This is a genomic window from Streptomyces odontotermitis (assembly GCF_050510915.1).
GTDB lineage: Bacteria > Actinomycetota > Actinomycetes > Streptomycetales > Streptomycetaceae > Streptomyces.
Genome location: NZ_JBNJLS010000015.1, coordinates 112,000 through 207,631, shown reverse-complemented (window position 1 = coordinate 207,631; position 95,632 = coordinate 112,000). Strand labels below are relative to the sequence as shown.

Annotated in this window: 87 protein-coding genes and 7 pseudogenes (1 of these 94 cut by a window edge); 49 read left to right on the top strand and 45 right to left on the bottom strand. The window is 70.3% G+C overall.

All coding sequences use genetic code 11. The features are described from left to right. Positions 1–97: 97 nt before the first annotated feature. Positions 98–352 (top strand): annotated as a pseudogene (locus ACQB60_RS32460) (major capsid protein); the annotation flags it as partial. Between the two features lie 566 nt (positions 353–918). Next, on the top strand, positions 919–1,278 hold the full coding sequence (locus ACQB60_RS32455; RefSeq protein WP_496929675.1) for a peptidase inhibitor family I36 protein: 360 nt from the start codon (positions 919–921) through the stop codon (positions 1,276–1,278). 24 nt (positions 1,279–1,302) lie between these two features. Here ACQB60_RS32455 and ACQB60_RS32450 read toward each other — a convergent pair whose 3' ends face one another. Continuing rightward, a complete protein-coding gene (locus ACQB60_RS32450; RefSeq protein WP_496929674.1) occupies positions 1,303–1,563 on the bottom strand; it encodes a hypothetical protein in 261 nt (86 codons plus the stop codon). A 401-nt stretch (positions 1,564–1,964) separates the two neighbouring features. On the opposite strand from ACQB60_RS32450, the gene ACQB60_RS32445 reads away from it, so the two are divergent. After that, on the top strand, positions 1,965–3,932 hold the full coding sequence (locus ACQB60_RS32445) for a flavin monoamine oxidase family protein (protein ID WP_496929673.1): 1,968 nt from the start codon (positions 1,965–1,967) through the stop codon (positions 3,930–3,932). Positions 3,933–4,028: 96 nt separating this feature from the next. Further along, a complete protein-coding gene (locus tag ACQB60_RS32440) occupies positions 4,029–4,400 on the top strand; it encodes a DUF6087 family protein (protein WP_496929672.1) in 372 nt (123 codons plus the stop codon). Between the two features lie 169 nt (positions 4,401–4,569). Here ACQB60_RS32440 and ACQB60_RS32435 read toward each other — a convergent pair whose 3' ends face one another. Further along, positions 4,570–4,725, bottom strand: a complete 156-nt coding sequence (locus ACQB60_RS32435) for a hypothetical protein (RefSeq protein WP_496929671.1) — start codon at positions 4,723–4,725, stop codon at positions 4,570–4,572. Between the two features lie 94 nt (positions 4,726–4,819). On the opposite strand from ACQB60_RS32435, the gene ACQB60_RS32430 reads away from it, so the two are divergent. The 7 genes and pseudogenes from ACQB60_RS32430 (at position 4,820) to ACQB60_RS32400 (ending at position 11,510) form a co-directional block, all read left to right on the top strand. After that, positions 4,820–5,272 (top strand): hypothetical protein, encoded by a 453-nt coding sequence (locus ACQB60_RS32430; RefSeq protein ID WP_496929670.1) that lies wholly within the window; start codon positions 4,820–4,822, stop codon positions 5,270–5,272. Positions 5,273–5,799: 527 nt separating this feature from the next. Beyond that, positions 5,800–5,985 (top strand): annotated as a pseudogene (locus tag ACQB60_RS32425) (transposase); the annotation flags it as partial. A gap of 431 nt (positions 5,986–6,416) precedes the next feature. After that, positions 6,417–7,883 carry an aminotransferase class I/II-fold pyridoxal phosphate-dependent enzyme gene (locus ACQB60_RS32420; protein WP_496929669.1) on the top strand — a complete coding sequence of 489 codons (1,467 nt, stop codon included), beginning with the start codon at positions 6,417–6,419 and terminating at the stop codon, positions 7,881–7,883. A gap of 630 nt (positions 7,884–8,513) precedes the next feature. Continuing rightward, positions 8,514–8,651 (top strand): hypothetical protein, encoded by a 138-nt coding sequence (locus ACQB60_RS32415; protein WP_496929668.1) that lies wholly within the window; start codon positions 8,514–8,516, stop codon positions 8,649–8,651. A 183-nt stretch (positions 8,652–8,834) separates the two neighbouring features. Further along, positions 8,835–9,128 (top strand): DUF1330 domain-containing protein, encoded by a 294-nt coding sequence (locus tag ACQB60_RS32410; RefSeq protein ID WP_496929667.1) that lies wholly within the window; start codon positions 8,835–8,837, stop codon positions 9,126–9,128. 495 nt (positions 9,129–9,623) lie between these two features. Then, positions 9,624–9,938, top strand: a complete 315-nt coding sequence (locus ACQB60_RS32405) for an STAS domain-containing protein (RefSeq protein WP_496929666.1) — start codon at positions 9,624–9,626, stop codon at positions 9,936–9,938. Between the two features lie 993 nt (positions 9,939–10,931). Beyond that, positions 10,932–11,510 (top strand): response regulator, encoded by a 579-nt coding sequence (locus ACQB60_RS32400; RefSeq protein WP_496929665.1) that lies wholly within the window; start codon positions 10,932–10,934, stop codon positions 11,508–11,510. Between the two features lie 719 nt (positions 11,511–12,229). Here the strand turns inward: ACQB60_RS32400 and ACQB60_RS32395 are convergent. Next, positions 12,230–12,523 carry a hypothetical protein gene (locus ACQB60_RS32395; protein WP_496929664.1) on the bottom strand — a complete coding sequence of 98 codons (294 nt, stop codon included), beginning with the start codon at positions 12,521–12,523 and terminating at the stop codon, positions 12,230–12,232. 268 nt (positions 12,524–12,791) lie between these two features. Further along, positions 12,792–13,388: a TetR/AcrR family transcriptional regulator gene (locus tag ACQB60_RS32390; RefSeq protein ID WP_496929663.1), complete on the bottom strand. Its 597-nt coding sequence runs from the start codon at positions 13,386–13,388 to the stop codon at positions 12,792–12,794. A 73-nt stretch (positions 13,389–13,461) separates the two neighbouring features. Between ACQB60_RS32390 and ACQB60_RS32385 the strand changes: the two genes are divergently transcribed. Further along, positions 13,462–14,634: an FAD-dependent monooxygenase gene (locus tag ACQB60_RS32385; protein WP_496929662.1), complete on the top strand. Its 1,173-nt coding sequence runs from the start codon at positions 13,462–13,464 to the stop codon at positions 14,632–14,634. Between the two features lie 110 nt (positions 14,635–14,744). Here ACQB60_RS32385 and ACQB60_RS32380 read toward each other — a convergent pair whose 3' ends face one another. Next, positions 14,745–15,404 (bottom strand): TolB family protein, encoded by a 660-nt coding sequence (locus ACQB60_RS32380; protein ID WP_496929661.1) that lies wholly within the window; start codon positions 15,402–15,404, stop codon positions 14,745–14,747. Positions 15,405–16,286: 882 nt separating this feature from the next. Here ACQB60_RS32380 and ACQB60_RS32375 point away from each other — a divergent pair. Both ACQB60_RS32375 and ACQB60_RS32370 read left to right on the top strand, forming a co-directional pair. Next, entirely contained in the window at positions 16,287–16,499 is a 213-nt protein-coding gene (locus tag ACQB60_RS32375; RefSeq protein ID WP_496929660.1) for an SRPBCC domain-containing protein, read from the top strand. Between the two features lie 304 nt (positions 16,500–16,803). Continuing rightward, positions 16,804–17,193 (top strand): hypothetical protein, encoded by a 390-nt coding sequence (locus ACQB60_RS32370; protein ID WP_496929659.1) that lies wholly within the window; start codon positions 16,804–16,806, stop codon positions 17,191–17,193. A gap of 136 nt (positions 17,194–17,329) precedes the next feature. Here the strand turns inward: ACQB60_RS32370 and ACQB60_RS32365 are convergent. From ACQB60_RS32365 to ACQB60_RS32330, 8 genes and pseudogenes are all read right to left on the bottom strand, one after another. Then, positions 17,330–17,438, bottom strand: a pseudogene (locus ACQB60_RS32365) (IS982 family transposase); the annotation flags it as partial. A gap of 57 nt (positions 17,439–17,495) precedes the next feature. After that, complete coding sequence (locus tag ACQB60_RS32360) at positions 17,496–18,146, bottom strand: TMEM175 family protein (RefSeq protein ID WP_496929658.1); 651 nt, start codon at positions 18,144–18,146, stop codon at positions 17,496–17,498. Positions 18,147–18,290: 144 nt separating this feature from the next. Beyond that, a complete protein-coding gene (locus ACQB60_RS32355) occupies positions 18,291–18,533 on the bottom strand; it encodes a LapA family protein (RefSeq protein WP_496929657.1) in 243 nt (80 codons plus the stop codon). Positions 18,534–19,332: 799 nt separating this feature from the next. Next, positions 19,333–20,400: an acyl-CoA dehydrogenase family protein gene (locus tag ACQB60_RS32350; RefSeq protein ID WP_496929656.1), complete on the bottom strand. Its 1,068-nt coding sequence runs from the start codon at positions 20,398–20,400 to the stop codon at positions 19,333–19,335. Beyond that, on the bottom strand, positions 20,400–21,569 hold the full coding sequence (locus ACQB60_RS32345; RefSeq protein ID WP_496929655.1) for an acyl-CoA dehydrogenase family protein: 1,170 nt from the start codon (positions 21,567–21,569) through the stop codon (positions 20,400–20,402). The genes ACQB60_RS32350 and ACQB60_RS32345 overlap by 1 nt, the downstream gene beginning before the upstream one ends. Positions 21,570–21,690: 121 nt before the next feature. Beyond that, on the bottom strand, positions 21,691–22,905 hold the full coding sequence (locus tag ACQB60_RS32340; RefSeq protein WP_496929654.1) for a CaiB/BaiF CoA transferase family protein: 1,215 nt from the start codon (positions 22,903–22,905) through the stop codon (positions 21,691–21,693). Positions 22,906–22,954: 49 nt separating this feature from the next. After that, positions 22,955–24,400, bottom strand: a complete 1,446-nt coding sequence (locus ACQB60_RS32335) for a CoA transferase (protein ID WP_496929653.1) — start codon at positions 24,398–24,400, stop codon at positions 22,955–22,957. A 69-nt stretch (positions 24,401–24,469) separates the two neighbouring features. Beyond that, positions 24,470–25,207: a helix-turn-helix domain-containing protein gene (locus ACQB60_RS32330; RefSeq protein ID WP_496929652.1), complete on the bottom strand. Its 738-nt coding sequence runs from the start codon at positions 25,205–25,207 to the stop codon at positions 24,470–24,472. A gap of 770 nt (positions 25,208–25,977) precedes the next feature. Between ACQB60_RS32330 and ACQB60_RS32325 the strand changes: the two genes are divergently transcribed. Beyond that, the gene (locus tag ACQB60_RS32325) at positions 25,978–26,118 is read left to right on the top strand and encodes a hypothetical protein (RefSeq protein ID WP_496929651.1); all 141 of its coding nucleotides are present in this window, start codon (positions 25,978–25,980) and stop codon (positions 26,116–26,118) included. Between the two features lie 248 nt (positions 26,119–26,366). On the opposite strand, the gene ACQB60_RS32320 is transcribed toward ACQB60_RS32325, so the two are convergent. Both ACQB60_RS32320 and ACQB60_RS32315 read right to left on the bottom strand, forming a co-directional pair. Continuing rightward, positions 26,367–27,038 carry a formylglycine-generating enzyme family protein gene (locus ACQB60_RS32320; RefSeq protein WP_496929650.1) on the bottom strand — a complete coding sequence of 224 codons (672 nt, stop codon included), beginning with the start codon at positions 27,036–27,038 and terminating at the stop codon, positions 26,367–26,369. 397 nt (positions 27,039–27,435) lie between these two features. Continuing rightward, positions 27,436–27,981 carry a hypothetical protein gene (locus tag ACQB60_RS32315; protein WP_496929649.1) on the bottom strand — a complete coding sequence of 182 codons (546 nt, stop codon included), beginning with the start codon at positions 27,979–27,981 and terminating at the stop codon, positions 27,436–27,438. Positions 27,982–28,064: 83 nt separating this feature from the next. Here ACQB60_RS32315 and ACQB60_RS32310 point away from each other — a divergent pair, with 83 nt between their 5' ends. From ACQB60_RS32310 to ACQB60_RS32295, 4 genes are all read left to right on the top strand, one after another. Beyond that, the gene (locus ACQB60_RS32310; RefSeq protein ID WP_496929648.1) at positions 28,065–28,247 is read left to right on the top strand and encodes a hypothetical protein; all 183 of its coding nucleotides are present in this window, start codon (positions 28,065–28,067) and stop codon (positions 28,245–28,247) included. A 22-nt stretch (positions 28,248–28,269) separates the two neighbouring features. Further along, complete coding sequence (locus ACQB60_RS32305; protein ID WP_496929647.1) at positions 28,270–28,647, top strand: hypothetical protein; 378 nt, start codon at positions 28,270–28,272, stop codon at positions 28,645–28,647. A 192-nt stretch (positions 28,648–28,839) separates the two neighbouring features. After that, a complete protein-coding gene (locus ACQB60_RS32300; protein WP_496929646.1) occupies positions 28,840–31,530 on the top strand; it encodes an AfsR/SARP family transcriptional regulator in 2,691 nt (896 codons plus the stop codon). 116 nt (positions 31,531–31,646) lie between these two features. Continuing rightward, positions 31,647–32,285 (top strand): hypothetical protein, encoded by a 639-nt coding sequence (locus ACQB60_RS32295; protein ID WP_496929645.1) that lies wholly within the window; start codon positions 31,647–31,649, stop codon positions 32,283–32,285. 355 nt (positions 32,286–32,640) lie between these two features. Here ACQB60_RS32295 and ACQB60_RS32290 read toward each other — a convergent pair whose 3' ends face one another. Beyond that, on the bottom strand, positions 32,641–33,324 hold the full coding sequence (locus ACQB60_RS32290; protein WP_496929644.1) for an NADPH-dependent F420 reductase: 684 nt from the start codon (positions 33,322–33,324) through the stop codon (positions 32,641–32,643). A gap of 74 nt (positions 33,325–33,398) precedes the next feature. Between ACQB60_RS32290 and ACQB60_RS32285 the strand changes: the two genes are divergently transcribed. Next, entirely contained in the window at positions 33,399–33,779 is a 381-nt protein-coding gene (locus ACQB60_RS32285) for a winged helix-turn-helix transcriptional regulator (protein ID WP_496929643.1), read from the top strand. Between the two features lie 27 nt (positions 33,780–33,806). Here ACQB60_RS32285 and ACQB60_RS32280 read toward each other — a convergent pair whose 3' ends face one another. Further along, positions 33,807–34,736 (bottom strand): LysR family transcriptional regulator, encoded by a 930-nt coding sequence (locus ACQB60_RS32280; protein ID WP_496929642.1) that lies wholly within the window; start codon positions 34,734–34,736, stop codon positions 33,807–33,809. A 114-nt stretch (positions 34,737–34,850) separates the two neighbouring features. Between ACQB60_RS32280 and ACQB60_RS32275 the strand changes: the two genes are divergently transcribed. Continuing rightward, a complete protein-coding gene (locus ACQB60_RS32275) occupies positions 34,851–35,378 on the top strand; it encodes a DapH/DapD/GlmU-related protein (protein WP_496929687.1) in 528 nt (175 codons plus the stop codon). 54 nt (positions 35,379–35,432) lie between these two features. Here ACQB60_RS32275 and ACQB60_RS32270 read toward each other — a convergent pair whose 3' ends face one another. Further along, positions 35,433–36,284: a LysR family transcriptional regulator gene (locus ACQB60_RS32270; protein ID WP_496929641.1), complete on the bottom strand. Its 852-nt coding sequence runs from the start codon at positions 36,282–36,284 to the stop codon at positions 35,433–35,435. Positions 36,285–36,386: 102 nt separating this feature from the next. On the opposite strand from ACQB60_RS32270, the gene ACQB60_RS32265 reads away from it, so the two are divergent. The 3 genes from ACQB60_RS32265 to ACQB60_RS32255 all read left to right on the top strand — a co-directional run bounded on the left by ACQB60_RS32265 (position 36,387) and on the right by ACQB60_RS32255 (position 39,305). Next, positions 36,387–36,881, top strand: coding sequence for a dimethylsulfonioproprionate lyase family protein (locus ACQB60_RS32265; RefSeq protein WP_496929686.1), 495 nt, complete (start codon positions 36,387–36,389; stop codon positions 36,879–36,881). A gap of 176 nt (positions 36,882–37,057) precedes the next feature. Further along, complete coding sequence (locus tag ACQB60_RS32260; RefSeq protein WP_496929685.1) at positions 37,058–37,417, top strand: DoxX family protein; 360 nt, start codon at positions 37,058–37,060, stop codon at positions 37,415–37,417. Positions 37,418–37,760: 343 nt separating this feature from the next. Beyond that, complete coding sequence (locus ACQB60_RS32255; protein WP_496929640.1) at positions 37,761–39,305, top strand: FMN-binding glutamate synthase family protein; 1,545 nt, start codon at positions 37,761–37,763, stop codon at positions 39,303–39,305. Positions 39,306–39,489: 184 nt separating this feature from the next. On the opposite strand, the gene ACQB60_RS32250 is transcribed toward ACQB60_RS32255, so the two are convergent. From ACQB60_RS32250 to ACQB60_RS32235, 4 genes are all read right to left on the bottom strand, one after another. Then, a complete protein-coding gene (locus tag ACQB60_RS32250) occupies positions 39,490–39,930 on the bottom strand; it encodes a VOC family protein (RefSeq protein ID WP_496929639.1) in 441 nt (146 codons plus the stop codon). A 254-nt stretch (positions 39,931–40,184) separates the two neighbouring features. Beyond that, positions 40,185–40,676, bottom strand: a complete 492-nt coding sequence (locus ACQB60_RS32245) for a DUF6286 domain-containing protein (RefSeq protein WP_496929638.1) — start codon at positions 40,674–40,676, stop codon at positions 40,185–40,187. 358 nt (positions 40,677–41,034) lie between these two features. Beyond that, complete coding sequence (locus tag ACQB60_RS32240) at positions 41,035–41,217, bottom strand: hypothetical protein (protein ID WP_496929637.1); 183 nt, start codon at positions 41,215–41,217, stop codon at positions 41,035–41,037. A gap of 83 nt (positions 41,218–41,300) precedes the next feature. After that, positions 41,301–41,813, bottom strand: a complete 513-nt coding sequence (locus tag ACQB60_RS32235) for an Asp23/Gls24 family envelope stress response protein (RefSeq protein ID WP_496929636.1) — start codon at positions 41,811–41,813, stop codon at positions 41,301–41,303. A gap of 273 nt (positions 41,814–42,086) precedes the next feature. On the opposite strand from ACQB60_RS32235, the gene ACQB60_RS32230 reads away from it, so the two are divergent. The 3 genes from ACQB60_RS32230 to ACQB60_RS32220 are packed head-to-tail and all read left to right on the top strand — an operon-like array spanning position 42,087 to position 43,653. After that, positions 42,087–42,662: an RNA polymerase sigma factor gene (locus tag ACQB60_RS32230; protein WP_496929684.1), complete on the top strand. Its 576-nt coding sequence runs from the start codon at positions 42,087–42,089 to the stop codon at positions 42,660–42,662. Continuing rightward, positions 42,653–43,285: an Asp23/Gls24 family envelope stress response protein gene (locus ACQB60_RS32225; RefSeq protein WP_496929635.1), complete on the top strand. Its 633-nt coding sequence runs from the start codon at positions 42,653–42,655 to the stop codon at positions 43,283–43,285. The genes ACQB60_RS32230 and ACQB60_RS32225 overlap by 10 nt, the downstream gene beginning before the upstream one ends. Further along, on the top strand, positions 43,282–43,653 hold the full coding sequence (locus ACQB60_RS32220) for an Asp23/Gls24 family envelope stress response protein (protein ID WP_496929634.1): 372 nt from the start codon (positions 43,282–43,284) through the stop codon (positions 43,651–43,653). Before ACQB60_RS32225 ends, ACQB60_RS32220 begins: the two co-directional genes overlap by 4 nt. A 43-nt stretch (positions 43,654–43,696) precedes the next feature. Here ACQB60_RS32220 and ACQB60_RS32215 read toward each other — a convergent pair whose 3' ends face one another. Beyond that, positions 43,697–44,512 (bottom strand): phosphotransferase enzyme family protein, encoded by an 816-nt coding sequence (locus ACQB60_RS32215; protein WP_496929633.1) that lies wholly within the window; start codon positions 44,510–44,512, stop codon positions 43,697–43,699. Positions 44,513–44,586: 74 nt separating this feature from the next. Continuing rightward, entirely contained in the window at positions 44,587–44,940 is a 354-nt protein-coding gene (locus tag ACQB60_RS32210; RefSeq protein ID WP_496929683.1) for a Rid family hydrolase, read from the bottom strand. Between ACQB60_RS32210 and ACQB60_RS32205 the strand changes: the two are divergent. Both ACQB60_RS32205 and ACQB60_RS32200 read left to right on the top strand, forming a co-directional pair. Next, positions 44,890–45,178, top strand: a pseudogene (locus tag ACQB60_RS32205) (hypothetical protein). The gene ACQB60_RS32210 and the pseudogene ACQB60_RS32205 sit on opposite strands and share 51 nt — an antisense overlap. A gap of 316 nt (positions 45,179–45,494) precedes the next feature. After that, positions 45,495–46,253 carry a GNAT family N-acetyltransferase gene (locus ACQB60_RS32200; RefSeq protein WP_496929632.1) on the top strand — a complete coding sequence of 253 codons (759 nt, stop codon included), beginning with the start codon at positions 45,495–45,497 and terminating at the stop codon, positions 46,251–46,253. On the opposite strand, the gene ACQB60_RS32195 is transcribed toward ACQB60_RS32200, so the two are convergent. Further along, complete coding sequence (locus ACQB60_RS32195; protein ID WP_496929631.1) at positions 46,219–46,866, bottom strand: TetR/AcrR family transcriptional regulator; 648 nt, start codon at positions 46,864–46,866, stop codon at positions 46,219–46,221. The genes ACQB60_RS32200 and ACQB60_RS32195 overlap by 35 nt on opposite strands. Positions 46,867–47,036: 170 nt before the next feature. Here ACQB60_RS32195 and ACQB60_RS32190 point away from each other — a divergent pair, with 170 nt between their 5' ends. Then, entirely contained in the window at positions 47,037–49,331 is a 2,295-nt protein-coding gene (locus tag ACQB60_RS32190) for an MMPL family transporter (RefSeq protein WP_496929630.1), read from the top strand. A gap of 74 nt (positions 49,332–49,405) precedes the next feature. On the opposite strand, the gene ACQB60_RS32185 is transcribed toward ACQB60_RS32190, so the two are convergent. Continuing rightward, on the bottom strand, positions 49,406–50,479 hold the full coding sequence (locus ACQB60_RS32185; RefSeq protein ID WP_496929629.1) for a saccharopine dehydrogenase family protein: 1,074 nt from the start codon (positions 50,477–50,479) through the stop codon (positions 49,406–49,408). A gap of 590 nt (positions 50,480–51,069) precedes the next feature. On the opposite strand from ACQB60_RS32185, the gene ACQB60_RS32180 reads away from it, so the two are divergent. The 9 genes from ACQB60_RS32180 (at position 51,070) to ACQB60_RS32140 (ending at position 61,235) form a co-directional block, all read left to right on the top strand. Further along, entirely contained in the window at positions 51,070–53,367 is a 2,298-nt protein-coding gene (locus tag ACQB60_RS32180) for a hypothetical protein (protein WP_496929628.1), read from the top strand. A 36-nt stretch (positions 53,368–53,403) separates the two neighbouring features. Then, the gene (gene pigE / locus ACQB60_RS32175; protein ID WP_496929627.1) at positions 53,404–55,977 is read left to right on the top strand and encodes a prodigiosin MAP biosynthesis aminotransferase PigE; all 2,574 of its coding nucleotides are present in this window, start codon (positions 53,404–53,406) and stop codon (positions 55,975–55,977) included. Positions 55,978–56,027: 50 nt separating this feature from the next. Next, complete coding sequence (locus tag ACQB60_RS32170; RefSeq protein WP_496929626.1) at positions 56,028–56,291, top strand: acyl carrier protein; 264 nt, start codon at positions 56,028–56,030, stop codon at positions 56,289–56,291. Then, positions 56,288–57,544 carry a beta-ketoacyl-[acyl-carrier-protein] synthase family protein gene (locus tag ACQB60_RS32165; RefSeq protein WP_496929625.1) on the top strand — a complete coding sequence of 419 codons (1,257 nt, stop codon included), beginning with the start codon at positions 56,288–56,290 and terminating at the stop codon, positions 57,542–57,544. Before ACQB60_RS32170 ends, ACQB60_RS32165 begins: the two co-directional genes overlap by 4 nt. 197 nt (positions 57,545–57,741) lie before the next feature. After that, positions 57,742–58,311: a hypothetical protein gene (locus ACQB60_RS32160; RefSeq protein WP_496929624.1), complete on the top strand. Its 570-nt coding sequence runs from the start codon at positions 57,742–57,744 to the stop codon at positions 58,309–58,311. Positions 58,312–58,393: 82 nt separating this feature from the next. After that, positions 58,394–59,038: a hypothetical protein gene (locus tag ACQB60_RS32155; protein WP_496929623.1), complete on the top strand. Its 645-nt coding sequence runs from the start codon at positions 58,394–58,396 to the stop codon at positions 59,036–59,038. Between the two features lie 127 nt (positions 59,039–59,165). Continuing rightward, a complete protein-coding gene (locus ACQB60_RS32150; RefSeq protein ID WP_496929622.1) occupies positions 59,166–60,068 on the top strand; it encodes a class I SAM-dependent methyltransferase in 903 nt (300 codons plus the stop codon). 435 nt (positions 60,069–60,503) lie between these two features. Then, positions 60,504–60,803, top strand: a complete 300-nt coding sequence (locus ACQB60_RS32145) for a hypothetical protein (RefSeq protein ID WP_496929621.1) — start codon at positions 60,504–60,506, stop codon at positions 60,801–60,803. A 75-nt stretch (positions 60,804–60,878) separates the two neighbouring features. Then, positions 60,879–61,235 carry a cupin domain-containing protein gene (locus ACQB60_RS32140; protein ID WP_496929620.1) on the top strand — a complete coding sequence of 119 codons (357 nt, stop codon included), beginning with the start codon at positions 60,879–60,881 and terminating at the stop codon, positions 61,233–61,235. On the opposite strand, the gene ACQB60_RS32135 is transcribed toward ACQB60_RS32140, so the two are convergent. Beyond that, positions 61,232–61,738 (bottom strand): HXXEE domain-containing protein, encoded by a 507-nt coding sequence (locus ACQB60_RS32135; RefSeq protein WP_496929619.1) that lies wholly within the window; start codon positions 61,736–61,738, stop codon positions 61,232–61,234. The genes ACQB60_RS32140 and ACQB60_RS32135 overlap by 4 nt on opposite strands. A 125-nt stretch (positions 61,739–61,863) precedes the next feature. On the opposite strand from ACQB60_RS32135, the gene ACQB60_RS32130 reads away from it, so the two are divergent. Next, the gene (locus tag ACQB60_RS32130) at positions 61,864–62,511 is read left to right on the top strand and encodes a TetR/AcrR family transcriptional regulator (protein WP_496929618.1); all 648 of its coding nucleotides are present in this window, start codon (positions 61,864–61,866) and stop codon (positions 62,509–62,511) included. Positions 62,512–62,625: 114 nt separating this feature from the next. Here ACQB60_RS32130 and ACQB60_RS32125 read toward each other — a convergent pair whose 3' ends face one another. Beyond that, positions 62,626–63,147, bottom strand: a complete 522-nt coding sequence (locus ACQB60_RS32125; protein ID WP_496929617.1) for a cupin domain-containing protein — start codon at positions 63,145–63,147, stop codon at positions 62,626–62,628. A 144-nt stretch (positions 63,148–63,291) separates the two neighbouring features. On the opposite strand from ACQB60_RS32125, the gene ACQB60_RS32120 reads away from it, so the two are divergent. The 5 genes and pseudogenes from ACQB60_RS32120 to ACQB60_RS32100 all read left to right on the top strand — a co-directional run bounded on the left by ACQB60_RS32120 (position 63,292) and on the right by ACQB60_RS32100 (position 66,462). Next, positions 63,292–63,798 carry a MarR family winged helix-turn-helix transcriptional regulator gene (locus ACQB60_RS32120; protein ID WP_496929616.1) on the top strand — a complete coding sequence of 169 codons (507 nt, stop codon included), beginning with the start codon at positions 63,292–63,294 and terminating at the stop codon, positions 63,796–63,798. 202 nt (positions 63,799–64,000) lie between these two features. Further along, on the top strand, positions 64,001–64,288 hold the full coding sequence (locus tag ACQB60_RS32115; RefSeq protein WP_496929615.1) for an alpha/beta hydrolase family protein: 288 nt from the start codon (positions 64,001–64,003) through the stop codon (positions 64,286–64,288). A gap of 12 nt (positions 64,289–64,300) precedes the next feature. Next, positions 64,301–64,456 (top strand): annotated as a pseudogene (locus ACQB60_RS32110) (prolyl oligopeptidase family serine peptidase); the annotation flags it as partial. 49 nt (positions 64,457–64,505) lie between these two features. Next, positions 64,506–65,864: an alpha/beta hydrolase family protein gene (locus ACQB60_RS32105; RefSeq protein ID WP_496929614.1), complete on the top strand. Its 1,359-nt coding sequence runs from the start codon at positions 64,506–64,508 to the stop codon at positions 65,862–65,864. Positions 65,865–65,997: 133 nt separating this feature from the next. Next, positions 65,998–66,462 carry a GNAT family N-acetyltransferase gene (locus ACQB60_RS32100; protein WP_496929613.1) on the top strand — a complete coding sequence of 155 codons (465 nt, stop codon included), beginning with the start codon at positions 65,998–66,000 and terminating at the stop codon, positions 66,460–66,462. 106 nt (positions 66,463–66,568) lie between these two features. On the opposite strand, the gene ACQB60_RS32095 is transcribed toward ACQB60_RS32100, so the two are convergent. From ACQB60_RS32095 to ACQB60_RS32075, 5 genes are all read right to left on the bottom strand, one after another. After that, entirely contained in the window at positions 66,569–67,183 is a 615-nt protein-coding gene (locus tag ACQB60_RS32095) for an FMN-binding negative transcriptional regulator (protein ID WP_496929612.1), read from the bottom strand. A 29-nt stretch (positions 67,184–67,212) separates the two neighbouring features. Beyond that, on the bottom strand, positions 67,213–68,184 hold the full coding sequence (locus ACQB60_RS32090) for an aldo/keto reductase (protein ID WP_496929611.1): 972 nt from the start codon (positions 68,182–68,184) through the stop codon (positions 67,213–67,215). Between the two features lie 173 nt (positions 68,185–68,357). After that, positions 68,358–68,741 carry a hypothetical protein gene (locus tag ACQB60_RS32085; protein WP_496929610.1) on the bottom strand — a complete coding sequence of 128 codons (384 nt, stop codon included), beginning with the start codon at positions 68,739–68,741 and terminating at the stop codon, positions 68,358–68,360. A gap of 229 nt (positions 68,742–68,970) precedes the next feature. Beyond that, positions 68,971–70,176, bottom strand: coding sequence for a metallophosphoesterase (locus tag ACQB60_RS32080; RefSeq protein ID WP_496929609.1), 1,206 nt, complete (start codon positions 70,174–70,176; stop codon positions 68,971–68,973). Between the two features lie 158 nt (positions 70,177–70,334). Further along, complete coding sequence (locus ACQB60_RS32075; RefSeq protein WP_496929608.1) at positions 70,335–70,859, bottom strand: TetR/AcrR family transcriptional regulator; 525 nt, start codon at positions 70,857–70,859, stop codon at positions 70,335–70,337. 97 nt (positions 70,860–70,956) lie between these two features. Here ACQB60_RS32075 and ACQB60_RS32070 point away from each other — a divergent pair, with 97 nt between their 5' ends. Further along, a complete protein-coding gene (locus ACQB60_RS32070; RefSeq protein ID WP_496929607.1) occupies positions 70,957–71,664 on the top strand; it encodes an MBL fold metallo-hydrolase in 708 nt (235 codons plus the stop codon). A gap of 124 nt (positions 71,665–71,788) precedes the next feature. On the opposite strand, the gene ACQB60_RS32065 is transcribed toward ACQB60_RS32070, so the two are convergent. After that, the gene (locus ACQB60_RS32065) at positions 71,789–72,799 is read right to left on the bottom strand and encodes a LysR family transcriptional regulator (RefSeq protein WP_496929606.1); all 1,011 of its coding nucleotides are present in this window, start codon (positions 72,797–72,799) and stop codon (positions 71,789–71,791) included. A 241-nt stretch (positions 72,800–73,040) separates the two neighbouring features. Between ACQB60_RS32065 and snpA the strand changes: the two genes are divergently transcribed. Both snpA and ACQB60_RS32055 read left to right on the top strand, forming a co-directional pair. Next, entirely contained in the window at positions 73,041–73,706 is a 666-nt protein-coding gene (snpA, locus tag ACQB60_RS32060; RefSeq protein ID WP_496929605.1) for a snapalysin, read from the top strand. Between the two features lie 66 nt (positions 73,707–73,772). Continuing rightward, positions 73,773–74,471: a hypothetical protein gene (locus tag ACQB60_RS32055; protein ID WP_496929604.1), complete on the top strand. Its 699-nt coding sequence runs from the start codon at positions 73,773–73,775 to the stop codon at positions 74,469–74,471. 16 nt (positions 74,472–74,487) lie between these two features. Here the strand turns inward: ACQB60_RS32055 and ACQB60_RS32050 are convergent, their stop codons facing one another. From ACQB60_RS32050 to ACQB60_RS32025, 6 genes and pseudogenes are all read right to left on the bottom strand, one after another. After that, complete coding sequence (locus ACQB60_RS32050) at positions 74,488–74,757, bottom strand: hypothetical protein (protein ID WP_496929603.1); 270 nt, start codon at positions 74,755–74,757, stop codon at positions 74,488–74,490. A 195-nt stretch (positions 74,758–74,952) separates the two neighbouring features. Next, positions 74,953–75,705 carry a helix-turn-helix transcriptional regulator gene (locus ACQB60_RS32045; RefSeq protein WP_496929602.1) on the bottom strand — a complete coding sequence of 251 codons (753 nt, stop codon included), beginning with the start codon at positions 75,703–75,705 and terminating at the stop codon, positions 74,953–74,955. A gap of 76 nt (positions 75,706–75,781) precedes the next feature. Further along, positions 75,782–77,497: an amidohydrolase gene (locus ACQB60_RS32040; protein ID WP_496929601.1), complete on the bottom strand. Its 1,716-nt coding sequence runs from the start codon at positions 77,495–77,497 to the stop codon at positions 75,782–75,784. A gap of 214 nt (positions 77,498–77,711) precedes the next feature. Beyond that, positions 77,712–78,590: a trypsin-like serine peptidase gene (locus tag ACQB60_RS32035; protein WP_496929600.1), complete on the bottom strand. Its 879-nt coding sequence runs from the start codon at positions 78,588–78,590 to the stop codon at positions 77,712–77,714. A gap of 302 nt (positions 78,591–78,892) precedes the next feature. Next, a pseudogene (locus ACQB60_RS32030) lies at positions 78,893–79,435 on the bottom strand (helix-turn-helix domain-containing protein); the annotation flags it as partial. A gap of 229 nt (positions 79,436–79,664) precedes the next feature. After that, positions 79,665–80,915 carry a serine hydrolase domain-containing protein gene (locus ACQB60_RS32025; RefSeq protein WP_496929599.1) on the bottom strand — a complete coding sequence of 417 codons (1,251 nt, stop codon included), beginning with the start codon at positions 80,913–80,915 and terminating at the stop codon, positions 79,665–79,667. Between the two features lie 359 nt (positions 80,916–81,274). Here ACQB60_RS32025 and ACQB60_RS32020 point away from each other — a divergent pair. Continuing rightward, a pseudogene (locus ACQB60_RS32020) lies at positions 81,275–81,439 on the top strand (IS630 family transposase); the annotation flags it as partial. A gap of 7 nt (positions 81,440–81,446) precedes the next feature. Here ACQB60_RS32020 and ACQB60_RS32015 read toward each other — a convergent pair. The 5 genes from ACQB60_RS32015 to ACQB60_RS31995 all read right to left on the bottom strand — a co-directional run. Then, a complete protein-coding gene (locus tag ACQB60_RS32015; protein WP_496929598.1) occupies positions 81,447–81,821 on the bottom strand; it encodes a hypothetical protein in 375 nt (124 codons plus the stop codon). 174 nt (positions 81,822–81,995) lie between these two features. Further along, the gene (locus ACQB60_RS32010) at positions 81,996–82,775 is read right to left on the bottom strand and encodes a trypsin-like serine peptidase (protein ID WP_496929597.1); all 780 of its coding nucleotides are present in this window, start codon (positions 82,773–82,775) and stop codon (positions 81,996–81,998) included. A 128-nt stretch (positions 82,776–82,903) separates the two neighbouring features. Beyond that, a complete protein-coding gene (locus ACQB60_RS32005) occupies positions 82,904–83,914 on the bottom strand; it encodes a 3-deoxy-7-phosphoheptulonate synthase (RefSeq protein WP_496929682.1) in 1,011 nt (336 codons plus the stop codon). Positions 83,915–84,015: 101 nt separating this feature from the next. Beyond that, on the bottom strand, positions 84,016–85,443 hold the full coding sequence (locus tag ACQB60_RS32000) for an MDR family MFS transporter (protein ID WP_496929596.1): 1,428 nt from the start codon (positions 85,441–85,443) through the stop codon (positions 84,016–84,018). Continuing rightward, on the bottom strand, positions 85,440–95,632 hold the 3' portion of the coding sequence (locus ACQB60_RS31995; RefSeq protein WP_496929595.1) for an amino acid adenylation domain-containing protein. The gene runs 55 nt beyond the window's last position; the window shows 10,193 of its 10,248 coding nt (coding positions 56–10,248); its start codon lies beyond the right edge, outside the window — the gene reads right to left on this strand; its stop codon occupies positions 85,440–85,442. Before ACQB60_RS31995 ends, ACQB60_RS32000 begins: the two co-directional genes overlap by 4 nt.

The following is a 95,632-nucleotide window of genomic DNA, read 5'->3' as shown; positions in this document are numbered from 1 at the left end:
CCACCCATCCGCAGAGACGATTCTGCACCTTCCGTTCCGAGGAACGCCCCGCAAGGGCCGTCCCTTTTTCATACCCAAAATCAGGGGGATTTCTTAAATGGCTCTTTCTCTGGCCGAGGCTGCAAAGCTGTCCACCACCGAGCTACAGCGGGGCGTGGTGGAAACGTTCGTTCAGGAGTCCAGCATTCTGGACCGGATTCCGCTGCTGACCATTGAGGGCAACACCTACGCCTACAACGAGGAAGCCACGCTGCCGGGCGTGTCCTTCCGTTCCGTGAATGAGGCGTACCCGGAGTCCACGGGCACCGTGAACCAGAAGAGCGAGTCTCTTGTGATTCTCGGCGGTGACGCATGCCGCGCATGTCGGCGGCCAGGTGTCGCTTGCGCCCGTTGATCAGCTTCCCGCCGTCGAAGCCGGCGAAGCTGGTGCCCGCTCAGGAGTGGACGCTCACCACCTTCGGGGCGGAGCCCGCGGCCGCCGTCGAGGGGACGTCGGCGGCCGCGCGGCCGCGTCGCACGCAGGCGGACCGGCGCGCTCTCGGTCTCGCCGCTGCCCGCGCCTTCCGCGCCTTCCGCGCCCGTGAGGGACACCAGACCGTGCCCCGCAAGCATGTCGAGCTCCTGGACGACGGTCAGGAGATGACGCCTGGAAGCCGGCGCGACAACGCCGCCGCCGCGCGCACCAGTGCACCGATGAGGCGCGCGCCGAGCCCATCGCACCCGGCATGCGCTGGCCGCCGCATCGATGCCTTGGGGACTCATTCCCACCCTCAGTAGTGCGAGGTTCTGGGGTCGTTGTTCCGTCCCTAGGCTGCAGATAGATCAGGGGTGGCGAGGCCGTGAACGCCACGCCACACGGTCTTGCACCGTGCGGGCCACGCAATCGGGTCCGCACTCACCGACAACATGGGGGAAGAAATGTTGAACCGCAGGAAACTGCGCACGGCAGCCATCGCCGCGACCGCGGCCGGGATGCTGATGACCGGAGCAGTCGCGGCCGGCGCCACCGAAATGGGAGGCAACTCCGTCGGCAGCTGGCACGCCTACGCCGAGTCGGACTGGACCGGCGCCGACAAGGACTTCTCCGGAAACACCGGGGACTGCAACTACGTCGGCGCCGGCTGGAACGACCACATCCGCTCCGCCCGCGCCAACGGCGACAACGTCAAGGTAGAGCTGTGGGACAACGCCGACTGCACCGGGGGCTCGATCACCATCGACGGAGGCGGCTACCACAGCATCGGCGACTGGGTCAGCGCCTACCGAGTCACCAGCTAACACTCCAGCAGGCCACCGACTGACCTAACCGAGCACACCCACGAAGGCCCGCACCACGACGTTGGTGCGGGCCTCCGGCGTCCCGCAGCTTCCGTACGTCATCGTGATGCTGATGCCTGGGGACAGGTCGACGTTCCGGTAGGCGCAGGAGTAGGCGCAGGAGTCATCGGCCTGGCGGGCCCGGTCACGGGCCATGCCGATGCGCCACGACTCGTCCTCGCCGATGCGCCACAACTCGTCCTCGGTGCGCGGCTGCTGCCCCAGAAGCTCCAGCACGTCCTCCACGTCGCCACTGCACGTCTCCAGGCAGAAATACATCGCCCCTTCCCATCCCCTTCGACGGATCACTCCTCGGGGCCGCCAACTCCCGACACCGCCCCCCGCCCGGCTCACAGCAATGAACTCGGCTGGGAGCGGATCCTCTGAAGTGACGCCCGAGAGCAGGCGGTGAGGTCGTCGTTCCGCTGGTCAGGGCTGGGGGCAGCGGTGTCGATGTCCGCGTGCTGCCTTGACTCGGAGCCCTAACGCACAGTCGAGCCGCCCTCTCCCGTGTCCGTGACTGCTCCGGCAAGCCACGTCGTCGTCGGGTTGCTGCAGATGCGTTTCTCCACCACACGGGTGGTTGTGACGCGTGCTGTGGGTGTGCCGCCGTGATGCCCTCCATGCGGGTCCCTTACATCGGCTGGATGACCAACTCCCGTATGTCCCGGCGCCGATTCACGACATCGACGGCCCTCTCGGTCTCCGGCCTTGCGACCGCCGGTGCTCTTTCCGGCACCGAGGCGGACGCCCGCACCCGGTCCAGGCTGCCCGCCGAGGGGGAAGCGGCGGACAGCCGGTCAACACGCCCGGTCTGCAGGGATGTTGCGCGGGCCCTGCTGATGCTCGACGACCAGGACAAGCCCCTTCGTCCGCTCTACAAGAAGACCCTGCTGGAAGCCGGACTGCCCCGCAGCCGGGCAGGTGGGAGCAAGAGGATTCTGGTGATCGGCGCGGGGGTGGCCGGACTGACCGCCGCGTACCTCCTCAAGGAGGCCGGGCACGATGTCACGGTGATCGAGGCCAATGCCAACCGCGCGGGCGGCCGTATCAAGACGTTCCGCACCGGCGGCCACGAGCACGCCGAACAGCCCTTCGCCGATCCGAAACAGTACGCCGAGGCCGGGGCCATGCGCATCCCGGACACCCACGAGCTCGTGATCGGCCTCATCGATCAACTCGGCCTCACGCGACGCATGTTCTACCTCACTGACGTGGGGCGCGACGAGCAGCCGGCCGCCCGCACCTGGCTGTACGTCAACGGGGTGCGCATGCGCCGCGTCGACTACGCCAAGAACCCCCGCAAGGTGAATCAGTCCTTCGGCGTCCCCCAACACCTGTGGGACGTACCAGCTTCGAAGATCCTCAAGACGGTACTGGATCCCGTACGCGATGAGTTCTCCACCGAAGGTCCTGACGGCGTACGCGTCGACAAACCGCTCGACGAGTGCCTCGAAGGCTGGGCCCGGGTGATCGAACGGTTCGGTGAGTTCTCCATGTACCGCTTCCTCACCGAACACGCCCGACTCGACAGCGCCACCATCGATCTGCTCGGCACCCTGGAAAACCTCACCTCACGCCTGCCGCTTGCCTTCCTGCACAGCTTCATGAGCGCAGCCCTGATCGGCCCTCAGACGCGCTTCAACGAAATCAGCGGCGGCACCGCCGCCCTCGCCGACGCGCTACTGGCCCGGGTGCGCGACCTCGTGCACTTCAACCGCCGTGCCACACGCATCGCATACGATGCCGAGGCACCCGCTGGGTCGGGGGTATGGGTCGACACCGTTTCCGAGGACGGGGCAGGCCCGTCCGTGCGCGAGCAGTTCACCGCCGACCGCGTGATCATCGCAATCCCCTTCTCCGGACTGCGCCAACTCCCCATCAGGCCCCGCATCTCGTACGGCAAGCGCCGCGCCGTCATCGAGCTGCACTACGACGCCGCGACCAAGGTGCTCCTGGAATTCTCCCGCCGATGGTGGGAGATGACCGAGTCGGACTGGAAGCGAGAACTGGACTCCATCCGGCACGGACTGTACGAGGAGTACCGCAACGGCAAAGCCGCAACCGACGGCTCCCTCCTCGCCATTCACCCTTCGGTGCCCCGGGGCTGGCTCAAGGACGGGCAGCGACTTCAGTACGCAGCTCGCCGCTCCGCCGAGAAGGACCAACCCGAAGCGACCTCGGTCATCGGAGGCGGTTCGGTCTCCGACAACTCCAACCGGTTCATGTTCCACCCCTCCCACCCGGTACCGGGCAGTGCCGGAGGCGTCGTGCTCGCCGCCTACAACTGGGCCGACGACGCCCTGCGCTGGGACTGCCTGGACGACGACGCCCGCTACCCACACGCCCTGCGCGGACTGCAGGACGTCTACGGCCAGCGCATCGAGGTCTTCTACACCGGCGCGGGCCAGACCCAGAGCTGGGCTCGCGACCCGTACGCCTACGGAGAGGCATCCGTACTGCTGCCAGGCCAGCACACCGAACTACTGCCCCACATCGCCCGGCCGGAGGGCCCTCTGCACTTCGCAGGCGATCACACCTCCCTCAAACCCGCCTGGATCGAAGGCGCACTCGAATCAGCGGTACGCACCGCACTCGAAGCCCATCACGCCTAGGGCGTGTCTGATGGGTCAGTCCGAGTCGGGTGTGGCTCCTCTGAGGGAGCTGCCAATCCGTGGTCATCCACCGTAGTGCTGCGCGATGCTGACGAGATGGCAGACGAGTCCTTTGAGGTGTGGGCACGGCGGCGCGAGATGGCACGGCAGCGCAAGAAGGGGCGGCTGCGCCTCAGCGCGCTGGATTCAGGGCCTGAGCGGGGCTCGCATGTGAACCCGGAGGCCCCGCGGGTGATCTCGCGATGGGATGGATACGGGTGGGAGCCGGTCGCCGTCGCTCGAGACTGGGCGGCGGCCGCGCAGGTGCAGCGACCGCTCGGCGATGCCGACGAGCGTGCTGGCCGGACGGACTCGACTCGCGCCAGTGGCTCGCGCGCGTCCAAGACGCCCGGGAGAAGCAGCCTGACGACCGCTGAGCGCAAGCGGGGAAGAGTGCGCGAACTACTCGATGAAGCGAGCTGGAGATAGCTCTTCCGCCGGGGCTTGTTGAGCAGGCATGACGTCTGGGTGGCCTGCGGCCACGGGCTCGTGTCTCCTGCTGTTGCGGCAGGACTTTGGGGGCTGCGATGGGCTCGTTGAGTGAAGAGCTGGAGCATCGAGAGGCGGTGGCCCGCCGCCGGGTTGAGGAACTCCGGGGTCAGCTTGATGCCTTGTAGCAGGAGTTGGCGGCGGCCGAGGAGCAACTGGCGCGGCTGCGGATCACCGGGAGACGGTGGACGAGGTCCTCGCCGAGACCGCCCCGGACTCGCATGGTGCCGAGGCCGACGAGGTCAGCGAGGGCGAGTGAGACCACGGCGCCGGGGGCTGGTTCGGTGATCGGAGTTGTGACGGTACCGCCGTGGCGGCCGGGGCTGGATGCATCAGTGTTGCTGACGTCCTCTCAGGACTTGCTGGAGATCCTGACCGATGCCGGTACGCCGCTGCGAGCGAAGCAGGTCGCCGTGGGCGTCGGGCTGGGCAGCGAGAAGCTCTCCAAGTGCGCACAGGCACACCGTCGCCCTGCGGCGGGCGGCGGTGTGCCTCACTGTGCGCGCAGCCACCGGTCGAATCGGGGGCCTGATGCGGTGTGTGTGGATCTCGTCAGCGATTCCGGCCGTGCCTGGGTGAGGCAGGAGGAAGGCCGCGAGGAACGACAGGGCGAGGAGGCCGGTCCCGCTGCACAGCGTGGCCGTCATGGCGGTGGTGTACCCGGTCGCTGTGGCGCCGTGGTGGCCGAGCGGCCATGGACCGCGGAGCCAAGGGCGGGTTCGCCCGCCCCTCTTCAGTGGCTCGTCCACCACGCGGCCCCGACACCGCTGGATGTGGTCACCAGCGTGATCAACCACGCCGGGATGCGCTGAATTCGTAAGTAGAGCCCCCCGCACCGGAATTCGATCAACGGGCTCTCAACGGGCTCTTCGAGCTTTCGCTTCATTCGGCCATTCAAGCAGGTCAGGACCTCGAACTGTCATGTGCCGTTTCTGTACAAAGAGCGCCCCGCATCTTTGACGCACTGCACAGAAAAATAACCCAGAACTGCCCGGCTATCTGGGGAAACCCCTGTTCACGCTCCCGAGTTACTTCGCAGACGACGGCGCACCGAGACGGGGACGGCTGTGCGAGGGACGGGCCTGAAGGGCGACGTGAGCTGCGAGGCAACAGGTCCAGGTCAGCGGCTCCACCCGTGGAACTTCGGCACCGGAACGCAGTACAGGTCGTCGATGTCGTGCAGCAGAGTGCCGTTCCAGTCCCAGACGGTGTGCCTACTAGTGCGTGCCCGGCGGCTCACGGGGCTGTCGCTTGCTGCTCTCCGCCAGGCTCGGTCGGGTAGGTCGTGTGACTCCCGCGGGCGGCAGATCGTTTCAGTCAGCATGAAGCGAGATGTGATCTGGCTGATGACGAGTGGGTTCGGCGGGACCCGCGTCTGCCGAGGAAGTGCGGGCGTGTAGGGCGTTGGTAGTGCCACCGCAGGGTGATCAACGGGCTTCTGTTCGGGCAGCGGGCCGGTCTGCCGTGGCGGGGTCTGCCGCCAAGGTCCGGGACGTGTGGGGCAGTTCGCGACCGTCATCGCAGGTGCCCGCGGCCGCCGAGATCCATCTGGCTGGTGAGGGCGATTGTCGCCCGCTTGCCTTCGTCATCACGCCCGGCCAGCGGGCGACACAATCGCGCCCGGCCAGCGGGCGACACACCTCAGTTGATCTCTGTGAGGAAACAGATACGTGTTCCTCGACCGACAGGCGGCCGCCCACGCACACGGCCCGATCGCCTCAGAGGCGACACAACATCCTCGTCCTTCCGTAAAGGGAGCCGTCTACGGCGGCACCAGACCAAGCACGCGATCCCGGAGCTGAAAGACCAGCAGGTCAACCGTCACCGCCATCCGACTCTGGCTGCAGCCGTAACCACCGCCCCACGTGTCCGGTTTGCGTCCTGTTCATCCTCCGTGATCCTCCCGAAAGATGAGGGCTTGCCAGGAAAGCAAGCCTGTCGAGTGAGGAATCCGCGATGGCCGGGAACGCGAAGGACACCACGACAACGCAGCAGGGCTCCGAAAGCCGGAGCCCCGAAGAGATCACGGCACTGCTCGCCGGGGCCGCCGACCCGGAGCAGCGACTGGCCGTCCACCAGGAGCTCTACCCGGACGTGATCAACCTCGCCACGGCGGAGAATGTTCTGGTCTATCCATCGCTGCGGGACAACGTCTACGACAGGATCGGCGTCCTCGAGCAGAAGGACGTCAAGTACGCCCCTTCGTACGGCAGTCCGGAAATCCGCCACAACATCGCGGAAATGCTCCGCCCGACGCTCTCCCCGGACCTGAAGGGCGAGGACATTTTCGGCACAGCGGGTGCGTCGGGTGCCCTGGAGTGCCTGGCATTCGCGCTCAAGGACGGCGGGATCCTGCGCAGCGGCGACCGAGTACTGCTCCCCGCCCCCTACTGGCAGGGCTTCAATTGGTGTTTCCAGCAACGGCCCGAACTGGTCACCGTTCCCGTTCACCTCCAGGAGAAGGGCAAGGAGAATTTCGAGCTCACCCTGGCAGATCTGCAACACGCTTACCGGACCCAGCCGGAGCCGCCGAAGCTGCTCGTCCTCACCAACCCCAACAACCCGCTGGGCGACAACTACGGCAAGGACCTGCTGGAGAGCATCTACCGGTGGGTGCTCACCGAGACCGGCATGCACATCATCTCCGACGAGATCTACGCCCACTCCCAACTCACCGGGGCCCTGCCGGAGTTCATCAGCGCCCTGGCGCTGGACGCCTACCGGAACAACCCGGAGGCGAAAAACCGGGTCCACGTCGTCTATGGGTTCGCCAAGGATTTCGGGGTGTCGGGCTTCAGGGCCGGAGTGGTGATCTCCCAGTCGCCGGTGGTCCATCAGGCCATGCAGGGCATCAAGGACAAGCAGAACTCCCTCTCCTGGTTCAGCCCGTTCGACTCGCTCAAGCACTTCGTCATCGGGACGATGCTGGAGACCACCATCGATGACAAGAGCTACCCTCTCGAGCTGATGAAGGAGTACCGCGGCTGGCTGACAACCGCGTTCCAGGAGACCCGCCGCGCCCTCGACGACGGCGGAATCCCGTACCGCTACCGCGAAGGGCAGAACGCGGCGCAGTTCCTCTGGCTCGACCTGCGCGCCTATCTGCCGCCGGCAGGCACGGCGATCCCGCCGGAGATCGGGCCCCACTTCCCGCAACTCGACCGCATGCCGGTGCTGTTCGCCGAGAAGTACGCGGAGGCCGAGAAAAAGGGGACGGTCGCCCTGCCGATCCTCTTCCCGAACATCTCCGGCGAGGAAGAGTGGCTGCGCTGGTACCTCGCCACGTACGCCCGGGTGCAGCTGCTCCCCGGACAACTCCTGTCGTGCGCCGAGCCGGGCTACTTCCGACTGTGCTACACGGCCGTCGACACCCCCGAAGTCATCGCGTCGGTACGGAGGATCGCGGACCTTCTGGCCTCGTAGGGGAACGGCGGCCGCTGACGCGCCCGCTGCAGGGCCAGTCGCCGATGCGGGCACCCGATCCGCCCTGGCCCCACACTCTCTTACCCGCCGACCGCCGACACCCCTGTCTCGCCCTCCGCACCCGTCCCACCGCGATGGGACTGTTCGCCCCTCCCGTGCTTGACAGTCCCAGCGGTCGCCGGGAGGGGACGGCCGCGGTGATCCCTCCGGCCCTCGTGCCCTCGCGGGTCCCCATTCCTCGACCAACGTCGACGCCAGTCATCCAGCGCAGCGGGATCAGCGCCTCGACAACATCCTGGCCGGGCTGAATGAGGCAGTAGCCATCGCCGCCCAGAGCAAACAGGCGGACGCCGGACCGTTCCTCGATCCGGGTACCGAGCACGCTGGAGCACATGCGCTCGCATCGGCGCCGCAATGCACGGAGGCCAGCCGGAGCCTGACTCGGTTCCCTGAACGAGGAACTGTCCGGCGCCGATGGAGCAGGTCGAGTGCGGCCATTGCTGGACGACCCGTTTCGGACGCCCGCGCTGGCACACCCGAACGTGCTGCGCCTGGTTTCCCTACGCACTCCTTGCGCTTCGGTTCTCGAAGCATCATAGTGATTCGAAAATCGAAGCAGGAGGTGTCGCGATGCCACGCATCGAACCGCTCACCCCACCCCACACCGCCGACGCCGACGGGGCGCTCCGCCAATGGATGCCGCCGGGTGTGCCGCACGATCCACTCACGCTGTTCCGCGTACGGCATCGCATCCCGGAGCCGACCTGATCCTCACCGAGGGCACCGACCCCGGCCATCCCTTCCCCGAGGACAGCGCCTACACCACCGCGGCGCTGGTCGGCACCGGCGCCATGGCGATCACGACGCTGACAAGCCTCGCACTCGCCCGCCGGCGCCCGTCCGAGACCAACCCGTACGTCAGATGCACTCATCCCAACACTGGAGGTTCCCATGCCCAAGGGCTACTGGGTCAGCGTCTACCGCACCATCAAAGACCCTGAGAAGCTGGCTGCTTACAACAAGCTGGCCGCTCTGGCCGTCGGGCCCATGGGCGGTCGGACCTTCGTCCGTGGCGGTCGGGTCGTGGCGTATGACGCCGGTATCGCCGAGCGCACCGTCCTGGTCGAGTTCGACAGCTTCGAGCAGGCCGTCGCGGCGCGCGAGAGCGCGGCCTACCAGGAGGCGCTGGCCGCCCTCTCCGACGGCGTCGAGCGTGACTTCCGCATCGTCGAAGGCATCGACTGACCGCGGTCCAGTCGGATCCTCACTGAAGGTCCACCATCTTGGTTCTCGCTGGTGCGGCTGCCGGTATGGCGGGGCTCGTGGGTGCGCGTGCTGGTCCTGGGCGGCTGTCTCACGACGGGTACGCCCTCTCTCGCCTCCGGGCGGGAGGGGCCCTTTCCTACGCCACGGGTGCAGCGGCATGGGGATGTATCCGCACCCATGGTGTTCGCGCGCCGACGGCGTCCCAAGCACAGGGGTGCCCGTTCGGGACGGACGCCGCCGACGCTGAAGGATGGGTACCTCGGAGCCTGAGGCCCACACCGCCTGAAGGCAGCACCAGGCGGAGCGCCATATCCAGCCCGCCGAAGGGCCATAGACAAGGGCCATAGACGGTGGCGCATCGGGCAGGTGTTTACCGGAGCCGCTGTGCAGACTCTGCGTCGCATGGCTTCGCAACTCTGGTGGACTGAAGAATCTGTGGGGTATCCGCGTATGACTGCAGGGGTGCCCCTCACCGTGGCCGCGGTTGACGCTCTCGATTCGGTTCTGGTCCGTGTCGCCGGTGAACTCGACATGGATTCCACCACCGAACTCTCCTCTGTACTTGCCCCGATCGAGCACAGGCGGTGCGAACTCGACCTGTCCCAGGTCACTTTCACCGACTCCACCGGCCTGAATCTCCTGATCGGGCACAGGCGCCGCGCCGCCGCCCGGGGCGGAACCCTCCGCCTCGTGGATGTGTCCTTGCCCGTCCAGCGTCTCCTCGACATCACCGGGACCGCCGCCCTCTTCCTCGCAGACCCCGACCATCCCGGCGACTGTCCGCTGTGAGCTGCCGGCCGCTGTAGGCACATCTCGCCACGCACGGCACTCCGCCCTCACACCCGTCACCGAAGCACCTCCTTCCCCCGGTGTGGCGGCCCCGATTCCGCGAAGGAGAGGAAGGGGGGCATCAGGGCGCAGCACGCACAGGTGCTTGATCCGGTCCGCCCCTCAACGCCCGTTGAGGGGCGGGCCCTGACAGGCAAGGAGCCAAGCCGCCAGGGCCCACCGCCCCGAGCACCGCCGACTGCGCACGGGACGGCCCCGAGCTCAGCATCCCAGCGTCACGACAAGATGGCGGACACAGTCGGCGACGGGCGCAGCCTCACCACTCGGCTGGTGACCCCAACTCCTCCTCACCGAGTGGTGAGCGCTTCAGTTCGCGGCAGTGAGCGCAGTGCTGAGGCTCGTGGGCAAGGAGCGGTGAGTCAATCCAGTAGGCGTCGAGCAGTTCGGCATCGGACGCCGGTGCGATCGTGGTGGCCTGGTCCATACAGGTCCCAACGAGGCTCCCATGTAAGGGAGTTGGGAGTCGCCCCTCCATGACACGATGGCGGACTGTTCGGCTCAGAGAGGTTTGAATTCGCATTTACGCCCCCAGCGCCTCGGGGTGCATATATGCGGCGACCAGGCGGAGACTTGCGGCAGGAGGGTCGAGACGGCTCCCTTTCCCTCTCGACCCTCCCACCTCAACCATGAGGGTCGGTGATGCGGGAGTGTCACCGCCCCTCATGGGAGTTGACTGCCGGTGGCATCGTCGGCGCTGGGGCCAGTGAGGTTCGATGCCACCGGCTCACCTCACGGGTTCCCGGCGGGACTGCGCCAACACAGGTTGAAATCTGAACTCCCCCTCCGCCCTTTGGGCGAGAGGGGGAGCTTTCTGCTGCTACCCGCAGAAGCACCTTGCGAGGCAAAGAAGGCATCCGCATATTCCACGCGAAAAGGTTTCCGCACCTCCACATGGGCATAGGCTGGTTACCCGCTAGAGGGACATGACCGCCCATGCCAGATGACGCAAAGATCCTCATCGTCGACGACCACCGCGACACCCTGTTCGCCCTGGCGAGCGCGCTCGATCCGCTCGGCTATGAACTGGCCCAGGCGACCACCGGCGAACAGGCCCTCAAGGAGATCCTCCGCGGTCACATCGGCCTCATACTGCTCGACCTCCGCATGCCCGACGTCAGCGGCCTGGACGTGGTGCGCTACACCCGCCGCCTGGAACAGACGCAGCACATCCCCGTCATCCTCCTGACCGGGTTCGGCCTCACCCACGACCTCTCCCTGGTCGCCTTCCAACTCGGCGTGGCCGACGTCGTCATGAAGCCGATCGACCCACTGACCCTGCGCACCAAGGTGCGCTACCTCTACGCCACTTACAGGGAGATGCGGAAGCTGCGGCAGCGCGTCAGCGACCTCGAAGCCCAGATGGCAGAGTCGGACACTGCCGCGGACGCGGATGGACACCGTCGAGCCCAGCCTCCTGCAACGCCTCGGGTTCCAGCCCAGCCCACCGCTGCCACACGGCGGACCGTCGTCACCTTGTCCGATATCGCGTGTGTCTCCCCACCCTCACGGTAGGACGCTCCCTGTGGGCAGGCCCCGGCCGCACTGGACTCCCCCTCCAGCCGGGGCCGCCTCAACTGTGGGCGCCGCCTCGAGCGGGAGCGCGGCGGCGCCCACGGAGGGCACCACCACACTGCTCACCCCCTCTTACCGAGCTACGCGCCAGTACACGTGCGGCCCTGACGTCTTCGATGGGGGCCCTGCCAGCAATCACGGGGAGCCGCCGCAGCGGGACAGGTGGTGCTCGATTCTCGCGCCCTTGCAGGGATGCAATCTGGCGGTACTGCCGCCTATCTGCCCCTCCCCCAAGCCTGTCGGATCAGGCTGGCTGGACTCGCCACGGGCGACGTCTTGATCATGGATAGACGTGAATTCACCTGGCAGGATGTGCAGTTCGCTGAATCCCGGTGGTCATCGAGGCGACCGGTGACCGGAGCCCGGGTAGCGTCCGTCCGGATTCCTGCCCCGGGCCCGTACGATCGTCGCCCTGATGCCGCGTACTGCCTGTGTCGACGTCGGTCGAAGCGAGCGCGGAGAGCAGTTCCGACGTGTCCTGAACGGCGTCGGGGGTTGGATGTGCCGCGGCGAGCGTCGTGCGCAACGCGGTTGTGGCGGGCAGGGGAATCTGGTCGGCGACCACATGCAGCAGGTTTCGAACCGATATCACCGTGCTCTCCTCCTCAGCCGAGTTCAACTCCCCTAGCAGGCACGGATGATGACGGCGTCGCTAGATCTCAGTACAAGGCCGGCGAAGTGACTGACAATCGACGGCGCATCAGCGCGCGGTCCGAAGCACTGGCGGCGATCGAGCGCCGGATCCCTCGCACCAGCAGTACGTCGAAACCCTGCGGGACGCCGAACACGCCCAACGCCTGACTGCAGAGCAGCCACGCCGTCAGGAACAGGCCGAACGCTGCGCGTACAAGGCTCTCGACATCCGCGTCCGGGCCAACGCGAGCGGTGCCGCCCCTGATCTTGCTCAGCCGACCCCGGTGGCCCGCATGCGCATCTAGCTCGCACAGGAGCATCCCACCGATGAACCCGCCGCCACGCCCCCGTCGCAGCACTCGGCCCCAACACTCCCGCCGTGCGGGCGCGCCACGGCCGTGGTGGGTCGGCCGGGTATGCGGACGTTCCGCAGTGGATGCGCCAGGAGCTTCAACCCCCCACCGTGACGACGCAGTTACGGGTGCGGTCCAAGGAAGAGAAGGCGCTGGGGTCGGGGACACGAAGGATGTTCCGGGGTACCTGCGGAGCAGCGCATGCTGATCGAGAACCTCGTCGAAGGGGGGCGTGTCAGGCGGAGGGGTGTGGCTGGAGACCGTCCAATAGGACGGTGAGGTAGGCGTCGACGAGGTCGGGGGACGAGGACGCGGCGCGGGCAACGGCCAGGGCCGTGGTGCCGATGACGGTGGTAGCGGTGGCGGGGTCGAGGTCGGCGCGAACCTGTCCGTCCCCCTGTGCGCCGTTGACCATCTCCTTGACGGCGCCGGCCAGGTCGGCGCGCAGCGCGGTGGTGATGGGCAGGTCGAGGTCGGTGAGTTGATCGCTGATGGCGTGGTGGGCGGCCTGGAAGGTGATCAGTTCACGCAGGAAGGTGCGCAGGGCCTGGTAGGGCGTGGTTGCGGTGAGCAGGTGGCGGGCGCGCTCGACGACGGGTTCGAGCAGCCGGGATACGGCGGCGTCCAGCAGGGCGTCCTTGCCGCCGAAGGCGCGCACGACGGTGGCCGCACCCAGTCCGGCGCGCTTGGCGATGGCCTCGACGGTGAGGGAAACGCCCGGCCCCGGTTCGGTCAGTAGCGCCATGGCGGCATCCAGGGCGAGATCCCGGTTGCGCACGGCATCGGCGCGGCGTTTCGGCGCGGGCGCCGGGCCCGGCTGCTCCGACGGCATTGACAACTGAAACGCCCCTTCCACATACTCATCTGAAACGCGTGTTTCACTTAAGTCTAGCGGGAGGAACCTCATGAACGAGCGGATCCTGATCTCCGGAGCCAGCATCGCCGGACTCACGCTGGCCCACTGGCTGGCTCGGCACGGCTTCTCGCCCACCATCGTCGAGCGTGCCCCCGAACTGCGTACCGGTGGCAACGGAGTGGACGTGAGTGGCGATGCCATCGCGGTCGCCGAACGGATGGGCCTCATGGGCCGGATCCGCGAACTGGCCGCCGACGTGCACGGGATGAAGTTCGTCGACTCCGCCGACCGCACCGTCGCCCGGATCGACACCCGCAACGACACCTCGGTCGAGATCATGCGCGGTGACCTGGTCGCGCTGCTGCGCGAGGCGACCGATGGCGTGGAGATCCTGTTCGGCGACTCGATCCGGACCCTGGAGCAGGACGACCACGAGGTGACCGTCACCTTCGAGCACCATCCCGCCCGCCGCTTCGACCTGGTGATCGGCGCCGACGGAATGCACTCCAACCTCCGAAGACTGGCCTTCGGTCCCGAAACGAGGTTCATCCAGCACAAGGACCACTACTTCGCCTTCGCCAACGCCGACAGCACGCTGGGCGAGAACCGCTGGGTGACCATGTTCAACACGCCCGGCAAGATGACCGGCATCTACCGGTCGGGCAACCACGCCCAGGCCAAGGCGTACTTCATCTTCCGTTCCGAGCGGCTGGACTACGACCACCGCGATGTTGCCGCGCACAAGCGCCTGATCACCGAGGCGTTCGCCGACCAGCCGTGGCAGGCCGCCCAGGGCCTGTTGCAGACCGCCCTGGCCGACCCCGAGTTCTATTTCGATGCCTTGGCCCAGGTACAGATGGGCTCCTGGTCCAGCGGCAGGATCGCACTGGTCGGGGACGCAGCCTGGTGCGCCTCCCCGGCATCCGGGGCCGGCGCCGAACTCGCCCTGGTAGGGGCCTACCGCCTGGCGGGCGAGCTCGCGGCGGCAGACGGCGAGCACCAGGCCGCCTTCGCCCGCTACGACACCGCCCACCGACCGCTCGTCGACCGCAAACAGCAGATCGGCCCGAACGTGCGCCTCATGGTGCCCAAGACCGAGAGCGGCCGCTGCGTGCGCGACGCACTCGTCCGGCTACCGCTGACGAAGGTCGCCGGTGCGGTCGAACGCCGCCTGCAGGCCCGCTCCGTCAAGCCCCTCCCCGACTACATCCGCACTGCCTGAAACACAGCCTGCCGAGTGGCAGCAACGCAGAGCACGCAGCCCTATTGCGGGGCCAGTCGGATGCGGTGCGAAGTGGTGATGACGTAAAGGTCGGCGGGCGGCCGGGGCGGTCAGTAGAAGCGGCGGATGAAGATGTCGGACTTGCCGTTGGTGTCGCCGGGCACGATGTCGTCGGCCGTGGATTGGAAGGTTACGTCGCGTCCGCCGGAACTGACGGAGTCCACTCCGGCCGAGGCGGGTTGGTTGGAGACGGTCTCGTCGGTGCCTGTCTCCAGGTCGCGCAGGGTGAGCGCGGGTCCGCCGGTGTCGTTGGGGGCGTACAGCAGGTAGCGGCCGGTGGGGTCGATGGCCATGCCGCGTACGTCAGGTACCCGTTGGGTGGTGGCGTTGGGGATGTCGTAGACGTAGGTGTCGGCGCCCGAGAGGTAGACGACCTTGCGGCCGTTGTCGCTGAGCTGGACGATGCTCGCCGGTACGCCCGGGCCCTCGATCGGGTCGGAGGTGCTGCTGTCCTCCCGGTCCCAGAGGAAGACGTCCTGCGCCTGGCCGTCCTGGTAGGCGACGTAGCGGCCGTCGCCGCTGATGGACGGCCGGGACGGGGAGCTGTTGTCGAGGTGTGCGATGGTCTCGATGCTGAAAGTCGCCTGGTTTTCGATCTCGACTTTTTGGCCGGGCGTTTGATCCGGCCGTTGGTTGGTGGCGAAGGCGAGGTAGCGGCCGTCCGTGCTCCATGACGGCTGGTTGCAGGTGGGGACGCAGTCAGGGGGCATCTGAGCGTTGTTGGGTACCCGAACCTTCCATACCCTCCCCCACCGCGGCGCCGTATAGGCGATGAAGACCCCGTTACTGCTGATCGCAGGGGGCTGGCCATCGGGGGAATAGCGTCCTATCCCCGTGATCTGCCCCGCCCGCTGGTCGCGGAGATACACCCTGGGGTTTACCTCCGTGCCGCCGGGCGCGAGGTTCGTCGCCGACGACGCGAAGACGATGTAGCGGCCGTCGGGCGTGATCGAGGCGCCGGTGGAGTCGTTGTCGGCCTGGGCGCCGTCGGTCGCGACGCTGATCCTCTCGACACCGGTTCCGCCGGTGTCCGCAGCGCCCGTCGCGGCTGAGGCGGCTGAGGCGGCTGAGGCGGCTGAGGCGGCTGAGGCGGCTGAGGCGGCTGAGGCGGCTGAGGCGGCTGAGGCGGCTGAGGCGGCTGAGGCGGCTGAGGGCAGCATCCCTGTGACTGAGCAGAGCGCGACGGCCGCGCTCAGGGTGGCAGTCCGTAAGAGTCTCGTGGCATTCCGGTTCGCGCTCATATTCCCCCGCCAGAACTCGGTTGCGCCTCCGGCTCCCCACCGGAGGACCAGAGGGCATACAAGCGTGATGACGTTGTGGTGTCAATGCATCAGATGACATAGGGAGATGCACAATTTCGGTCATGTGAAAGCAGTTCACTTCAAGCGGCCCATTGCGATCAGCCAGACACCGGGCCGCTTTGGTGCCCCCCCCCCCCACGCAGGGTCAGCTGGAGTCGTTGGTCCCACTTTCATGAGGGAAACCCCAGGACCTCCAAAACCGATCGCCCCTCGGCGGCGTCGACGCTGTTATCCATCCTCGTCAGTCCATCGACATCCTCGCCTCCCCTGCACGACCAAGTGGGCCCGGTCATGAACGCAGGTGACCCGCCGCCGGCGCCCACTCACGTCACCCTCGCGTTGCGGCCCGGCGCCGAGGGCGGCACCAGCCTCAGCGTGGTGCACCGCGGCTTCGCCGCCGACGACGCCACGGCAGTGGCCTGGCACGAGCGAGCCTGGGCGGGTGTGCTGGCGAACCTGCGCACAGCCCTGGCCGACGAGCCGGTGCAGCTCCGCCGGTCGTAGAGCCTGGTAGCAGCCCGGCACAGGCCCTCGGTCCCCGCCGGACCGAGGGCTGCCGCACCGCATAAGCCGCTCAGAGAAGGAATCTCATTGAGCGGGAGGTCCAGCACCCGCCTCAAGATCATCGTGGCTGCTCCGCGGCTTTCATCGGGCCCCCTCCTCGGCAGCACGCGCGGCATCAGAGCGAGACAGCAACCGTGTCGAGCAGAGCACGGCCTTCGCCGGCGAACCGGTGTAGCGCTGTCCGGGCCGGTACGGGCACTTCTCCCGTGGCAGGCGCCACCTACTGTTCCTAAGATCAACAACTATGGCTGACCGAACCCCGTCCCACACCCCGCTGAGCCTGAGCCAAGAGGAGGCGAGCCGGGCCACCCTCGCCCGCATTGCCGCTCGCCGGGAGCGGCTGCGCGGACGATCAGGGGTGGTCCGGGTCCTGGCCGTGGGCGCAGGAGCGCTGATGAGCCTGGGCGGGCTGGTTTTGATGGTGCTGCTGCCTGAACTTGCCATCCCTCTCCTGCTGGGCGGTCTGAGCCTGCTCGCCCTGGAATTTGCATGGGCCACACGTGCCGTGGTCCGAGTGGAGTGGTGGACTGTGCTGCTCCGGCGCTGGCTGGCCCGTCGCTCCCCCGTGGCCAAGGCCCTTCTCTTCCTCGCCGTCATCGCGGTCGCTGTTCTCGTCTTGTGGTGGATCCTCTAGTGTCCCGATTTCGAGATTCCGCACCGCCACTCGCATGATCGGCGGGCCTCTGACCAGGCGCTTGGTGCTGGTCGCGCCTCACGTGGTGCGGCGGAAACTCAAAACCAGCTCACTAGACGAGTCATTCCGGTCGGCTTCAGTGGTCGCACGCGACGAGGGACCGCGTAACGGCAGCTCCGCTCTTGTGGTTGTGTCAGATCGCGACGGGCCATCGGGAGAATGCGCTGAGCGATACGGACTGCGACCTTCACTCGACGAAAGGAATGCCGGCACGGCGTGCCCGTCCGGGCCTGAACGGCGGGTCAGGGGCGGGGGCTACTGCGGCGGTTCGCTGACCGGGCCTGTCGCCCCGTGGCGATCTTGGTGGGGATCAGCAGGAGCCACACGCAGAGGGCTGCCAGCGGGGAGGCGAAGGCGACGGGCACGGACAGGCCGAAGACGATCACGGTGGCGCCGAGGTCCTGGATGACTGCGCGGCCGAACTGGTCGCTGATGGGTACGGCCTGCAGATGACCGTGGCGCCACACGGTCGCGGCGATGGCCAGGTGGAGGGCGACGATGCAGGTGATGACGGCGGCGTACAGGGCGACTGCCAACGACTGGGTGCGGTAATCGGCCAGCAGCGCGGTGGTGAAAGGCAGCAGGGCGACGGCGCCGAGCGAGGCCAGGGTGAGACGCAGCAGGAGCGCGTCCACGCGACGGACGCGCAGAAACAGCCTGCGCTGATCGCGCCAGAAGGTCGCCAGGATGTAGAAGCTCCATACGTAGGCGACCAGTTGCGGCCACAGATGCGCGACCGCATGCCGAAATCCCGAGGAATCCAGGCCGTCCGGCACCTTGATGTCCAGGACCAGGAGGGTCATGACGATCGCGTAGATCCCGTCCGACAGGGCGACCAGCCGGTCCGGACTGCCCTCGGCCTCCTCAGTACCAACCGATTCCTGCGCCGTCATGCCACACCTGCCCTCACGCCAAGCAAACTGTTACTTGCAGGGGCAAAGGTAGCGAACAGGACACCATGTGATGCTGCACCCGCCGGGAACCAAGCAGATGCAGCATCAGATGCGGAAGAACTCGTCCAGGGCCTGTGCGGCCGCCTACTTGCGCGTCCGCATCCAATAACCGCCCACAAGGACACCGATGGCGAACACGGCCGCGAGAGCGAGGAAGAGTGGCGTGGACACGTCCACGAAGATCAGGCGGACCTTGACCCGTCCGAGGTTCGTGAAGATGAACACGAGCGCCAACGCCGCCAGGGCGACGGTCAGAATCCTGCTCGGTGTCCAGGCGCTGCCGCGTCCGGCGGAGCTCGCAGAAGTCCCGGCATTCTTCGGGCTCATGGTGGTGCCTTTTCGTTCGGTTGGGGGTGACGCCGCTCGGCCTGGCTCAGTGAAGCAGCCTCGCGAGGCGAGTGGCCGGCCGACATGCGCCACCCCCTCCGCATGGCTCTGGACGCGTCACACGTGCCGCCGATAGTGGATGGCACTTATCCGTGGGCTGGTGGGTGCGATCCCCGACTCGGGGAGGGTGCGGCCCTCTCCAACGCTTAACCACTCATGCCGCACTCCGCCGTGTGCGGCCGGCCATGAAGAGGCGGATGTCCGGCGTCCGTTGATCGGATACGTGCGGCTGCGGCGCGGCATCGCCCGGTACGGGACCGCTGGACGCGGGGCCGGACGGACTGCGGTGCGGCCGTGCTTCTGGCCGTGATCGGGATGGGCGGCTGCGGTCGCTGTCTCGCCCCACTGGAACGAACCGAGCTCGCTGCCGGATGGCCATCGGCCCTGACGAACGCCTGCCCCCGCGCGCAGACCCACGCTTGGGTCGGAGTCGGGGCCCACCGCCACGCGGGCGGTGGCCCCGCCCGGCGAGCAAGACACAGACCAGGGTCTGGGGCCTGCGCGGCCAGGGTCCAGGGCCGAACATGATCTGCTGCCGCGATGCGCATACCCGACAAACGCCAAGGCATGCACTCACGCACCGAAAGCCGCCGGCCAAATCCCAGGCTTCTGGTCTCTCTGCACCGAACACGACCTGGTGGCAACCGGCCCTGCCAGGGGGACGGTTCGACCACTGGCAGCACCCGAACCATTGCTACGTGCCCGATGCCTGCACGTCTCTGCCCCTGCGGGCGCGCGCTCAGGGTGTGGTGGTGAGAGCGGGCCAGAGCGTGGCTGCGGTCAGGGACTGGGCGAGGCGGTGGGCCCAGTAGCTTTCGTCGCCGTCTTCGTCGCGCCAGGACCACAGGCGGGTGGTGGCGAGGTGGAGCGGGTGGAGCTGGGTGATGCCGATGGCGCCGTGCAGTTGGTGGGCGATGCGGGCGATCTCGGCGGCTGAGGCGGATGCCTGGGTCTTGGCGGCGGCGACGGCGAAGTGGGCGGCCGCTCCCCCGGTGTCCAGCGGGGTGATGGCGGCTTGGACGGCGGCACGGACGAGGGCGGCTTCCTCGATGAGCCGTGCTTCTTCCTGCTTGACGGCCTGGAAGTGGCTGAGCGGACGGCCGAACTGGGTGCGGGCGGTGGTGTGGGCGACCGTCAGGTCGACGCAGCGTTCGGCGGCTCCGGCGATCAGCGCGGAGCGGGCCAGGGCCGCGCGGAGCCGGGCCTCGTCGAGCAGTTGGGGGTTGATACGGCGGACGTGGGAGGCGGGGATCTCGAGGGCGGCGAGGTGAAGGTCGTCGCGGGGTTCCTCGGCGAGGTTGGCGCCGGGGGTGAGGACGGCCTGGTCGGGGGTGAGGGTGAACAGGACGGGGCCGGAGGGGGCGGTGGCCAGGACGACCACCGCGGTGGCGGCGCGGGCCCAGGGGACGCGCCGCAGCGTGCCGGTGACCAGCAGGGTGTCGTCGTCGCCGGAGGAACCGGCCGAGCCGACGGCCGAGGCGCTCGGACGGGCGTAGTGGATCGTCAGCTCGGGCGCGATGGCGTAGCTGAGCGCGCCGCCCGGGACGGGGAGGCCGGCGCGGCGCAGCAGTGGGCGGGCGACCAGAGCGGTCTCGGCAAGGGGGGCGGGGACGGCGCGGCGTCCCGACTCCTGTGCGGCGGCGAGGAGTTCGGCGGTGGCGGCGTCCTCGGCGGGGAGGGTCACGGCGTCGGGAGCGGTGGTGTTGGTGACGGTGGCGATGGCGTCCGCATCGGCGTAGAAGGCCGTGGTGTCGTAGGCGTCCGCGGAGATGACGGGGGCGCCGACGTCGATGGTGTGGGTGTTCATCAGTGCTTCTCCAGACCACGAGTGATGATGCCGCGAAGGATTTCGTTGGTGCCGCCGCGCAGGGTGTAGCCGGGGCTGTGCAGCAGGGCGAAGGCGAGGAGTTCGGAGTGACTGCCGGGGGTGGCGTGCGGGTCGGCCGGGGTCGGCAGGATGCCGCGGACGGTGTTGACGAGCGTGCCCTCCAGCTGAGTGCCGAGGTCCTTGACCAGGGCCGCCTGGGTGTCGGGCGAGGCGCCCGCGTCCAGGGCGACAGCCACGCCGAGGGACAGTCGGCGGATGCTGTGCAGACGGGCCGTCAGGAAGCCGACCTGGGTGAGCTGTTCGGCCGTGGCCGGGCGCTGCTCCAATTCGCGGAGCAGCGAGACCAGCAGGGGGAAGGTGGACAAGTAGCGTTCCGGGCCGCTGCGTTCAAAGGCGAGTTCGCCGGTGACCTGCTTCCAGCCGTCGCCGCGCTGCCCGAGCAGCATGCCGTCGGGGACGTCGACGCCTTCGAGGTGGAGGGCGTTGAAGCGGTGCTCGCCGCTCATCAGGTGGATCGGCTCGACCCGTACGCCCGGGCTGCGCAGGTCGACGATGAACTGGCTGAGGCCGGCGTGCTTGTCCTCGGCGTCGTCGGTGCGGGCAAGGACGATGGCGTAGTCGTTGACGTGGGCGCCACCGGTCCACATCTTGGTGCCGGTCAACCGCCAGCCGTCAGTGGTGCGTCGGGCGCGCGTGGCGACCGAGGCGAGGTCGGAGCCGCTGCTCTTCTCGCTCATGCCGATGGAGAAGAAGCACTGCCCGGCGGCGATCCTCGGCAGGAAGAAGCGGCGCTGCTCCTCGGTGCCGTGCTGGAGGATGGACGGTCCGGCCTGCCGGTCGGAGACCCAGTGGGCGCTCACCGGGGCGCCGGCGGCGAGCAGTTCCTCGATGACCACGTAGCGCTCGAGGAAGCCGCGTCCCGCGCCGCCGTACTCGGTGGGCAGGGCCATGCCGACCCAGCCGTGCCCGGCGAGACGGCGGCTGAAGTCGGGATCCCAGCCGGCCAGCCAGGAGTCGGGGCGGCCGAGCACGGTGCCGCGGGCGCGCTCCTCGTCGATGAAGACGCGCACTTGGGTGCGGAGCCTGCGGGCCGATTCGGGCAGGGTGACTTCGGGGAACGCGGTCGGTGAAAGCGTCGAAGGCGACATGGCTCATTCGCTCCTGGGCGGGTGAAGTGACGGGTGAAGTGGCGGGTGAATTAGTGGATGCATTGGTGGATGCATTGGTGGATGCATTGGTGGATGCACTTCATTTCGTTACGGGAACCGGTCAGCTCGCCGCGGACACCGGCCGGCCCGTGGGGTGCAACAGGGAAGGGTCGAAGCCCGCTTCGCGGAGCACCTCGTCGGTGTGCTGGCCGATGCCCGGGCAGGGCCGCAGCTGCGGCTCCGGGTCGGCCGAGTAGCGCACCGGGCGGCCGATCACCCGGTAGCGGCCCTCGGTCGGGTGGTCGGCCTCGTGCAGCAGGCCGCCCTCCTGGGCGTAGGCGCTGGTGGCGGCGGACTCCAGGTCGAGCACGGGGGCGGCGGCGATGCCCGCCCGGTCGCAGAACTCCTGCCACTCGGCGCTGGTGTACCGCGGCGTCAGCTCCGCGAGCAGCGGATAGAACGCGTCGGCGTTGCGGGCCCGGTCGGGACCGGTGGCGAAGCGCGGGTCGGCGGCCAGTTCGGGGCGGCCCACGAAGTTGGTGAAGTCCCGCCAGTTGCGGTCGCTGTGCGGCAGGATGCACATCCAGCCGTCGGCAGTGCGCAGGGCACGGCGCTGCGGGCTGAGCGAGCGGGCCGAGCCGAACTCGCCGTCGGCCTCCAGGGCGGCCGCGCCCAGGTGCTCGACCAGGTTGAAGGCGAGCATGGTGTCGGCCATCGGGACCTCGATGTGCTGTCCGGTGCCGCCGTGCTCCCGGTAGTGCAGCGCGGCCAGGACCGACTGGGCGATCTGCATGCCGCAGATCTTGTCGGCGAGGACCGTGGGAATGTAGTGCGGTTGGCCGGAGACCTGGTGGTTGAGCCAGACCAGCCCGCTGGCCGCCTGGATGATGTCGTCGTACGCGGCGTGGGTGCCGTAGCGGCTGTCGCTGCGGAAGCCCTGAGCATTGGCGTAGATGAGGCCGGGGTTGTCGGCCGCGACGTCGTCGTATCCGAGGCGGAGCCTGGCCAGGGCCTGCGGGCGCAGATTGGTGATGAAGACGTCGGCGGTGCGCAGCAGGGCGAGCAGGGCGTCGCGGCCGTGCGGGGTCTTGAGGTCGATGGCGGCGCTGCGCTTGTTGCGGTTCAGGTTGAGGGCCGGGCCGCCCATTCCGGGGTGGCGCCGTGGCGGGTAGTGGCGGGTCATGTCGCCGGTGGGCGGCTCGACTTTGATCACGTCCGCGCCCAGGTCGCCGAGTTGCTGAGCGGCGTACGGGGCCATGATCACGCTGGCCAGTTCGATGACGCGGACTCCGGCGAGGAGTCCACGTCCGGCGGGAACACTCGGGTTCTCGGGCATCTTCCAGTGCCTCCAGAGGAGTTGGACGAGGGGGCGGTGCGGTGCCGGGCTAGCGCCACTGGAGTGGGGCGGACCCGAGCGGGGAGCGCCGGCCGGGCTGGGGAACCGGGCGCCCGCTGTAGGAGAACGGGGTCGCCGGTTCGGTGAGCGGGCCGAAGTCGGTCGCGGTGGTCGACAGCGCGGCGAGCGGCGTGCCCGAGGGCCGGGGCAGGTCGCGTACGTCCTCCCGCGCGAGCAGACCGAGTTGCTGCACCCAGTGGCACACCCCGGCCAAGGTGACGCGGATCCGCCAGGAGCCGCCCTCGACCGCGCGCCGACGCAGGGCTGTCGCCACGGCGGCGGCCCCGACGTACGCGGCGAGGTAGTCGTTGAGGAGGTAGGTCGGCGGCAGTGACGGCCGGTCCGTCCACTCCTCGACGGCGAACCCCGCTGCGGAGCAGGCGAGTTGGTCGAACCCGCCGCGCTCGCCCCAGGGGCCTTCGGCGCCCCAGGCGTGGTACTCGAGGGTGATGAGCCCGGGGCGACGCCGGATCAGTTCCTCGGTCGACGCGCCGTGCCGGGCAAGGCCCCGGTAGGAGTGCACGAAGACGTCCGCATCCTGGAGCACGTCGTGGAAGGCCGCGCGGTCGTGGGCGTCGCGCAGGTCGCAGTAGGCGTTGCGCTTGCCGCCGCCGGTCATCGCGATCATCGGGATCGGGTCGGGGCGGTCGGGCCGCGTCACGTGCAGCACGTCGGCGCCGAACTGGGCGAGGAGGCGGGCCGCGACGGGCCCCGCGATGACGTGGGTGAGGTCGAGTACCCGTACGCCCGCGAGCGCTTCGTCTCCTTCCCCGATCGGTTCGAGTGGCCGGGCCGGTCCGTCGCCGACGCGCTCGATCTCGACGACGGGGCGCTGGGCCACGTGCCGCCCGGCGGGGTGGGCCAGCCACTCTTCCCGGCTGCGCACTGCGCAGGCGACGCCGCCCCGCGCGCAGATGGCCTCCTCCAGCGTGAAGGCGTCCCAGTCGGCCGCGGCCCGCGCGATGCCCACCTTGTCGAGGCCACAGTTCAGCACGGACTGAACGGCGTCCCGCAGGTGCGGATAGGTGGTGATGATGAAGATCCACCGGCCGTCGCGGGCCCGGTAGAAGTCGTTGTTGCCGAGCAGCGTCGGATCGTCGAGCAGAGCGCCGAGCGGGCGCCCCGAGAGCGTCGTGTGATACGTCGCCATGAGCTGGTCGATCGATGCCCCGGCCTGCACCTCCACGCTCTGGTGCCGGTGACCGCGCTGTTCACCGACCGCTGCGGTCTGCCGCCCGAAGACGCCGATCGCGGCGGACATGGCGTCGGCGAGGCGGTGCACCGAGGGCACCAGGGGGTCGGCCCCGACGACGGTGATGTCCTCGGCTCCCCGGGCCGGATCAGGTTCACCGAGGGTGTGCAGCAGCCGGGAGACGATCTCTCCCGTGGACGACGGAGGCGTCGGCTCGGCCGTGGTCAGCGTGTTCGAAGTCATGCCGGGATGCTCGTTCCCGGCAGTGCATGAGCGCCCGCATTCACGGATATCCGTGAATCGATGCGAACGTCACGTCCGCTGCTCCTGGAGGTGCGCGAGGAGCCGGGCCGCCGCCCGGTCCAGGCTCAGCCGCTCCGAGCGGCCACGGCGCCGGTGCATCAGCACCAGCGCACCCGTGACGACGGGGCCGTCGGTGACGGGGATCGCCAGCGCGCTGACTTCGGGATCGGCAAGCCCCTCGCTGCGGCTGATCCGCGACGCGCGGATCGCCGGAAGAGCGCGGCGGAACTCGTCTACCGCCTCGGAGTCATGGCGGGCGAGCTCGTCGAGCAGCCCTCGGCGCTCCGCCTCGTCGGTGAAGGCCAGCAGCAGACGGCCCGCTGCGGTACGCAGCAGGGGCCGGGCCACATGCTCGTCGGCGAGCGGCACGAGGCGGGGTATCTCGTCCTCGCCGCCGCGCGCGAGGTGCACGGCGTCGAGCCCGACCCGCACCGTGAGCAGCACCGGGGTGCCCGCGACGCGGCTCATCTCATTGAGCTCGGCCTGGCTGATCCGGGGGACGACCCGGCCGGCGATGAGGTTGAGGACGTGCGGGGCGGGCCCGAGTCTGAAGCGCCCGTGCTGTTCCAGCAGAAAGCCCGTCGCGACAAGGCCGTTGACCAGATCCTGCGCCGAACTCGCCGGCGCCCCGATCGTCCGCGCCACCTCGGCCACGGTCACCCCGCCCGGCACCCGCGCGGCAGCCTCCAAGATCGCGGCGACCCGGTCCACCGTACGGTGACGCCGACGCCGGCCATACTCGCCCATCCCGCCCCACCCTGTCCTTCGTGTACCCCGCCGGCCACAAGCACCGGCACGGCCCCCGATCCTCTCCCGCACCACCGCGACGAGCAATCCGGCCCCGGCCCCGGCAGACGCTACAAGCCCGGCAGCGGAAGGTGGTTCACGCAAAGGCGGAAGGACCGTCTCCGGGTCGAGGTCGTCCGCCTCAGCGAGCTCATCGAGGTGACACATCAGCACGACTTGACCCAGCGGACCTTCCGCACTGTGTGCAAGTGGTTCCAGGAGAACTTCTCGCCCTTCTTGAAGAGGCAGACCGCACCCGGTGAGCAGTGCTTCCTGGCCACTCCTGCCGATCCCTCGACACCAGTGGCGCTCTGAACCGGTGGCTGCGCGACGGCCTGGGCACTCAGCTCCCACACGCCGTTCCATCGCGGCTGCCGCCGCAGTCGTCACGCTCACCGCCGCCCTTGTGGCATGCGGAGGTTCGGACGGGGGCAGCGACAAGTCCGGGCCCGCGCGGCCCACGAAGGGCACCGGCTCCAGCAGCAGCGCCCAGCCGGCCGGCGAGCAGTCGCCCGGCGCCACCACCGGCAGCACGCAACCGCGGGTCGGCAAGCTCGGCGACACCCTGAAGCTGGTGGGGATGGAAGGCAGCCCGAACGGCACAGGCACCATCGCGGCCGACTTCACGTTGGAGAAGTTCGAGAATCACGCCAAGTCGGCGATCGGCGTACTCGAGCCTGCCGCCGGGAACCGCCGGAACCCCCACCGTCGGCGACTCCCTGGGCCCGAACATGATCATCAAGCCGGGCGAGCGCGTCACCGGCTGGATCGTCTTCGAGGTGCCGAAGGAAGCGAAGATCACGTCCGTGACGTACCTGATGGAAAAGGTCGGGCCGGACCCCGAGCGCACGGGCAAGTGGACCCTCGGTTAGGCCCCTCTGCGAGGAGTGCGCGCGGCAGGCCGCGGCCCCGGATTCGGGGTGACCGCCTGCCGCGAAGAGGCGCGGTCGAACCCTTGGTGACTAGGGTCCGGTCTCTGGAAGCGATGGTTCAGTTCCCGGAGCCGACGACGGCGGTGACGGGATCTCCACGCGCATGGCAGCGAGGCTGAAGACCGTTGATCTGGTCTCTGGTTGTTCGATCGTCGGCCGTTGCGCCTGGAGGCGGACATAGACGGTCGTCACATCAGAGAACGTGCGACACGGAAACCGACATCGTCGACCTGGAAGGTCGGGTGGCTGCGGCGACGGGCGGAGGCCCGGCAACTCCAGTGCTCATCGAACCAGCCACCGCCACGAAGCACCCGGTAGCTCCCGTAGACCTCGGCGTCGTAGACGTCCCAGCACCAGTCCCAGACGTTGCCGAGCATGTCGTAAATCCCCCACGGGTTGGGGCGTTTGCCGCCCACGTCGTGGATGCGTTCGTGCGAGTTGCCGCGGTACCAGGCGATCTCGTCGAGTTCCCCGTAGCGCGGCCCTGTCGTGCCGGCACGGCAGGCGTGCTCCCACTCGGCTTCGGTCGGCAGTCGGTACCCGTCGGCGGACGCGTCCCACTCGATGCCTTCGCCGTCGGCGTGGAAGCAGTACGCGGGTGTGAACCCGTCGCGCCGGGACAGTGCATTGCAGAACCGTGCCGCGTCCCACCAGGAGACGCATTCGACGGGCAACTGGTCGCCATGGGCGGTACTCGGGCGCTGATCTGCGATCTGTGCGTACAACGCCTGGGTGACCGGGAAGGCCGCCAGTTCGTAGGGCACAAGCTCGACCGACCAACTGCGTTGCGTGCGCCGGTCCGACAGCGTCACTTGCCCCGCCGGGATGGCGATCATCTCGTTCCCCGTCATCACGTCCATGATTCGAAGATCCTAACGAGCCCGGGACCTGTCAGCGCGCAACGGCAGAACCGGACCAGACCGGCCGAGACAGCACCCACCGTCCATGCGGCCTGGACCGTACGTGCTGTCAGGCGACGGCATCGGTAGCCCGCGAACGAACGTGACCCGCCACCACGCCTCTTGAGAAGCAGCGCGAGATGCCGGTCTGTGTCCGGTATCGGACCGCACCGTACTCCTCCTGCGCCATTCCGGCGTCGACCCACCGTCCGCGGACCGCCCCCTGAGTGGGAGGGCTGAGCGCGCTGCAGGCCAGCCCTGCCCTCACCAACTCAAGGATCCTTACGGGACAGCCACCAGCCTCCCGCGGGAGGTGGCGCGGACCGGGGCGAGCGGGTCCGGAAGGTCATTCACCGGATCAGGCCGGGCAACGCGCATCCCAGGCATTGGACTTGGAGGCGAAGAACGCGGGCTTGCGCCAGCCGGGCATCGCGCTGTCCAGAGCCTTCCAGTCGCGTTCCTCGATCAGATGGAACAGGTCGCGCTTGTGGTCGTAGAAGCGGTTCATGCCGGTCGCGGTAGCGCATCCAGTCTTGAGGTCGCCCTTGAGGTCGAGGACGTGCTTCTTGAGTTCCCCGGCGTACGTGGTCATGTCCGCGCACATCTGGACGCGGACGTCTTCAGTCAAGCGGCGGTCCTGGTAGAGAGCGGCACGGGTTTCGGCCTCCGGTGAGACATTCTTCTTCCAGTGGTAGGGCTGCAGGCTCTGCCAGGAGTCGACGGCGCTGTACCAGAGCGGGCCGCGCTCTTGGTCGGAGCAGAGTTCCTTGTGCACTACGGCGGCGAAGTCGCCCTCGTCATCGGCGTGCGCGGCGGGCGCGGAACCGAGCGCGCCGGCCAGCACCGCCGCGAGGACCGCACCCAGCGCGGCCGGGGCGTGGCGACGAACATGGGTCGTGTGCATGGTGATTCCTCCTGTGGGCGGGTGCCGGACGGCCTTCGTCGGGCACGAAGAGGAGTCCTTCACACGGGGCACGGGCCAGAGGCGTGACACGCCCGTCCGAGGGCGGCCATCCACCCGCACGCCGGACCATCGGCCAGCTGGTCCTCGCCACCGCTGCCTGCCCGCCGTACTCACCCGGCGAGAAGCAACTCGTCCCGGACACCGGACACCGGCGTGGTGGCTGGGTGGTCAGCGACGTCGTCGGGCAGGGTCCGTCGGGTGGCTGAAGGGGACCCGACGCTGCAAGCCATGGATCTGGTGAACCGCCCTGCGGCATGTCACCGACGCACAGTGGTCGCGGGGCTCCTCACCGCTGCGGGGGCGATGCTGCCTGGGTTTGCCGCAAGTTCGGCCCGAGCTGCCCCGTGGCAGCTGGCCGCTGTGTCCACCGACGGCTGGAAGGGCACCGAGGGCGGCATGACAGGGGCTCGCGCGGTGTGCAGAGCACCGCACGCCCTGCGCCGGGGGGGGATCCTGCAGATGCACGTCGGCACGCCCAGGAATCGTGGCGACGTCATCGACGCCTGGGCGCTGCCCCGGATCCTCGATGCGACTGGTGCTCGCGGCTACCGTGTCATCGATCTTCGTACGCTGCTCAGCCAACCAACTCCGACGGCGGACGACTGACCTGCGAGGTCCACGAGTCAGTCCGGTGCGCGAGACGGCCGTCGAGCGAGTCCGCCCCGCTCCGGTGGCACTGAGTCCCGCCGGACCGGCTGGGTCCGGGGTACCTGCCGTCCGGAGATATCCTCGTACGCCAGCAATACCGGCCCCACCAGGAGTGTGCACGTACATATGGAGTTCCAGCTCCTTGGGCCCGTGGCCGTCAACGGTGGGACGGGGCCCGTGCCGCTGGGGCCCGCCAAGCGGCGCAGCCTGCTCGCGCTGCTGCTGCTGCGCTCCCCCGCCCCGGTCTCCGTCGACACGCTCACCGAGGCGCTGTGGGAGGACGAGCCGCCGCTGCACTCGCGCACCGTCGTCCAGGGCCATGTCTCGCGGATTCGCGCAGTGATCACCGAGGCGGGCCTGGACGCGTACGGTGTCGAACTCGCCACGCAAGGGCAGGCGTACGCGCTGCGGCTGCCCGAGACGCTGCTCGACGTCCGCCGGTTCGAGGACCTGGTGAAGCTGGCACGGTGCCAGCGCGATCCGTCGGACGCGGCGCTGATGCTGCGTGAGGCGCTCGCGCTGTGGCAGGGGCCCGCGCTCAACGGGACGGTCGCCACCGCTCCGCTGTTCGCCGCCGCGGCTGTCCTGGAGGAGAACCGGCTCACCACGGTCGAGCAGCTGGCCGCCGTGTACGGGGAGTTGGGGGAGCACAAGCAGGCGGTGACGCTGCTGAGCGCGGAGGCCGTCACACAGCCGCTGCGCGAACCGCTGATCGCGGCTCTGATCCGGGCCCTGTACCGGGTGGGCCGTCAGTCGGACGCCCTGGAGCAGTACCACCGCACCCGCAAGGAGCTCGCCGACGCGCTGGGCGTCGACCCGGGGCCGGTGCTGCGAGCGGCGTACGAAGAGGTCCTGGAGGCGGATGCGCTCGCCGAGGGCGGCACGGGCAGTGCCCCTCCGCCCGTCCCCCTGTCGGCCCCCGAACTGCTGCCCAGGCCACCGCGCGGATTCCACGGCCGCGGGACCGAACTCGCGGAGCTGACCCGCGCCACCACCGCCACCAGGTCGCCCATCGCCCTGGTCACCGGACCTGCCGGGGTCGGCAAGACCTCGCTGGCCGTGCACTGGGCCCACGACCGCGCCGCCGCCTACCCGGACGGCCGTCTCTTCGCCGACCTGCGCGGGCACAGCGGCGCCGAGCCCGTCCAACCCATCGACGTGCTGCGGGAGTTCCTCCTCGCACTCGGCGTCGAGGCCGCGGCCGTGCCCGCGTCGCAGGAGGCCGCGGCGGCGCTGTTCCGCTCCCTGGTCAGGAAGCGGCGGCTGCTCGTCGTGCTCGACAACGCCCGGAACTCCGCGCAGATACGTCCGCTGCTGCCCGGCGGCGACGCCTGCGCCACCGTCGTCACCAGCCGCGCCCGCCTGGACGCCGTGATGGCCGAGGACTGCGCGACGCCGGTCCCCATCGACGTACTCGACGAGGACGACGCGGCGGACCTGCTCGCCGAGGCCCTCGGTGATGGCCAGGATCCCGACGCCATACGGGAAGTCGCCCGGCTCTGCGACGGACTGCCGCTCGCCCTGCGCATCGCCGCCGCCCGGCTCCTGGGCCGCCGCCACTGGACCGCCGCCGACCTTGCCGCCGAACTCGCCGACGAGCACGGCCGGTTGGCGCTGCTGTCCGTGGAGAACACCGGGGTAGAGACCGCCCTGCGCGCCTCCGTCGCCTGCCTCGGTGCCGCCGACGCCGCGCTGCTCGGCGCGCTCGGGCACTCCTTCACCCGGGAAAGCGACGCCTACGCCGCCGCGGCCGCCGCCGGGATCGGGCTCGCCGAGGCCCGAACGGGACTCGACCGGCTCGCCGCGGCGCACCTGGTCCAGGAGGCGGCACCAGGCCGCTACAGCCTGCACGACCTCGTACGGCTCTACGCGCGTGGACTGCCCCGCACAGAAGGGGCCGACGCGGTCACCCACCGCCTGGTCGACCACTGGCTGCGAGCCCAGCACGCCGCCGTTGACGTGTTCGACCCCACGGGGTCGCGGACCATTGCGCTGCCCGAAGGTTTTGAAGCAGGGCTGCCCGTACCGCGGTTCGCCGGGCGCGACGCCGTCTTCGGCTGGTTCCTCAAGGAGCAGGAGTCGCTGATGGCCGCCGTCTCGGCCGCCGCCCGGCCCGGCGACGAGGACCGCACCTGGCGGATCGCCGCCCTGTTGTGGCCGCTCGTCCACTGGCACCCGCACCCCGGATGGCAGCAGCCCCTGCACACGGCCCTCGCCGCCGCCGAGCGGATCGGCAGCACCCAGGGCATCGGCTGGCTGCGGGCCGTCACCGGCATGCTGTTCGTGGAGACCGGACAGTTCGCCCGCGCCGAGCCGCTGCTGGCCGGTGCGGTGGCGCCGCTGCGCACTTTCGCCCCCGAGGTCTCCTGCCAGGTCCTCGTCCTGCTCGCCATCGCCCGCCACCGGCGCGGCAACCCGGCCGGCATGCTCGACGCGCTGGCGAACGCCGCGCGCGACGCCCGTAGGGCCGACCATCCCATCGCCGTCACCCTGGAGCAGTACCACGCCACCCATGCCGCCCTGGCCCAGGGCGACTTCGCGGCGGCATCCGAGCACACGGCCCGCTGCATCGCCGCCATCCCCGAGAACGAGATCGCCGGCTGGCGCCCGCTCATCTTGGAGTCGTACGGCATCGCACTGCACTACAGCGGGCGGCACGAGGACGCCCGCGAGGTGTTGCTCGCCGCGGTCGCCGCCAACGAGGAGGAGGACCTACCGGCCCGCACGGTACGGGCGCTGACCCGGCTCGGGGAGGTTGCCGCGGAGCTCGACGAGCCGCTTTCCGAAGCCGCATACCGGGCCAGAGCGGAACAGCTCCAGAAGTCCCTCACACGGCCTTGACCAGCCCTTCATCTGCGAAAACGGTTCGTTAGTGGACTGTTAGCGGAACGCCAGCGGCGGGCGGCAAGGTCATGACTGTCAACAAACCTAACGACCACTACGGGGGACACAGCATCATGCGTACCGCCCTGCGCCGGAACACCACGCTCGCCATCGCCGCCACCGCGGCGCTCGCCTTCTCGCTGACCGCCTGCAACGACGGTGAGGGCACCAAGGACAGCGGTGCCGCCGACTCCTCGTCGAGCGCGAGCACCTCCGCCAGCCCGGGCACGGAAGGCTCCGCGTCCGCCTCGAAGGGCTCGTCGGGCTCGGGTTCCTCCGGCTCCACCGGTTCGGGTTCCTCCGGCTCCACCGGCTCGGGTTCCTCCGGCTCCACCGGCTCGGAGTCCTCCGGCTCCTCGGACTCCGGCGTCGGCTCGGACTCCGGCGGCCCGGGCGACGACACAGGAGCCAAGGGCGAGTGCATCAACTCCGGTACCGATGGCTGCTTCACCGGCACGCTGTCGTACCTTGCCGAGTACAAGATGATGGTGGGCAAGCAGGCATTCGACGTCAGCGACAGCACGCAGATCCGCGGCGCCGCGGCGATCTGCGGCGGTGCCGACGGTTCCGTCACCGCCGACAACAACGTGGGCACCACCGCGTGCACCTACGACCAGCTCGTGAAGGCCGCCAAGATGGGCACCGTCAAGGTGCGGGTCCTCAAGGGCTCGGACGGCACCGCCTCGTCGGTCAAGGAGATCTACCACCCCTGAGGCGGATCCTGGCTTCGGGGCGGGTCGGGAGGGTTCGTAGTCACGGGCGAGTCTGCGGTGGTGCGTGGGCCAGCTGATGCTGCGCTCGATGGCGTTCGCGCTCCACGACCTGTTCATAGGGTTGCGGGGTGGACGAGTGCCCCGACCCGTTGGGCGAGCAGGCCGGCATGACCTCCACACATGCACTCCTGCCCCTCCCTGCTCCAGGGAGGGGCAGGAGGTGTCCGACGACAGGACGCCCGAGATCGCCATCGGCGCTGCATACGACGTCCTGGTGCACCTCCACACGGGCCCCGGCCGCCCCGGCCGGCGACAGCACGCCGGCGGGGAAGGCGCGAGGCCGCGTCGAGAACCCCTAACGGAAAGCCGCTGCGCCGCTCTTCCCTTCCTGGTGGGACGGTCCTGCCGCGTATGCCAGCGGAGGGGCGATCGCCTGGGCATCCGCTCCCTCGCCGACCCACAGCGCGATGAACAGCGCGGCGGTCGCTTCCAGGAGCCCCGCACGTTCGAGACCGCCGCCGGCCACGGGTTCACAGCCCACGTCCCGCACCAACTCACGCACCCGCACGAGAGCCCTCTCATCGTCCCCGCAGACCGGAACGGCCAGTGGTCGCCCCTCGAAGACGGGCGGCCGCATGCGCCACACGTCCTCGTGGCAGAGGTTGAAAGCCTTGACCACGTGGGCTCCCGGTACTGCCGCGGCCAGTTGCTGCGCGGCTGAGGGACCTCCTTCCGTCAGCAGCCGAAAGCCCGGCCCCACCGGGTTGGAGCAGTCGACCAGCACCTTGCCTTCCAGGGCCGCGTGCAGCTCCCCCGCCACGTCCGCTCCCGCCCCGAAGGGCAGCGCAGCCAGCACCACCTCGGCGGACTCGGCCGCCGCGCGCAGACTGGCAGACTTCACGCTGCCTTTGATGCGCGTCGCAAGCCGCTCCGCCTTGCGTGCGTCCCGCCCCCCGATGGTCACCTCGTGCCCGGCCCGCACCCAGTGGGTGGCGAGCGCATCGGCCATGTTGCCCGTGCCCAGTACGCCGATCCTCATCACGTGATCCCTCTCCGTGCCTGCTTCGACCGTTCACATCGACGCTAGAAGGCCGTTCGGGCACCATTTGGTACGTGACCACCAACGCCTTCCTCGCCGACTGCCGCGCCCGCCTCGCCTTCGACCTGCTCTCCAACACCTGGAACGCCGTGGTGCTCTGGGCACTGCGCGACGGCCCCAGGCGGCCGGTCGAACTGCAGGAGCGGATCGGGGGCATCAGCTCCAAGGTCCTCACGGAGACGCTGCGCCGACTGCAGTTCAACGGACTGGTCGACCGGCAGGAAGTCCCCGCCGCACCATCACGGGTCGAGTACCAACTCACCGCTCTGGGACGGACCTTGCTGGCGCCCATCGACGCCGTCGGTGCATGGGCCTTCGAGTACGGCGACAAGGTGATGGCCGCCCAGGAAGCAGCATGCGTTCCTGCCCCGCGGTCTCCTCGTCCCCCTGGCTAGGGCGTGGCTGTTGGATCGGGTGTCCGGTCAGCGGTCCATCCAGTCCGGCACCCACACGTCGTCCGGGGTGCGCGGCCCTGAGGTGCGCAGATGGTCGTGCAGCGCGGCCAGCACCGGGTGCCGGTCTCCGGTGCGGGACAACAGCACGTGCGTGTACACCGGGGTCGGTTCGCGCAACGGGATGCGCCGCAGGTCGTGGGTCTGGGGCCACAGGTAGCGGTCCCCGCCGCCGACGAGGGTGGCCAGTGAGGCCGAGTCGGCCAGCGCGTCCATCAGGGCCTCGTCACCGAAGTGGGGGCCGAGCGCGTCGATGCTCAGACCAAATGCCTCGGTCAGCGCCTGGTAGAACGCCGCCCACTCCGTGCCTGGTCTGATCCCGGGGATCCAGATGCGGTGGCCGGCCAGGTCCGCAGGCTTGACCCGAGGCGCGTTCGCCAAGGGGTGGCGGGGCCCGACCAGGAGCTCCAGGGGTGCGTCCAGGAGTCGTTCGGCACTGATCCCGGCTGGGACCTGGTCTACCGGCAGGGCGCGGAAGGACGCGTCGACGGTTCCTTCGAGTACCGCCTGGGCGGCCTGGGCGGCGTTCTCGTTGCTCAGGGTGACCGTGTCCAGGTTCATCTCGGGGTGTGAGCGGTAGAACCGGTAGACGGCCTGGGCCGGTGCGATGCGACGGTTGATGACGTCGACGCGCAGAGGACGGCTGCCGGGGCGCACCGCCTGCTCGGCCTGCTCGAAGGCTGCGAGCGCCTTTTTGGCGTGGGGCAGGAGGACCTGCCCGTCCAGGCTCAGCCGGGATCCTCGTGAAGTCCGCACCAGGAGCGTGACCTTGAGGTGTCTCTCCAGGACCGCGATCCGCTTGGAGACCGCCTGCTGGCTGATCCCGAGCTCGTCGGCTGCCGCCTGGAACTGGCCGGTCCCGGCGACCGCCACGAACGTCCGCAGAGCTTCAACATCCACGCCTTCAACCTACTTCCACAACGATTGGTTGTGTCTGGCGGGGCCTGCGGTTGTTTGATGACTCGCTCGTCAGGGTGGTGGGATCCTCGTATGTCTACCCGCACTGAGCAGGTCATGTATGTACGGACGCCCGAGTTCGCGCGTCACGCTGAGCGGATCGCGGAGGTGACCGACGCGACGTCTCGACTGAACGTGCTGCCGTTCAGCGACAGCAAAGGTCGTGCTGAACTACTTTCTGTTGTGTTCGGTGGCCCGCTCCCCGAGTCGGTGACGATCTACCCGCCGTTCTTCACCGAGTACGGGCTCAACACGACGTTCGGGGAGAACGTCTTCGTCAATCAGGGATGCACGTTCATGGACAAGGGCGGGATCCGCATCGGCAACGGTGTCATGATCGCCCCGAAGGTCAGCCTCATCACCGGGGGGCATCCTCTGCCGCTCGCCGAGCGTCGCGAGTACCTCTCCTTCGCCCCGATCCTCATCGAAGACGACGTCTGGATCGGGACGTCGGCCGTGATCTTGCAGGGAGTGACCATCGGTGCTGGTGCGGTGATCGCTGCCGGTGCGGTGGTCAGCCGCGATGTTCCTGCCCGCACCCTGGTCGCGGGAGTCCCCGCCCGGGTGATCAAGCCGATCGACTGAGTCCGGCCCTCACGGGGACCGGCGGGCGATGTCTCCCGCGGAGCTGCCCGGGGCTCAGTGTCGGTACGCGGCCGTCGCGCTCTCGACGAAGGAACGGATCAACGGGTTGGTGTCGCCTTCGTTCCACACCGCCACCACTCGGCTCGGCGCCATGTCGGTCAGTGGAACCACCGCCAACTCCGCGGGCAGGTCGTGCCCGAGAGGGGCCAGGCCGACCGTGCCGTTCCACAGCACGGCCTGCAGACATTCCTGAACGGCGCGCACCACTGGTCCCTCGCGCGGACTGCCGCCGTTCCAGTACGACTGCCAGATGGGGTCGGTGCCCTGGGGGAACTGGAACCAGCGGCGGTCGCTCAGTTCGGCCAGCCGCAGCCGGTCGCGGCAGGCCAGCGGATCGTCGGCACGCAGGACCACGCCGACCGGGTCGGTTCGCAGGGCACGCACCGTCAGGGCGGTCTCGTCGAACGGCGCCCGGGTGAGGGCGACATCGACCAGTCCGGCGCGCAGCCCGCACGTCGGGTCGGTCAGGTCGGTGTCGCGGACGCGGATGTCGATGCCGGGGTGGTTTCGGCGGTAGGCGGCGGCCAGCCTGGACACTCCCGGGTCGGTGCCGTCGCCCAGGATGCCGACGGTGATGGTCGTGGCGCCGGCCGCCGCGGTGACGCGTACACGGACGCGGTCGGCATGGTCGAGCAGGGCGCGCGCCTCGTCGAGGAGCACCGTGCCCACCGGCGTGAGCGTGACGCCGGTGGGCGAGCGGGCGAAGAGCAGAGCCCCGACGTCGGCCTCCAACTGCTTGATCGCCCGGCTCAGCGGCGGCTGGCTCATGTGCAGTCGAGTGGCGGCCCGGCCGAAGTGGAGTTCCTCGGCGACCGCCACGAAATAGCGCAAGGTCCGTAGCTCCACGCTGTAACGATACCCACGAGGTATCGGCCCGGCGGGATGGGTCTTGGACACGGGCGGGGTCCCGACGGTGCACTCGTGAGCATGACCAAACAAGCCGTGAGCATGACCGAACAAGCTAGGACCAGCGGGCCGCAGGCCGCCCCCGCCGTATCGGTGGTGGGTCCCGGCGACGGCGAGACGATCGTTCTGGGCGCCACGCGCATGCGCGTTCTGGAGGACGGCAGCCACACCGGACACCGCCTCGCGATCGCCGAGTCCGTCCTCGCCCCGCACACCCAGGGACCGCCGCAGCACCGCCACTCTCAACACGACGAGGGCTTCTACATCCTCTCCGGCTCCATACGGTTCACCGTCGGGGACCAGGAGTACGACGCCACCACGGGCACGCTCGTGATGGTTCCGCCAGGCACCCCGCACACCTTCGCCAACCTGAGCGACCAACCCGCCGTCATGCTCAGCACGTTCACCCCCGACCTGTACGTGCAGTACTTCCGCGACCTCCAGAAGGTGCTCGCCGACGGCCGGCCTCCGACGCGAGAAGCCAACATCGACGCGATGAGCCGCTACGCGACCGAGCCCGCCACCGACCTTGCCTGAAGCCGACGGGACGCAACAGCCCAGCTGCCCTCTCCGGACCGGCGAGGCTGTGGCCGCTGCCGCCCTTTCGCGGCCGGTCCCGTGGGACGGCGGACCGGGCCTTCTCCGTGGGCCTCCCTGGCGATCGACGCACTCGACGGAGCCCCCGGCGAACCGGTGGCTCACGAATGGGAACGATGAACATCACCTACTGGATCGTCGCGGGCCTGCTCGCCCTCTTCTACTGCTACGCAGGCACACTGAAGATGATCCGCAGCCGCGATCAACTCCGGCCGATGATGGCCTGGGTCGACCGCATGCCCCTGCCCGCCATCCGGGCGCTGGGGACGATCGAAGTACTCGGCGCGACCGGTCTGGTCCTGCCACCGCTGACCGGCACAGCGCCCTCGCTGGCGCCAGCTGCGGCCATCGGCTTCGTCCTCCTGCAGATCGGTGCGATCGCCGTGCACCTCACCGGTGCGGACCGCCGGATCGCACTCAACGTCGGCCTCACCGCCACCGCGGCCGTGACCGCCTGGCTGGCGACCAGGCTGTGAGCGAGAACAGCCCGCGACCGGGGGATGCGATTCCGGGGCCGACGGAGGTGCACTCGGCCCGAAACTGCTCGAATTCGGTTCGGTTGGTGCGGGCCCGTATCGAGTGGGAATCGCAGCGGAACCGGTGACGGGTAGATGCGCAGGATCGCGGCGGTGGAGGCCATGGTGCAGCACGGACTGTTCAACTCATGCGCACACGCGGTCAGTTGATCACAGGTGGGATGCACGCGAATGCTGCTACCTTCCAGCTTCGCGGTGGGGGCGCCGACGTGCAGGTGGGGGACGTGTCTTCTAATGGGGCACGACGGTTCGCCGGCGTCCGCCGGCGAGGAGAGGAACGTTCATGCGCGCCCGGAGCATCGGTGCGGCAGCCGCGACAGCAGTGGCGCTGGTGGCTGCCCGTGACCTCGTCCAGAAGAAGCACGCCCTGTTGCGGAACTTCCCCGTGATCGGGCATGCCCGGTATCTGCTGGAGACGATCGGGCCCGAGCTGCGGCAGTACGTCGTGACCTCCAACGAAGAGGAGCGTCCCTTCAGTCGCGATCAGCGCACATGGATCTACGCGTCGGCGAAGGAGGAGAACAACTACTTCGGCTTCGGGACCGACGTCGACATCGAGCACGTGCAGGGCCACGCCTATGTGAAGCAGCGGACGTTCGCCGGTCCGCTGCCCGACCTGGACGACCCGCAGGCCCCACTGCCCTCGGCCAAGATCCTTGGCGGACCGCGCGGGCGTGCCAAGGCGTTCCGTCCCGCGAGCGTCGTCAACATATCGGCGATGAGCTTCGGTTCGCTCTCCGGTGCGGCGATCACAGCCCTCAACAAGGGCGCGGCACTGGCCGGCACGATGCACAACACGGGTGAGGGCGGTCTCTCGCCGTATCACCGCGGTGGCGGTGACCTCGTCCTCCAGATCGGCACCTCGTACTTCGGCTGCCGCAACGACGACGGCACCTTCAACCTCGACAAGCTCAAGCAGGTCGTCGACGGTGCCCCGGTCAAGGCGATCGAGATCAAGCTGTCCCAGGGCGCCAAGCCGGGCCTCGGCGGAATGCTGCCAGGATCGAAGGTGACCCCGGAGATCGCCGCGATCCGCGGCATCCCGGTCGCCAAGGACTGCGCCTCCCCCTCCCGGCACACCGCCTTCCACGACGTGGACTCGATGCTCGACTTCGTCGAACTGCTCGCCGCCGAGACCGGATTGCCGGTCGGCATCAAGAGCGCGGTGGGAGAGATGGACTTCTGGGAGGAGCTGGCCTCCCTGATGGCACAGGGCGACCGCGGGGTCGACTTCGTGACCATCGACGGCGGTGAGGGCGGCACCGGAGCGGCCCCTCTCATCTTCACCGACTCGGTGTCGCTGCCGTTCCGGATGGGCTTCTCCCGCGTGTACGGGGCCTTCGCCGAACGGGGTCTGACCGACGACGTCACCTTCATCGGCTCCGGCAAGCTCGGCCTGCCGGAGAACGCCGCCGTCGCCTTCGCCCTCGGCGTCGACATGATCAACGTGGCCCGTGAGGCCATGCTGTCCATCGGCTGCATCCAGGCGCAGAAGTGCCACACCGACAAGTGCCCCACCGGCATCGCGACCCAGGACCCGTGGCTGATGCGCGGCGTCGACCCGGCCTCGAAGGCGACCCGAGCCGGGGTCTATCTGCGGACTCTGCGCAAGGAGTTGCTGAAGGTCTCGTCGGCCGTCGGCGTCGCCCACCCCGCACTCATCACCGCCGACGACATCGAGATCATGAACGGCGACTACGACGCCCGTACGCTGGCGAGCGTCTACGGCTACAAGGACGGCTGGGGCCGACTCGGCCCCCACCTCGCCGACGAGATCACCGCGCTGCTCACCGGTGAGCGGCCGCCGCTTCAGGAGCCGACCGGTTGAGCATGATCCTTGAGACATGACGGAGTCCCAGGGGGCTCCGTCATGTCTCCCCCCGCTTTCAGGGGGGCGTACTGTCGACTGCGGGCCTTCGCTCGTCGCCGTCACGGGCCAACTGCTGCTGGCTGATCGCGTAGTGCAGCACCTCTATGATCTCGTTCTCGGCTGCATGCTGCGTTCCCGTTGCTCAGCTCAGTTGTTCGGCCAGTCCGACGATGATGCCGTCCGGGCCACGGAGATAGCACAGCAGGTAGCTGTCCTCGAACCGGGCGATCTCGCCGACGAGTTCGGCGCCGTGAGGACGCAGGCGGGCAACGGTGTCCTCGATGTCGTCGACCGCGAACATGACGCGGTGCGTGCCCAGAATGTTGTGCGGCCGGTTGCGCGGTCCGGTGCTGATCACCGCGGGGCTGAGGTACTTCGCCAGCTCAAGCCGGCTGTGTCCGTCCGGGGTCCGAAGCATCGCAATGTCACAGCGGACGCCGTCGAGTCCGGTGCACTGGTCGGCGAAGAGGCCCTCCACCTCTCCCCTGCCCTCCAGCTCCATACCCAGTTCCGCGAAGAACGCGAGGGCGGCATCCATGTCGTCGACGACGATGCCGACGTTGTCCATCCGCTGAATCGCCATGCTGGTCACTCCTTCTTCCTGCTGAGGCCGGTGATGGCCGCTCATGCCCCTGGGACGGAGCTGGTGACACATTCTCGACATCCGCAGACGGCCGACGGAACGTTCCGGCGGACCAAGACGCGGACCAAGACCTGGAAGGAGCCACACCCGTCAGTGAATGCGGGACGGGCGGCGGCCCGCCACGCGTAGCCGCAGGACGGTGTGGCAGCTCATCAGCCCGGCAGACTCCCGTGCCTGGGGGACGGTGTGGCGGGTCAGCTGCTCCAGTGGGAGATGGCCCGCGTCTTTACCTGTCGTCGCCTGACGCGGACACGGACCTCGCAGACTCCCGGGACGTCCAGCGCGGCATCCGGCAGGATCCGGGCGGCATCAGTGCGGAAGAGACAGGCCCTCATGTGGGCTTCCGTACGCATCCACAGACTGCGCCGGCTGCCTGGAGACAGCGCGATGGCCACGCACCACACACCGACGACGAACAGCAGGGCGCACACCCCGATCGTCCACGCGTCCGAGAGCCGCAGATGCCGCAGTGACTCGCCCAGGGTGGCGTACCAGCCTGTCGGGGCACGGTCCAAAGCCACAGCCAATGCCTCAGCGAGGGCCAGAGCGCAGGCCGCGGCGGCGACGACGGAAGCGCACACCGCGGACCGGCGGCGCACCGACCACGGCCGGTGCGCCGCCGCCCGCTTCACCGGCTGCCCCGTCCCGGCCTTCGCGGTCTCGAGCGTCGCCGTACGGTGCGTCATGCGGTCACCCGACCCCGTGTCAGCTCCGCGGACGGTGTGAGACCAGTGACCACGATGCGCACGTCCTTCACCGACATGCCGGTCAACTCGCCTGTACGCCGGGTGACTTCATGCCGCAGTGCCGCACATGACTCCCCCAGGTCGGAGGGATAGGGGAGTTCGACTTCGACGGTGATCCGGACGGCCCGTCCTCGGATGTCTGCGCGGCCGCGCGAAACGGTCCCTCCGCAGTTCGCCACACGGTCCGCAGCGGCCTGTACGGCGATCTTGCGGACCACGCGGTCGGCAACGCTCAGAGCGCCACGCTCCGCCGCAGGAGCAATCGTGGTGGACACTGACCGAGCCGTCGGGAACGGGCTCATCGGCGTCCGCCGCGCCCGCCGAGGAACTCCCGGACGTCGATGCCGCTCTCCACGACGCGCCCGGCGACGAACCCGACCGCGCCGAGCGCCGCCACGAGCAGGAACGCGCCGAATCCGCCGAAGTACGCGGCAACCCCCAGCGCCATCCCGGCGAACAGGCCCACGACGGCTGTGTTCATCCCTCTCCCTCTCTTGCTCCGTGCGGGACGCGCCGGCCCCTGTCGGACCGGCAAGCCGACGGCTCCGGCGTCTGTCTGTCCGCTCACTCGACGCGGGAGCCGCTGTCCGAGTCGCCTTCGTCCCCGGGCAGATGCACGTCGTTGACGGCGACGTTCACTTCCACGACTTCCAGGCCGGTCATGCGCTCCACGGCCGCGATCACGTTCTCGCGCACGTCGCGGGCCACCTCGTCGATCGCGACGCCGTACTCCACCACCAGGTCCAGGTCGAGTGCGGTCTGCCGCTCACCGACCTCGACCTTCACCCCGCGTCCCACGTTCGGGCGTCCGCCCGGAACCCGGTCGCGCACGGCCCCGAGGGTTCGGGACAGCCCGCCGCCCATGTCGTGCACGCCGGGCACCTCGCGTGCCGCCATTCCCGCGATCTTGACGACCACGACGTCCGCGATGGATGTCTTGCCTCGCGTGGCAGCGGGCTCGTCCACACCGGGCACGGCCGTTCCGACGGTGGCCGCACCGGTCGAAGGGACCTTGCTGCCTCCGGTGCGCGCGGTCGAAGCGGAGTCGGAGCTGGCAGGAACCGCACTCGTCGTCATGGCACTCTCCTGGTCTCGCGTCGGGCCGTGCCGGCCCGACTCGTCTGCCCTGTCACTGTGTTGGACCCAGCGCCCCGTCGAATGTCACGCGCGATTCCGAGATTCTTTCCGCATCGGCATGCGGCTGCGGGACGTGCGGATCTCCGTGCGCTTCCGTGCCCGCGTGACGAATGTGCCGCCGCCGGGTCCAACGACTGACACAGTCGGACAAGGTGGCAACGGAGCGGAAGGGGGCGGTGCGTGCCCGGGCTGGAGCACGGAGCGGAAGCGGGCCTGACGAGACACCCGTCCTCGGCTGTCACCCTCTCAGAGCTGGCGGATGCGTTGCTGGCCCGCCGGGCCGCGGAAGGCGACGAGGAGGCATTCGAGACGCTCGTACGCCGTCACGGGCCGGTCCTCCTGCGCCTGGCCGCCCGCCTGCTCGGCGATCGCACGGAAGGGGAGGACGCGGTGCAGGACGCCTTCGTGAGCGCCTGGCGCAGGCTGCCCGAGTACCGGGGCGATGCCGCCTTTCTCAGCTGGATGTACCGCATCGTCACCAATCGCTGCCTGAACGTCCTGCGTGCCCGGCGCCCCACGGCGGACCTCGACGCCGTCCCTGAACCGGCCGCCCCCGACCACCAGACGTCAGTGGCTCGTACCGTCGAGGGCAAGGCGGCCCTGGACGCGTTGCAGGACGCGCTCACGCAATTGACGCCGCAGCAACGCGCCTGCTGGGTGCTCAGGGAGATGCACGGGCTCTCGTACGAGGAGATCGCCGACGCGGTCGGCATCAGTCACCAAGCGGTGCGGGGAAGGATCTTCCGGGCGCGCCGCTACCTCACGGAGGTGATGGGCGCATGGCGCTGACCTTGCCGGCCGGGCCGCCCGATGACGAAGCGGGAGACGAACAGCTGCCCTGCGGGCGTTCGTTGGCCGATGTGTGGGCCGCCGTGGACGACGGGCCTGCGACAGATCAGGCACAGGCTGCTCCCCACCCGGAGGACTGTCCTCATTGCGCCGCCGCTGTGGAGAGCCTGGCGGTGCTGGACGACGTCGTGCGCCGAAGCCGCGGCGCCGAGTCCGCACACGCCGCGCCGGATCCGGAAGCCGTGGCGCATCGGGTCATGGATCTCGTCCGTCTCGAACTGCGGCCGGGCCGGACCCTGCCGCTGGGCGGACCCGACGAGGACCTGTGGGTGGCCGAGGCAGCGGCAGCGCGGACCTTCCGGGCCGCCGCCCAGGCGCTGCCGGGCGTTCACGCGGGCAGCTGCCGCATCACGCCCCTCAGTGACACGGGCAGCCCCCAGGACTCCGTCCGAGTCCGCCTGGAGGTGGCCGCGTCCTGGTCGTGGCCTGTGCCGGAACTGGCGCACGCGGTACGCCGATGCGTGCAGGAGGCCGCCGACAACGTGGTGGGAATGGATGTCGCCCAGGTCGACGTGTTCGTCGTCGACATCCTGGACGGCGAGGCCGAGGAGGGCCCCGCATGACGCGCGATGACGCGACGGAGCCAGCCGACGCGCTGGCGCACGCAGCGGGACGCGCCGCGCTCGCCTGTGACGGAGTCGCCTATCTGCGTCCCAGTCTGGTGGGGCTGCTGCGGGGCACCACGACCCCCCGCACGAGGCTCCCCGCCGCCTCAACTCCCCCGTCGGGCATACGCGTACGACGACGCACTGACACCAAGGACTGGCACGTCGAGGTGCACCTCGCGGTGGCCTCCGGACACCGCGCCCTGGATGTGTCCCGTGCGGTATCCACCGCGGTCGCACGAGCGGTTCGTGAACCCGGCCCGGCGGGCGGCGAAAGGCCGCCAGTGAACGTCACCGTTACCGTCACCGTCATTGCGATCTTGTGAGAGCAGCGGCGGCCCAGCAGCTCAACGATGACCTCTGAGACTGTCAGTTCAACAAGGCAGCCCTGAACACCTCATGGTGAGCCGCCAACCACTCCTGGATGCGATCCCAACGCTGCCAACCACCTTGCCCGGACAGCGCCCGGGTGTAGACGGGATCGCCGTCGGCCACTCTGTCGGCGACGAAGGCCCGGCAGGACGCGGTGGCCTGTTCGATGACGCCGGGCAGTTCGGCGCGCTCCTGCGGGGAGAGGCGGTAGCCGTCGGCGAGGATCCGCAGGCGCGTCGGGGCGTCCAGCCCTCCGGGATGGAGAGCTGCCGCGGACGTGGGATCGAGCATGGGAACCCAGTAGCGGGCGGTCATGGCGACGTCCCACACTGCTCGGCCGGGGGCCGCCAGGTCGAAATCGATCAGGGCTGCGGCACGGCCGTCGCGGAAGACGACGTTCTCCGGGCATACGTCGTTGTGGCACAGCATCGTTCCTCCCGCCGGGTCGGCCATGGAACGGGGCCAGTCGACGCGGGCGTCGACCGCGATGGCCGCACTGGCGTCGTGCAGGCGCCGCAGCAGGCTGCCCACCGATCTCAACGCGGTCTCGGTCATCACCCAGTGCGGAAACGGCGGCAGAGCGACGTCGCCGGGGATGAAGGTCAGCTGCTCGCGGCCGTCCGCGGTGAGACGGATCGGCCTGGGAGCCGCGTCGAACCCGTGCTCCTCGAGCGCGAGGAGATGGGCGTGGAGGGCGCGCGCGGTGCGTGGCGCCGGGCGTTCCACCAGGGCACCGTGGCGGAAGACCGCGCCCACGTTCACCATGCCGCCGACCAGGGCCACGCCCTCCGCCGTCTCGCCCTCAGCCGTCATGTCGATCACGCTACCGTCAGGTCGGCCGCGTGTGGGGCGGTCCTGAAATGGCTTCGGACCAGGCTCTCTTCGGCTCAGTTCCCGGAGCCGACGATGGCGGTGACGCGGATCTCCACGCGCATGGCGGCGAGGCCGAGGACCGTGACACCGGTCTCGGTCCAGATCGGTGCGCGGCCGTCGAGGCGACGGCGGAACTGCTCGGCCATGACCCTGTTGTGGTCCTCGCCGATGGCGTCATCTCCCGGTGCGACCTTGTGGTACGAGTTGACGTGGATGACGTCCTTCCATGTCGCGCCGACCGTGGCGAGCGTGCGCTCCACGTTGTCGAAAGCCTGGATGATCTCGTCTTCCAGCGAGTCGGGGATGACCAGGTCGTCATCCACGCCGGCCTGGCCGGAGATCTCGACCCGGTCGCGCTCAACGAGCAGGAGAAGGCGGCATGGACGGGGCTGATCTCCCTTGTCCTGCTGCTGCCCGCCAAGTTGGAGTCGCCGCTACACCCTCGCCCAACTCACCGACACCGGCTTCGACATCGTGCACCTGGCAGCACCCACGCACCTGCGCGCCGTACGCCGCGTGGTCCTCGACTCGCTCAACACGACCGACCAGAAGGCCCTCACCCGCATCGCACAGAAGCTCCGCATCGTTCCCGACGACCTCGGCTGACGGAGGATGCCTGGCCGCCCACGCGGCCACGACCACCCTCAAATCCGTGAACAACCGCCCCTGGCCACGGAGTTGCAGCCCCAGTCGAGGTGACCAGGATTGGCGGGCTTCACAGGAGCCACCGCACGCCCACGGCGTCCAGCGCTGCCGTCGGAATCCGCCGATGCGGATGTCCGGAGCGGGAGCGCCCGCCTGTCGCGATCTATTCGCACGACTTGGTCGAACGAACAAGAGCTGTCTACCGTGGCGGCGAGAGGTCAGTCGCCCGCCCCCGCTGGGACAGGGCCGGCCAGAGCCGCGGAGACAGGTGGTCGTCATGCGGAACGAGCAGGGCATCGAGAACGCACAGGACAGGCAGGACAGGCAGAGCAGACAAGGCGTCGCTGACACGCCGAACGCCCGGCGCCCGGCCGTCTCGGTGCGCCGCGCCGAAGCGGCCGACCTCGACTTCCTGGTCCAGGTCATGGAGACGGCCGCCACGTCCCACCTGGACCGCTGTTGCTGGGAGCCGATCCTGGGAGAAGGAACGGAGGTCACCCGCGAGATCCTGCGCACGCTCGCACTCTCCCCCGGCCCGCACTGGTGCCATCTGTCCCGCTTCTGGGTGGCGGAGGTGGAGGGCCGGACCGGTCCGCGGCGTGTCGGGGCCCTCACCGGCTATGACCCCGTGACCGAGGGGCACGCGGCGGTCGGCGAACAGTGCGCCGACCTGGCCGCGTCCGGCGGCTGGCCCGGCACGGCCCCGTTCGAGAGCGTGCGTGAGCGTCAGGGGATCTTCCAGTCCTGTCTGCCCGCGGACTACGCCGATTCCTGGGGGGTCGAGAACGTCGCCGTCGTCCCCGAGTTCCGAGGCGCCGGTGTCGTCGATGCCCTGCTCGGGCACGCCCTGGAACTGGGCCGCCGGCAGGGCTACGCCTGCGCGCAGATCCTCTGCCTCGACGGCAACGCGCGGGCCCAACGCACGTGGGAGCGCGCCGGGTTCGAGGTGCGGGCCAGCTATCGGGGGCGGGAGTTCGAGGCGCTGATCGGGGCGCCCGGGCTCAAGCTCCTGGTGCGGGAGTACCCGCCCGTGTGAGGTTCAGCGTCGCTTCGAGCAGGCGCTCCAGGTCTGCCGCCGACTCCTTGTCCGCCGCCGACTCGGGGTTCCCCTCCCCCATCACGAGGTGTCGCAACGACAGGCCGTCGAAGCCCTGGAGGAAGAAGCGGGCCACGACGAGGGGGTCGGCGGCATGGGCGTCGTCCGCCCGGGCGAGGACGCCCGCGATCAGGTCCGCGGCCGTCTCCTCCAGGTCGCGCTGGTGGCGGCGGAGCAGGTCATGCAGGTCGGGGCTGCGCACCGCGTATGTCGTCAGCTCGACGTAGAGGCGGAAGCGGCCGGGCTGTTCGAGCAGCGCATGCCAGAGCGCCTCGGCCATCCGGCGCACGGACCGCTCGAAGTCCGCGGGGCCGTCCTGTTCGACGGGGACCGCACCGCGCACCAACTCGACCAGTTCGACGGTCATCTGCTCGATGACGGCACGGTAGAGGTCGCGCTTGGTGCCGAACGTGTAGTGCACCGTTGCCTGCGCCACGCCCAGCTCGGCGGCGATGGCGCGGGTGGATCCGGCGTCGACGCCCTCACGAGCCATCAGCTCGATGGCGGCTTGGACGAGTTGCGGACGCCGCTCGGCGGCGGAGATGTGAGCCATGGCCCCAGAGTATCGGTGTGAGCGACTCAATCAGTCGACCCTTGCGAATGACTTCGTCGGTCGACTTTGTCAGGTGACCAAGTTGTGCGTATGGTGGTCGGCACAGGCAGGCGAGGGGAGCTGCTGCGTCGGCCCCCGCGCCCGGTACGCACGTGATGGAGGCACCTCCCATGGCCTTGTTCCTCTACCGACTGGCCGGGCTGTGCTATCGGCGCCGCCATGCCGTGGTCGCCGTCTGGCTCGTCCTGTTACTCGCGGTGGGCGGGCTCGCGGTGGCGTTCTCCGGCAAGACCACTGACGAGTTCCGGGTGCCGGGCACCGAGGCGCAGTCCACCGTCGACCGCATCGCGGACCGGCTCCCCGAGTACACGAACGCCTCGGCGCAGGTGGTGTTCGCCGCCCCCGAGGGCGAGTCGCTCACCACGCCGCAGCGGCGCGAGGCGGTCTCCGCCGCCGCGGCCGCCATCGGCAAGGCGGACGGCGTGGCCCGCGTGGTCGAGCCGTTCGCCGCGCAGGCGGTCTCCCGGGACGGCCGGATCGCCCTCACCCAAGTGGTCTTCGACACCCGCCTCCATGACCTCGGCGACGGGCCGCGCGACGCGGTGCGCGCGGCTGCCGAGCGCGCCGAACGCGCCGGATTGCAGGTCGAGTTCGGGGGTGACGCCTACACCCCGACCGTGGCCGTGGAAGGCGGCGAGGCCATCGGGGTCGGCGTCGCGGTGCTCGTCCTGCTCATCACCTTCGGCTCGATGCTCGCCGCCGGACTGCCCCTGCTCAGCGCCCTCGTCGGGGTGGGGCTCGGCATGGCCGGACTGCTCGCGCTGACCGGCTCGTACGACATCATCTCCACCGCGCCGGTGCTCGCCCTGATGATCGGCATGGCGGTCGGCATCGACTACGCGCTGTTCATCGTGTCCCGGCACCGGCAGAACCTGGCCGAGGGGATGCAGCCGCAGGAGGCGGCATCGCGAGCGGGCGGCACGGCGGGCAGCGCCGTTCTCTTCGCCGGGGCGACGGTGGTCGTGGCACTGGCCGGGCTCGCGGTGGCCGGGGTGCCGTTCCTGACCGTCATGGGCCTGTCCGCGGCCGGTGCCGTGATCATCGCCATGCTGGTGGCCGTCACGCTGCTGCCCGCGCTCTTCGGGTACGCGGGCAGCTCGGTCGATCGGCTGCGGCTGCCGGGGCTCGGCGGCGACAGGAAGACTCCGGGTGCCGCGAAGCCCTCGGCGGGCGAGCGCTGGGTGCGCGGTGTCGCGCGGCGCCCGGCGCTCGTCCTCATTGCCTGTCTGCTCGGCATCGGGGCGGTGGCGGTGCCGGCGAAGGATCTGCGGCTCGGGCTTCCCGGCAACGGGTCCTATCCCGGGAGCACTTCGGCGCGACAGGCGTACGACCTGGTCAGCGAGGGTTTCGGGCAGGGGTTCAACGGGCCGCTCATCGCGGTCGCCGAGGCCGAGGGCGACGGCGCGGTCCTCTCGGAGCGGGATGTGAGGCAACTCGCGGGGAAACTGGGGCAGTTGCCCGGTGTGGAGACCCTGCTGCCGCCCTCCGTCGACACGTCCGGCCGGCTCGCCGCGATCCCCGTGATCCCCAAGGGCGGCCCCGACTCCCGGGCGACCGAGGACCTGGTCACCGACATCAGGGAGGAGAGGGTGAGCACCGCGGCCGGTGCGGGGGTGCAGCTCACGGTCACCGGGACCACCGCGGCCAACATCGATGTGTCCAAGAAGCTGAGTGAGGCTCTGCCGCCGTTTCTCGCGGTGATCGTCGGGATCTCGCTTCTCCTGCTCGCGCTGGCCTTCCGTTCCCTGCTCGTCCCGCTCAAGGCCGTCGTCGGGTTCCTGCTGAGCATCGCGGGGGCCGCGGGCGCGGTGGTGGCGGTCTATCAGTGGGGCTGGCTGAGCGACTTCATCGCGGTGCCGAAGGTGGGGCCGGTGGTGAGCTTCCTGCCGATCCTGCTGATCGGAGTTCTTTTCGGTCTGGCCATGGATTACGAGTTGTTCCTGGTCTCCCGTATGAAGGAGGAGAGTTCACGCGGGGCGGCGCCACGCGACGCGGTGATCACCGGATTCCGGAACGGCTCACGGGTGGTGGTGGCCGCCGCACTGATCATGATCTCGGTCTTCGCCGGGTTCGTCGTCGGCCACGATCCGATCGTCCAGCCGATCGGGTTCGCCCTCGCCGTCGGCGTGTTCATCGACGCCTTCGTGGTGCGGATGACGCTGGTGCCCGCCGTCATGACCCTGCTCGGGTCCGCCGCCTGGTGGTTCCCGCGCTTCCTGGAGCGGACCGTGCCCCATGTCGACATGGAGGGCGAGCGGCTGTGCGCGCGGCTGGCGGGCGGCACCTCGGCCGGAGCGGAGCCGGCCGTCGCGGACGTCGTGAGCGACCGCGACGGCGACCTGGTCGACAGTCACACGGGCGGCGGCGACCGCCCCGTCACAGAACGGCGCGGGGCCGGCGAATGATCCGTCCCCCCGCGCCAGATCCGGCTCCGGGCCACATTCCCCCGTCGCCCCGGAGCCGGCCGGGCTTGGGCCGGCTACGCCACCGTGTCGCCGGCCCAAGCCGTCAGGCCGTGCGCGGCCAGCGCCTCGGGCACATCCGCGAGAGCCGCCACCTCCTCGATGTGGTGGACACCGGCAGGCAGCCCGCCCTCGTACACCCGCGCCGCGACCTCCGCCGCGGTGAGCCCGGTGAAGCGGGACTGCGATGTGGCGGTCAGGGCCCGGGTCACCCGGCGTCCGCCCCGGTGCGCGTCGACCCGCACCGCGAACCGGTCGCCGCCCAGATGGATCCGGGTGAGCGAAGCGGTGAGCATCCCGTCGAGCCGGGCCCGGCGGGCGGCCCGGAAGACGCCCGCTCTGCGCAGTCCGAAGAGCAGGCCGGTCAGCGCCCCGGAGTCCAGGCCCAGCCGGGTGGTGACGTCCGGGACGCCCAGCGTGCGCCGCAGCGTGTGCTGATCGGAGAACGGGAACGGGTGGTGGGTGCGCTCCTTTCGCCCCGGTGGCCAGGTCGCGAGCTTCAGCGGTCGCGCCCCGTCCGTGTCCCCCTCCATGAGTTGGGCGACGGTCCAGCGCACGGCGTCCTTGCCGTGGGCCTCGCCCGCCCCGAGGACGACGGAGATGTCGAGGCGTTCGGCGCCTCCGGCCTCCTCGTGGGCCCGGCGGGCCAGCAGGTTGGTCAGGCCGGGGGCGACTCCGACGCTGAGCAGGGCGGTCGCCTCCCCGGCGCGGGCGAGCGCGCCGTGCCGCTCGACCTCCGTGATCAGGGAGTGCGTGGCGGTGACGTCGACCAGGCCGATGCCCCGCTCGAAGAGACGTCGCGCGGGATGCGCGGCCGGGGTGCGCGGCTCGACGGAGAGGACCACGAGGCAGACCCCCTCCAGCGCCTGCTCGAGTGAGGCGGGGTCGGCGAGGTCGACCTGCGCGGGAAGCAGGGTGCCGCCACTGCCTGCGGCGAGTTCGGCGGCGCGGGCCCGGTCACGGCCGGCGACGATCACTCGCCCCGGCAGCCGCCGCGCGAGGTCGAGCGCGGTGACCCTACCCACTGCCCCATAGCCGCCGAGCACCAGAATATTCCCGTCCGGCTTCTGTGATTTCGTTAAATTCTGCATGACTCAATGAAATCAATTCGCCTCACCTCCCGGCAAGCGGTAGCGGCAATTCCAGGTTACCGGACCGCAAACAAGTTTCACCTTGCATACACTTCCAAGAATTGAGTGACCCGCCTCACACGGCACGCCCATTGATCCCCTTGACCCCGGCGAGCGCGCTGCTGAATGATGACTCTTGAACAAGAGAACCGGGCAACGACGCCTGGATACGTTCAACAGCGGGGGCTCCATATGTGTTGCTTCACCGTCGAGTCATAGGCCAACGCCTCCTCGACTTCCCTCAAGGGTCCTACATACGCACAGGTCAAGCGCGCTCTTGACCTGGTAGCGATGCCTCGATTCAGGATTGACGATTTCCTGACGCCACTCTCACGCGAGGTCTTCACTGGCACGACTGAAGGCTTTGCGATGCCCTTTCCTTTACCCTCATGGGAGCAGCAAAGGTGTCATCGAGCACATCACAAGATCCATCGCGCCATTTAGGCGGCCGCAACCGATTCCTCGTCCTCTCCATCAGTAAAAGAGCGAGCTTCCACGAGCGAGTCGCCACCGGCTTGAACGACCTTATGGGCACGGCCGCCGTCCCCTCCATGAGCACCCCGGCCTACCGTGAAATTCTGGCCAGATCTCGACGTTTCCTGGACCGGGCAATTCCCGGCCTGGAAATAGGGATCATCACGGCGGACAGCACCACGACCGCCGCCGACGCTGTCCGGGAATCGCCGCTCGACGCGGCCCTCTCGCTGGTCCTGATCGATGCCGACGGGTCTGGTCTGAACACCGACCCCTTCGACAGCTCGCTCCCCGAGGCCCTCGATCAGCTGGCCGACGGTCTGCCCGAAGCGCTGCGCGCCACGTTCTCCGCGCACAGCACCTACGTCTACGGAATCACCGCCACCGCCGAGAGCCTCGCCGCCGCCCAGGTCGCCCGCCCCTTCACGCTGCGCGCGCTGCCCGCCGACGCCTGGGTCCTCGCGGCCGACGTCATCTGCGCCTTCACGGACCACGTCCAGCTGCGGCACACCGGCTCCGCCCTGCGCGCGGCCACCAAGAAGGGTCCGTCCGCGCTGGCCGCCGCGCTGCACGACTTCCTCGGCCGGCAGCCCCGCGACACGGCCGACGGGCCCTGGGGCCTGCACTACTACACGGGCTCCGTGGTCTCCGGCACCATCGCCGACCTGGACCGACTGGCCGCCGCCACCGGCAACCCGGTGCTGCGCGGCCCGAGCGAACACAGCCTGGCCAGCGGGGCGTTGGCCCGCTGGCAGCTGGACCGGGCACCGTTCGTGATCGTGGTGACCAGCGGCATGGTGGATGAGTTCCGGGGCACCCTGGCCAATCTGCGCGACGCCCGCGCGCGCGGATTCATCGTGTGCGCCGACACCCCGCCCGAGGCGTGGTTCCCCTTCCAGGGGACCGTGCACGCGGCCGAGGACTCCCGTGCCGTACTGGCCGCGAAGGGCATCCCGTACGTCCATCTCGACGACCCGGAGCGCATCGCGGAGGGCCTGGCCGATGCCTACGCCCAGTACCACGCGCACCGCGGCCCGGTCTTCCTGCTCGCCACGCCCGCCGTGCTCGACGCGACGGGCACCGCGGGCGAACTGAACCGGCCGGGAACCGTCGAGCCGCCCCCGACGGCCGCCCTCCAGGTCGAGGAGAGCGACCTCGCCCCGGTGCTCCGCATGGTCAACTCCGAGCCCTGCAGGCTCCTTTGGCAGTGCGGAACACTCGACGCGGAGGAGTCCTGGCTGGTCCACGACATCGCCTCACGCGCAGGCGTCGGCCTCGCCGACTCCCTCACCCGGCCGGGCAGTGTGCGCCGTCACCGCGACGACACCGTGGTCGAGGAGTATCTGGGCACCCTCGGCCTGTACGCCTTCTCCGCACGCGTCCACGCCTATCTGCACGCGGACGGCAGGCTGCGCCCACGCGGCGAACAGGCGCTGTTCTTCCTCAAGAGCCGGATCGGCGAGGCGGCCACGCCCTTCTCGCCGCGCACCCTCAGCCGCCAGCTGCGCATCGTCCAGGTCAGCCACGAGGCGGCGCACCTCGCCCCGTATTCCGACCATCCCGTGCACGCCGAGGCGCGCGCCTTCCTCAAGGCCGTACGCGAACGTCTCGACGTCACGCCGGAAGTCCTCGCCGTACGCAGGGAAGCCATCGCGCGCACCCGCGACAGCGCGTCCGACGTCATCCACGAGCTGCCCGTGCTCCCGATGAGCGCCAACTACTTCTTCCAGCACCTCCGTACCGTGCTGGAAGACCTCATCACCCGGCACGGCTACACCTACACCGGCGTGTTCGACGTGGGGCGCGGCGGCCTCTCCGCCGTCCGCAACCTGCCGCGGACCGGGCCCGGCTTCTCCGGGTGGTACGGCAGGGCGCTCATGGGGGACGCGTTGCAGGCCGTGCCCGCCGTCGCCCTGACCCGCGACGACAACGTCCTCGCCTTCATCGGTGACGGCGCCGCGTCCCTCGTACCGGACATCACGCCGACCCTGGTGCAGCAAGCGGCGCTCTACGGGCGGCGGTTGCGGCAGAACGTCACCGTCTTCCGGCTCGTCGACGGCGGCCACTCCGTCATCCGCACCTACCACGAGGGCCGCACCGGCGCCGAGTCCAGCCGCCAGACACAGGTGCTCTCCCTCCTCGAACCGGAGTGGACCCGCCGCTACGGCGAACTCACCGTCAGACACCAGCACATCACCGACGCGGCCGAGACGGATCTGCGCGGCCTGCTCCAGCAGCGCGCCACCGTCACCTTCGCCTCGGTACTGCTCGCCCACAACAACGAGGGCGACGGACTGAGCCTGCTCTCCTCGCTCGGCTGGCAGCGCGACGAACTGCCCGAGCTGACCTTCGCCATGGCCCGCGCCGCACGCTGAGCACGTCCCACCCGACCGAATCGGAGCTATCTCCCCATGCCGGCCACCTTCGGCTTTCTCGCTCATCCCATCAGTTCCGGCCACCGCAACCAGGTCCGCGCCATGGATCTGCTCGGCCGCCTTCTCGACGACCACCGCGGCACGCCCGAGCCGCGCGGCACCAGGCGCCACCACGTGCCCGTGCCGCTCCTGACCTCCGTGACCTCCGCCACCGGCGCCACCGCGACCGGCGAGGTCCGCCATCTGCCCTACACCGCCCAGCAGTTGCTGGCCCGACCGACCACCGCACGGGACCTCGTCGTCGCGGAGGTCTCCGCGCTGCGCGACGAGGCGGGGGCGCAGCTCGTCGGCCTCGGCGGCGCGACGTCCATCGTGGGCGACCGCGGCCTGTGGACCGCCGAACAGGTCGGCATCCCGGTCACCAGCGGCAACTCCCTGACCGTGTACGCCGCCCACGCCGAACTCCGGCACGTCGTCGAGGTGTTGGGGCTCACCCCGGACCGCACCCGGGTGGCCGTCGTCGGCTACCCCGGCTCCATCGGCCTGGCCGTCGCCAAGCTGCTGCTCGACGACGGCTTCCCGCTCGACCTGGTCGCCCGCATCGGCACCCAGTCCCCCGAGCGGCTCCTGCGCCACCTGGACCCGGTCCACCACGACCGGGTGCGGCTCGTCGACGACGTCGCGCAGTGCACCGCCGAGACCCTCCTGTACGTCACCGCCTCCTCGGTCGGCGGCCTCGTCGACCCGGCCGCGCTGCGCCCCGGCTCGATCGTGGTCGACGTGGCACTGCCCCGCGACGTGGCCGCGCCGGCCGCCGCGGGCAGCGACGTCCTGGTCATCGACGGCGGTCTGGTCAGCGCCTCCGACGACGTCCAGGTCGGCGACGGATCGCTGCCCGCCCCCGCGCAGCAGCTCAACGGCTGCCTCGCCGAGACCATCGTGCTCGCCCTCGAAGGCCGCGCCGAATCCTTCTCTCTCGGCCGCGAGCTGGGCCTGGAGGGGGTGCGCACCATCGGGGCCCTCGCCGCCCGGCACGGCTTCCGGCCGACACCGCTGGCCTCCTTCGGCCGCACCGTCCACGACGACGACGTGGCCCGTCTGGCCCGCCACCACCGCCCGGCCCACGCCTCTGCCCCCTCCCCCGCGCCGGACCCGGCCGACGCCACCGAGACACCGCGCCGCTTCGCCCAGCACGTCAACCCGCCCATGGCCCGCCTCTTCGCCGCGCACGGACTCGACCGGGTCTTCACCGGCGGCAGCGGCGCCACTCTGACGACGGCCGACGGCACCGACTACCTCGACTTCATCGCCGGTTACGGCTGCCTCAACCTCGGCCACAACCACCCCGAAGTCACGGGCAGGCTGCGGCAGTTCCTCGACCGGTCGGCGCCGACGTTCGTGCAGTACGTCTCCATGCCCACGCACTCCGCGGAACTCGCCGAGCGCCTCAGCGCCGTATCTCCCGGCCGCCTGGAGAGGGTCTTCTTCAGCAACTCCGGTACGGAGGCGGTCGAGGCCGCGCTCAAACTGGCACGGGCCGGCACCGGCCGCACCCGCCTCGTCCACGCGGACAACAGCTACCACGGCAAGACCCTCGGCGCCCTCTCCGTCACCGGACGCGACGGCCACCGCGCGCCCTTCGGGCCCCTGCTGCCGGAGACGGTCCAGGTTCCCTACGGAGACCTCCAGGCCCTGGAGCAGGCCATCGAGGGGGCGGCCGGATTCATCGTCGAGCCGGTGCAGGGCGAGGGCGGTGTGGTCCTGCCGCCTCCCGGATACCTGCGCGCCGCACGGGAGTTGTGCCGCAAGGCGGGGGCGGCGTTCATCCTCGACGAGATCCAGACAGGGCTCGGCCGCACCGGCGCACTGTTCGCGGCCGATCACGACGGGCTCGAACCCGACATCCTGTGCCTGGCCAAATCCCTCTCCGGCGGCCTGGTCCCGATCGGCGCGACCCTGTGCTCGGCCGACCTGTGGGACGCCGCGTACGGCACCACCAACCGCTCCATGCTGCACTCGTCGACGTTCGGGGGCGGCAACTTCGCGGCAGCCGCGGGACTCGCCACCCTCGACGTCCTGACCGGCGACGACCTGCCCGCCCACGCCCGCAAGGTCGGTGAGCACCTGCGCGGCAGGCTCCGCGACGTCACCGCTCCGTACGGCTTCGTCAAGGACGTGCGCGGCGTCGGCATGATGACCGCCATCGAGTTCGACGGGGACTTCACAGGCGCCGTGCGCGCACTGACGGACGAGGCACTCACCCGCTTCCCCGGCGATCTGCGCACCCTCGTGGACTGGCTGCCCGACGATCTCCTCGACGCCCTGTCCGGCGTCGGACGTGCCGTGGAGTCCACCCTCGGCGACCTGTTGTGCCTGCGGTTCGTGGGAACCCTGGCGCGCGACCACCGGATGCTGACGTTCGTCACCGCCAACCGCACCGGCGTCCTGCGCATCCAGCCTCCGCTCGTCCTCGACACGGCACAGGCCGACCGGTTCGTGGAGGCGGTCGACGAGGTGTGCCAGGGGCTCGCCCTCCACGCCGACCTGGACGCCTGGCAGCGCCCAGCCGTGCGGCCCGTGTCGGCCGCGTCGCCCGTGCCGTCGTCCTGAGCTCTCCCGAACCCTCTCCCCCACGTGGCCCTTGAAAGGACCAGCCCATCATGAGCAACACCCTTCAGCAGCAGATGACCGACTACCTCGTCGACCGCCTCGGCCTGCTCCCCGAGGAGATCGGCCCGCAGGCCCGCTTCAAGGAGGACATGGGCCTCGACTCCCTGGACATGGTGGAGCTCGTCTCTCTCCTGGAGTCCCACCTGGGCGCCGCCGTCGCCGACACCGCGCTCGAACACCTCACCACCCTGCAGGACGTCGTCGCGTACCTGGAGGAGCACGGCAACGCCGCCCCCTCCCAGGCGTCGGCATGAGCGCGGCCCAGGGCGGCCGTCGCGTCGTCGTCACCGGCATCGGCCCGGTCACCCCCCTGTCGACCGGCGCCAAGCGCTTCCAGGTGGCCCAGATGGAGGGGCGCAGCGCGATACGGGCACTGACCCGCTTCGACGCTTCCGCCTTACCCGTCCGAATGGCCGGCGAGGTGGACCTGCCCGAGGACCTCGCCCCGGACCGGCGGACCGCGAGGATCACCGACCGGGTGACGCATCTCGCCCTCGCCGCGGCCGAGTTGGCCCTGCGCGACAGCGCCCTCGACCTCACGGCCGAGGACACCGACCGTATCGGCGTGGTCATCGGCTCCGGGGTCGGAGGCGGCACGAGCACGGAGGACAACCTCCGCGCCTCCTTCGCGAAGGGCGACCACCGCGGCCTGTCCGCACGGTTCATCCCGGCGACGATGGTCAACAGCTCCGCCTCCTGGGTCGGCATCACGTACGGCCTGACGGGACCGAGCAGCGCCTCGGTGACCGCCTGCGCCTCCGCGGCCGACTCGCTCGTCGCCGCCCACCAGATGATCACCAGCGGCGAGGCCGACGTCGTCCTCGCCGGCGGCGCCGAAGCCCCGGTGGTCCACTCGATGCTCGGCGGCTTCGCCAAGATGCGGGCCCTGTCGACGCGCAACGACGAACCCGAGCGGGCCAGCCGCCCGTTCAGCGCCGACCGCGACGGCTTCGTCCTCGCCGAGGGCGCCGCCGTCCTCGTCCTGGAGGAGGCGGGACACGCGGCGGCGCGCGGAGCCCTTCCGCTCGCGGAGTTCAGCGGCTACGGGAGGTCGTCGGACGCCTACCACATCACCGCCCCGCGCCCGGACGGCTCCGGAGCGGCGAAAGCGGTCACCGCTGCACTCCGGTCCACCGGCCTCTCCCCGCAGGACATCGACCTCGTCAACGCCCATGGCACCGCGACGTCCTTCAACGACGCCGGGGAGGCGGCCGCACTCCACCTGGCGCTCGGCGACGCGGCCCGGCGGATCCCGGTGACGGCCACCAAGTCGCTCACCGGGCACACCCTGGGCGCGTCCGGCGCCATCGAGGCGGTCTCCGCGATCCAGAGCATCGTGCACCGGGCGATCCCGCCCACGGCCAACCTCGACACACCGGACGAGACGCTCGGCCTCGACGTGGTCGGCGCAGGCGGCAGGGAGGCGGACATCAACACCGTGCTGTCGAACTCGTTCGCCTTCGGCGGGCACAACGTGGTGCTGGTGTTCCGGCGGCACACCCGCTGAACAGCCACTGGTCTCGCGACCGCGAGGCTCACAGCGACGGCTGCCCCAGGACCTTCCCCGGGGCGGCCGTCGCACCGTGCCAGCAGCCATCTGGTCCGATCCCAGCCAAACATCACAGTTGCCACTGATCCCGACACGAGCCTTGCCAGCATGGATCGGACTCTTGCCTGCTGCATCAGCTTCCGCCCGGGGGGATCATGAGCCGCATCGCCAGCGCGTCCGCACTCGCCACAGTCTGCTGCCTGAGTCTTGCAGCCTGTTCCGACAGTGCCGACCACAGCGACCCGCAGCCACAGCCGAAGCCGCGCACCGCACTCAAGTTCGGGCAGACCGCCACAGTGGCCGGCGCCCTCAGGGGCACCGTGCAGATCACCGCGGAGACCATCGTCTACGCAGAGAAGGCCGGGAGTTCCACCCCGGAACGCGAAGTCTTCGCCATCGTCCGCTACGAAACCGGGAACCGGTCCACGAGCTCCGTCACCCAACTCGGAGAGACCGCATTCCAGTGGAAGGCACCCGACGGCAAGGCAATCCCGGCAGGGAACACTTCGCCGGCACAAGGAATCGGACCTATTGGATTCAGTGAGGGCAGTCGCCGCGTGTCACCCAGGACATCTCAGGCCGACACGGTCGCGTTCGACCTCACCGAGGCCGACAAGGGCGGAACCCTCGTCTATGTCGACGGCGACAAAGTCACCTTCACATGGAAGATGCCTTCCACGGACTCGGGGTCCAGTGCCAAGGCGCTCAAGATCGCACTGGACTGAATCCGGCGGCAGCGTCATCCCCCCTCCCCCTTCTCTGTCAGTACTTCCGCGCAGGACAACCTAGGCAGGCAGGTGGGCAACCGTGGGAGAATCGCACCCGCTCCTGACGTTCTTCACGGCTGCCGCCGACGGTTGCTTCCCGGCGGCCGACGGGCGGGTGACGGTGTTGCCGCCCCTGGCCGGGGGACTCGAGTGCTCGGTCGCCTTCACCGGACACGCCGTCGTCGCCACTGCCCTGACCAGCCAGGCCGTATACGCCCAAAGACCGGATGGCTTCGGTGCGTCGCTCTCGCCGGACTTCCTGCGTCACCTGGCCGGCCCGAAGGGTTGGATCGACGTCATCGACGCGACACTCACGGCCCGCGGAACGGGAGGCCCGCCACGTCTGGCAGAGCTGACCGACGCGGATGATCATCCACGCGTCCGCCATGCCCGAGAACTGCGGACGAACGTCAAGGTCTACGGTGACGAACGCGGCCTCATCACCCTGGCCGACGGCCTCGCCGGGCGACGGGAACTGAGCATCGAACTCCACAACGTCCAAGACGGCAGCCACAGCCAAGGACACGGGCGGTCGCTCCTCGCCGATGCCCTTTCCCTGGTTCCGGAAGCCGCCCCGGTCTTCGCCGCCGTTTCCCCCGGCAACGCCCGCTCCCTACGGGCTTTCCTCGCGTGCGGGTTCACCCCCCTGGGCAGCGAAGTCCTGCTGCGTCCTGAGGGGAGGTAGCCAGGCTCATCGCCTGCGTCTCAGCCGGCATGTGAACCATCGGTGTTCCCTGCATCGCGGCATCTGTAGCGGGTGCCCGGCACTCCCCTCCTCAGGTCCCTCGGAACCAGACATCTAGGCTGACGCCGTGACTGATGAGCAGGAGCGGGTGCAGCCGTCGGGAGTGTGGGCCACGGCGGTGGGAGTGGCCAGGGTGCGGGCGCTGGAGACAGAGCGGGAGAACGCGCTGTTCCGCGATCCACTGGCACGGGCGTTCGCCACCGCAGGCGGCCTGTGGCCCTCCTCGCCTCCGCCCGATGACGAGGCCGCTCGACGCCGCCGCCTGGCCGTGTCGTTCTCCATCGTCATCAGGACGAAGTTCCTCGACGACCTGTTGCAGCAGGCATCCGCCTCCGGCGTCCGGCAGGTCGTGCTGCTCGGTGCCGGCATGGACAGCCGGGCCTTCCGGATCAACTGGCCTGCAGGCACCCGGTTGTTCGAGGTCGACACCGCCGCGCCACTGGACTTCAAGGCTTCGGTACTGCGCCAGGAGCGGGCCGTCGCCCGCTGCGAGCGGATCACCGTCGCGGTGGATCTACGTGAGGACTGGCCGGCCGCGCTGGCCGCCGCCGGGCACGACCCGGCCCTCCCGACCGTATGGATCGCCGAAGGACTGCTGATCTATCTACCCGAGGACGCGGTGGAGCTGTTGCTGGCCCGGATCGGCGCGCAGTCGGCGCCAGGCAGTCGGATGGGGCTGACCTTGGGCTCGCGCGGCGTGATCGAGCGCTTCGGCGCGGACTCCGCGCCGGGATCGGCGGCGTCCATGTGGGTCTCGGAGATGCCCGACGACCCGGTGACCTGGCTGGCCGGGCACGGCTGGGAGGCCGAAAGCCACACCTTGCGCGAGCGGGCTGCCGCCTACGGCCGCCCGACCAGCGCCCCGCCGCAGCGCGAGGAGCGGCCTGGCGGACTGATTTCGGCGGTGCGCCGGAAGAGCGTCTCTCCTAGGTCAGGTGCCAGCGATACGGAAGGCGACATTGCCGGATGAGTGAAAGGTGACGCTCACGCCAGATCCGGGCCTGCCGCAGGATGCAGTGAACGTGGATCCGTTCGCCGCCAAGATGCGCCACACGACGCCCCAGGAGGCAGACTTGTAACTGCCGGGCTGCTGCCCGCCCTACATCGTCATGGTCGTCGTTGTCGGCGAACGCTCACCCGACGCTCTCCACAAGTACCTGCTGCCGGGCGACGACCTCCCAGCACACGCGGCCGACCTCACCACCCGTGCCCTGATCACAAACACCGCCGACGGTCACCTACAGCTCACCTCCACTGGCCAAGCGGCCCACACCCGGGTCAAGAGAGCATCCCGGCCGTCAAGGCCCGCCTCGACGATCAGGCGGCCCAACTGGTCTGCCCAGGGGCCGGGAACTGAAGGACGACCGAGCGGGTTCGAGAGAAGAACCGCATCTACGCTTGAGAGATGGTGCGTTCCGAGGACATGGCGCTGCTGGAGTGGTGGGCGAACGAGTCCACCTGCCTGACCCTCATCCCGGTCATGGTGACAACCTCCGCCAGTCCAGGTGAGTGGGAGGCCGTGATCCCGCCCCCTTTCGATCACGACGCCCGCGAAGATCTGCAGCTACTCCTCGACGCGGACCCGTACTTCACCCTCCGCTTCGACGCCTCAGCCATCAACGTGCAGGCGGAGGACTTCGACGGCCTCGACCGCATGCGGCTGATCGCCCTCCCTCAGCCACAACCGCCGGGCGGCCCGGCGTGATCGGACAGGTAAGTCGTGGCGGGGGGCCGTAAGCACCACTTGAGCTCACAGGAGCAGCTGCTAGCGTCCGGGCTTGTGAACGACAGCGTGTACGTAGGCAACGCGGGCAAGGATGCGGCACTGGACCGCGGATGGCTCCTTGGCCATTTCAAAGACGTCGGCGATCCACGCCACAGCGATGCCCTTGAGATCAAATGGGGCGTCCACCCTCGCGGTGACCAGCGATCGCAGTGGGTGAAGGGCGAGGAACGCACAGCCCTCCTGGTTCTCATCAGCGGCCGCTTCCGCGTCGAACTGCCCGGACGCAGCGTCCTGTTGGAGGAGCAGGGTGATTACGTCGTGTGGGGGCGCGGAGTCGACCACTCATGGTTCGCGGAGGAGGAGTCGGTGGTGCTGACTGTCAGGTGGCCGTCCGTGCCCGGCTACGCCTAGGAACTCGCCACCCGAGTCAGGCGTCGCGCCAGCGCATGCGCAGTGCCCGCCGCCGCAGGGAGCAGGGCGAGGCTGAGGGCTCGGGAAGCGGGCGGGAGGCCGGCGCGGCGCAGGTGGGACAGTGCCCACACGCTGTAGGGGATGACCACGGTTGGGGAGGTCGCGACGCCTGGGGTGAGGCCGCGGTAGGCGGCTGACTGGGCGAGGTGCACCACGCCGTGGAGGCCGAAGCCGGTCAGGACCGTGCGGAAGAAGGCGCTGTGGCCCCGGGTGCGGGCGCCGTCTGCCGCGGCGGCCGCCATGAGCAGGGCCATCAGGCCGATCGCGGTGTTCACCTGGGGCTGGGTGACTTCCATCCGCTTCCACATCGCGTCCGGGACGCGGGGGAAGCGGGCTTTGAGGCGTGGTCCGGCGGTGCGGGACCAGGGGGCCATGGTGAGGAGTTCTTCCAGGTCGTTGGCCGCCCAGGCCGCGAACAGTCCCCAGTAGACGCCGGCGGGCACTACGTGGGGCTCAACTGGTTCCGCCTGATGGGCTGTTGCCCTGTGCCGCCGTGCACGAGCCATGACTTCCCCACTTCCCCTCCAGAAACACAACGCAACGTTGCGTTGTGTTTTACACTAGCGTCATGCGCGAATCCAGCACAGCCGGCACGAGCGGCACGAGCAGCGCGAGCAACTCCCGGACACGCACCGCAGGTACCGGTCCGCGCGCCGCCGAACGCATCCACGAGGCCACGCTGGAACTCCTCATCGAACGCGGCTACCAGCGGCTGACCGTGGAGGCTGTCGCACAGAAGGCGGGGGTCAACAAGACGACGATCTACCGGTGGTGGCCCTCCAAGGGGCCACTGCTGCGGGCCGCCCTGCTCCACTCGCAGGTGCTCGACATCGACATCCCCGACACCGGAGACCTCCGGGGTGACCTGATCGCGCTCGCAGGGCAGATGACCCGCCTGGTGAGCGGAGAGCGCACCGGTCCCGTCGCCCGCGCCATGCTCAGCGGCGGCGGCCAGGACGAACTCGCCTTCCTCGCCCGGGACTTCTTCGCCGACCGCCTCGAACGGGAGCGGCCACTGTTCACCCGCGCCGTCGCCCGCGGCGAGCTGTCCGCGGACACGGACCCCGCCCTCCTCGTGGACCTCATCGCGGGCGCCGTATGGATGCGGATCCTGCTGCGCCAACTCCCGGCCGAGGAAGGGTTCGTGGAGTCCGTCGTGGACGCGGTACTTCAGCCCACCGGCGTCCAGGTCACATCCGTCAAGAATCCACGCTGACAGTTCGGAGCGAGATCCGCCGGAACGGGAAGACGGGGCCCGGCAGATGGCGCCACCCCCCTGGGCCGCGCCCGCCGAGATTCTCGACAGCAGCCGCTCGTACGGCCCACACCTCTATACGACCCCCGGCTCGAAGTCCTCCTCGAAGTAGCTGTCGTGCCGCACACGGAACTCCTTGAGCTCCTCGCCGCCGCGCTGCGACATCTCCGCGACCCTCTCGAAGAACTCCTCGCGCGGGGCACCCGGGGAGAAGAGCATGAGCATCGACATGGGCTCGTCCGTCACGTTCTTGAAGGCGTGCAGGCCGCCGGGCGGCACGTACAGGAAATCACCGGCTCCGCCGGTCACCCACTTGTCGCCGTTGAAGAGCTCCAGCTTTCCGGAGAGGACGTAGAAGGACTCCGACATCGCCTTGTGGAAGTGGGTCTTGGCGCCCGCGGCGCCCGCTGCCAGGTCCACCTGGTACAGGCCGTACTCGCCGCCGGTCGACTCGTGCGTGGCGAGGTAGCGATAGACGTCGCCGCGGGGCGTGGTGAGGTCCGGCGGGGTGTCGGCGCTTCGGAAGGACGCGTTCACCTCACCCCTGTCGCCGTGGTAGCGGGGCTCGGGGTACTGGAGGTGCTCCGGGTGCGACATCGTGCGCTCCTGTCGTTCAGACTCGACACTCTCAACGTTGAGATAAAAGCATCAGGTTCTCTCAGCGTCAAGTGTCTCGAATCTAAGAGAATCAAGATTGGTAGAGTCTCCGCCGAGAGAGCCAGCAGCGAGAGGGTGGCAGCAGTGAGCGATGCCGTGGACGCGATCATCAGCCAGTGGGTCGAGGAGCGCGCCGAAGTCGAGGACAACCTCTGGCCGGTGCAGCTCTTCGGGCGCATCCAGCGGCTCGCGGTGATCGTCGAGAAGACGGTCAAGGCGACGGCTCGCCAACACGGCCTGGACGTGGGCGAGTTCGACGTCCTCACCACGCTGCAGCGCTCCGGACCCCCCTATGCCCTCACCGCCGGCACCTTCCTCAAGGCATCCATGGTGTCCTCCGGCACTATCACCAATCGCATCGACAAGATGGAGGCGAAGGGCCTGGTGGAGCGCGTGCGCGACGGGAAGGACCGGCGCACCGTCAAGATCCGTCTCACCGAGCACGGGCACGAAGTCACCCGCGCCCTCTTCACCGACCATCTGGCGAACTACGCACGGCTGCTCGCCGATGTCGACCGCGACCTGGTCGAGAAGTCCGCCGACGCCCTCCGGCCGGTGCTGGAGGCTCTGGGCGACACCTCCATCAAGTGACGGCCCGCCCGCGCCGCTCTTCGGCGACGACTCTGTGAGGCCGTATGTCCCGGAGGGAGCATTCACGGTGGCTGGGCCGCCGTGGACCAGTGCAGTACTCAGCGGCCCACGAGCGGTCTCTTCCTCGCGGTCAGCCCGCCCAGAAGTACATCTCCTCCACGAAGCGTTGGTCGCTCCAGTCCTTGACATGCCATTCCGAGACATGCCATTCCGACTCAAGGCGCGGGCCACCGGGCTGGAGGCGCCCGTGGCCGGAGTCGTCCGGATCGGCGACGAGAGCGTGTCCGAGGTCCTGTCCACCGCACTGTCCTGCGGCGGCAGTTGGTTTCCTCCGGACGGCGCGTTCACCGGCGACGGTCCTGTGCTGACGATCGGAACGGAGATGGAGGGCATCCTGAGCACGCCCGCGGGCGAAGGGCCCTTCCCTCTCGTCGTGAACATCCACGGCGGTCCCCGCCGGGGGTTCCGCGACGTCTGGTCGATGAAGTAGGCGTGGGTACCGCTGCTCGTCTCCCGGGGGTACGCGGTCCTCAACCCCAATCCGCGCGGCAGCAGCGGACGCGGGCAGGCGTTCGTCGGCCAGGTCGTCGGCGACATGGGCGGTGCGGACACCCATGACTACCTCTCCGGCATCGACGCACTGGTCGAACGAGGCATCGTCGACGGGTCCCGTGTCGGGCTGATCGGCGGCAGATACGGGGGGCTTCATGTCGTCCTGGCTCGCTACCCAGGACACCCGGTTCGCGGCGGCCGTCCCGATCGCCCCGGTCATCGACTGGAGCAGCCAGAGCTTCACGAGCAACATCGCGGCCTGGGGCAACCGGTTCCTGGACGCCGATCCGCAGCAGCACGCGACCCGCGCGCACACCCGCAGCCCGGTGCTGCACGCCAGCAAGGCCCGCACGCCGTGCCCGGTGGTCGCCGGTGCGCTGGACAACTGCACGCCACCGGGGCAGGCCCAGCAGTTCCATCAGGCGCTGCGCGCACGGGGTGCCGTCGACGCTGGTGATCTACCCCCACGAGGGCCACGGGGTGCGTGCGTACCCGGCGCAGATCAACTTCCTGACGCGGGTGCTCGACCACTTCGCGCGCCACATGCCCGCGACTCGGGCAACTTCCTCGGGATCTGGGGGAGGTTGATCGGTGCACCTCTGTCAGATCCTACTGGCGGCATCACCACCATGAACGCCATCACCACCACCCCGCCGCGGCCGCTCGACGTGACCGCGCTCTTCCCCCAACTGGTTCCGCTGGCATGCAGGGCGACCCGGCTGCACCCACGCCCGGGGCCCCGACAGTGCACGACAGCTCCGCCGGCGGGGCCGCTTCTGTGGCCCCGCCGACGAGCCGTGGACGTACTGCGACGAGCCGCACGCCAGCCGTGTGACGCGGTGGTCCACGCACCGGGGGACATCCGCCTCTATCCCCGCATCTGGGCCGCTTCGGACGAGCGGCTGCGCCTCGCCCCCCCGAAGCACCCCCGTGGACCCCCGAGGACCCCCGAGGACCCCCGAGGAACGGGGGACCTTGGAGCGGTTCAGCGCGGGTCGTCCGTGGTTCGACGGCCCGGTCCCTCTCCTGACCGTCGCCCAGCTCTACACCCTCGACGTCCCCTTCCCGTGCCCACCCGACGCGGACCTCCTCCAGGTCCTGTGGTGCCCCTTCGGCCACGAGGAGGCCGCCCACCCCGAACCGCCCTCTTCTGGCGCCCCTCCACCACCGTCACCGACGTCCTCGACGCACCGCCCGAGCCGCCCGTCGTCCAGTCCGCGTCCTACCTCCCGGAGCCGTGCCCGTTCGCACCGGAGCAGGTCACCGAGTTCCCCAACCCCGCGGAACTGGACGAGGAATTGAGGGGTCAGCTCGAAGACCGGCGGTTGGACCCGCTGGAGCCCATCGACCCCGTCGACCGCTCCTGCTCCGAGTGCGGAACCGACGAGTCCCGCACCTCACCATCGCCTCATCGGAATGGGACGGCGGCAGCGAGACCTGGATCGCCGAGGAGGAACGAACCACCTCCCCCCCCCCGTCTCCCCCGGGCGCCCGTGACGGCAACTTCACCTTGATGGACGTCACCGGCGGCAACAAACTCCAGCTCCACGCCTGCCCGGCCGGCCCCTCCCACCCTCACTTCGAGCTGCTCCAGTGAGCCCTGGTCCCGCATCAGGCACCGCTCGCCCCGTCTGCCAGACTGCCCGGATGATCGTGAGACGCGCCCAAGAGCAGGACTTCCCGAGCTTCCTCAGCCTGGCGGCCGAGGTCGAGCAGTGGTTCGGCCCGATGGTCGGGGACTCCGAGTTCCATGACGCCGTCAACGATCACATTCATCGGTCCACCGCTCTCATTGCCGTCTCACAGCAGGAAGAAGTCCTGGGTGGACTGCTGTTCGGCGGCAAGGCTCCGACGTACCACGTGCACTGGCTCGTCGTCTCGGAGAAGGCACGCGGGCAGGGGTCCGGTCGTGCGCTGATGGAGGAGGCGACACGGAGGTGGGTGCGGGGGCCGGGCAGCATCGAGGTGGTCACCTTCGGGATCGACCATCCCGGCGCCGTCGACAGCGGAGCACGCGTCTTCTACGAACGTCTCGGCTTCTCCCCGGCCGAGGCCACCGACCGGGGGCCGGAAGGCGGGTCCCGGCAGATCTTTCGTCGGGTCGTGACGTGATGCGAGCGACGCCGCGCCTCCCTCAATAGGCCACGGCAGCACGGTTGTTGCGAATGTGCGACGCGGTGGCGAGACGGCCCGTCCGGCCCCCGTCAGGCAATACCGCTCAACTGCCCGATCGACGCAGCAAGTGCCCCCGTGCGGCGGCGTCCCGTCGTCCGTCTCGCGCCGAGAGATGCGCAGCGACCGCCGTGCGGTGCGCTTCGTCCACGTTGCCGCCGAACTTGAACTTGCCGGTGACCTCGCCAACTGCCAGGCGCAGCCCACGGATCTGGCGCAGTCGATGCTCGTGCACGGCGGGGTCCGCGATCCCGCTCTCCGGCTCCAGCTCCTGGATCTGCTGCCGCAACACGTCGAGTTTCCCTTCCGGGGCTTCGATCACCTCGGCCGTGCAGCGCAGTTGGACGGACGCGTAATACACGGTGGGAATCCCCCTTGAGGGATCCTCGTCACCGATCGCCTTCCATGCGCCGGGAATGTACGCCCAGTCGTCGACGACGCTCAGGAGAACAGCCGCGTTTTCGCGCACCGCCTCGAAGACCGGATTGGCCGAGGCCAGATGCAGCAACACCGTGTCGTCGTCGGCCAGAACGAACTGCGTGGGCACCACGACGGGAAAGACTCGTTCGCTCCCGGGCGCAATGAGTTGCCCGAATCCGTGACTGCGCACGAATTCCAGCGACTCCTCCCGACTGCCACGGTCATGGGGGCGTATCAGCATGTAACGGGACCCTACACGGAACGGATTTCCTACCTGAAACCGGCGATCGCGCGGGGCGTGTAGCCCGATTCCAGGTCCTCCACTTCGCTGTCGGTGAGCGTCAACTCCAGCGAGGCGACGGCCTCTTGGAGGTGGCGGAGCTTCGTCGCGCCGACGACCGGGGCAGAGACCACCGGGTTGCGGGAGACCCAGGCGAGGGCGATCTGCGCGGGTGAGACCTCGCGCTTGGCGGCGAGTTCGGCGACCCGGTCGACGATCGCGGCGTCGCTGTCCGGGTAGAAGTTCTGGAGCGACTCGTCCCTCTCCGAGCGCGCGGTGGACTCGCTCCACGGCCGCGTGAGACGGCCCCGGGCGAGCGGGCTCCACGGGATGACACCGACGCCCTGGTCCGCGCAGAACGGGAGCATCTCCCGCTCCTCCTCCCGGTAGAGGAGGTTGTACTGGTTCTGCATCGACACGAATCGCGTCCAGCCGTTCGCCTGGGCGGTGAACTGGGCCTTGGCGAACTGCCAGGCGTACATCGAGGAAGCGCCGATGTAGCGGGCCTTCCCCGCCTTGACCACGTCGTGGAGCGCTTCCATCGTCTCCTCGATCGGGGTCACGCGGTCCCAGCGATGGATCTGGTAGAGGTCCACGTAGTCGGTGCCGAGCCGTCGCAGGCTGTGGTCGATCTCGGTGAGGATCGCCTTGCGGGAGAGACCGGCGCCGTTGGGGCCCGGCCGCATCCGCCCGGTCACCTTGGTCGCGATGACGACCTCGTCGCGCGTGGTGAAGTCCCGCAGCGCCCGTCCGACGATCTCCTCGCTCGTGCCCGCGGAGTAGACGTTGGCGGTGTCGAAGAAGTTGATCCCGGCGTCGAGGGCGGCGCGGATGATCTCCCGGCTCGGCTCCTCCTCCATCGACCAGGGGTGACCGCCCTGCGCGGGCTGCCCGAAACTCATGCATCCCAGACAGACCGCCGAGACCTCAAGTCCGGTGCTTCCCAGCCGCGTGTAGTGCATCGTGCCCTCCTGGCAGACAGTCGCGTGACAACGCCACCGCATCACATGGGGCGCAAGAGAAGCCAACCTGGCCCGAATTGATGGTGTGCGTCTGGCGGGATCACCGTGTGCCCGAGTGGGACGAAGGCCCCGACCGGGACACGATGGTCCTGGCCGGGGCCTCCGGACACGGCCTAGCAGTGCGACATGCCCCTCGGCGGATCGTGCGGCGTGTTCACGTTGCCACCCCACACGTACACGTCGTCGAGCCAGTGGCCGATCCATACGGAGCCGAAGTACCAGACGTTGGTGTTGTGCCCTCCCTGGTGGACCGGTGTGCCGTGCGTGTAGCACCCCACGTCCATGGTCACCTTGCGCGACGTGATGTACACGCGATTGTGCGCGCGGACGAACGGGGTGGTCCGGACGCTGCTGTTGGCGTCGACCGTGTAGGTGGTCCGCACCGCGGGGCCGGCGTCCGCGGCGTTCGCCGCCGGCGCCGTCCCGGCCGCGAGGCCGGTCACCGCGCACACCGCCACCAGCGCACCGGCGAGCGCGCCTCGTCGCATGTTGAGCATGTGTTCTCCCCCCTGTGGAGTGCGTTCGTGGAATGCGTACGTGGCTGGTCCTGCCACGCGGTCCATGGTGGGACCGGCGGGCAGCCGAACGCGTCAACCCAGTGACGTACCGCGGTAGGTGGAGCCCTGCGTACCGCAGGAGTTTGCGTTCCTGCGTGCGCACCACCCTGGGTGGAAGCGGAGAGGTTCAGGGAGCCCCGTCAACGCTTCGGGCGCTGCGGCGAGGCAGCTACTGCGGGGAGCGGAGTACGAGCAGGGTGATCTCGCTGGGGGCGAAGACGCGGAACGGCGGGCCCCAGAAGCCGGTGCCGCGGCTGGTGTAGAGGAGAGTGCGGGCGCCGTGGTGGCTGAGGCCGGCGAGGGCGGGCTGGTCGATGCGGACCAGGTGGTGGAAGGGCCAGATCTGGCCGCCGTGGGTGTGGCCGGAGAGTTGGAGGTCGACGCCGCCGGCGGCCGCCTGGTCGACGAACTTGGGCTGGTGGGCCAGGAGCAGGACGGGGTGGTCGGGGTCGGCGCCGTGCAGGGCCCCGGCGAGGTGGGCGCGGTGGCCTGCGAGGCCGGAGGACTCGGCGGTGACGTCGTCCACGCCCGCGACCACGAGGGTGTCGCCGCCGCGCTCGAGCAGCAGGTGGCGGTTGCGCAGCGGCTCCCAGCCCAGCTCGTCCATCAGGTCGACCCAGCCCTGAGCCTGGCTGTAGTACTCGTGGTTGCCGGTGACGTAGACCCGGGCGCGGGTGGCCTGGACAGTGCCGAGCGGGGCGGCCTGGGCGCGGCGGCGTGCCGCCGTGCCGTCCGCGATGTCTCCGGTGTGGCAGACCAGGTCGGCCTGCAGTGTGTTCACCGTCGCGCAGACGCGTTCCGACCAGCGGGTGCGGTTGAGCGGGCCGTAGTGGGTGTCGGTGATGAGCGCGACGCGGGTTCCGTCCAACCCGGCGCCCAGGCGCGGAAGGTGCACGTCGAGGCGGCGTACCCGTGGGACCCGGCGGGCCTCGGCGTACCCCCAGGCGAGCAGCGCGGCGGCTGTGCCGAGGGTCGCCCAGGTGACGATCCGGGCCCGGTCCTGGCCGTCGCCGACGCCGGTCACGGTCAGGGCGAGCCGCAGCAGTGCGCCGAGCAGAACGGACCAGGTGAACAGGACCCAGCCGGCGCCCAGCAGGGTGTCCCCGATGATCGCCGCCCGGTCCTGCTGCCGTCGGCCGTGGCCGCGCATCATCGCGAGCGGCATCCCGATCAGGCCGAGGGTGAACAGGGCGGTGCCGGCCAGCGTGACAGAGAGCGGCCAGTGCTGGCCGGCGTACAGGAGCAGCCAGCAGGGCACGGTCCACAGCAGGACGGGGGCGATCAGGGGGAGGTAGCGCATCAGGCGGTGCAGTCGGCTCTGCTGAGGCGCGGGCGCTTCGCTGTCGGCGGATCGCGCTTCGCTGGTGCCGGTCACGCTTCCCCCTCCTTCAGTTGTCCAGGCTGCCGTCGCGCGAACTGTAACCGGTTGCCTTCTGGTCGGCCGGACGGGGTGCACATGGTGGTCAGGGGGCCGGGGTCAGGCGGTCAGGCGGTCAGGCGGTCAGGCGGTCAGGCGGTCAGGCGGTCAGGCGGTCAGGGCTTGAGTGCCCGGCGCATGCCGTGCAGGCCGTACTCGAAGGCGCTGTCGATGTCGCCCCCGAGCCGGAAGGCGCCGTTGAGCTCCATCTCGATGAAGCCGGTGGCCCAAGAGGTCAGCATGCGGGCCGCGTTGAGCGCGTCCTGCTCGCCCACGAGGTCCTGGGAGACGCGCAGTATCGGGCCCGCCGCGCGGGCGAGGGTTTCGGGTGGTGTGTGCGCGGAGTGCATCAGGCGGAATCCCTCAGGCCATGCCTGGGCGTGTCGCCGGTAGCAGCGCACCAGTTCCTCAAGGGTGCCGTCGGTCGCCTCCAGGCTCGTGGTCAGGTCGTCGACGGTGGCCTCGGCCACGGCGGCCAGCAGGGCGGCGCGGTTGGCGACGTGCTTGTACAGCGACGGCGCCCGTACCCCCACCCGCTCGGCGACGCTCTGCATCGTCAACCCCTGCTGGCCGCCTGCCTCCAGCAGGTCGCGGCCCGCGGCGACGATGTGAGGGAGCGAGGTCTTCTCCGGGGTCGGCATGGTCCACCCTTCCGGATTCAGGGCTATTGACGTTAGCCATCATAGCTAAGTAGCTTAGCCATCTCGGTTCCCCGTCCTTCTCCCCGGGAGAGGCCCCATGAAACTCGCACCTCATCTGCACCGCCTCGGCAATGATGTGGTGGCGTGCTACCTCGTCGACACCCCCGAGGGCATCACGCTCATCGACGCGGGCCTGCCCGGCCACTGGCGGGACCTGGAGCGCGAACTGAACTCCCTGGGCAAGTCCGCCGACGACATCCGCGGACTCGTACTGACCCACGGCGACTCCGACCACATCGGTTTCGCCGAACGCCTGCGCAGCGAGCACGGCGTGCCCGTGTTCGTGCATGCCGCCGACGCGGTGCGCGCCCGCACGGGAGACAAACCCAAGACCGCGCTCGGCCCCATGCGCCCGGGACCCACGCTCCGCTTCTTCGGCTACTCGCTGCGCAAGAACGGGCTGCGCACACGCTACGTCAGCGAGGTGACCGAGATCCATGACGGCGACGTCCTGGACCTGCCCGGCAAGCCTGCGATCGTGGGCATGCCGGGGCACTCTCCGGGAAGCGTGGCCGTGCATGTCCCGCTCGCCGACGCGGTCTTCGTCGGTGACGCGCTGACCACCCGGCACGTCCTCACCGGCCGCACCGGACCGCAGCCGGCACCGTTCACGGACGACCCGGCCGAAGCCCTCGCCTCGCTCGACAGGATCGCCGACCTCAAGGCGTCCTGGGTGCTTCCAGGTCACGGCACCCCCTGGCGCACCTCACCGGCGCAGGTCGGCGAAACGATCCGCAACAGCTGAGGCGCGCTCCCTCCAGGGCTTGGGCGTGAGCCCCTGGTACGGCCTCGCTGCTGCGGCACCGGGCCGTACCAGGCCACGCGACTCAGCAATCCCCGCTCACCAGCCCCTACCCACCAGCCCCTGCTCAGCAGTCCCCGCGCCCCGACGACGTGACGGGCTGCGGTCTGTGCTCCGAGGCCCGGCCCGCCCATTCCAGGGGCGAGTTGGCCAGCCATTCCCCGTAGACCGAAGAGCGCTGGGCCGCCTCCCAGTAGGCCGCCGCCAGCGCCGCGAACACCCAGCCCATGTCCGCCTCCCGCTCCGGTCGTGAGACAAGGAGCAGGCGGGCCGCCACCGGATCGCCGTGTACCGGCCGGACCACGACGCCGGGCTGCTGGCGGGACAGCGGCTGGCAGAACGTGATCACCTGGCCGGCCGCGACGAGCATCCCCGTCGTGTGGTAGTCCCCGAGGAGCACGTCGTCGTCCGGGCCCGGCGGGCCGAGCAGCCGCCGCAGCACGTCCCACTCGCCGTCCGCCGCAGGGTCCACCATCCATTGCTCATCGGCGAGTTCGGCCATGTGCAGGGTCGGCCGCGCGGCCGCCGGATGGTCCTTGGCGAGGACCACGAACTGGGGCTCCCGCTGGACGAGGACCCGCTGCCGCAGCCCCGCCCGGCCGGGCGGCAGATGGAGCGGGAAGCCCTCTATCTCGTGCACGAAGGCGACGTCGAGCTGGTCGGCGGCGACCATGCGGAGCAGCGCGTTGGAGGACACGTCCGTCTGGAGCCGGATCCGCCCGGCGGGACGGTGCGCCCGTAATCGGCGCAGCCAGCCCGGCAGCGCGACGCTCGCGGTCGAACCCAGGCGCAGGGGCGCGGTGTTGGCGCGCGCGGCGGCCGTCCTGCCGTCGGTGACGAGGGCCCGCATCTCCTCGACCATGGAGCGGGACCGGTCGAGGATGAGATGACCAAGGGGCGTGGGGCGGCAGCCCTCCCGCTCGCGGTGGAAGAGGAGCCCGCCGAGCAGCCGCTCGATGCGCTGCACCTGAGCCGTCAACGCGGGCTGACTGACGCCGAGTTGGCGGGCCGCCTTGTGCAGGCTGCCGGTCTCGGCGATGGCGCAGAGGGCACGCAGATGTCTCACCTCGAGCTCCATTCCCGGGAGATTACGGCCGCCTCAGACAGCTGCCAAGGGACGAGAGCGGGCGAGCAGTCGAGCGGGCGCGGGGCCGGTCCGGAGTTCCGGCCGAGGGGGGATAAGGCGCCCTTATCCCCGACTGTGATCGTTCCGGATCGGTCGGCCCCGCGGAGAGACTCGCCTCGTCCGGTCCCCCGCCGGACGCAACGGTTCCTCACCGCAGGGGCCGATCCCCCACTGGACAAGCAGGAGTTCCCCCATGAGAGCACTCAAGGCAGCCGTGGCCACCGCCCTCGCCCTCGGCCTGGCCTCCGCGGGCGCCACCCTCACCCCAGCCGCAGCCGCGCAGAGCACCCCCTCGTCCACGGCCAGATCCACCGATGCGACGGCCTTACGTTACGAGGCTTCCGGCGAGAACGCCGCGGCCAACAAGGCGTTCTTCGACGCCGTCATGGCATCGGTCGCCAAGAAGAGGGCCGCGAACCCGGGACTCGCCGCCGTCACCGTCACATACAACGCGTCCGCGGCACCCACCTTCCGCCAGCAGATAGCGAGCAGCACGAGCATCTGGAACAGCTCGGTGCGCAACGTGAAGCTCCAAGAGTCGGCAGGCAGCGCCGACTTCCGCTACCGGGAGGGCAACGACCCGCGCGGTTCCTACGCCAGCACGGACGGCCGAGGCCACGGCTACATCTTCCTCGACTACCGGCAGAACCAGCAGTACTACTCCGTGCGCGTCGTCGCCCACGAGACCGGGCACGTGCTCGGCCTGCCGGACCACTACTCGGGCCCCTGCAGCGAGTTGATGTCGGGCGGCGGCCCCGGCACCTCGTGCCGCAACACCCAGCCGAACCCGGCGGAGCGCAGCCGCGTCGACCAGATCTGGGCACGCGGCCTCGCCTCCGCGCTCAAGCCCACGGGCTGACCCCGCCCCGGCTCGGGCGGTGGGCCAACCGCCCGAGCCGCACCCTGGCCTGCGACTATGGGAGATATGGAACTCTTTGCGCCGGTGAGCGTCCTTGCGCTTCACCCCGTCCTTCCGCATCCGCAGGCGCAGAAGAAGGGGGCGGGCATACGGCCGCTGATCGATGGCCGTGACGTGCTGCAGGAGATCCACCCGGACGGCGATTCGAGCTGCTACCAGGAGAGGTGGTTCGGTCCGCACGAGACGTGGCCGCTGTGGGCCGCTGACGAGCCTCGCCGTGCCGAGCTGTCGAACAACGACTGTGACACCGGTTGCTGCGGGGGCGTCTTCGTCACCATCCAGCGCCACGGCGATCGCGTCGAATGGACAGGCTGGCAGAACACAGAGGACATCCGGATCCCTGTCCCGTCCGCGATCCACTTCGACGCCGCGCAGTACGACGCCGAACTGGCCAGGGTCGTGGCGGACCACAGTTGGGAGGAGCCCGTGGACGCCGCCGCTCGCTTGCTGGCACACCGGATGGCCGACTCCGACTGGTACGAGCGATGGGGCTGCGAGCCGTTCACGCACGGGATCTCCGTCACGGAGCGCGGCGAGTCTCCTGGCGTGCTGATGCCCTTCGTTACTGGTGGATTCGGTTCGGGTGGGGAGTTTCGCTGGTACGTGATGCCGGTTTCCTTGCAGGAGCCCGTGGAAGAGCAGGTTCGGCGCTTCGTTGACGAGATCACGACCGCAGACCCGCGGGAGAGCGCGAAAGGCCCCTGACGGCTGACGCGCTTGGTCAGGGCTCGTAGACCTCGGTCTGCATGTGGAACTCGAAGCTCACGCCGTCCGGTTCACGGGGTGTCGTCACCGCGTGGACGGGGTGGGTGGACATGCAGAGACTGGCGATCCGGGGCCGTGCGGTGGGCGGCGGCGGGAGGGTTTCCACTGCGTATACGTGGATGGTGTGGGCTCGGCGGACCAGGCGGCGGATCTGCACTTTGTACCCGGTGTTCTGCCGGAAACCGAGGGCGACGAACAGCACCCAGTCGACGGACCAGTCGACCACGGGGGGGTGCGGACGGCGGTGGCGGCTGGGTGGTGTCCACGCGCCACCACAGGCCCTCCCAGGCTGCCTGGCTGCGGATGGTGAGCGCCATCGCCCATACCCCGCGCTCCCTGTCCCGCTCTCCCCTGGCGGCTCTGCCATGAAGGCGCCGTCGTCGCGAGCCTTGCCCAGGCGTACCACCCCACCGGGTCCGTGTCAGCGGGAGGGCCCGATTCCCCAGGAGACGGCGCGGGCGGCGGCCGCCGCGCGGTTGGGGACGTCGAGTTTGGTGAGGATGTGCTCGATGTGCGTTCCCACTGTGCGCGGTGTGATGTACAGGCGCTCGGCGATCTCCCGGTTGGTGCGGCCTGCCGTCAGTTCCGCCAGGACCTCCAGCTCTCGTGGTGAGAGCCCGCCCGGTCGGCGTGCGCCCGCCTCCTCCCGAGACGTTGCCGCGCGGAGGTCGACGGCCGCGGTCAGCGCCTCGGTAAGAAGCGTGACCACGGCGCGCGCCGGATCAGGTGTGCGCCGCGGTCGCCGCGTACTGACGTTCAGCATGCCGACGTAACGGCCGTCGGCGGCGAACAGGCACTGGGCCACGCCGTCCTCGATGCCGAGCGGGGAGAGTACGTGCTGGAAGCCCGGGGACGACGCCAGGAGGTGTTCGGGGACGTCGCCCAGCCAGAGGCCGCCTCGGGCCGGGTGGTGGAGCACGGGGAACACCGGGTCGTGGTGGAGGCGGGTCTCGATGTAGGCGGTGGCGTCGTCCGGGTAGCTCCCGGCCGCGGTGGTGTGGCGTCGGCGCACCGGGTCCCAGCGGGCCAGCGAGGCGTGGTCGTACTCCATGACCTCGGACAGCGCGGACAGGACCGTGCCGAGTCCGGTCGCGCCGCTCGTGGCCCGTCTGGCGGCGTCCCGTACGTGGACGGCCGCGTCGAGGATGTCCGCCATGCTCGGCTCCGCTGCCATCCCCCAAGAATGATCTTGGAGTCAGAACGCGTCAAACGCGTCGACCACCGCGACCGCGGCGACCGCGGCGACCGCGTCAATGGCTGTCATTCCGCAGGGTGTTGTGAACGATCTTGCCGTCCATGACGGTGAGGACGACGGGCATCCGCGGAATGTCGTGCGGGTCGGCGGCGAGCAGATCGCCGTCGAGCACACAGAGGTCCGCCACCTTGCCCGGCTCCAGGGAGCCCTTCCAGTCGTCGGCGAAGTCCTGCCAGGCCGCGTCGATCGTGTACGTAAGGATCGCCTCGGCCAGGCCGATGCGCTGTTCGGGGCCACTGACCCGCCCCGTGGCCTTCGACTCGCGCAGCACCATGGTGGCGATGCCCTGGCGCCAGTCGGGAAAGGTGACGGGGGCATCCGAGCCGCTCGCGACCCGCACGCCGGCGTCGAGGGTGTCACGGTAGGGCCATGCGTACGCGGCGCGTTCGGTGCCGACGAACTCCTCCTCCATGTCGGCGACCGTCCACTTGATGGTCGGGTTCATGTTGACGCCGTAGCCGTGCTCGGCCAGCGCCTTCATGCTGCGTGCGGTGAGGAAGTCGCCGTGGATGACGTAATGGCGGGCGTCGCGCCGCGGGTGCGCGGCCTGGGCCGCGGCCAAGGCGTCCACGACGGTGTCGCAGGCGCGGTCGCCGGTGACGTGGATGCCCAGTTGGTGTCCGGCGGCGTGGGCGTGCGAGACGATGGCGTCGATCTCGGCGATCCGCTCGGTGTCGCTCTCTCCTGCGACGCACAGGTGGCCGCAGCCCCCGCCGTTGTACGGCTCGTGCATCCAGGCGGTCTTGTTGGGGACGATGCCGTCGGCGAAGACCTTGACCCCGTGGATCGCGAGGCGGCGCGGATCCGCGGTGTCGAGATCTTCGCCGAGGGCGCTGAGGGTGTGGGCGAACTCCTCGGCGGTGCTCGCCATTCCGGACGGCAGGAGCAGCACGCCGAGCCGGGCGGTCAGTTCGCCGTCGGCCAGCAGCCGGCGGTAGACCTCGAGGGTCTCGGCGCCGAGCGCGCCCCGCATGATGCCGTCGCCGCCGGGGCCGAGTCCGGGCTCGGTGTAGCTGGTGATGCCGAGCCGGGCGAACGTGGCGAGCGCCGATCTGATGGCGTCGGTCCGCTCCTGCCTGCTGAGGGGCGGCAGTGCGTTCTGGACGAGGGCCTGGGCCCCTTCGTGGAGCAGCCCGGTCGGCTCGCCGCTCGCGTCCACGACGATGGCGCCGCCGGGCGGAGCGACGGTGTGCCGGTCGATGCCGATGAGCTCCAGCGCCTTGGAGTTGACCCACGTGGCGTGCCCGGAGAAGGAGTACAGGACGACGGCGTGGTCCGGGCTGACGGCGTCGAGGTCGTGGCGCGAGGGCTGTCGCGAGGGGTCGGACACGCACTCGTCGAGGTAGCCGCTGTCCCAGCCGTGACCCACGATCCACTGTCCGGCCGGCGCCTGCCCGACGGCCTCCCGTACCGCCTCGGCGACGTCGGTCAGACGGGACACGGCGGAATGGCCGAGGTCGAGCGCGAGCGGCGGTGTCGCCATGCCGAAGGCGCAGCCGTGCAGATGGGAATCGTTGATGCCGGGGAGCAGCGTCGCCCCCCGAAGGTCGATGGTGCGGGTGTCGGGCCCGATGAAGGGCGCCACGTCGTCGCGCCCGCCGACCGCGCTGATGATCCCGCCGGTCACCGCCAGGGCCGACGCGACGGAGAACTCCGCGTCGACCGTGACCACATGCCCGCCGAGAAACGCCAGATCCGCGTACCTGTCCACAAGGGGGTCCTTTCGAAACCGGGCGCATCACTGACGCCCGCGAACGATCTCCCGAGGACTATGTCCGCGCGCCCCCTGCCCGCACATCGGTCATCCGACCGATACGTCCCCTCGTCGGCGCCAGTGCCCGGGCCAGGGTCAGCGCCGGTGCCGGTGCCAGGGCCACGGCTCAGGCGCCGAAGGCAGCGAAGTCATCGACGGCACCGGAACGCGCCTACAACTGCTCCGCGTGCGCGTGCAGTTCACCTGCCGTCGCGCCCAGGACCTCGCCGTTCATGACTGAGCCGTCCTGCGCCGCGTCGCCGAAACTGTTCACCGACACGAGCTTCCCCCGGCCCGCCTTCGTGTCGAGATCGGCCAGCCAGGGGCCTCCGCTCGACCCGCCCTCCATCGGGCAGCGCACGGTCTGCTTGCCGTCGGGCGCAGCCGTCGTGGTCCCCGTGCAGTACATGAGCTTCTCGCCGCGCTGCTCGCGGCTGTCGGGGTAGCCGAGGACGGTCACCGTGGCGCCGGGCTTGCGGTCGACGGCGAGGGTCTGGCCGCCGACCGCGTCGGTCAGTGACGTGCCGTCCTGCTGGTCCGTCACGACGGCGGCGATGTCGTTCTTCGCGTCGTCCTGCCAGCTGCGCGGCATCACGACCGCGCGCACCGCGAAGGTGCCGTGCGGGTGCTTGCCTTCGTTGTAGCCCGGCACGAAGACCATGTTGCTGTAGTGGTTGTCCGGGGAGGCAGGCAGTTGCACGCAGTGCCCGGCGGTCATCACCGTGGACCGGTTGTGACTGCGGACCGCGGTGGCGGTGCAGTAGGAGTCCTGCCCCTTCTCGTTGGTGAAGAAGAGCCGTCCGACGGTCGTCAGGGCCGGGCCGCGCCAGGGTTTGACCGAGGCCGCGTCGTGCCCGAGTGCGGTGCCGCCGGTGACGTCCCGCATGCGGTCCGCCGTCCAGTACGTGAGGGTCTCGCGGCGCTCGGCCTCGGTGAATGTCACCGTGCTCAGCGGCGCCCCACCGCTCGGTGAGGCGCCGGCGAGCGCGCCCCCTGCTGCGACGGTCACGAGGGACGCCAGGGCAAGCCCGGTGGCCATGGTCCGATGCATGGTCTGCACCTCCTCGCCCATGCGCGGGGCAGCGAGACTGCGGGACTGCGTCAGTGCCCCAAACATCCACGTTAGGCGAGGGCGGGGAGACCTGCCCCTCGAGCCCTTCGAGGCCCTTGAGCTGCCCTTCCCCCCGCACCTCCCGGTCACCGCGCTAGTGCCGCGTCAGGCAGCGTTGGCCCTGTCGACGAAGGCGCGTAGGCGTCGGTCGTCGGCGTGGCGGTTTCGCCAGAGGATGTGGCGGCGGATCGTGCTGCCCTGTTCTTCGTGGTCGGCATGGCCCGTGCCGTCGAGGGTGCAGTTATGACCTCGCCGTCGGCGATCGCGTAAAGGTGTTCGACACGGGCCTTCTTGGCCGCGCAGTCCGGGTCGCGGGAGGACTTCCAGGTCTTCAGGCGTTGAAAGGAGGCACCTTCCTCGCGGAGCAGGATGCGCGGGCCCTCGTGGCTGATGTCGTCGACCACCCCCTCGGCGACCAGGAAGTCCGCCGACTCGGGCAGGCTCCAGGTCGAGAACGGCAGGTCGTACTCGGTCGGCTTGGACTTCGCGATCTTCTTGATCTCGCGCCGCTCGGGCAGCGTGAACGTCTTCGGACGGCCGCCCTTGTACTTCGGATACAGGGAATCGAAGCCGTCCGCATTGACATTGCGGATCACATCCCGGGCCCGGTCCGCGCTGGTGAACGTCACCTCGGCGATCTTCACCACCGGCATCCCTTGTGCGGACAGCAGGACCATCTGGGCCCGCCGCCAGGTCACCACCGACCCGGTGTCCCTGCGGACGATCCGCAGCAGCCGCCGGCCCTCGTCATCATCGATCTCGCGTACGCGAACTCGTTCCGCCACCCGCACACGGTGACTGCCGCACGTCACCCCCGTGCGGCCGCCTGTCCGCTGTGCGGTGGAATATGCACCGCACAGCGGAGCACGACCGCACCGCAGTCGCCGAATCCGTGTCCGCAGCACCCGTCCCCCATGCCCTGCCCCGTCCGGTCCACCGCACCGCTGGTGTACGTGTGCCCGCTCGCGACGCGCGGCGGAAGCGGGGCCAGGCACAAGTGGGGTGCCCACAGGGTCACTTCATCTTGCACAAGGTGGCGTCGACGAGCTGGTCGGTGCGCTTGTTGCGGTCACCCTTGTTCAGGTTGGTGGAGCGCATCACGATGACTCCCTTCTTGCCCTTGCCGAGGAAGCCGTTGGCGTTGAGATGGCCGATGGTGCCCCCGCTGTGGCTCCAGGAGCCGCCGCCGCAGCTGAGCTGCGTCCAGAAGATGCCCAGCCCCGCTCTCTTGACCGCCGCGTCGCCCTCCTGAGGGGTCGGCACCGTCTTCTGCATCTGCGCCAACTGCTTGGGGCCCAGCAACTTGCCGCCGAGCAGACCCTGCCAGAAGCTCGCGAGGTCGTTCGTGGTGGTGACGAGATCGCCCGACGAGCTGGCCGAGGTCATGCTCATCTTGGTGCTCTCGATCAGTTGCCCCCCGGGCTTGAACTGGTGATATCCCTTGGCATGCGGCTGGGGAAGGTCCGTCCGGGTGCCTGCGGAGAACGTGTGCTTGAGGCCGAGGGGTTCGATGATCCGGGAACGCACCTCGTCGCTCCAGTGACGGCCCGTCACCTCCTTGATGATCATTCCGACGAGTATGTAGCCGGTGTTGGAGTAGCTCCAGCCCTTGCCGGGCTCGAAGCTGGGCCGGTCCCGCAGGGCCATGTCGACCAGTTCGCGCGGCTGGTAGCGGTCAAAGCGGTGCTTCTGGAACTGGTCGGCGTCGAGGATGGGCAGGTGAGAGGCGTAGTCGGGCAGGCCGCTGGTGTGCTGAAGCAGCTGGCGCACGGTGATCCGCCTGCCGTCGTTGCCGTTGCCCTTGACCACTCCGGGCAGCCAGCGGTCAACGGTGTCGTCGAGCCGCATGCGGCCTTCGCCGACCAGTTGCAGCACGACGGTCGATACGAAGGTCTTGGTATTGCTGCCTATCCGGAAGTAGCCCTGGCGCGGCATCTGCCGGTCGGTGCCGAGTTCGGCGGTACCGCTGTACACGGAGCTGCGCCCGTGACCGTTCACCAAGGTGGCCTGGGCGCCCACCACTCCGTCGTTGCGGACGATGTCGTCCAGGCCCCGCTGGAGGTCCGTCCGGCCGGTTGCTGCCGGACGGACCTCGGCCTGGGCCGCCCACGCCGTGGACAACGGCATCACCAGCGCCGCCGTGGCGGCGGTCGCCGCCACGGAGCCAAGGGCGAGACGGCGGCGCGTGGAGACGGAGTGGGGGCGGGCGTCACGGTTGCTATGGGCGTCACGGACGTCGCGGACGGAGTTTCGTGGCTGCGTCATGATGGTCACCTCGCATGTCTTGAAGGCCGTTAGACCCACGCAACGCCTTTGCGAACTAGGCGTGTTGTGATGCGGATCGGCCGACCGGACGGTGTGTCCGGCCCAAGATCATTCATCCATGGGGAAGCGATGGGTGGCCATGACGGAGCCCCCCTGGCCGGGGTAAGGAAAACCCCACCCCGCTCATTCCGCGCCCTGCCGGGATCGGGATCACGCACGCTCGCGTATGGATCAACCGGCCGTGCAGCGAACTCCCGCCGCTGCGGCAGCCCGCTCCAGCCCAGCTCTCTGCGCAGTCATGCAGCCTCGGTCTACGCTCTCCTGGTCGTCCACCGCCTTCGCTTCCTGCGCGTACAGGCGTCGAGGCTCGGTTCACCGCCCTGCGCTACTTCACCCTCGACGGTACCGACCACGCCACAGACAACGAGCAGGGCAGCATGATCCGCCGCTACATCATCCGGCCAAACCGCCACGCCGACGACCGGCGCCTACGCGCCGTCGTTGGCAGGGCGAACGTTGCCTGATCCGGCACTAACGACGGTGGTTCTCCCCGTACTCGCGCCACTTCTCGCCCGTCTCCCGGCCCTTGCGCTCGGCTTCACGCCCCGCTTCCCGGCCCTTGCGCTCGGCTTCGCGACCCGCTTCCCGAGCCTTCTCCTCGGCCTCCCGGCCCAGCTCGCGCCCCTTCTTCTCAGCCTCACGAGCCTTCTCCCGCCCCTTCTGCTCGGCCGACTTCGGGGACTCGGACGGCGCCTGAGAAGTGGGCGGGGTGGAGGCAGAGGTGGTGGAGGAGGACGACGGCGGGGGCGACTGCTTCTCCGTCTCCCCCTTGTCGCCGTTGCACGCGGTCAGAGTGAGGGCGCTCGCGGCGAGCAGACCTCCGGCGAGGGCGAAGCGGAACTTCATCGTGCGGGGCTCCCGTGAAGTGGAGAAGGGAAACAAGAGAGCCGTCCACGCGGAGGCGCGGAACGGCACTGCACCACCCTCACCCAAGATCCACACTGGCCGGCGCGGCAGAGGACCTGGATCACCGGGACTTTCGTCACCCTCCTCTTCCCTCCTTCGTCGCCCTCTCCCCCGCTACCGCCCCGCCGTCGCCACCGCCCGCTCGTACAGCTTTCGGGTCGAGGCGCTCAGGACCGGGCTGTACGACACCGCGGCCGTGTCCCCGCCGCCCTCGTGGCCGCCGATGAGCCCGACGACGCGGCCGTCGGTGTCCACCCACGGGCTGCCGCTGGTTCCGGTGGCGAAGTCGGCGCAGGCGATGCGCAGTTGGCTCGCTCCGTACGCGGTGGGGATGTTGAGGCAGGTCAGCGGAGTCTCCGAAGTGCCGGGGTAGCCCGTGACACGGACCGGGCCGCCGGTGGCGGTGGCGCCCGTGGCCAGCGGGTGGGCGCCGACCACGTCCTGCACCTGGCGGGCGCCGCGCGCCTCGACGACGGCGAAGGCCACGTCGTGGTCCTCGTCCTGCTCCGCGCTCCAGCGGTCGTCGACGGCCACGGAGGTGATCCTCCAGATGCCGTACGGCGCCGCTCCCTCGTGGTAGCCGGGGACGAACACCAGGTCGTCGGTCTCCCCGTCCAGGCAGTGCGCCGCGGTCATGATGACGTTGCCGTCCGGGCTGTCCACGACGCTCGCGGTGCAGAAGTGCCCGCCGTCGAGGTCCTCACGGACGAGCACACCCACCGCGGCGGTGGCGGTCGTGTCGCGGACGGGCCGGGACGTCCCGTACGTCGAGGGGTCCTGCCCGCCCGCGAAGGCCGCACCCGTGCCGAGTCCGGCGAGGGCCAGCGCGGAGAGGGTCACGGCCGTGCCGCGGTAGAGGTGACGCGTGGTGCGGGTGAGGGGAGTCGCGGGCATGGACACAGCTCCTTACTGCCAGAGGGCCGGTGGCGGCAGGAGAACCACTTGCTTCATCAGCAAGATCACCCCCTTTCCTGAGAGCGGGATAAGAGTCTGCTGAGGGGCCCCTGTGAAACGCGGTGCCGCTATCTGCGGCGCGCCGCCAGGGCGAGGGTGTCGAGCAGCGGGGCGGTGCGGTGCCAGCCGAGGCAGGCGTCGGTGACGCTGAGGTCGGGGCGGAGCGTCGCAGCCGAGGGGTCCTGTCTGCCGTCGGACAGGAAGGACTCGATCATGACGCCGGCCAGCGCGGGGGCTCCGTCGCGGAGTTGCTGGGCCAGGTCGGCGATGACGGCGGGCTGGCGGTTGTGGTCCTTGCCGCTGTTGCCGTGCGATGCGTCGACGACGAGGCGCTCGGGGAGGCCGGCCGCCGCGAGGGCCGAGCATGCCTGCGCCACGCTCGCCCGGTCGTAGTTGGGGGTGGGGCCGCCGCGGAGCACCAGGTGGGTGTCGGGGTTGCCGGTGCTGTGGAGGGTGGTGAGACGGCCGTCGGTGGAGATGGCGGGGACGGTGTGGGGGTGGGCGGCGGCCTGGATGGCGGCGATGGCGGTGTCGGTGCTGCCGGACACGCAGTTCTTCATGCCGACCGGCATGGGGAGCCAGGAGGCGAGGTGGCGGTGGGGCTGGCTGGCGACGGTGCGTGCGCCGATGGCGGCCCAGGACACCGTGTCGGCCACGTACGGGGCGAGGGCCGGATCGACGAACTCGTAGGCGAGGGGCAGGCCCGTGGCGGCGGCCTCGGTCAGGAAGGACCTGCCGAGGCTCAGACCGGTGGCCAGGTCCGCCTTGCCGTCGAGTGTGGGGGTGGTGAGCAGGCCGGTCCAGCCGGTGACCGTGCGGGGCTTCTCCAGGTACGCGCGCAGGACGATGACCAGGTCGTCCGCGAGGCGTTCGGCGGCGCCCGCGAGCAGGGCGGCGTACTCGAGTGCGGCCGCGGTGTCGTGGACCGAGCAGGGGCCGACGACCACGAGCAGGCGGGGATCCCGGCCCGCGAGGACGGCGGCGACGGTGTCGCGGTGGTGGGCCACTGCCTCGGCGGTGGCCGGGGGCAGGGGGTGGGCCGTGGCGAGCTCGGCGGGGGTGGGCAGCGGATAGTTCATGGCGTGCGGCGGGTGGTTCGTGGCATGCGCCGGGTGGTTCGTGGCGCGCGGCGGATGGTTCATGACGTGCGGCGGGTGGTTCATGACGTGCGGCGGGTGGTTCATGACGTCCTGACGTGAGTTCTGGGGAGCCTCGTGGCTCCGGCGGCGGCGAGCAGGCAGAAGACGAGCACCCACCAGAAGGTGTCGGCGAAGGCGGCGGAGATGCCGGGGCCGGAGAGGTCCGGGCCGCGGGCGGCCAGCCGGTTCTGCAGGACCACGGCGAGGGCCGCGGTGCCCAGCGAACCGCCCACGGTGTTGAGGAGGTTGAGCGCTCCGGCGGCGCGGGGGATCTCGGCGGGTGCGATGCGGCTGTAGACGATGTTCATGACGGGTGCGCCGATCATGGCCATGCCGATGCCCCGGACGGCGAGCGACGCGGCGATGGCGAGGTTCGGCAGCTGGTGGCCGAGTTGGGTGAACGGGACCGTGCCCACGAAGATCAGCGCGATGCCGGTGACCACCAGCGTGCGGGGCGCGACCTTGTCGATGGTGCGGTTCACCAGGACCGAACCGGCCGCCGCGCCGAGCCCCTGCGGCGCGAGCAGCAGGCCGGCCTCCCACGCCGAAAGGCCGCGCCCCGTCTGGAAGTACAGCGGCAGCAGGAACATCGTGCCGAACACCGACGCGCCCAGGACCAGCAGCGCGAGGGCGGCCGCGCCGAAGGGCGGCCGGGCGAAGAGGCGCGGGTCGACCAGCGGGGTGTGGCGCGTGCGAAGGCCGTGTGCGGTGAACGCGGCCAGCATCGCCAGGCCGCCCGCGATGCCGACCGCCGCCGGAAGGGTACGGCCGTGGGAGACCTCGGTCAGGCCGAAGACCAGCACGGCCAGGCCGGGTGAGAGCAGCGCGGCGCCGCGTCGGTCGAAGGGCGTGCGCCGCGGCGCCGACGGCACGGCGGGGACGTAGCGGCGGGCGAGCAGGATCGCGGCCGCGCCGATCGGCAGGTTGACCAGGAACAGCCACGGCCAGGGCGCCGCACCGAGGATGGCGCCGCCGACCAGTGGGCCGAGCACCGGTGACAGGAGCGGGACGACCGAGACGACGCTGATCACCCGCCCGGTGCGCTCGCGTCCCGCGATGCGGGCCAGCAGCGCCTGCCCGGTCGCGGGGAGCAGCCCGCCGCCGAGGCCCTGCAGCACCCGGAACACGATGAGGCTGGTCGCCGACCAGGCCAGGGCGCACAGCAGCGAGCCGAGCAGGAACACGCCCACGGCGACGAGCCAGGTGCGGCGGCCGCCGAAGCGGTCGGCCAGCCAGCCGGACGCGGGCACGGCGGCCACGACGGCCAGCAGGTAGGCGGTGGACACCCATTGGATCTCGGTGACGGAGGCGCCGAACTCCTGGGACAGGGTGTCGATCCCGACGCTGACGATGGTGGCGTCGACCGTGGCCATGAAGGTGCCGAGCACGAGGATGAACGCGATCCGCAGCAGCGGCAGGTCCACCCGTGCGTCCGCCCGCTCGTCCGGCGGCGCGGTCTTGTCGCTCACGGGTGCTCCAGGAGGTCGCGGACGTCGTCGTCGAGGTGGCTGCCGAGCGTGCGGAGCAGGTCGTGCAGTTCGGCGGCGAGTCCGTCGACGTCGGCTCCCGGCCGGTGGGCGAGCACACCGGTCCAGCCGTCGCCGTCCGGCATGACCGTCAGGGTCACCGGGTGGTGGGTGGCTTCGCGGAAGCGGGTGCCGACGACCGTGAGGCCGGGGGCCGGTTCGCGCAGCCGGTCCGGGTCGACCGGGTAGTTCTCGAACACCACGAGGCTGTCGAACAGCCGTCGGCGGCCGGTGAGTTGCTCCAGGTCGGTGAGGGCGACGTGGTGGTGCTCGACCAGCTCGCGCTGGCGGGCCTGCAGGTCCGCGAGCGTCTCGGCGAGCGTGCCGTCAAGCCGCACCCGTACGGGAACGGTGTTGGCCAGCAGGCCGATGATCTCCTCGACGCCCGCCAGCTCCGGCGGACGGCAGGCGACCATCGCGCCGAAACAGACGTCCGCGCGGCCGGAGCGCCGGGCGAGCAGCACCGACCAGGCGCCCTGCACCAGCGTGTTGAGCGTCAGGCCGCGCCGTGCGGCGAGGTCGGTCAGGCCGTTCACGAGGGCCGCGTCGAACGTGATGAGCTCGGGCTGCTGCCAGGCCGGGCCCAGGTCGGCGGCGCCCACCAAGTGGTCGCCCTCGGGCAGGCCGTCCAACTCGGCGGCCCACTCCCCCAGTTCGGGCTCGTGCTGGGCACGCCAGTTCAGGTAGTCGGCGAACGGCACCGGCGCGGGCAGGTCCGCCTTCTCGCCCTGGAGGCGTGCGGTGTAGAGGGTGAACAGCTCGCTGAGGATGCGCGGGGCCGACCACCCGTCGGACAGCACGTGGTGCGTGGTGAGGACCAGGTCGGCGAGTGCGTCGCCGCGGCGGATGACGGTCAGCCGCACGAGCGGGCCCTCGGCCAGGTCGAACGGCTCGGCCAGGTCCGCCGCGAGGACCTCTTCGGCGGGGCGGTCGGACACCCGGAAGTCCGGCCGGGGCGAGGCGGGGATCACCGCCAGACCGGCGGGGAACACGGCGCCCAGGTTCGGGTGACGGTCCAGCAGGTCGGCGCCCGCGGCGCGCAGGGCGTCGACGTCCAGCCGACCCGCGAGGGAGAACGTCGACTGCACGGTGTACGGGTCGGGTTGTTCGGTGCGCGAGTGCCGCAGCATCACTTCCTGGAGCGGGGTGAGCGGCTGCACGTCGGCGACCGGGCGGCCGTCGTGGAGCGCGCTGATCTCGGGGTCGGCGGCGGTGCGCCGCAGCGCGGTCCGCAGCTGCCCGGCGAGCTCCTCGATCTCGGCGGTGGTGAACAGTGCCGACGGCCAGGTGAGCCGGATCCCGAGCGTGTCGTCGCGGACCAGGGCGTTGACCATCAGGCTGTGCGGGAGCGGCAGTTGACCGGTGCCGCCGGAGCCGAGCGGGTCGGCGTCCGGGGGTGCCTGCCACGGCGTCTCCTCGGCCGGGGCGCCGGGGAACCGGCCCAGGTAGTTCCAGGCGACTTCGGGCCGCGCGGGGTCCAGGAGGCCCGCCGTGGTGAGGATGCCGTGGCCGAGTCCGTCGCCCTGGGCGCGCAGCCGCTGCCCCACCGCCTTCACGTCGTCGCGCGCGTCGAGGCGTACGGGGTGGACGGCGGTGAACCAGCCGACGGTCTGGGACAGGTCGACGTGGCTCGGGCGGCCGTGGCTCTCCAGTGCGACCAGGAGCTCCGGCGCGCCGCGCCAGTCCCGTACCGCCTGGGCGAGCGCCGTGAGCAGCACGGCGTCCGGCGTGGTGCGGTGGGCGGCGGGCAGCGTCGTGATCAGGGCGCGGGTCGTGTCGGCGTCGAGCCGGAGCTCGTGGTGGACGGCGGTGGCCGCGGTGTCCCGGGTGGGGTCGAGCGGCCCGGTGAGCGCCGGGGTGGCGGTCATCCGCTGCCAGTGCGGCAGTTCGGCCCGCCTGTCGGCGTCGCGCAGGGACCGCGCCCAGCCGAGGAACGACTGGCCGTGCCGGGCCAGGGTCCCGCCGCAGTGGGCGTGCTCCACGTCGTCGAGGAGGACGCGCCAGGACACCCCGTCGACGACCAAGTGGTGTGCGATCAGGACGAGTCTGCCGGGCCGGTCGGGTCCCGCGTCCACCCAGACGGCGCGCAGCAGCGGACCGGTGCGCGGGTCCATCGCCGCGCGGGCGGCGGCTACGTGGCGGTCGACCAAGGCGCGGAGACCGTCCTCCTCCGGTGCGCCGGGCTCGTCCGTCCCCCTCGCACCGGGACCGTCCGCCGCTCGTACGCCGGGCTCAGCCATCCCCCGCACGCCAGGCTCGTCCCCCGCTCGTACGCAGGTGAGCACATCAGCTCCCGTCACAGCGCCGATCGGCGGGACGCGCAGGGCATCGTCGACCAACCGGGCCCGCAGCACGTCGTGCCGGGCGAGGACCGCGTCCAGCACGCCCCGCCAGGACGCCTCGTCGCCGCCGGGCGGCACGCAGATCTCCACCCACTGGCAGAATCCGTCCGCGGCCGTGCCGGCGCGGCGCAGCAGGTCCCGCATGATCGGCGTGAGCGGCGCGTCACCGACCGCGGGTGCCTCGCCGGTGTCCAGGGCGCGGGCGCGCGCCGCTATCCCCGCGACCGTCTCGCCCTCGAACACGTCGCGCGCGGTCAGGCCGAGACCTCGGCGCCGGGCCCGCGACACGACCTGCAGCGAGACGATGCTGTCGCCGCCGATCGTGAAGAAGGCGTCGTCGAGGCCGATCTCGTCGGTGCCGAGGACGTCCCGGAACACGCCGAGCAGCACGGCTTCGGCGTCGGACGCGGGCGCCCGGCGTGCGGCGGTCGCGGTCTCGGGGGCGGGCAGGGCCGCGGCGTCGAGCTTGCCGCTGGGGCTCAGCGGCAGCCGGTCGATCGGTACGAGGGCTGTCGGCACCATGTGGTCGGGGAGTTCCTCGGCCACGTACGCGCGGAGCTGTGCGGTGTCCAGGTCGGCGCCGTCGGTGGGGATGACGTAGCCGACGAGTCTGCCGTCGCACACGAGGACGGCGGCGGCACGGACGGCGGGGTGGCGGGTGAGGGTGGACTCGATCTCGCCCAGCTCGACCCGGAAGCCGCGGACCTTGACCTGGTGGTCGACGCGGCCCAGGAACACCATCTGGCCGTCCGGCCGCCAGCGCACCAAGTCGCCCGTGCGGTACATGCGTTCGCCGGGTGCGCCGTACGGGTCGGCGACGAAGCGCTCGGCCGTCAGGGCGGGACGGCCGAGGTAGCCGCGGGCCAGGCTGGGACCGCCGAGGTACAGCTCGCCCGTGACGCCGGCGCCGACGGGCTGGAGCCCGCCGTCCAGGACGTAGGCGCGGACGTTCGGGTCGGGGCGGCCGATCGGCAGCGGTCCCTGGTCGTCCGGGTCGTAGCGCCAGGTCAGGGAGTTGATGGTGACCTCGGTGGGGCCGTAGGCGTTGAAGAGCGCCGTGCGGCCGCGCCCCCAGCGGTGCGCCAGCTCGGGGTCGAGGCGCTCGGCGCCGACGACGAAGAACACGTCGGAGGGGACCGTGCGGTCGTCCGGCATCGCGGCCAGGAACGACGGCAGCAGGTTCACCCCGGTCACCCGGTGCTCGGCGATGTAGTCGAGGAGTTCGTCGCCGGGGACGCGCACTTCCTCGGGTGCGATCACGGACGTGCCGCCGGACAGCAGCGGGACCATGGTCTGCCAGAACGCGACGTCGAAGCTCGTCGACGCGAAGTGCAGGTACCGGTCGTGCTCGGTGACCCCGACGACCTCCTCCTGCAGCGCGATCAGGTCGGGCACGCCGCGATGGGTCACGCCGACGCCCTTGGGCCGCCCGGTGGTGCCGGACGTGTAGATGACGTACGCGAGCGCGTCGTCGGTGAGCTTCGCGCGCGCCTCGGCCGGGTCGGTGTCGGATACGGAGGCGAGCGTCGCCGGGTCGTCGAGGCGCAGCACCGGGATGTCGCGCGCGCAGGGCACGTCGGCGCCGGTGGTCAGGGCGACGGCAGGGGCGATGTCGTCGAGCATGTACGCGAGCCGGTCGCGCGGGTAGCTGGGGTCAAGGGGTACGTACACCGCGCCCGCCTTGGCCACGCCGAACAGGGCTACGGTCATCTCGACGTCGCGTCCGAGGAGGACCGCGACCGGGTCCTGCGGCCGTACTCCGTGTTCGATCAGGGCGTGTGCGAGCCGGTTGGCCTGCCGGTCGAGTTCGGCGTAGCTGAGGCTGCGGTCGCGGCAGACCAGGGCCTCGGCGTCGGGCTTGCGGCGCACCCAGGCGTCGAACTCCGCGAGCCAGTGGCCGCGTTCCTTGGCGGGCACGACCTCGGTGCCGGTGCGCAGCATCCGCTTCCGCTCCTCGGCGTCGAGGCAGGGGATGCGGAGCGCGGGCCGTGCCGGGTCCTCGACGAGCTCCTTCAGGAGGGTGTGCAGCCAGCGGCCGTAGTCGCGGACTGTCTCCTCGGCGAAGGCGTGCGGCTGGTAGCCGAGTCCGATGGTGATCTCGTCGTCGGGGATGACGATGACGGTCAGCGCGTAGTGGGTGGCGTCGGTGATGTCCACGCCGGTCAGGTCGAGTCCGGGGGCGAGCGGGGTGCGCCTGCGGCTGGAGAGCGGGAAGTTCTCCATCACCAGCATGGTGTCGAAGAGTTCACCGACGCCCACCGCGCGCTGGATCTCGGGCAGGCCGACGTGGTGGTGGTCGGCCAGTGCCACGCTCTCGGCGTGCACGTCGGCCATCAGGTCGCGCGCGGTCTGGTCCTGGGTGTGCCGGACGCGCACCGGGATGGTGGTGCCGAGCTGGCCGATCATCGACTCCACGCCGTCGACCTCGGCGGGACGGCCGGACACCGGGCAGCCGAACACGACGTCGCGGCGCCCGGTGAGCCGGCCGAGGAGGAGGCCCCAGGCGGTCTGGAGGACGGTGGTCAGGGTGACGCCCTGCTCGCGTGCGAACGCGCGCAGCCGGTCGCTGAACTCCTGGCCGAGTCCGACGCTCACGCGGCCCGGCCGCTCGACGCCGGTCGCGGTGGTCGCGGGTGCCAGGCGCGTCGCGTCGTCGACACCCGCGAGCGCCCGCTGCCACGCGCCGAGGGCCGCCTTGTGGTCCCGGGCGGCCAGCCAGTGGAAGTACTGGGACAGGGGCGGGGCGACGGGTGCGGCGGGGCCGCCGCCCAGTTCGGCGTAGAGCGCGAGCAGGGTGCGGCCGACCAGCGGCATCGACCAACCGTCCAGCAGGGCATGGTGATTGGTGATCACCAGCTTGTGCTCGGCCGGGCCGACGCGGGACAGCAGGAAGCGGATCAGCGGGGGCCTGGCCAGGTCGAAGGGGCGCTCCAGCTCGCTGCGGACGGCCTCCTCGAAGTGGTCGTCCCGGCGCCAGTCCAGGGCGACGTCGGCGGGGATCACCTGCACCACCTCGTCCCCGGCGGTGCCGAGGTACACGCGCAACGCCGGGTGCCGGCGCAGCAGTTCGCGTGCGGCCTCGGCCATGCGGTCCGGGTCGAGGTCGCCGGCGAGGGTGGTCACGGCCTGGACGACGTAGACGTCGGTGTCCTGGTCGTCGCGGACCAGGGTGTGGAAGGAGAGGCCGACCTGGAGCGGGGTGGCGGGCAGGACGTCGGCGATACGGCCGGTGTGGCCCGTGCTCTCAAGGGCGTCGATCGCGCTCTGGTCGAGGTCGACCAGCGGCAGGTCTGAGGGGGTGAGCCCGCCCTCGGTGTGGCGGGCGTGCTCGGCCAGCGTCTCAAGGGCCGTGGCCCAGGCGTTCTGCAGGGCGGCCACGGCGTCGGCGGGGAGCACCCGGGTCGCGGCGGTCCACTCGACGGCGAGCCGCGGGGCGCCCTCCTCGTGCACGAAACAGTTGAGGGCGAGGACCTGTTCGAGGGCCTTGGCGTCGGGCTCGACGACGGAGAAGGCGTCGCGCTCCGGCAGCCGCCAGCCCTCGGCGGGCCGCGCGGCGAAGCGGCCCAGGTAGTTCAGGAGGACGTCCGGCGGCGGTGCCGACGTGAACTCCGCGTCGACCGCCGGGTCCAGGGAGCGCAGCACGCCGTAGCCGATGCCGCCGTCCGGGACGCCGCGGCGGGCCTCCTTGGCCGCGCGCAGCACCTTTCCGACGTCGCCGACGGAGGGCACGCGCACCGGGTACTCGCTGGTGAACCAGCCGACCGTACGGGCGAGATCGAGGTGTTCGCGGCCGTGGCCCTCCATCGTGACGGTCGTCGCGTCCGTGACGGTCGTCGCGTCGCCGCCGAGGCCCCCCTCGCGCAGGGCGAGCACGAGCGCGGCGAGCAGCACCTCGTCGACGCCGGCGCGGTAGGCCGCGGGCAGAGTGGTCAGCAGCGCTTCGGTGACCTCGGCACTGGCCACGGTGACCGAGCGGTGGGCGGTGGCGACCGTGTCCTGCTGGGGGTCGAGGGGGCGGGCGCCGAGACGGGTCGCACCGCTCAACGCCGTGCGCCAGTGGTCGAGTTCGCCCCTGCGCGCGCCGGATGCGCCCTGCTCGGCGAGGAGCAGCGCGTGCCGCCGCCAGGACGTGCCGACCGGGTCGAGCGTGCCGCCGGTGCAGGCGGTGTGCAGGTCGGGCAGCAGGACGCGCCAGGAGACGCCGTCCATGGCGAGGTGGTGCACGACGAGGACCAGACGGTCGGGGGTGTCGTCGCCGGCCCTCACCAGGGTGACGCGCAGCAAGTCCCCTGAGCGCGGGTCGAGTTCGGCGGCGAGGCGCTCGGCCAGTTCGGTCACGTCCTCGCCGTGTGCCTCGTTGACGTGCACCTCGTTGACGACGGCCCGCACCGCCCCGCGGGGCAGCACCTCCAGGCGGCCCTCGTCCACGCGCAGCCGCAGCGCGTCGTGGTGGTCGAGCACGGCCTGGACGCCCTCGGCCAGGTCGGCGTGGGCGAGTTCGTCGACGCGCAGGGCGGTCCACTGCGCGTATCCGGCGACGGTGTCGACGTCCGGGTGCGGATCGAGCAGGGCGCGCACGATGGGCGGCGCGGGCACGGGCCCGGTCGGGTCGTCGACGGGCTGGACGGCGCCCTCGACCACCTCGGCGGCGGCCGCGAGCGAGGCGAAGCTGCGGCGCGCCAGGAGGTCGCGCGGGCGCAGCTCGAAGCCCTTGGCGCGCAGCCTGCTGCTGACGGTGATCGCGGTGATGCTGTCGCCGCCGAGGGCGAAGAAGTCGTCGTCCACGCCGATCTGTTCGGCCTCGAAGACCTCGGCGAGGACGGCGCACAGCAGCCGTTCGCCTTCGGTGCTCGGGGCCCGGCCGCCGCCGGAGGCCGAGGCGGGCGCGGGCAGGGCGGCGCGGTCGAGCTTGCCGTTGGGCGTGAGCGGAAGCGCGTCGAGGACCACGACGGCGGCGGGCACCATGTGTTCGGGCAGCCGCGCGGCCAGTTGGGCACGCACCTCTTCCCCGGTGACGGTGACCGAGGTGGACACCACGTACCCGATCAGCCGGGTGGAGCGCACCACGGCGGCCGCGGCGCTGACGCCGGGCACGGCGCCGAGCGCGGCCTCGACCTCGCCGGTCTCCACCCGGTGGCCGCGGATCTTCAGCTGTCCGTCGCCCCGGCCCAGGTATTCCAGGCCGCGTCCGGGCACCCACCGGGCGAGGTCGCCGGTGCGGTACATCCGCTCCCCCGGCGCGCCGAACGGGTCGGCGACGAAGCGTTCGGCGCTGGCCCCGGGCCGGCCGAGGTAGCCGCGGGCCAGGTGCGGCCCGGCCAGGTACAGTTCGCCCGCCGTGCCGTGCGGCACCGGCTGGAGCGCGCCGTCGAGGAGGCGGATGCGGGTGCCGGCGAGGGGGTGGCCGATGGTCGGCTCGTCGCCGTCGATCCGTCCGGTGGTGCTGGTCACCGTGGCCTCGGTCGGCCCGTACATGTTCCGCGCGGTGATTCCCGCGTCGGCGACGCGCCGCCACAGCGCGGGCGGGGTGGCCTCGCCTCCCAGGACGAGGAGTGCGGGCCGCAGGTCGAGGAGGCCGCCGTCGATGAGGGGGGCGGCCATCGACGGCGTGGTGTCCACGATGTCGATACGGTCGCGGGCGAACGCGGCGAGCAGTGCGTCCGCGTCGCGGGTGGTCTCGGCGTCGTACACGTGCAGTTCGTGGCCGCACAGCAGCCACACCAGGTGCTCGAAGGCGGAGTCGAAGGCGAACGAGTAGGTGTGGGCGGCGCGCAGCCGTCTGCCCGTGGCTCCCTCGGTCTCCGCCACGACCGTGGAGCGCTGGTGGTGCAGGAGGGCGGCGAGTGCGCCGACCCGGCCGAGCACGCCCTTGGGGCGGCCGGTCGACCCGGAGGTGTGGATGACGTAGGCGAGGTGCTCGGGGTGGCGGGGCGCGGCGAGTTCGTCGGCCGTCAGGGGCGCACCGGACAGTGCGGCGGCCTCGTCGAGGAGGGTTGCCCAGGGCAGCACGGCGACGGGAGCGCCGGTGCCCTCCGGTCCGGCGACGGGAGAGCCAGCGCTCTCCGAAGCGTCAGTCAGCACCAGCGCCGGTCGGGTGTCCTCGATCAACTCCCGCAGCCGCTCCGGCGGGTGGGCCGCGTCCAGGGGGAGGAACGCGGCGCCCGCGTCCATGACCGCGAGGAGGGCGACCACCGAGTCGGCCGAGCGCGGCAGCGCCAGGGCCACGACGTCGTCGGCCCCGATGCCGCGGGCGCGCAGCGCGCGGGCGAGGCGGTGCACGCGGGCCGCCAGGTCCGCGGCGCTGAGCCGGTCGCCGCCGCACACGAGGGCGGTGTGCGCGGGGTCGGCGGCGGCCATCGCGTCGAGGGCGGTCGGTACGTCCACCGGCGTGCCGGGGACGGCGGGCGGCGCCCAGTCCGCGAGGAGCCGCCGCGCGTCGCCGGCCAGGGGGACCTGTGCCACGGGCGAGCCGTCGGTCAGCCCGGCCAACAGGGTGCGGAATCCGTACAGTTGGCCGTCGACCATGGCCTGGTCGTTGGTACGGGCGTCGACCTCGAAGCCGAGGAGGAGGCCGCCGTCGCGGGTCGGCAGGACGCTCAGGCCCATGTCCTCCGGCGGCCCGCCCGCGACGTTGCGCATCGTGCCGTGCGCTCCGGCGAAGTCGAGCGCCAGGTCGAACGCCTTGAGGTTGATGCCGCGTCCGTGCAGCAGCGCGCCCGCGCCGGGCACGCCCAGGGCGCGCGGCAGGTCCTCGCCCCGGTAGCGCTGGTGGTCGCGCATCTCCTTCATCGCTGCGGCGACCCGGCGGCTGAGCTCCCCCAGGTCGTCGCCGCCGCGGACGGTCACCCGCAGGGGCAGCACGTTGACGGCCATGGCGGGGGTGCGCAGCTCGGTAGAGCCGGTCCGGCACATCAGCGGCAGCGCGAACACCACGTCGGTGCGGCCGAGGACGCGGTGCAGGAACGCGGCGTACCCGGCGATGAGCGCTTCGCCCCACGTGACGCCCGCCCGGTCGGCGAACTCCCGCAGCCGGGCCAGCTCTTCGGGCGGCAGGACGGCGCGGGCGGTCAGGGTGTGCTGGGGCGGCCCCGCGGCCGTGGCGTCGTCGCCGAGGTCGGGCAGCGGTGTGAAGCGCTCCACCCAGTACGCGCGGTCCTCGGCGCATCGGTCACTGGCGCGGTAGTCGCGGTCGGCGGCGACGAGGCCGGCGAAGGTACCGAAGGGCGATCGCGGGGGTTCGGTTCCGCGCACGAGGGCGGTGTAGCGGGCCGCGGTGCGGCGGGCGAGCATCGCGGCGGTGTAGCCGTCGAAGACGAGGTGGTGGCCGAGCTGCGTGTACCAGACCTCGCGGTCGGAGAGGCGGATGACGGTGCGTGCGTACAGCGGCCGTTCCACCATGCCCCGGCATGCCTCGCCGACCCGGGCCCGCTCGGCGTCGACGAGCGCGTGCGCGGCGGCCACCGGGTCGGCCGCGCCGCTGACGTCGACCACCGGGGGCGGCTCGACCGGTTCGTCACTGACCCACTGCCGCGGCCCGTCGGGGGTGTCGTGCACCCGCAACCGCAGCGTCTCGGCCTCTTCGGTGGTCGCCCGGACCGCCTCGGCCAGCGCGTCCACGTCCACCGGTTCGTCGCCGGATATCTCCACCACGTCGCCGACCACGTAGTACGGCGAGTCGGGTTCGAGGCGCTGCGCGTTCCAGATCCCGAGCTGGGCGCCGGTCAGGGCGAGCGGTGCGGGCGCGGGCACCTCGACGGGCAGTCCGTGCGCGGACACGTCGACGGGGAGTC

Coding starts and splice junctions, on each gene's coding strand:
- ACQB60_RS32455 (WP_496929675.1), top strand. CDS start 919: ATGTTGAACCGCAGGAAACTGCGCACGGCAGCCATCGCCGCGACCGCG.
- ACQB60_RS32445 (WP_496929673.1), top strand. CDS start 1,965: ATGACCAACTCCCGTATGTCCCGGCGCCGATTCACGACATCGACGGCC.
- ACQB60_RS32440 (WP_496929672.1), top strand. CDS start 4,029: ATGGCAGACGAGTCCTTTGAGGTGTGGGCACGGCGGCGCGAGATGGCA.
- ACQB60_RS32420 (WP_496929669.1), top strand. CDS start 6,417: ATGGCCGGGAACGCGAAGGACACCACGACAACGCAGCAGGGCTCCGAA.
- ACQB60_RS32415 (WP_496929668.1), top strand. CDS start 8,514: ATGCCACGCATCGAACCGCTCACCCCACCCCACACCGCCGACGCCGAC.
- ACQB60_RS32410 (WP_496929667.1), top strand. CDS start 8,835: ATGCCCAAGGGCTACTGGGTCAGCGTCTACCGCACCATCAAAGACCCT.
- ACQB60_RS32400 (WP_496929665.1), top strand. CDS start 10,932: ATGCCAGATGACGCAAAGATCCTCATCGTCGACGACCACCGCGACACC.
- ACQB60_RS32395 (WP_496929664.1), bottom strand. CDS start 12,523: ATGCTCCTGTGCGAGCTAGATGCGCATGCGGGCCACCGGGGTCGGCTG.
- ACQB60_RS32390 (WP_496929663.1), bottom strand. CDS start 13,388: ATGCCGTCGGAGCAGCCGGGCCCGGCGCCCGCGCCGAAACGCCGCGCC.
- ACQB60_RS32385 (WP_496929662.1), top strand. CDS start 13,462: ATGAACGAGCGGATCCTGATCTCCGGAGCCAGCATCGCCGGACTCACG.
- ACQB60_RS32380 (WP_496929661.1), bottom strand. CDS start 15,404: ATGCCCCCTGACTGCGTCCCCACCTGCAACCAGCCGTCATGGAGCACG.
- ACQB60_RS32375 (WP_496929660.1), top strand. CDS start 16,287: ATGAACGCAGGTGACCCGCCGCCGGCGCCCACTCACGTCACCCTCGCG.
- ACQB60_RS32370 (WP_496929659.1), top strand. CDS start 16,804: ATGGCTGACCGAACCCCGTCCCACACCCCGCTGAGCCTGAGCCAAGAG.
- ACQB60_RS32360 (WP_496929658.1), bottom strand. CDS start 18,146: ATGACGGCGCAGGAATCGGTTGGTACTGAGGAGGCCGAGGGCAGTCCG.
- ACQB60_RS32355 (WP_496929657.1), bottom strand. CDS start 18,533: ATGAGCCCGAAGAATGCCGGGACTTCTGCGAGCTCCGCCGGACGCGGC.
- ACQB60_RS32350 (WP_496929656.1), bottom strand. CDS start 20,400: ATGAACACCCACACCATCGACGTCGGCGCCCCCGTCATCTCCGCGGAC.
- ACQB60_RS32345 (WP_496929655.1), bottom strand. CDS start 21,569: ATGTCGCCTTCGACGCTTTCACCGACCGCGTTCCCCGAAGTCACCCTG.
- ACQB60_RS32340 (WP_496929654.1), bottom strand. CDS start 22,905: ATGCCCGAGAACCCGAGTGTTCCCGCCGGACGTGGACTCCTCGCCGGA.
- ACQB60_RS32335 (WP_496929653.1), bottom strand. CDS start 24,400: ATGACTTCGAACACGCTGACCACGGCCGAGCCGACGCCTCCGTCGTCC.
- ACQB60_RS32330 (WP_496929652.1), bottom strand. CDS start 25,207: ATGGGCGAGTATGGCCGGCGTCGGCGTCACCGTACGGTGGACCGGGTC.
- ACQB60_RS32325 (WP_496929651.1), top strand. CDS start 25,978: ATGATCATCAAGCCGGGCGAGCGCGTCACCGGCTGGATCGTCTTCGAG.
- ACQB60_RS32320 (WP_496929650.1), bottom strand. CDS start 27,038: ATGGACGTGATGACGGGGAACGAGATGATCGCCATCCCGGCGGGGCAA.
- ACQB60_RS32315 (WP_496929649.1), bottom strand. CDS start 27,981: ATGCACACGACCCATGTTCGTCGCCACGCCCCGGCCGCGCTGGGTGCG.
- ACQB60_RS32305 (WP_496929647.1), top strand. CDS start 28,270: ATGGATCTGGTGAACCGCCCTGCGGCATGTCACCGACGCACAGTGGTC.
- ACQB60_RS32295 (WP_496929645.1), top strand. CDS start 31,647: ATGCGTACCGCCCTGCGCCGGAACACCACGCTCGCCATCGCCGCCACC.
- ACQB60_RS32290 (WP_496929644.1), bottom strand. CDS start 33,324: ATGAGGATCGGCGTACTGGGCACGGGCAACATGGCCGATGCGCTCGCC.
- ACQB60_RS32275 (WP_496929687.1), top strand. CDS start 34,851: ATGTATGTACGGACGCCCGAGTTCGCGCGTCACGCTGAGCGGATCGCG.
- ACQB60_RS32265 (WP_496929686.1), top strand. CDS start 36,387: ATGACCGAACAAGCTAGGACCAGCGGGCCGCAGGCCGCCCCCGCCGTA.
- ACQB60_RS32260 (WP_496929685.1), top strand. CDS start 37,058: ATGAACATCACCTACTGGATCGTCGCGGGCCTGCTCGCCCTCTTCTAC.
- ACQB60_RS32255 (WP_496929640.1), top strand. CDS start 37,761: ATGCGCGCCCGGAGCATCGGTGCGGCAGCCGCGACAGCAGTGGCGCTG.
- ACQB60_RS32250 (WP_496929639.1), bottom strand. CDS start 39,930: ATGGCGATTCAGCGGATGGACAACGTCGGCATCGTCGTCGACGACATG.
- ACQB60_RS32245 (WP_496929638.1), bottom strand. CDS start 40,676: ATGACGCACCGTACGGCGACGCTCGAGACCGCGAAGGCCGGGACGGGG.
- ACQB60_RS32240 (WP_496929637.1), bottom strand. CDS start 41,217: ATGAACACAGCCGTCGTGGGCCTGTTCGCCGGGATGGCGCTGGGGGTT.
- ACQB60_RS32235 (WP_496929636.1), bottom strand. CDS start 41,813: ATGACGACGAGTGCGGTTCCTGCCAGCTCCGACTCCGCTTCGACCGCG.
- ACQB60_RS32225 (WP_496929635.1), top strand. CDS start 42,653: ATGGCGCTGACCTTGCCGGCCGGGCCGCCCGATGACGAAGCGGGAGAC.
- ACQB60_RS32220 (WP_496929634.1), top strand. CDS start 43,282: ATGACGCGCGATGACGCGACGGAGCCAGCCGACGCGCTGGCGCACGCA.
- ACQB60_RS32215 (WP_496929633.1), bottom strand. CDS start 44,512: ATGACGGCTGAGGGCGAGACGGCGGAGGGCGTGGCCCTGGTCGGCGGC.
- ACQB60_RS32200 (WP_496929632.1), top strand. CDS start 45,495: ATGCGGAACGAGCAGGGCATCGAGAACGCACAGGACAGGCAGGACAGG.
- ACQB60_RS32195 (WP_496929631.1), bottom strand. CDS start 46,866: ATGGCTCACATCTCCGCCGCCGAGCGGCGTCCGCAACTCGTCCAAGCC.
- ACQB60_RS32190 (WP_496929630.1), top strand. CDS start 47,037: ATGGCCTTGTTCCTCTACCGACTGGCCGGGCTGTGCTATCGGCGCCGC.
- ACQB60_RS32185 (WP_496929629.1), bottom strand. CDS start 50,479: ATGCAGAATTTAACGAAATCACAGAAGCCGGACGGGAATATTCTGGTG.
- ACQB60_RS32180 (WP_496929628.1), top strand. CDS start 51,070: ATGAGCACCCCGGCCTACCGTGAAATTCTGGCCAGATCTCGACGTTTC.
- pigE (WP_496929627.1), top strand. CDS start 53,404: ATGCCGGCCACCTTCGGCTTTCTCGCTCATCCCATCAGTTCCGGCCAC.
- ACQB60_RS32170 (WP_496929626.1), top strand. CDS start 56,028: ATGAGCAACACCCTTCAGCAGCAGATGACCGACTACCTCGTCGACCGC.
- ACQB60_RS32165 (WP_496929625.1), top strand. CDS start 56,288: ATGAGCGCGGCCCAGGGCGGCCGTCGCGTCGTCGTCACCGGCATCGGC.
- ACQB60_RS32160 (WP_496929624.1), top strand. CDS start 57,742: ATGAGCCGCATCGCCAGCGCGTCCGCACTCGCCACAGTCTGCTGCCTG.
- ACQB60_RS32145 (WP_496929621.1), top strand. CDS start 60,504: ATGGTGCGTTCCGAGGACATGGCGCTGCTGGAGTGGTGGGCGAACGAG.
- ACQB60_RS32130 (WP_496929618.1), top strand. CDS start 61,864: ATGCGCGAATCCAGCACAGCCGGCACGAGCGGCACGAGCAGCGCGAGC.
- ACQB60_RS32125 (WP_496929617.1), bottom strand. CDS start 63,147: ATGTCGCACCCGGAGCACCTCCAGTACCCCGAGCCCCGCTACCACGGC.
- ACQB60_RS32115 (WP_496929615.1), top strand. CDS start 64,001: ATGCCATTCCGACTCAAGGCGCGGGCCACCGGGCTGGAGGCGCCCGTG.
- ACQB60_RS32105 (WP_496929614.1), top strand. CDS start 64,506: ATGTCGTCCTGGCTCGCTACCCAGGACACCCGGTTCGCGGCGGCCGTC.
- ACQB60_RS32100 (WP_496929613.1), top strand. CDS start 65,998: ATGATCGTGAGACGCGCCCAAGAGCAGGACTTCCCGAGCTTCCTCAGC.
- ACQB60_RS32095 (WP_496929612.1), bottom strand. CDS start 67,183: ATGCTGATACGCCCCCATGACCGTGGCAGTCGGGAGGAGTCGCTGGAA.
- ACQB60_RS32090 (WP_496929611.1), bottom strand. CDS start 68,184: ATGCACTACACGCGGCTGGGAAGCACCGGACTTGAGGTCTCGGCGGTC.
- ACQB60_RS32085 (WP_496929610.1), bottom strand. CDS start 68,741: ATGCTCAACATGCGACGAGGCGCGCTCGCCGGTGCGCTGGTGGCGGTG.
- ACQB60_RS32075 (WP_496929608.1), bottom strand. CDS start 70,859: ATGCCGACCCCGGAGAAGACCTCGCTCCCTCACATCGTCGCCGCGGGC.
- ACQB60_RS32070 (WP_496929607.1), top strand. CDS start 70,957: ATGAAACTCGCACCTCATCTGCACCGCCTCGGCAATGATGTGGTGGCG.
- ACQB60_RS32065 (WP_496929606.1), bottom strand. CDS start 72,799: ATGGAGCTCGAGGTGAGACATCTGCGTGCCCTCTGCGCCATCGCCGAG.
- snpA (WP_496929605.1), top strand. CDS start 73,041: ATGAGAGCACTCAAGGCAGCCGTGGCCACCGCCCTCGCCCTCGGCCTG.
- ACQB60_RS32055 (WP_496929604.1), top strand. CDS start 73,773: ATGGAACTCTTTGCGCCGGTGAGCGTCCTTGCGCTTCACCCCGTCCTT.
- ACQB60_RS32045 (WP_496929602.1), bottom strand. CDS start 75,705: ATGGCAGCGGAGCCGAGCATGGCGGACATCCTCGACGCGGCCGTCCAC.
- ACQB60_RS32035 (WP_496929600.1), bottom strand. CDS start 78,590: ATGCATCGGACCATGGCCACCGGGCTTGCCCTGGCGTCCCTCGTGACC.
- ACQB60_RS32025 (WP_496929599.1), bottom strand. CDS start 80,915: ATGACGCAGCCACGAAACTCCGTCCGCGACGTCCGTGACGCCCATAGC.
- ACQB60_RS32015 (WP_496929598.1), bottom strand. CDS start 81,821: ATGAAGTTCCGCTTCGCCCTCGCCGGAGGTCTGCTCGCCGCGAGCGCC.
- ACQB60_RS32010 (WP_496929597.1), bottom strand. CDS start 82,775: ATGCCCGCGACTCCCCTCACCCGCACCACGCGTCACCTCTACCGCGGC.
- ACQB60_RS32005 (WP_496929682.1), bottom strand. CDS start 83,914: ATGAACTATCCGCTGCCCACCCCCGCCGAGCTCGCCACGGCCCACCCC.